The sequence below is a fragment of the Ensifer sp. Root127 genome (assembly GCF_001425225.1).
Taxonomy (GTDB): Bacteria; Pseudomonadota; Alphaproteobacteria; order Rhizobiales; family Rhizobiaceae; genus Ensifer; species Ensifer canadensis.
Window position 1 is genome coordinate 114,682 of sequence record NZ_LMDX01000023.1, and the last position, 115,343, is coordinate 230,024.

The 115,343-nt window shown below is 59.6% G+C and carries 99 protein-coding genes and 2 pseudogenes (1 of these 101 running past the window's edge); 61 read left to right on the forward strand and 40 right to left on the reverse strand.

The annotated features are described in order from the left end of the window. Positions 1-52 precede the first annotated feature (52 nt). The 3 genes from ASD03_RS22785 to ASD03_RS22795 form a co-directional block, all read right to left on the reverse strand. Positions 53-310: a hypothetical protein gene (locus ASD03_RS22785; RefSeq protein ID WP_156408052.1), complete on the reverse strand. Its 258-nt coding sequence runs from the start codon at positions 308-310 to the stop codon at positions 53-55. 286 nt (positions 311-596) lie between these two features. After that, positions 597-1,391 (reverse strand): Ku protein, encoded by a 795-nt coding sequence (locus tag ASD03_RS22790; RefSeq protein WP_057216574.1) that lies wholly within the window; start codon positions 1,389-1,391, stop codon positions 597-599. A 3-nt stretch (positions 1,392-1,394) separates the two neighbouring features. Beyond that, positions 1,395-2,255, reverse strand: a complete 861-nt coding sequence (locus ASD03_RS22795; RefSeq protein WP_057216577.1) for a Ku protein — start codon at positions 2,253-2,255, stop codon at positions 1,395-1,397. A gap of 169 nt (positions 2,256-2,424) precedes the next feature. On the opposite strand from ASD03_RS22795, the gene ASD03_RS39255 reads away from it, so the two are divergent. The 3 genes from ASD03_RS39255 (at position 2,425) to ASD03_RS22810 (ending at position 3,306) form a co-directional block, all read left to right on the forward strand. Beyond that, the gene (locus ASD03_RS39255; RefSeq protein ID WP_146160925.1) at positions 2,425-2,754 is read left to right on the forward strand and encodes a hypothetical protein; all 330 of its coding nucleotides are present in this window, start codon (positions 2,425-2,427) and stop codon (positions 2,752-2,754) included. Then, entirely contained in the window at positions 2,751-2,981 is a 231-nt protein-coding gene (locus tag ASD03_RS22805) for a hypothetical protein (protein WP_057206861.1), read from the forward strand. Before ASD03_RS39255 ends, ASD03_RS22805 begins: the two co-directional genes overlap by 4 nt. An 85-nt stretch (positions 2,982-3,066) precedes the next feature. Next, positions 3,067-3,306, forward strand: a complete 240-nt coding sequence (locus tag ASD03_RS22810) for a hypothetical protein (RefSeq protein ID WP_057216583.1) — start codon at positions 3,067-3,069, stop codon at positions 3,304-3,306. On the opposite strand, the gene ASD03_RS22815 is transcribed toward ASD03_RS22810, so the two are convergent. Both ASD03_RS22815 and ASD03_RS22820 read right to left on the reverse strand, forming a co-directional pair. Further along, positions 3,293-3,853 carry an NADPH-dependent FMN reductase gene (locus tag ASD03_RS22815; protein ID WP_057216586.1) on the reverse strand — a complete coding sequence of 187 codons (561 nt, stop codon included), beginning with the start codon at positions 3,851-3,853 and terminating at the stop codon, positions 3,293-3,295. The genes ASD03_RS22810 and ASD03_RS22815 overlap by 14 nt on opposite strands. A gap of 338 nt (positions 3,854-4,191) precedes the next feature. Beyond that, positions 4,192-5,235, reverse strand: a complete 1,044-nt coding sequence (locus ASD03_RS22820) for an AraC family transcriptional regulator (RefSeq protein ID WP_057216591.1) — start codon at positions 5,233-5,235, stop codon at positions 4,192-4,194. Positions 5,236-5,364: 129 nt separating this feature from the next. Here ASD03_RS22820 and ASD03_RS22825 point away from each other — a divergent pair, with 129 nt between their 5' ends. Next, a complete protein-coding gene (locus ASD03_RS22825; RefSeq protein WP_057216594.1) occupies positions 5,365-6,360 on the forward strand; it encodes a hypothetical protein in 996 nt (331 codons plus the stop codon). 176 nt (positions 6,361-6,536) lie between these two features. Here the strand turns inward: ASD03_RS22825 and ASD03_RS22830 are convergent, their stop codons facing one another. Both ASD03_RS22830 and ASD03_RS22835 read right to left on the reverse strand, forming a co-directional pair. After that, complete coding sequence (locus tag ASD03_RS22830; protein ID WP_057216596.1) at positions 6,537-7,364, reverse strand: arylamine N-acetyltransferase; 828 nt, start codon at positions 7,362-7,364, stop codon at positions 6,537-6,539. A gap of 1 nt (position 7,365) precedes the next feature. Next, positions 7,366-8,529, reverse strand: a complete 1,164-nt coding sequence (locus tag ASD03_RS22835) for a serine hydrolase domain-containing protein (RefSeq protein WP_057216599.1) — start codon at positions 8,527-8,529, stop codon at positions 7,366-7,368. A 177-nt stretch (positions 8,530-8,706) separates the two neighbouring features. Here ASD03_RS22835 and ASD03_RS22840 point away from each other — a divergent pair, with 177 nt between their 5' ends. From ASD03_RS22840 to ASD03_RS22850, 3 genes are all read left to right on the forward strand, one after another. Beyond that, positions 8,707-9,558 carry a glucose 1-dehydrogenase gene (locus ASD03_RS22840; protein ID WP_057216602.1) on the forward strand — a complete coding sequence of 284 codons (852 nt, stop codon included), beginning with the start codon at positions 8,707-8,709 and terminating at the stop codon, positions 9,556-9,558. Positions 9,559-9,592: 34 nt separating this feature from the next. Continuing rightward, on the forward strand, positions 9,593-10,486 hold the full coding sequence (locus ASD03_RS22845) for a LysR family transcriptional regulator (protein ID WP_057216605.1): 894 nt from the start codon (positions 9,593-9,595) through the stop codon (positions 10,484-10,486). 146 nt (positions 10,487-10,632) lie between these two features. Continuing rightward, positions 10,633-11,184: an isochorismatase family cysteine hydrolase gene (locus ASD03_RS22850; RefSeq protein WP_082557382.1), complete on the forward strand. Its 552-nt coding sequence runs from the start codon at positions 10,633-10,635 to the stop codon at positions 11,182-11,184. A gap of 321 nt (positions 11,185-11,505) precedes the next feature. On the opposite strand, the gene ASD03_RS22855 is transcribed toward ASD03_RS22850, so the two are convergent. Continuing rightward, a complete protein-coding gene (locus tag ASD03_RS22855; RefSeq protein WP_057216607.1) occupies positions 11,506-12,387 on the reverse strand; it encodes an AraC family transcriptional regulator in 882 nt (293 codons plus the stop codon). 155 nt (positions 12,388-12,542) lie between these two features. Then, a pseudogene (locus tag ASD03_RS38095) lies at positions 12,543-12,653 on the reverse strand (transposase domain-containing protein); the annotation flags it as partial. A gap of 369 nt (positions 12,654-13,022) precedes the next feature. On the opposite strand from ASD03_RS38095, the gene ASD03_RS22865 reads away from it, so the two are divergent. From ASD03_RS22865 to ASD03_RS22910, 10 genes are all read left to right on the forward strand, one after another. Then, on the forward strand, positions 13,023-14,972 hold the full coding sequence (locus tag ASD03_RS22865; protein ID WP_057206879.1) for a PrkA family serine protein kinase: 1,950 nt from the start codon (positions 13,023-13,025) through the stop codon (positions 14,970-14,972). Positions 14,973-14,997: 25 nt separating this feature from the next. Beyond that, positions 14,998-16,314 carry a YeaH/YhbH family protein gene (locus tag ASD03_RS22870; RefSeq protein ID WP_057216613.1) on the forward strand — a complete coding sequence of 439 codons (1,317 nt, stop codon included), beginning with the start codon at positions 14,998-15,000 and terminating at the stop codon, positions 16,312-16,314. Between the two features lie 12 nt (positions 16,315-16,326). Next, entirely contained in the window at positions 16,327-17,868 is a 1,542-nt protein-coding gene (locus ASD03_RS22875; RefSeq protein ID WP_025430516.1) for a SpoVR family protein, read from the forward strand. A 287-nt stretch (positions 17,869-18,155) separates the two neighbouring features. Continuing rightward, complete coding sequence (locus ASD03_RS22880; RefSeq protein WP_057216616.1) at positions 18,156-18,482, forward strand: GYD domain-containing protein; 327 nt, start codon at positions 18,156-18,158, stop codon at positions 18,480-18,482. A gap of 550 nt (positions 18,483-19,032) precedes the next feature. Beyond that, positions 19,033-22,104: an AAA family ATPase gene (locus ASD03_RS22885; RefSeq protein WP_025430513.1), complete on the forward strand. Its 3,072-nt coding sequence runs from the start codon at positions 19,033-19,035 to the stop codon at positions 22,102-22,104. Positions 22,105-22,144: 40 nt separating this feature from the next. Next, entirely contained in the window at positions 22,145-23,323 is a 1,179-nt protein-coding gene (locus ASD03_RS22890) for a YcaO-like family protein (RefSeq protein WP_082557383.1), read from the forward strand. An 8-nt stretch (positions 23,324-23,331) separates the two neighbouring features. Beyond that, the gene (locus ASD03_RS22895) at positions 23,332-24,099 is read left to right on the forward strand and encodes a TfuA-like protein (protein WP_057216619.1); all 768 of its coding nucleotides are present in this window, start codon (positions 23,332-23,334) and stop codon (positions 24,097-24,099) included. Between the two features lie 35 nt (positions 24,100-24,134). Beyond that, entirely contained in the window at positions 24,135-25,319 is a 1,185-nt protein-coding gene (locus tag ASD03_RS22900) for a hypothetical protein (protein WP_057216622.1), read from the forward strand. Between the two features lie 16 nt (positions 25,320-25,335). After that, positions 25,336-25,995, forward strand: coding sequence for a hypothetical protein (locus ASD03_RS22905; protein WP_057216624.1), 660 nt, complete (start codon positions 25,336-25,338; stop codon positions 25,993-25,995). A 46-nt stretch (positions 25,996-26,041) separates the two neighbouring features. Then, complete coding sequence (locus tag ASD03_RS22910; protein ID WP_025430508.1) at positions 26,042-26,278, forward strand: hypothetical protein; 237 nt, start codon at positions 26,042-26,044, stop codon at positions 26,276-26,278. Positions 26,279-26,305: 27 nt separating this feature from the next. On the opposite strand, the gene ASD03_RS22915 is transcribed toward ASD03_RS22910, so the two are convergent. Then, entirely contained in the window at positions 26,306-26,962 is a 657-nt protein-coding gene (locus ASD03_RS22915) for a TetR/AcrR family transcriptional regulator (protein WP_025430507.1), read from the reverse strand. 113 nt (positions 26,963-27,075) lie between these two features. On the opposite strand from ASD03_RS22915, the gene ASD03_RS22920 reads away from it, so the two are divergent. The 4 genes and pseudogenes from ASD03_RS22920 to ASD03_RS38100 all read left to right on the forward strand — a co-directional run. Beyond that, on the forward strand, positions 27,076-28,275 hold the full coding sequence (locus tag ASD03_RS22920) for an HlyD family secretion protein (RefSeq protein ID WP_057216627.1): 1,200 nt from the start codon (positions 27,076-27,078) through the stop codon (positions 28,273-28,275). 25 nt (positions 28,276-28,300) lie between these two features. Next, positions 28,301-29,884 (forward strand): DHA2 family efflux MFS transporter permease subunit, encoded by a 1,584-nt coding sequence (locus tag ASD03_RS22925; RefSeq protein ID WP_025430505.1) that lies wholly within the window; start codon positions 28,301-28,303, stop codon positions 29,882-29,884. A gap of 148 nt (positions 29,885-30,032) precedes the next feature. Continuing rightward, positions 30,033-30,494, forward strand: coding sequence for a hypothetical protein (locus ASD03_RS22930; RefSeq protein WP_063978361.1), 462 nt, complete (start codon positions 30,033-30,035; stop codon positions 30,492-30,494). A gap of 82 nt (positions 30,495-30,576) precedes the next feature. After that, a pseudogene (locus ASD03_RS38100) lies at positions 30,577-30,821 on the forward strand (transposase domain-containing protein); the annotation flags it as partial. 532 nt (positions 30,822-31,353) lie between these two features. Here the strand turns inward: ASD03_RS38100 and ASD03_RS39260 are convergent. Genes ASD03_RS39260 through ASD03_RS22945 form a run of 3 tightly spaced genes read right to left on the reverse strand, consistent with a single transcriptional unit; the run spans position 31,354 to position 33,310 of the window. Then, entirely contained in the window at positions 31,354-31,503 is a 150-nt protein-coding gene (locus tag ASD03_RS39260) for a hypothetical protein (RefSeq protein ID WP_162250535.1), read from the reverse strand. Positions 31,504-31,542: 39 nt separating this feature from the next. Next, positions 31,543-32,862, reverse strand: a complete 1,320-nt coding sequence (locus ASD03_RS22940; protein WP_025430502.1) for an epoxide hydrolase — start codon at positions 32,860-32,862, stop codon at positions 31,543-31,545. A gap of 46 nt (positions 32,863-32,908) precedes the next feature. Continuing rightward, positions 32,909-33,310 (reverse strand): cupin domain-containing protein, encoded by a 402-nt coding sequence (locus ASD03_RS22945; RefSeq protein WP_025430501.1) that lies wholly within the window; start codon positions 33,308-33,310, stop codon positions 32,909-32,911. Between the two features lie 313 nt (positions 33,311-33,623). Here ASD03_RS22945 and ASD03_RS22950 point away from each other — a divergent pair, with 313 nt between their 5' ends. Continuing rightward, positions 33,624-34,049, forward strand: coding sequence for a VOC family protein (locus ASD03_RS22950; protein ID WP_057216629.1), 426 nt, complete (start codon positions 33,624-33,626; stop codon positions 34,047-34,049). Positions 34,050-34,376: 327 nt separating this feature from the next. Here the strand turns inward: ASD03_RS22950 and ASD03_RS22955 are convergent, their stop codons facing one another. The 3 genes from ASD03_RS22955 to ASD03_RS22965 all read right to left on the reverse strand — a co-directional run bounded on the left by ASD03_RS22955 (position 34,377) and on the right by ASD03_RS22965 (position 37,110). After that, positions 34,377-34,568 (reverse strand): DUF6494 family protein, encoded by a 192-nt coding sequence (locus tag ASD03_RS22955; protein WP_057216632.1) that lies wholly within the window; start codon positions 34,566-34,568, stop codon positions 34,377-34,379. A gap of 87 nt (positions 34,569-34,655) precedes the next feature. Further along, positions 34,656-36,215 carry a hypothetical protein gene (locus tag ASD03_RS22960; RefSeq protein WP_200957350.1) on the reverse strand — a complete coding sequence of 520 codons (1,560 nt, stop codon included), beginning with the start codon at positions 36,213-36,215 and terminating at the stop codon, positions 34,656-34,658. Between the two features lie 250 nt (positions 36,216-36,465). Further along, positions 36,466-37,110 carry a TetR family transcriptional regulator C-terminal domain-containing protein gene (locus tag ASD03_RS22965; RefSeq protein WP_025430497.1) on the reverse strand — a complete coding sequence of 215 codons (645 nt, stop codon included), beginning with the start codon at positions 37,108-37,110 and terminating at the stop codon, positions 36,466-36,468. A gap of 261 nt (positions 37,111-37,371) precedes the next feature. On the opposite strand from ASD03_RS22965, the gene ASD03_RS22970 reads away from it, so the two are divergent. The 10 genes from ASD03_RS22970 (at position 37,372) to ASD03_RS23015 (ending at position 47,810) form a co-directional block, all read left to right on the forward strand. Continuing rightward, positions 37,372-38,199, forward strand: coding sequence for a uracil-DNA glycosylase (locus ASD03_RS22970; RefSeq protein WP_057216638.1), 828 nt, complete (start codon positions 37,372-37,374; stop codon positions 38,197-38,199). Between the two features lie 3 nt (positions 38,200-38,202). Beyond that, positions 38,203-39,828 carry a choline dehydrogenase gene (locus ASD03_RS22975; RefSeq protein ID WP_057216642.1) on the forward strand — a complete coding sequence of 542 codons (1,626 nt, stop codon included), beginning with the start codon at positions 38,203-38,205 and terminating at the stop codon, positions 39,826-39,828. Between the two features lie 12 nt (positions 39,829-39,840). After that, positions 39,841-40,161, forward strand: coding sequence for an NIPSNAP family protein (locus tag ASD03_RS22980; protein WP_057216645.1), 321 nt, complete (start codon positions 39,841-39,843; stop codon positions 40,159-40,161). Positions 40,162-40,269: 108 nt separating this feature from the next. Then, on the forward strand, positions 40,270-41,295 hold the full coding sequence (locus tag ASD03_RS22985) for a BMP family ABC transporter substrate-binding protein (protein ID WP_057216648.1): 1,026 nt from the start codon (positions 40,270-40,272) through the stop codon (positions 41,293-41,295). A gap of 150 nt (positions 41,296-41,445) precedes the next feature. Continuing rightward, on the forward strand, positions 41,446-43,026 hold the full coding sequence (locus ASD03_RS22990) for an ATP-binding cassette domain-containing protein (protein WP_057216651.1): 1,581 nt from the start codon (positions 41,446-41,448) through the stop codon (positions 43,024-43,026). Beyond that, positions 43,023-44,060, forward strand: coding sequence for an ABC transporter permease (locus ASD03_RS22995; protein ID WP_057216654.1), 1,038 nt, complete (start codon positions 43,023-43,025; stop codon positions 44,058-44,060). The genes ASD03_RS22990 and ASD03_RS22995 overlap by 4 nt, the downstream gene beginning before the upstream one ends. Then, complete coding sequence (locus tag ASD03_RS23000) at positions 44,057-44,950, forward strand: ABC transporter permease (RefSeq protein WP_025430490.1); 894 nt, start codon at positions 44,057-44,059, stop codon at positions 44,948-44,950. Before ASD03_RS22995 ends, ASD03_RS23000 begins: the two co-directional genes overlap by 4 nt. A 9-nt stretch (positions 44,951-44,959) precedes the next feature. Beyond that, the gene (locus ASD03_RS23005) at positions 44,960-45,385 is read left to right on the forward strand and encodes a VOC family protein (RefSeq protein WP_057216657.1); all 426 of its coding nucleotides are present in this window, start codon (positions 44,960-44,962) and stop codon (positions 45,383-45,385) included. Further along, on the forward strand, positions 45,382-46,320 hold the full coding sequence (locus ASD03_RS23010) for a nucleoside hydrolase (RefSeq protein WP_057216660.1): 939 nt from the start codon (positions 45,382-45,384) through the stop codon (positions 46,318-46,320). The genes ASD03_RS23005 and ASD03_RS23010 overlap by 4 nt, the downstream gene beginning before the upstream one ends. Next, on the forward strand, positions 46,317-47,810 hold the full coding sequence (locus ASD03_RS23015; protein WP_057216663.1) for an amidohydrolase: 1,494 nt from the start codon (positions 46,317-46,319) through the stop codon (positions 47,808-47,810). The genes ASD03_RS23010 and ASD03_RS23015 overlap by 4 nt, the downstream gene beginning before the upstream one ends. Before the next feature lie 381 nt (positions 47,811-48,191). Here ASD03_RS23015 and ASD03_RS23025 read toward each other — a convergent pair whose 3' ends face one another. The 8 genes from ASD03_RS23025 to ASD03_RS23060 all read right to left on the reverse strand — a co-directional run bounded on the left by ASD03_RS23025 (position 48,192) and on the right by ASD03_RS23060 (position 54,659). Continuing rightward, positions 48,192-48,536, reverse strand: coding sequence for a RidA family protein (locus tag ASD03_RS23025; RefSeq protein WP_057216669.1), 345 nt, complete (start codon positions 48,534-48,536; stop codon positions 48,192-48,194). Continuing rightward, positions 48,533-50,050, reverse strand: coding sequence for an NAD(P)/FAD-dependent oxidoreductase (locus ASD03_RS23030; RefSeq protein WP_057216672.1), 1,518 nt, complete (start codon positions 50,048-50,050; stop codon positions 48,533-48,535). Before ASD03_RS23030 ends, ASD03_RS23025 begins: the two co-directional genes overlap by 4 nt. Next, on the reverse strand, positions 50,047-50,352 hold the full coding sequence (locus ASD03_RS23035) for a (2Fe-2S)-binding protein (RefSeq protein ID WP_057206937.1): 306 nt from the start codon (positions 50,350-50,352) through the stop codon (positions 50,047-50,049). Before ASD03_RS23035 ends, ASD03_RS23030 begins: the two co-directional genes overlap by 4 nt. Next, positions 50,333-51,457, reverse strand: a complete 1,125-nt coding sequence (locus ASD03_RS23040; protein ID WP_057216676.1) for an FAD-dependent oxidoreductase — start codon at positions 51,455-51,457, stop codon at positions 50,333-50,335. Before ASD03_RS23040 ends, ASD03_RS23035 begins: the two co-directional genes overlap by 20 nt. Before the next feature lie 65 nt (positions 51,458-51,522). After that, positions 51,523-52,356: a lysine/arginine/ornithine ABC transporter substrate-binding protein gene (locus ASD03_RS23045; protein ID WP_057216680.1), complete on the reverse strand. Its 834-nt coding sequence runs from the start codon at positions 52,354-52,356 to the stop codon at positions 51,523-51,525. Between the two features lie 86 nt (positions 52,357-52,442). Beyond that, positions 52,443-53,234, reverse strand: a complete 792-nt coding sequence (locus ASD03_RS23050; protein WP_057216682.1) for an ATP-binding cassette domain-containing protein — start codon at positions 53,232-53,234, stop codon at positions 52,443-52,445. Beyond that, a complete protein-coding gene (locus ASD03_RS23055; RefSeq protein ID WP_057216685.1) occupies positions 53,227-53,964 on the reverse strand; it encodes an ABC transporter permease in 738 nt (245 codons plus the stop codon). The genes ASD03_RS23050 and ASD03_RS23055 overlap by 8 nt, the downstream gene beginning before the upstream one ends. Next, positions 53,964-54,659 carry an ABC transporter permease subunit gene (locus tag ASD03_RS23060; protein WP_057216688.1) on the reverse strand — a complete coding sequence of 232 codons (696 nt, stop codon included), beginning with the start codon at positions 54,657-54,659 and terminating at the stop codon, positions 53,964-53,966. Before ASD03_RS23060 ends, ASD03_RS23055 begins: the two co-directional genes overlap by 1 nt. Before the next feature lie 259 nt (positions 54,660-54,918). Between ASD03_RS23060 and ASD03_RS23065 the strand changes: the two genes are divergently transcribed. Then, positions 54,919-55,821 carry a LysR substrate-binding domain-containing protein gene (locus ASD03_RS23065; RefSeq protein WP_057217193.1) on the forward strand — a complete coding sequence of 301 codons (903 nt, stop codon included), beginning with the start codon at positions 54,919-54,921 and terminating at the stop codon, positions 55,819-55,821. 74 nt (positions 55,822-55,895) lie between these two features. Here ASD03_RS23065 and ASD03_RS23070 read toward each other — a convergent pair whose 3' ends face one another. Then, positions 55,896-56,711: a nickel-binding protein gene (locus ASD03_RS23070; protein ID WP_057206949.1), complete on the reverse strand. Its 816-nt coding sequence runs from the start codon at positions 56,709-56,711 to the stop codon at positions 55,896-55,898. 370 nt (positions 56,712-57,081) lie between these two features. Here ASD03_RS23070 and ASD03_RS23075 point away from each other — a divergent pair, with 370 nt between their 5' ends. Next, positions 57,082-58,158, forward strand: a complete 1,077-nt coding sequence (locus tag ASD03_RS23075) for a LysR substrate-binding domain-containing protein (RefSeq protein WP_244494696.1) — start codon at positions 57,082-57,084, stop codon at positions 58,156-58,158. A 102-nt stretch (positions 58,159-58,260) separates the two neighbouring features. After that, positions 58,261-58,731, forward strand: a complete 471-nt coding sequence (locus ASD03_RS38105; protein WP_082557384.1) for a BA14K family protein — start codon at positions 58,261-58,263, stop codon at positions 58,729-58,731. Positions 58,732-59,837: 1,106 nt separating this feature from the next. Here ASD03_RS38105 and ASD03_RS23085 read toward each other — a convergent pair. After that, positions 59,838-60,773, reverse strand: coding sequence for an AraC family transcriptional regulator (locus tag ASD03_RS23085; RefSeq protein ID WP_244494686.1), 936 nt, complete (start codon positions 60,771-60,773; stop codon positions 59,838-59,840). Between the two features lie 203 nt (positions 60,774-60,976). Here ASD03_RS23085 and ASD03_RS23090 point away from each other — a divergent pair, with 203 nt between their 5' ends. From ASD03_RS23090 to ASD03_RS23105, 4 genes are all read left to right on the forward strand, one after another. Further along, the gene (locus tag ASD03_RS23090) at positions 60,977-61,777 is read left to right on the forward strand and encodes a DUF2092 domain-containing protein (RefSeq protein ID WP_082557385.1); all 801 of its coding nucleotides are present in this window, start codon (positions 60,977-60,979) and stop codon (positions 61,775-61,777) included. After that, positions 61,774-62,100 carry a hypothetical protein gene (locus ASD03_RS23095; protein WP_057206957.1) on the forward strand — a complete coding sequence of 109 codons (327 nt, stop codon included), beginning with the start codon at positions 61,774-61,776 and terminating at the stop codon, positions 62,098-62,100. Before ASD03_RS23090 ends, ASD03_RS23095 begins: the two co-directional genes overlap by 4 nt. A gap of 365 nt (positions 62,101-62,465) precedes the next feature. Then, entirely contained in the window at positions 62,466-64,499 is a 2,034-nt protein-coding gene (locus tag ASD03_RS41345) for a mechanosensitive ion channel domain-containing protein (protein ID WP_057216697.1), read from the forward strand. Positions 64,500-64,611: 112 nt separating this feature from the next. Continuing rightward, positions 64,612-65,064, forward strand: coding sequence for a DUF2721 domain-containing protein (locus tag ASD03_RS23105; protein ID WP_025430469.1), 453 nt, complete (start codon positions 64,612-64,614; stop codon positions 65,062-65,064). 58 nt (positions 65,065-65,122) lie between these two features. Here ASD03_RS23105 and ASD03_RS23110 read toward each other — a convergent pair whose 3' ends face one another. Next, entirely contained in the window at positions 65,123-66,133 is a 1,011-nt protein-coding gene (locus ASD03_RS23110; RefSeq protein ID WP_057216700.1) for an AraC family transcriptional regulator, read from the reverse strand. Positions 66,134-66,273: 140 nt separating this feature from the next. On the opposite strand from ASD03_RS23110, the gene ASD03_RS23115 reads away from it, so the two are divergent. From ASD03_RS23115 to ASD03_RS23130, 4 genes are all read left to right on the forward strand, one after another. Next, positions 66,274-66,798, forward strand: coding sequence for a hypothetical protein (locus tag ASD03_RS23115; protein ID WP_063997102.1), 525 nt, complete (start codon positions 66,274-66,276; stop codon positions 66,796-66,798). A gap of 165 nt (positions 66,799-66,963) precedes the next feature. Then, complete coding sequence (locus ASD03_RS23120; RefSeq protein WP_057216702.1) at positions 66,964-68,397, forward strand: DUF1254 domain-containing protein; 1,434 nt, start codon at positions 66,964-66,966, stop codon at positions 68,395-68,397. 300 nt (positions 68,398-68,697) lie between these two features. Beyond that, complete coding sequence (locus ASD03_RS23125; protein ID WP_057216705.1) at positions 68,698-69,489, forward strand: hypothetical protein; 792 nt, start codon at positions 68,698-68,700, stop codon at positions 69,487-69,489. 156 nt (positions 69,490-69,645) lie between these two features. After that, positions 69,646-70,449 (forward strand): hypothetical protein, encoded by an 804-nt coding sequence (locus ASD03_RS23130; protein WP_057216707.1) that lies wholly within the window; start codon positions 69,646-69,648, stop codon positions 70,447-70,449. 62 nt (positions 70,450-70,511) lie between these two features. Here ASD03_RS23130 and ASD03_RS23135 read toward each other — a convergent pair whose 3' ends face one another. From ASD03_RS23135 to ASD03_RS23145, 3 genes are read right to left on the reverse strand one after another with little or no spacing between them, the layout of a single operon-like run. After that, complete coding sequence (locus tag ASD03_RS23135; protein WP_025430463.1) at positions 70,512-71,183, reverse strand: ABC transporter ATP-binding protein; 672 nt, start codon at positions 71,181-71,183, stop codon at positions 70,512-70,514. Continuing rightward, positions 71,180-72,421: an ABC transporter permease gene (locus tag ASD03_RS23140; RefSeq protein ID WP_025430462.1), complete on the reverse strand. Its 1,242-nt coding sequence runs from the start codon at positions 72,419-72,421 to the stop codon at positions 71,180-71,182. The genes ASD03_RS23135 and ASD03_RS23140 overlap by 4 nt, the downstream gene beginning before the upstream one ends. A 7-nt stretch (positions 72,422-72,428) precedes the next feature. After that, complete coding sequence (locus tag ASD03_RS23145; protein ID WP_057217199.1) at positions 72,429-73,439, reverse strand: efflux RND transporter periplasmic adaptor subunit; 1,011 nt, start codon at positions 73,437-73,439, stop codon at positions 72,429-72,431. Positions 73,440-73,582: 143 nt separating this feature from the next. On the opposite strand from ASD03_RS23145, the gene ASD03_RS23150 reads away from it, so the two are divergent. Together ASD03_RS23150 and ASD03_RS23155 are read left to right on the forward strand one after the other, a co-directional pair. Then, on the forward strand, positions 73,583-74,269 hold the full coding sequence (locus ASD03_RS23150) for a TetR/AcrR family transcriptional regulator (protein WP_057216709.1): 687 nt from the start codon (positions 73,583-73,585) through the stop codon (positions 74,267-74,269). Between the two features lie 153 nt (positions 74,270-74,422). Next, positions 74,423-75,061, forward strand: coding sequence for a dihydrofolate reductase family protein (locus ASD03_RS23155; protein ID WP_057216712.1), 639 nt, complete (start codon positions 74,423-74,425; stop codon positions 75,059-75,061). Positions 75,062-75,114: 53 nt separating this feature from the next. Here the strand turns inward: ASD03_RS23155 and ASD03_RS23160 are convergent, their stop codons facing one another. From ASD03_RS23160 to ASD03_RS23170, 3 genes are all read right to left on the reverse strand, one after another. Then, entirely contained in the window at positions 75,115-75,312 is a 198-nt protein-coding gene (locus tag ASD03_RS23160) for a hypothetical protein (protein ID WP_144239245.1), read from the reverse strand. A gap of 6 nt (positions 75,313-75,318) precedes the next feature. Continuing rightward, entirely contained in the window at positions 75,319-75,660 is a 342-nt protein-coding gene (locus ASD03_RS23165; protein ID WP_025430458.1) for a helix-turn-helix transcriptional regulator, read from the reverse strand. 319 nt (positions 75,661-75,979) lie between these two features. Next, positions 75,980-76,642 (reverse strand): response regulator transcription factor, encoded by a 663-nt coding sequence (locus ASD03_RS23170; RefSeq protein ID WP_025430457.1) that lies wholly within the window; start codon positions 76,640-76,642, stop codon positions 75,980-75,982. A gap of 425 nt (positions 76,643-77,067) precedes the next feature. Between ASD03_RS23170 and ASD03_RS23175 the strand changes: the two genes are divergently transcribed. The 5 genes from ASD03_RS23175 to ligD all read left to right on the forward strand — a co-directional run bounded on the left by ASD03_RS23175 (position 77,068) and on the right by ligD (position 93,212). Beyond that, positions 77,068-84,315, forward strand: a complete 7,248-nt coding sequence (locus ASD03_RS23175; RefSeq protein WP_057216715.1) for a peroxidase family protein — start codon at positions 77,068-77,070, stop codon at positions 84,313-84,315. A gap of 69 nt (positions 84,316-84,384) precedes the next feature. Next, positions 84,385-86,139 (forward strand): type I secretion system permease/ATPase, encoded by a 1,755-nt coding sequence (locus ASD03_RS23180; RefSeq protein WP_025430455.1) that lies wholly within the window; start codon positions 84,385-84,387, stop codon positions 86,137-86,139. Then, positions 86,136-88,634 carry a cadherin-like domain-containing protein gene (locus ASD03_RS23185; protein ID WP_057216717.1) on the forward strand — a complete coding sequence of 833 codons (2,499 nt, stop codon included), beginning with the start codon at positions 86,136-86,138 and terminating at the stop codon, positions 88,632-88,634. Before ASD03_RS23180 ends, ASD03_RS23185 begins: the two co-directional genes overlap by 4 nt. A gap of 108 nt (positions 88,635-88,742) precedes the next feature. Then, positions 88,743-89,984: an HlyD family type I secretion periplasmic adaptor subunit gene (locus ASD03_RS23190; RefSeq protein ID WP_244494688.1), complete on the forward strand. Its 1,242-nt coding sequence runs from the start codon at positions 88,743-88,745 to the stop codon at positions 89,982-89,984. Positions 89,985-90,557: 573 nt separating this feature from the next. Next, complete coding sequence (gene ligD, locus ASD03_RS23195; RefSeq protein ID WP_057216719.1) at positions 90,558-93,212, forward strand: DNA ligase D; 2,655 nt, start codon at positions 90,558-90,560, stop codon at positions 93,210-93,212. Positions 93,213-93,303: 91 nt separating this feature from the next. On the opposite strand, the gene ASD03_RS23200 is transcribed toward ligD, so the two are convergent. Together ASD03_RS23200 and ASD03_RS23205 are read right to left on the reverse strand one after the other, a co-directional pair. Next, positions 93,304-94,110 (reverse strand): Ku protein, encoded by an 807-nt coding sequence (locus ASD03_RS23200; RefSeq protein WP_057216722.1) that lies wholly within the window; start codon positions 94,108-94,110, stop codon positions 93,304-93,306. Between the two features lie 15 nt (positions 94,111-94,125). Next, the gene (locus ASD03_RS23205; protein ID WP_057216725.1) at positions 94,126-95,025 is read right to left on the reverse strand and encodes a Ku protein; all 900 of its coding nucleotides are present in this window, start codon (positions 95,023-95,025) and stop codon (positions 94,126-94,128) included. Positions 95,026-95,294: 269 nt separating this feature from the next. Here ASD03_RS23205 and xth point away from each other — a divergent pair, with 269 nt between their 5' ends. Continuing rightward, positions 95,295-96,065: an exodeoxyribonuclease III gene (gene xth / locus ASD03_RS23210; RefSeq protein WP_057217201.1), complete on the forward strand. Its 771-nt coding sequence runs from the start codon at positions 95,295-95,297 to the stop codon at positions 96,063-96,065. Between the two features lie 101 nt (positions 96,066-96,166). Here the strand turns inward: xth and ASD03_RS23215 are convergent, their stop codons facing one another. Then, entirely contained in the window at positions 96,167-96,394 is a 228-nt protein-coding gene (locus ASD03_RS23215) for a hypothetical protein (RefSeq protein WP_057217203.1), read from the reverse strand. 422 nt (positions 96,395-96,816) lie between these two features. Between ASD03_RS23215 and ASD03_RS23220 the strand changes: the two genes are divergently transcribed. The 10 genes from ASD03_RS23220 to fabI all read left to right on the forward strand — a co-directional run bounded on the left by ASD03_RS23220 (position 96,817) and on the right by fabI (position 111,263). After that, on the forward strand, positions 96,817-97,317 hold the full coding sequence (locus ASD03_RS23220) for a hypothetical protein (protein ID WP_025430447.1): 501 nt from the start codon (positions 96,817-96,819) through the stop codon (positions 97,315-97,317). Between the two features lie 2 nt (positions 97,318-97,319). Further along, positions 97,320-97,913: an OmpA family protein gene (locus ASD03_RS23225; protein ID WP_057216728.1), complete on the forward strand. Its 594-nt coding sequence runs from the start codon at positions 97,320-97,322 to the stop codon at positions 97,911-97,913. Between the two features lie 538 nt (positions 97,914-98,451). Next, on the forward strand, positions 98,452-100,389 hold the full coding sequence (locus ASD03_RS23230) for a TetM/TetW/TetO/TetS family tetracycline resistance ribosomal protection protein (protein WP_057216731.1): 1,938 nt from the start codon (positions 98,452-98,454) through the stop codon (positions 100,387-100,389). Positions 100,390-100,659: 270 nt separating this feature from the next. After that, positions 100,660-102,357 carry a SulP family inorganic anion transporter gene (locus ASD03_RS23235; protein ID WP_057217205.1) on the forward strand — a complete coding sequence of 566 codons (1,698 nt, stop codon included), beginning with the start codon at positions 100,660-100,662 and terminating at the stop codon, positions 102,355-102,357. Positions 102,358-103,322: 965 nt separating this feature from the next. Then, positions 103,323-104,708 carry a DUF3300 domain-containing protein gene (locus ASD03_RS23240; RefSeq protein ID WP_057216734.1) on the forward strand — a complete coding sequence of 462 codons (1,386 nt, stop codon included), beginning with the start codon at positions 103,323-103,325 and terminating at the stop codon, positions 104,706-104,708. A gap of 21 nt (positions 104,709-104,729) precedes the next feature. Beyond that, positions 104,730-105,689 carry a DUF2950 domain-containing protein gene (locus tag ASD03_RS23245; RefSeq protein ID WP_025430439.1) on the forward strand — a complete coding sequence of 320 codons (960 nt, stop codon included), beginning with the start codon at positions 104,730-104,732 and terminating at the stop codon, positions 105,687-105,689. Between the two features lie 255 nt (positions 105,690-105,944). Next, complete coding sequence (locus tag ASD03_RS23250) at positions 105,945-108,188, forward strand: DUF3141 domain-containing protein (protein ID WP_057216737.1); 2,244 nt, start codon at positions 105,945-105,947, stop codon at positions 108,186-108,188. Between the two features lie 10 nt (positions 108,189-108,198). After that, the gene (locus ASD03_RS23255) at positions 108,199-109,155 is read left to right on the forward strand and encodes a phosphate acetyltransferase (RefSeq protein ID WP_057216740.1); all 957 of its coding nucleotides are present in this window, start codon (positions 108,199-108,201) and stop codon (positions 109,153-109,155) included. A 3-nt stretch (positions 109,156-109,158) separates the two neighbouring features. Then, complete coding sequence (locus ASD03_RS23260) at positions 109,159-110,337, forward strand: acetate/propionate family kinase (protein ID WP_057216742.1); 1,179 nt, start codon at positions 109,159-109,161, stop codon at positions 110,335-110,337. Positions 110,338-110,477: 140 nt separating this feature from the next. Next, the gene (gene fabI / locus ASD03_RS23265) at positions 110,478-111,263 is read left to right on the forward strand and encodes an enoyl-ACP reductase FabI (RefSeq protein ID WP_057216745.1); all 786 of its coding nucleotides are present in this window, start codon (positions 110,478-110,480) and stop codon (positions 111,261-111,263) included. 153 nt (positions 111,264-111,416) lie between these two features. Here the strand turns inward: fabI and ASD03_RS23270 are convergent, their stop codons facing one another. The 4 genes from ASD03_RS23270 to ASD03_RS23285 all read right to left on the reverse strand — a co-directional run. After that, positions 111,417-113,126 (reverse strand): arylsulfatase, encoded by a 1,710-nt coding sequence (locus ASD03_RS23270; protein ID WP_244494689.1) that lies wholly within the window; start codon positions 113,124-113,126, stop codon positions 111,417-111,419. Beyond that, positions 113,127-113,531 carry a response regulator gene (locus ASD03_RS23275; RefSeq protein WP_057216750.1) on the reverse strand — a complete coding sequence of 135 codons (405 nt, stop codon included), beginning with the start codon at positions 113,529-113,531 and terminating at the stop codon, positions 113,127-113,129. Between the two features lie 73 nt (positions 113,532-113,604). After that, the gene (locus ASD03_RS23280) at positions 113,605-114,237 is read right to left on the reverse strand and encodes a response regulator transcription factor (RefSeq protein ID WP_057216756.1); all 633 of its coding nucleotides are present in this window, start codon (positions 114,235-114,237) and stop codon (positions 113,605-113,607) included. 3 nt (positions 114,238-114,240) lie between these two features. Continuing rightward, on the reverse strand, positions 114,241-115,343 hold the 3' portion of the coding sequence (locus ASD03_RS23285; RefSeq protein WP_057216758.1) for a HAMP domain-containing sensor histidine kinase. 781 nt of this gene lie beyond the right edge of the window; only the last 1,103 of its 1,884 coding nucleotides appear in the window; its start codon lies beyond the right edge, outside the window; its stop codon occupies positions 114,241-114,243.

Genomic DNA, 115,343 nt, shown 5'->3' on the forward strand with positions numbered 1-115,343 from the left:
GGAACGAGATGAAAAGGATTGCGGCGAGTGCACAGGTGGCTCGCCCAATGGGCTAACGCACCATGCGCGGGCTTACACCTGCCAACATCTTGATGATGTCGTCCTCTAGCTTCTGACAGAGATCCTCATACTCCTCCCTCACCGTGGGATCTAGCATCAGTTGCTCCCGTAACTCATCACGCTTCATGGCGGCGACGCCGTAAGCTTCGAGCAGATCGTTGATCGCAAGGAAGTTGGCATCGGAAATCTGTTTCCGGTGTCGTGGCAGCCGCATCATCATTCGGGTTCGCCCGACCTTCTCGAAATTCATCATCCGCTCCTCGGTCTGTCGGCTGAGAGATTGTCCACCACCAAAATGAAAGTAGCAAGATGACTTTGAGCCGACGCATCAACGGGGCGCGTGTCTCTAGCGGATCGAGAACTAGTCATGAAATCCCATTCGCAAACTCCCACCTGATCAAAACGCGCGGAGTGTGACATGTTCAAGCAACCACATGCCGGTCTATCTCAAAGCAGCACAATTATGCGTCGGATTTCTCATGGCGCTACTCTCAGAGTTTGGGATCCCTCCGGGGAGGAAAGCCTTGGGGAAGGGACTACCGGGCTTTGCCGCGCTTCTCTCGTTCTAAGCTGTCGCGAAGCGCTGACATGATATCGACGACGTTGTCTTTCGCCGGTGTAATCCTGCGCTTGGCCTTCGGCTTCAACGTCTTCTTCTTCTCGGCGATCAGTTCGAGCATGCGATCCTGAATGGGGTCGGTGATCGGCACCCACTTCTTTGTCTGCTGCTTGATCAACTGCTTCATTAGCGGAGCAAGGCCGCCCTCGGGCTTTGCCTTGATGTTCGAGAAATACTCTTCCTCAGGTCTCACCTCGTCACCATAGCGCAACGTCCATAGAACGATGCCTTCGCCGCGGGGCTCAAGCATCACCGCACGCTCTCTCTGGCCGAAGACGAGACGGGAAATTCCAACGACGTTCTCTGAGCGCATGGCGTCGCGGATCACGGCGAACGCATCTTCACCAACCTTGTCGTTCGGCACGAGGTAGTGCGGTTTTTCGAGCCAGATCCATTCGATGGAATCCCGTGGCGTGAACATGTCGATCTCAATCGTCCGGACGCTCTCCAGCGCCACCGCATCGAGCTCTTCCTCCTCGAGCATGATGTAATCGCCTTCGCCACGCTCATAGCCTTTCACCTGGTCCTCTGTATTGACTTCCTTGCCGGTCACGCTGTCGACGTAGAGTGAAGCCACGCGGTTGCCGGTGGCGCGGTTCATGGTGTGAAAGCGGATCTTCTCGGTGTCGCTGGTGGCCGGCGACAGGGCGACGGGGCAGGTGACCAGTGAAAGCTTGAGGTAACCTTTCCAGTATGGTTTGACGGCGGCCATGGCTTAGCCCGCCTTTTTTCGAGCTGCCGGCCGGGACGCCGGGACGGCTCGCGCAGCTGCCGCAGCGGTGCGAGCCTTGGACGCCCGGGCAGAGCCGAAGCCAGCACTCATGCGAAGCGCTTCCATGAGGTTCGTCGAAGGCTCGACCTTCGGCTGTTTCTTCACCTTGACCGCGCGGCCTTCCATCTTCGCCTTCACGAGCTCGGCAAGCGCCGCGTCGTATCGGTCGTCGAAGGTTCGCGGATCGAACAGGCCGGCCTTGGTCTTGATGATGTGCTTAGCCAGATCCAGCATTTCGCCTTCGATCTTGAGCTTGGGAATGTCGGCGAAGGCTTCCTTGGCGGAGCGAACCTGATAGTCGAAATTGAGGGTGGTAGCGATCAGCCCGTCACCGTGGGCGCGAATGAGAACTGTCCGGAGCCGGCGGAAAAGCACAGCTTGGGCAAGGGCGCCGACCTTGGACTCACGCATTGCATCCCGGATCAGGACGAAGGTCTCTTCGCCCAGCCGATCGGGGAGCAGGTAATAGGGTTTGTCGAAATAGAGATCATTGATTTCGCCGAACGGCACATAGGATTGTATGCGCAAGGTCTTGTCGCTTGGAGGAACCGCCGCGGCCAACTCATCGGGTTCAAACAGCACGTAGCGGCCGTCATCGACCTCATAGCCTTTGATCTGATCCTCGCGTTCAACTACCTTCCACGTGTCGATATCGACATATTCCCGCTTCACGCGATTGCCGGTTTTTCGGTTCAAGGTGTTGAAGCTCACGCGCTCGGAGGTCGACGCAGCGCTGTGAAGCGCCACGGGGCAACTAATCTCGGCAAACTTCAAAAAGCCCTTCCAAAGAGCACGTCCGGCCATATCGATTTCTCCCGGTAGCCCGGATTCAACGGAGGCAGATTACGTTTGTTCCGGCTAAGACGCGAATCAATTGTGGCGTTTAGTGGGCTGTCGATAGTAGGATGAACCTATCCACGAGTATTGCGTTTGGGAGTCTGTTGCACAGTCCAGGAGTGAGGGAGGCGGTGCTATGAACACGAAGCTCCATATCGACGGGTCATTTGAGGCTATGCACCGGGCCCTCGACGAAGCCAATCGCGCCTTTGAAAGTGGCGGCGCCGATCGACATCGCGACGCTCTGCAGCGCCTCGGCCGCGCGGTGATGAACTCCCTTGCCGAGATCATCGAGACCGACGGCGGAACGGACGGCTACCTCTACGACGCCGACGGCATCGCCCATGATATCGAGGCTTGTTATCACAAGCTGGTCGAGGAAGAGGAAGCGGCCGAGCCGCACCAGGCGCCGCAGCAAGCCAGCCATGGAACGCTCAACGTTCGTCAACAGGGAGTAGGGCGATGATCACCGGCACAGATCTGCTGCAGATTTCACTTGCGCGTGTGAACATGGACCGGTCCGACCTCGAGGCGGCCGGCGTGATCGATCCCGGACAAGCGGGCGACAAGGCCTGGTCAAACTTCGGACGGGACATGGACACCTTCATATTGAAGCTGCCGGAATGGCGCCGTGCAGCGCTCGCCGCTGTGATCAGAGCGAGAGCGGGCAGCACCAGTGAGGTGTCCCATTAACGCGCTCAGATCTATGTTTTCGAGCCCAATGTGACGTATAGCTACGAGAAACGCCTCCGAGTACCTGCTCTCCGTTCACGCACGCATGCCAGACTATCTCAGACCCCTGCTTTATCTGCTTGTTCTCTTTTTTACGCATCACCGCTGCAGCGGCGGGACCTTTTTTCATCGATTGCCGCTCGAGCAGCGCTTGATGGAACTCGCCAATTGGCGCCGATCCCGCATCGAATTCCGGCGCCGTTTTGTGGATTTTTACGGCTCGCTCGGTGTCTTTGGCCTGTATCCAGATCATTTACGGGCGCTGCCACCATTCAAATATCAATAGCGTCTGGAATCTCGCTTTTCTGGCTCCGGCAGAACGCTGCAAAGTCCTTGAGGAATTTCTCCGCCCCGGAACGATTAGCCGAAGTCATGAGGCTTTCCCTGATTGCGTCCGGCGCCTGCTTGATCACCGGAAATCGAAAGAAAATACTCTCGGAGAAATTCGAGCTTACGGTCGAAAGTACCGTTCGCAGCGCCGCCAGCATGTCCTCGCCTCGGTGCGAAGCATGGGCGAGGGCTATTGGTTTTCCGATCACCGCCTCACCGGAGACAAGCCAGTCGATCGCGTTTTTGAGGCCACCGGGAATGCTGCGAACATATTCGGGGCTCGAAATGATCAGCCCATCACTCGCGGAAATTTTTTCGATGAACCGGATGACGCTTTCTGGGGTATTCGGGCCCTCAAGGTCAGGAGAAAAGACCGGCAACTCACCGATCCGGTCAAAGACATCGATTGCGACATCGGCCGGTGCCAAGGCTTGGAAAGCCCTTAACAAGGCCGTGTTGGTGGATAGCTGACGTGTGCTGCCCGAAATCGCCAATATCTTCATGCTCAAAAGATAATGGAATATCCTTATCCGGCAAGCGGTCCACACCAGCGAGTTGAGCCCGAGTCGATAGGTGAGGAAGTAGTTCAATTCGACTCAAGAACTGAGATTCAATCGTCTACTGAGTCCAGGCCGACGACTTCGCTTTGATCAGTCTTTGGTCGTGGCGGCGCGCGTGCCACGAGTTCATGCGGTTGACGCATCGATCCTATCCCTCCGGCAGCAAGGCTGACGGTCCTTTTTCCGGCTCGGATGCAGGCGGGTCTGCCCCGCATAAGCGCAAGGCCGGCCATCGCAAAATTTGATGTTACATGCCCAACCGGACGAGCTTGTTTGCGTGGTCAGGGGAAGCCCCGGCTAGCGCTGTCTACTTGAACAGGACCACCCATCCGGCATGAACGCCACTCTGTCGGGTTCATGCCGGTCACGCGCCGGAATTCACGATTGAAATTGGATTTCGTCAGAAAGCCTACGTCGTAGACGATCGTGGTGACGGCGATATCGGCTTTTTCGAGGAGCCGGCAGGCCTCCGCGATCCGGAAATCGTTGACATACTGCGAGAGGTTCTTGCCGCAAACGATGTTGACGGCCTTCGACAGGTGACGGGCGGGAATGCCTGCCCTGCGCGCCAGCCGGCTAAGGTTGAGCTCATGGTCGCGATAGAGCCCTTGCGTCTGCATCAGTTGCGCCAGGCGCGCAACAATATGGGTGTCGTCGTCGGATGCCGGCGCCGGCTGCACGGCTTCGGGCTCGCGCGGGATCGGAGCTCGGGATGCGATCGCAGCCCCGGCCCCGAGCAAAAGCACGAGGGGGATCGTCGCAACGGTGACGATCGTGGCGGCATACGAACCGTCGAACACGCGCAGGTCCAATGCGATCAAGCTGTCCGCGATGACCGCAAGCAACAGCGTCGCAGCCATGATCTGCAGCGACCGATGAACGAGAGGGGCATCGTCGAAACGCGCAAGGTCGAGCGCGTCCGAGCCCCCCGATGCGAGACGTCCAAGGGCGACCGCATAACAAGCGAAGATGGCGATGAGGGTCAGATCGAGCCATTGTGGTGAGGCGACGGCAAGGAGTGTCACCAGCAGCGACGGCAAAATGTGCGGCCAGAAGCGATAGGCGGATCTGTTGCCCGGCTCGGCGACGAAGGTTGCAAAACAGACCCAGGCCATGGGGCCGACGGCAGAGGCAAGAATGGCCTGGGCCGGCAAGACACGTTCGATCCCATAGCCCCAGCGCACGCCGATGACCGTCGCAAGAACGCAAAGCAACAGGACCAATATCCGGAAATGGCGGCTGGCAGCCTGCTCACGAAGGCTCATCTGTACCAAAAGAATGAGCAGAAGCAGCGCCGCGACGAACGGCAACGGAACGAAGAGCATCGAGTCGGTCCTGTTTTGCGGCCACTATTGACCAGATCGTGATCGGAGACGACCTCGAACATGATCTGGGTCTCTATTGCGCAACCGTCATGTCAATGTCCTCGGCGTCATTTCAATCGGGCCAACCCCATGATCTTGTTCAGACCGTTTTTCGTGCTTCTTTTTCAGGTTACACTTCTCATATCCTCGGCCGCCTGTGCGAGCGTCGGCTTCCAGGAGGTTGAAGTTTCTGATCCTCTCGATCGGCCTATCCATACAGCGATCTGGTATCCATCGAACGAAGCGCCTCGGTTGCAGGCACTCGGCGATTATACCCAGACCGTTGCCGCCGACGGTCCCGTCGTTGGCAAGCGACTACCCCTGGTGGTCCTCTCGCACGGCACGGGTGGCAGCGCCTACGGCCATCACGATACGGCCTTCGCGCTGGCCGAAGCCGGGTTTGTCGTTGTCGCCCTTTCGCATTCCGGCGACAACTATGCCGACATGCGCCACTACGCCACCCGCAGACAGCTGACCGAGCGGCCGCGGCATATATCGCTGATCATCGACTACATGCTGCAGACCTGGCCGCAGCGTGCTGCAATCCATCCGGATCGTGTCGGCATTTTTGGGTTCTCCATTGGCGGCTTCACGTCGCTCGTCGCCCTGGGTGGCAAGCCTGAGCTTTCCGGTCTGATCGACCAATGTGTGGCGTTTCCGCAAAGATGGGTCTGCCGCGAGTTCGGCGGGGCAGACAGTATCGCCCGGAGCTTCGGCGCTGCGCCGCTGGACATCGTTCGCGATGAACGGCTGAAGGCGGCCTTCGTCGCCGCCCCGGCGATGCCGGCCCTGTTCCTGCCAGACGGTCTGCGCGAAGTCCAAAAGCCGGTGGCACTCTGGGCGGCGGAGCTGGATCACATCGTGCCAGTGGAGCCGGACTTCGCAATCGTGAAGAGCGGGTTGCCGGTCATGCCAGTATCTCATATCGAGCCTGGCGCCGGACATTACTCATTCCTCGCGCCTTGCACAAAGAGCCAGCTGGCGGCGTTGCACGAAATCTGCACCGATACACCCGGCTTCGATCGGGCAGAATTTCATGCGCGCCTGAACGCAGCCGTCGTCGCCTTCTTCCGCCGAAATCTCTAGCTCGGGCCGCGTCTACGCGCCGGATGCAGTCATTCAAAGTGCTACAGCGACCTTTGCGCGTCTAAGTAAGACGCGCGGCGCTGTAGTCCCTCCAGGTGAATTTTGTGGACAGGCGCCAACGGCGGCATCATCCAGCCTCGCGATAATTGGCGACAATGGTCGGCAACGACAATGGCTCATGCGGGTGTGCTCGTTACCTGGGGCAAGATTCGCCGCCATTCGTTTTGGAACGGCAGCCCGAACAGATTAATCAGCGCCTCCTCGGTTGCCACTGCATCCAGCCAACGACGATCGACCTGTCCATTACGATGGCGGATCGTCAGCCTGTTCCCGAGCAGTACGTTTCGTGCTTCCGGCGTCGTCAAGGCCACAAGCAGTTGCTGGCGGAAATGGGAGTGTGGATGGGTCGAGGCGCCGGCGTTTGCGATATCGTATTCCTCGTCGGCGCAGATTCTCGTCGAAACCTCGTAGACCGGTGACCACTTTGCGGCGAGCAGGACCTTGAGCAAAAAGCCTTCCGGTGTAGCGGTCAAACGAAACATCTCATGCGTCGTCGGTTGTGGCGCCGCGACGTCAAAGCGCAAGGGAAGTGTTGGAACGCAGCTGCCGAAGCCGACGTCGACGAGATAGGCTACTCCATCAACAACGACGCGCAGCGCCATATGCGACCAGGCCGGCGGCGGAGCGGTTCTTTCCCGCATCCACAGGACGCGGGCAATTAGCGGCTCTGCCACGTAGCCGAGCGATAACAGGACCCTTTGAAACAGTCCGTTGTGCTCGAAGCAGTATCCGCCGCGCCGGCGCGCGATCAGTTTGACATCGACGGTTGCGGGCGACAGATCGATCCCGTGTCCCAGAAGGACGTCGATGGCTTCGAACGGAATCGTTGCGACATGGTGCGCGATAATCGCCCGAAGGTTCGCAAGATCCGGTGAGCGCGGCCCGCCGTAGCCAATGCGCGCGAAGTATTGGTCGAGGTCGACGGGAACAGCAGATCTCGGCATGTCAAAGGCTCCGGTATAGGGCATCGCGTAGGTCGGTCGTAAAGCGGCCGATCATGCCTTCGAACGCGGTGTTGGTGAGCGCAACGATGGAAAGGCGTCGATCCGGATCGATGAACCATTTGTGCCCATAGGCGCCGTCCCATTGCAGCGTCCCCGGACTTTGCGGACTTCCGGCGTCTTCAGGAGAGGCAAGGATCGCGCCTCCAAAGCCGAACTCCCAGCCCGGTCCCGCGGCTGTGCCTGCAGTCTTCGCCTGCATTTCAAACATTGAACGGGCGGTCTCGCGTTTCAATATGGGCGTACCACCCGTTCTGAGACATTCGAGAAGGCGCAGGATATCGCCGGCCGTGCCGGCGCCGCTTGAAGGAAAAGCTTGGGTGTTGAAAATCCGCACGGGGGAGAACCTGACCGGATTGCCGAAGAACGGAATGGCATCGTCATCCGCCAATCGCCGTGGTCGAGGCGTCGCGTTACCGTAATGCGTGACAAGCCGGCTGCGATCGACAACCGAAAATGCCGTATCCTCCATCTGCAGCGGACCGGTCACCAGCGTCGCCACCGCGTCTGAAAGCGCACGTTCCGTCGCACGCTCGATGACGGCACCGAGAACGTCGAGGCTCATCGAGTAGCCCCAGCCCTCTCCGGGCGGATAGGCGAGCGGGACGGCGTTCAATTTCCGAATGAGGTCGGAAAGATCGTCATTGTTGTTGTCGAGCCCGGTGCTGATGGCGAGCCTCTGATAGGGGCCGTCACCTCGTTCCATGAAGGCGTAGCTGAGCCCGGCGCTGTGCGTCAGCAGATGGCGCAGGGTAATGCGCGGCAGGCTTCCGTCCGGCAGGCGCGGCGAGAAGTCGGGCAACCATGTCGATACCGCATCGTCGAGATGCATCACGCCTTTGTCGATCAATGCCAGGGCGGCCGCTGTTACGATCGGCTTTGTGACGGATGAGAGCAGGAAGATGCTCTCGAGTTGCATCCGGCGCCCCGCCTCTCGATCGGCAAAGCCGGCAGCGCGCTGGTAGGTGAGGCTGCCGTCGATGGAAACCAGGACGACGGTGCCGACGATCCGCTCTTGCGCCAAAGCGTCGTCGATCGCCTTATCAACCGCGGCCCGCAATCGCGGCAGCGGCGTTCGTTTCAGTTCGGTTGACGTCAGTCCGCTCATCGATTTTCTCCCGTCAGCGCCCCGGTCTTTGCCGACAGGGCCTCGCATCGATGGGAACGGCTCGGTGTGGACGAGTCGATTGCCTGCCTGCGTATGGGAGGCATACGCCGCTACAGGAGGACGTGGTCGCAAGCGTAGGCTACACAACCACCGCAGTTTCAGCGTGGAGGTCGGTCGATGAATGCACTTGAACAGAGATATTCCGGAAAGGTCGCGCTGGTCGCCGGCGCGAGTAAGGGCATAGGCGCGGCCACCGCCAGGGCATTTGCGAATGAAGGCGCGTCCGTTGTGCTGCTTGCCCGCTCGAAACAGGCGATCGATGAAGTTGCGCTTTCGATCCGCGAGCGGGGCGGGGAGGCGTTGGCGATCCAGGCGGATGTCGGTGACGAGCGCGCGATGAAACGCGCCCTGGACAGCGCCCTTGAGCGGTATGGACGACTGGACGCTGCCTTTAACAATGCGACCGACGGCGGTATGCCGGCGCCCCTTGCCGATCTCGATATCGAGGCCTTCGATCGCAGCATGCGAACCAATATTCGTGGCACCTTCATTGGTATGCGCCACCAGATCGCAGCCATGTTACACAACGGCGGTGGCGCGATCGCCAACATGGCCTCCGTTGCCGGGGTGAATGGGACATCAGGTCTTTCGGCCTATGTCGCGGGAAAGGCCGGCATTATCGGCCTTACGAAGGCTGCGGCGCTCGACTACGCCGATCAGGGGATCCGCATAAACGTCGTCGCCCCAGGGCCGATCCTGACCCATCATCTCGAAGCCGCAGGCGCACAGGTACAGCAGCAAGCCGCTCTTTCGACGCCGATGCGCCGTCTTGGCACGGTCGAGGAGGTTGCGGCGGCAGTGCTCTGGCTTTGTTCCGAACAGGCAAGTTACATCACCGGCGCGGTGCTTCCCATCGACGGGGGAATGACGGCAGGCACCAAGCTGTCTATGAATTATCGCCGGGATCAGCCCACCTCGGCTGGCGGTGGATTGACGGATCTTGCGGTGCCGGCTTCGGGTCCGTCGTAGGGTGCAGGCGCAAATTTGGGATGGAGATAGCCGTATGGACTGGGAAGAACTGCGTCTTGTTCAGGTGCTCGCACGCCACGGCTCCCTAAGTGCGGCGGCCCGCAGCCTTGGCACCACGCAGCCGACGCTCAGTCGTCGCCTTGACGCCTTCGAGACAAAATGCGGCCATAAGCTCTTCGAAAGGCATTCGAACGGGCTGATGCCGACTGTCGCATGCCAGTCCATCCTGTCGATTCTCGAGCAGATGGAGGCGAGTGCCCTGGCAGTAGAGCGCCGCTTTGCGGCGCAGGAGGAAGGGCTGCAGGGAACAGTTACCGTGACTACCCTCGACTGGCTGGGCGACTATGTCATCGCGCCCATTCTGGCGAAGTTCGCCGCCGACCATCCGGGCATCACCATCAATCTCATCAACGATAGCAGGCGCTTCAACCTGTCCCGGCGAGACGCTGATATCGCCTTCCGGTTTGGCGGCTTCGACCAGAAGGACATCGTTGAATGGAAGGTGGCGGAAGTTCGGTACGGGTTGTTCGCATCGCGCGACTACATCGGGCGTTTCGGAAAGCCGGCAACCGGGGATAGCACGGCGCATTCCATCGTCGAACTCGCCGAGGCGCCCGTACGCGTATCGCTTTCCACGTGGCTGAAGGAGATCCTTCCGGACGCAAGGGTGATCCTGCGGACAAATTCGATACGCTCACAACTGAGTGCGGTGGAAGCGGGTGTAGCGGTTGCCACGCTTCCTTTCTTTCTGGCCGCCGATCGACTGGGATTGCTTGCCGTGGATACAGGGAACTCTCCACCGACATTGCCACTCGTGATCGGCGTTCATAGCGACATGCGCCGCATACCTCGTATCCGAAAACTCATTGACTTTGCTGTCTCCGAGTTCGTCGGCCTTCGATCACGGCTCAGTCCTGCAAGGCCATAGCGATGGACAGCGGCGGGGCGACAGCGACAGTGGAGCAAATGAATACATGGCCTCGCCTCTCGTTTGCGAGAGGTTCATCGGCTTAAGCTACACTTGGCGCTGACGAATACCGGGGTCGAATTCAAATTTGATTTTGGAGGGTTGTGATGGCGGTCGATTTCCAAGGCAGCTACATTGATAGAGCGGCCCTCGTCATTATGCACTATCAAGTCGACGTGTTCGCAATCCTTTTCGGGGAGCAACCATCGCCGTTGTTGGGGCAGTGTAACGCACTGATCCGGCGCTGGCGCGCCACTGGTCGACCGTTGCTATTTCCCAACTTTTCGCTAGGCGAAGGGTATGAACACGCACCGCCGGCGGATAACCGCCAAATCTCACCGTATCTACCGACCGGACGATTTCGTACTGGTCTGCCCGTCGAAGGTCTTGCGGTCGAACGGGGTGACCTTTTCTATGCCTGTCCGCGAGCCAGCGTCTTCTATGGCACATCGCTTGCCGCCGACCTCCGGACGCGCGGCGTAAGCACGCTTGTAATGGCTGGGATAAGCACCACCGGCGTTGTTCTTTCAAGCATCGCCTGGGCCAGTGATGCGGACTACGATGTGCGCCTAGTCAAGGACTGCTGCTATGACCCGGATCAGGAGGCGCACGAAGCTCTGTTTCGTTCCGGGTTCGGCGGGCGCGTACAAGTCGTGTGACGCGGTATGCGGGTCAGTGACAGTCTAGCGGAATGGGCGCACGAACCGAAGCGCCCGCGGCGTTATCGCACCAACAGCGCGTCCACGTGATAGGGATCGGATCAATCGGACAACATCAGGGCGGGCGGTAACAACGTGCCGCATAAACAGGCCGGAGACATGGCTGCACCCGACCCGCAAAGCTCAAACAGTAGCCATTCGGTGAGGGCCGCTATGATCTCGCCTGATCGAATGCCCACGTTCAGCGGATCGGCGGATTTGGGTGGGAAGCAGCTTGTCCGCCGCTCTGGACGGGAACGGACAAGCCGCCATTAAGGGTCGCTATTTAAGGGGTAGGAAGAGCTCTGCCATCGCCGCATGTTCAGGTGCTTCCGGAAAGAAGGTGAGGCGCTGGCAATACAGGGGGAAATCCCTCGCTTCCTCGCCACTGGCCGGCAGCCAATCGCGGTAGAGGTAAAGCGCGGCAGGCTCCAGATCATCAGTATTGCCGACGACTTTCAACACGGCGCAACGGCCGCCGGGGATTATGCCCGCTTCAATCTGCTCTCCGTTCGTCTTGATCGGCTGATCAGTGCTGACACAAAGGTCCAGCCGATACTCGTCCGCCGACGTCACGCGCGGATCGGAATGGAAGATGTTGAAAGTCAGATTGGTCTTCGGGTTCAGGCCAGTGGCTTTGCGCCATGCTATAAAGCGCTTGATCGTGTCGCCGATCCTTACCGGATCACCTTGATGTTTCATGATTGCGACAGAGGTCGGAGACACCTCGCGGATTTCGACGTCATTGGCTGCAAATGTCCTTTGCATGAGCTTGCTCCTTGCTTGGTTGAGAGGCCCGAGGGCGGCAAGCCATGGTTCCCAATCGGGAGATTTCCTGAACTGCGAAGGCGACTGGGTGAACCGTTGCCGAAATGCGCGAGCAAAGGCGTCAGGAGCTTCGTAGCCGGCATCCATCGCTATCTCGGTCACGCTGTCTGCGTCCCTGTAGGCCAGCCTGTAGGATGCTCGCTTCATGCGGACGAGTTGGATATAGCGATGCACGGACAGCCCAAAGGCCGCCGCGAACTGCCGATGGAAATGATACTTGGAGAAGGCGGCCACGCGGCTCAACTCATCCAGGTCCAGATTGCAGTCAAGATGCTGATCGATGTGATCTAGGACCCGTTGCATCCGTGCATGGTAGTTTCGAAGCGTAGTCGTCATCTTCCTGTCCTTACCGTGGCACGACCAAATAACCCCACACAAGTGCTGTGCGCTCGACCGATCTTGCGGATTATCAGGCTCGGCTGCTCGGTAACAACGTTGGCCTATGAGGTAGCCATCCGCCTGAGCGGTCAGCGCCGTCGGCGTCCCGGAGGTTAATGCTCCAACCTGCTGATTGGCATGTCAGCGATGTGAGCAAGCACATCGGCCAGCCAAGCCTGCGGATCGATGTCGTTGAACTTGGCAGTCATGATCAAGGTGGCCATGAAGGGCCCGCAATCGGGACGGCAAAGAGCCGCGACTTTCGGCCAAGCCGCGCAATGCCCGCTCGGCGGCGCGACCCCTATGATTTTGATCATCAATGCGGCCCTTTTTCCCGTACTCCGATCAACCTGATGGGCCGTTCGGTTGTTTCATGCTTTTGGACAGTGGACTCGCTGTTCAGATAGGGTGCGAAGATGGCTGGCCGATGCTATTGTTAGTAAGCAGCGCCTTGATTCGCTCGGCGTCAGCGCCTGTGAGATGGATAAGTAGTGAAGGCAGCCAATTTCGGGAACAAACCCGGGCCTAATTTCGTTGAAATTGAAGTGGTCGTAGCAGAAGCGTAGGACTTCGGGCGACCGCAGGAGGCTTCCATGAGAGCCAATGACGGCGATGTTTTCGACCTCTTTTCGCAGACTTACGCAAGCGGAGTGCAAGAGAAGTTAAGTCTGCAGGAATATCTCCTCGCCTGTCGCGACGACAGGAGCATGTATGCCACGGCGCCGGAGCGCATGGTGGCTGCCATCGGCGAGCCGCAGTTGATAGACACGAGCGCGGATGAGCGCCTCGGCCGTATCTTCGCCAACCGCACCATCAAGATCTACCCCTCCTTTGCGGACTTCTATGGAATGGAGGATACGATCGAGCGGATCGTCGGATATTTCCGATATGCCGCGCAGGGGCTCGAGGAACGCAAGCAGATCCTTTACCTCTTGGGGCCGGTGGGTGGCGGCAAGTCGTCGCTTGCCGAACGTCTCAAGAAGCTGATGGAGCAGCAGCCCATCTACACGCTGGCCATCGACGGTAAGATAAGTCCCGTCTTTGAGTCGCCCCTCGGCCTATTCGACCGTGATCGCATGGGGGATCTGCTCGAAGACAAATACGGAATTGCCAAGAGGCGGCTCACCGACTTGGTATCGCCTTGGGCAACCAAGCGGCTGGACGAAATCGGCGGCGACATTTCGAAGTTCAGCGTCGTCAAACTCACGCCCTCGCGGCTGCGCCAGATCGCCATCGCCAAGACGGAACCGGGCGACGAGAACAACCAGGATATTTCCGCGCTCGTAGGCAAGGTCGATATCCGCCAGCTCGAGAATTTCAGCCAGGCCGATCCCGACGCCTATTCCTATAGCGGCGGGCTCAACAGGACTACGCAAGGGCTGCTCGAATTCGTCGAAATGTTCAAGGCGCCGATCAAGGTTCTGCATCCGCTGCTCACCGCTACGCAGGAAGGAAGCTACAACGGCACGGAGAACTTCGGCGCCTTCCCCTACCAGGGTGTCGTGCTTGCCCATTCCAACGAATCCGAATGGCTGCAATTCAAGCACAACAAGAACAACGAGGCCTTTCTCGACCGGATTCTGGTCGTCAAGGTTCCCTATTGCCTGCGCGTCACGGAGGAACGGCTGATCTATGAAAAGCTGCTTCGTGAGAGCGAGTTGTCCGAGAGCCCATGTGCGCCCGAGGTGCTGGAGAACCTTAGCCGATTCACAGTGGCGACGCGCCTCGCTCTACACGAGAACTCGCCGTCCTACACGAAGATGCGGGTCTATGACGGCGAAAACCTGAAGGATACCGATCCCAAGGCGAAGTCCCTGCAGGAATATCGCGATGCCGCGGGCGTCGATGAGGGCATGACCGGCGTCAGTACCCGCTTTGCCTTCAAGGTGCTGTCGGAGACCTTCAACTACGACACCAAGGAAGTGGCGGCCGATCCGGTTCATCTGATGTATATCCTGGAACAGGCCATCCGGCGGGAGCAGTTTCCCAAGGAGACCGAAGCGAACTATCTCGATTTCATCCGCTCGGAGCTCGCCGCTCGTTATGCCGAGTTCATCGGTCACGAAATCCAGAAGGCTTATCTCGAATCCTATAGCGAATATGGTCAGAACCTGTTCGACCGCTATATCTCTTATGCGGATGCCTGGCTCGAAGATCAGGACTTCAAGGATCCTGATACGGGTCAGATCCTAAATCGCAACGTTCTCGACGGCGAGCTGTCGCAGATCGAAAAGCCTGCAGGGATCGCAAACCCCAAGGATTTCCGCAACGAAGTCGTAAAGTTTACCCTGCGCGCCCGCGCCAGAAACAACGGGCGCAACCCCGCTTGGACAAGCTACGAAAAGCTCCGGGAAGTGATCGAGAAGCGCATGTTCGGCCAGGTCGAGGACCTTTTGCCGGTCATCAGCTTCGGCTCGAAGAAGGACAGCGTGACCGAGAAGCAGCACGCTGAATTCGTGGAACGCATGACCGAACGCGGCTACACCGAGCGTCAGGTGCGGCGGCTCGTCGACTGGTATATGCGCGTCAACAAGGCCGGTTGACGATGCGTAAGCGGGGGATGGGCACATGCCGAATTTCATCGATCGCCGGCTGAACCCCAAGGACAGGAGTCTCGGCAACAGGCAGCGCTTTTTAAAGCGGGTCCATGAGGAATTGAAGCGCACGATAAGGGATCAGGTAAAGTCGGACAGGATCATCGATGTGGACGCCGCCCACGGCGTTCCGATCCCGAAGCGTGGTGCGGACGAGCCCAGCTTCCAGCATTCGCGCGGCAGCGGCGAGCGGCACTATGTCCTGCCCGGAAACGAGACCTTCTCGCCCGGAGACCGACTTAGGAAGCCGGAATCAGGCGGCGGTGGAGGGGTCGGCGGCCCCGGACGGGGCGAAAACACGGACGACTTTCTTTTCGTGCTGTCGCGCGAGGAAGTGCTCGATCTTTTCTTCGAAGATCTGGAGCTTCCGGACATGGTGAAGCTGAACCTGCGCGAAACCGTCAGCTACAAGTCCCATCGCGTCGGTTTCTCGACGGTGGGCACGCCCAGCAATATCAATGTCGGGCGAACGATGCGCAACAGCTTCGGGCGGCGCATGGCCCTGCGTCGCCCGAGCGAGAGGGAGTTGCAGGCGCTTGCCGACGAGATCGCGGCACTGGAACGGGAGGAGCAACCGCCCCCGCAGCAGCGCCACAGGCTCTGGCATCTGCGCGAAGAACTGGAAGTGCTCGAACGGCGGCGGCGGCGTATCGCCTATGTCGATCCCGTCGACGTGCGGTTCAACCGTTTCGAACGTCAGCCTTTGCCGAATGCCAGTGCGGTGATGTTCTGTCTGATGGACGTCTCCGCCTCGATGGGGGAGCGCGAGAAGGATCTTGCCAAGCGCTTCTTCGTTCTCTTGCATCTGTTTCTCAAGCGTCGTTACGAGCGGATCGACATCGTATTCATCCGCCACACGGATGAGGCGCGGGAAGTTGACGAGGAGACGTTCTTTTTCAGCAAGCAGAGCGGCGGCACGGTCGTTTCGACGGCGCTTGAGGAAATGCTCCGGGTCATCGAGGAGCGCTATCCCTCCAATCTCTGGAATATATATGCGGCCCAAGCCTCCGACGGCGACAATGCCAACGGCGACTCGGAGCGGTGCGCCGAACTTCTGCGGGAATCGCTCATGCGTCTGTGCCAGTATTACGCCTATGTCGAGATCATAGACGAGCGCGAAAGCGGAATATTCGGGTCGACGGACAACGGCACCTCACTCTGGCGCGCCTACCGCACGGTCGACAGCGCGGTACCCAATTTCCAGATGACGCGCGTTGCAATGCCCGCCGACATCTACCCCGTCTTCCGCAAACTCTTTGCCCGGCATCAACCTGTTCAACTGCGCAGGTGAGGGGACGATCGAATGGCAAGACGGCCAGCCTCCACTCTGCTGTTCGACGGTTCGGAATGGAACTTCGCGACGCTTTCGCGGGCCTATGAGGCGATCGAGGCGATTGCGATCGGCGAGATGGGACTGGACGTCTATCCGAACCAGATCGAGATCATCTCCTCTGAACAGATGCTCGACGCCTATTCGTCCGTCGGCATGCCGCTGATGTATCAGCACTGGTCGTTTGGCAAGCGCTTCGTTTTTGAAAGTCAACTCTATCAAAAAGGCTATCGCGGGTTGGCCTATGAACTCGTGATCAACTCCAATCCCTGCATCACCTATCTCATGGAAGAAAACACGATGCCGATGCAGGCGCTGGTCACCGCGCATGCGGCCTTCGGCCACAATCACTTCTTCAAGAACAACTATCTGTTCCGCCAGTGGACGGATGCCGGCGCGATCCTCGGCTACATGGACTTCGCCAAGAAGTACATCGCCAAATGCGAGGAGCGGCACGGTCTCAGTGCGGTGGAGGAGATACTCGATTCGGCGCATGCCCTGATGGATCACGGCGTATTCCACTATCGCCGCCCCCCCCGGCTCTCATCGGAAAAGGAGACGGCGCGGGCCCGGGAGCGGCTGGAATATGAAGAGCAGACCTATAGCGATTTATGGCGGACGCTGCCGACGGCAAGCGGAACATCCGGCATCGAGGAGGCGGAGCGCGAGGCTTCGGAACGGAAGAAGGCGCTTAACCTTCCCGAGGAGAATCTGCTCTACTTCCTCGAGAAGCACAGCCTGATCCTTGAGCCCTGGCAGCGGGAAATCTTGCGGATTGTTCGCGTTATCGCGCAATACTTCTATCCGCAAAGTCAGACCAAAGTGATGAACGAAGGATGCGCGACCTTCGTCCACTATTCCATTATCAATAGACTGTTCGACCAGGGCAGGGTCAGTGAAGGCGCAATGTTGGAGTTGCTGGCAAGCCACGCCAATGTGGTGTTTCAGCCTGGCTTCGACGATTCCCGCTTCTCGGGTATCAACCCTTACGCGCTGGGCTTTGCTATGATGCAGGATATCGAACGCATCTGCACCATGCCGACGCAAGAGGATCGGGACTGGTTTCCCACCATATCTGGCAACGGTGACCCATTGGGCACGCTGATCGGCGCCTGGGAGAACCACCGCGACGAGTCCTTCATTCTGCAATATCTGAGCCCGGCGCTGATCCGCAAATTCCGCCTGTTTCGTCTCTCTGACCGCGCGACTAACAAATTTTGTGAGGTCACTTCCATCCATAACGAGCAGGGGTACGCTGCCGTGCGTGCCGGGCTCGCTCGGAACTATGACCCGGTGGCCAATAGACCGGACATACAGGTGGTCGATGTCGATCTGCTGGGAGATCGGCAGCTTCGACTGAAGCACGTCATCAAGAACGGCATTCTGCTGGAGGAAAGCAATCGGGACGCGACACTCGCGCATATAAGCCGGCTTTGGGGATATGAAGTGAGCCTGGCAGGGATCGATGCGTCGACGAGTAAGGTCCTGTTTGAGTGCTCCTCCACAGGAGCGTGACAGCAAGCGAGCGGCGCCAGCGCGGGCCCTTTCACTCGACCGGCCAGTGCTTGTTGTTGAAGCTGAAGTGACTGATTACGCCCAAGAAACCTAAGAAGGGCGATGCTGAAGAACAGGCTGTCCGCCATCCCAGCCGTCAAGAAGTGGCGCCGGAGCTTGAGGGTCACAAAAATCCGCCTCGAGATACAAGTGAGCGCCGACGCCGAACGGCGATCCGCGCGTTGGAAATGACTCGCGTTCTCCCCAGCTTGAGCGTTAACTGTGTTGTTCTGGAGGAGGAGGCATTCATGGCCATGTATCTCACCCGCTTCAGCTACACGCCCGACACGTGGGCGCGCATGATCGAAAACCCTGAGGATCGCCGCGAGGCGGCACGCACCTACATTGAATCCGTCGGCGGAAAGCTCCATGGGTTCTGGTACGCCTTCGGCGAGCATGATGGTTGGAATCTGTGGGAGGCGCCTGACAACGTATCGATGGCGGCTGTCGCGCTGGCGATCGGTGCAGGCGGCGCGGTCAGCTCTATGGAGACCACTGTCCTCCTCAGCGTCGAAGATACGCTGGAAGCTTTGGAAAAGGCAAAGTCGATTCGGTATCGTCCACCGGCAGCGTAAGTGGCAGCCTACTAATTCCGATCCAATGTTGAAGATCGTGGTTCGTGTATCTTCGTTCCCGGCGCTAACTCTTGTCCGCCGGAGGCAAGAAGAGTACTCGATGGGTCGAGAGCAGACATACCTGAGCCCGCTCGAGGCGCACAGTGGGTGACGGTCTCATTCTCTGGTTCTGAGGTCGGCTGAAGCAGCGCTATTCTCGGATTCGAAATTGCGATCTGCTATTCGTATGATGTTCCCCGGTCATCTCGAGCGATGCTCGCAAGAAGGGTCCGTCGTGCCTCCTTGAGATGTGCCATGCAGGTGAGCACGATAAACCGACGAAGTACGAGGGGCTCGGGCATCAGGAGTTTATCCTGGCCTACAAGTCCTTCGAGCCGATCGGGCCGGCTTGTCTGCCGACCTAGTTTCGCCCATGGTCTGGCAATTAAAAGCGTTTGTCCGAGCTAAATTAGCCCACCCTAATTCCCCGCGCCTATTAACACCGCCCGCCTATGCTATAATTATTTAGGGGAATTTTGCGTCCATACACGCGAAGCGGCAGGAGTGGCGAATGCTGCGCGAAAGTCGGGTCAACGGACTACGACAACCGACGAAAGCTTCGCGTCACAAGGCGCGCGCCTCCCTGTATGGTGGCGAGCGGCGGATCATCACCGCCCTCTGTTATGATCTTGTCGGGTCGACCAGGCTTCTTTCCCTGCTGGATATAGAGGATTACCAGGAACTGATCGCAGCGTTTCAGAATGCGGCGAAACAGGCGATAATCTCCCATTCCGGCGTCATGCAACTTGAGGCCGGAGATGGAGGCGTAGCGCTCTTCCCTATCGAGGTCGGTGAGAAGGATGCGGCATCGCTCGCCATTCGCGCAGGCCTCGGGATCGTCGAAGGTTGCGCGCGCGTCGGCCGGGAAGCTGGGCGCGAAGACTTGCACGTTCGCGTCGGGATTGCCACATCCATCGCGCTGATCCAGGAGACGGACGAGGGGAAGGGGCAACCGGTTACGAGTGCGGCACTGGCCATAGCCACCCGTCTGGAAGAGATCGCCGCACCAGACAGCGTTTTTGTTTCTGAGGACACGCGCAACCTGGCCGGCAGGTCGCATGCCTTCGTGTTCGAAGGCGTCAAGACGCTCAAGGGCTTTACCGTGCCGGAGAAGGTTTGGCGTGCACTTGGGCACAAGATCGAGGTCGACAGGTTCTACGCGTTCGGAAGCCTTGGCGGCCCGTTCATTGGTCGCGAAAGCGAGCTGAGCATGATCGCCGCCTGTTGGGAAAGGATTCCCGCCGAGGGGGGCGAAGTACTCCTGATCGAGGGAGACGCGGGCATCGGAAAGTCGCGCCTTTTGCGCGAAATCCGCAAGAAGACTCGCGACCGGCGATCAGGGCTGTTCTTCTTCCAGTGCCTGCCCGGAGGGTATCGCTCGACGCTGCATCCCCTGTTGAACAGCTTTATGGGCGTCATGTCAGGACAGGACGGTCAGGGGGGTCTGACGGCTTCCGCTGTGGCAGCGCTTTTCGAACGCAACGGCATACGCGACGCAGAAACGATTGAAACGTTCGCATACTTGCTGGGCGCGCTGGGACGAAATCAACGGCTTGCCGACAACGGTCCCAAAGCCATCCGGGAAAAGGCTCTGCGCGCAGTGTTTCGCGCACTCGAGGCGTTGTGCGCGAATGGGCCGGTCGTCCTGGCCATCGAAGACATTCATTGGATCGATCCGACCTCCCAGGATCTGCTGGCGGAGGCCGCGCGAGTTGCGCGCCAACTTCCGATTCTCCTGGTGGTGACCTCACGTCTCGGTTTTGCGGCGGATTGGCTGGATGCAGCCAACCCCACCCGTCTGACGCTGCTCCCCCTTGATCGTGACGAAACACGACTGGCCATCGAAGCAAGGTGGCCGGAGCACAGGCAGGCTATGCTTCCTGAACTCTATGACATCACCGAGAGGATATCCGGCGGCGTACCGCTCTTCATCGAGGAAATCTGCCAATGGGTCTCGCAGAACGTTGCGACGGATACGATGAGCCTATCGGAAAACGTTGGACCCACCCATGTATCCGCATTCGAGGGAATACTCGATGCACGCGTCAAGCACCTGGGCCCGGCCAGAGATGTGGCGCGAGCGGGCGCAATTGCCGGCACATGGTTTACCCTATCGCTGCTTCGAGCGCTGCTGCCGGGTTTTGGCAAGAAGTCTTTGGCCAAGGCCGCTGATACCCTGTGCGACACGGGGTTCCTGATGAGGATCAGGGCGCCGGGACATACGACCTATGGTTTCAGGCACGTTTTGATTCAGGAAACGATCTACAACGCGCTGCTGCGACGGCAGCGGCAGGCACTGCATCGCCGGCTGTTCGGCGCTGTCAGCCAAAATCGCCAAATGGCGCCCTGGATCGACACCGGAACATTGGCCGAGCATGCGGAGCGGGCCGGGTTCATGGAAAGCGCAATCGATCTGTATATTTCGGCGGGCAAGGAAAGTTCGAGCCGGTCGGCGATGGTGGAGGCGCGCAACTATCTGGAGCACGGTTTGGCACTTTGCGACCAAGTGAGCCAAGGACATCCGGTCGAACCCCTGCAGCTATCGGCGCTGACGTCGCTCGGTCCGATTCTGACCGGCCTTCTGGGACTGAACGCGCCGCCGGCTCGCAAGCTTTATGAAGATGGGGTGGTCATCGCCCGCCGACAGCCGATGGAAGATCAATCCAAGTGGTTTCCGATCTATTGGGGCTGGTGGCTCACTGGATCGGATTTTCGCGTCATGCGCGATCGCGCACGGCAGGTGCAGGCCATGCTGGCGGAAGCCGAAGACCCGGAAATACAGCTCCAGGTCAACCACTGCATCTGGGCGATCGATTTTAATCTCGGCCATCATCGGGAAACCCAGGATGCGGTCAAGGCGGGCCTTGCCCTTTACGATGAGCAGTCGGCGAAAACCAGCCGAATGTTGTTTGGCGGCCATGACGCCAAGGTTTGCGGTCTCGGGCAACTCGCACTTTCGCTGTGGCTGACGGGACAATCGAAAGCATCGAACGCGGCTCTGACGAAGATGGTCGCTTTCGTTGATCGGATATCCCATGTGCCGAGCAAGGCGCATTCACTTGATACGGAAGCGGTGTCCGCCTTTTACCGGGACGACTATGGGCGTCTCATCGAAATTTCCGAAAGAATGGCGAACTTCGCGAAGACCCATGAGATGCAGTCGCTGTCTGGTCTGTCGCTGCTCTTCGGTGGGTGGGCTCGCGCTCATGGCGAGAGCCTCACGAGCGGGCACACGATGTTTCGCGAGGGGCTGTCGCTCTTGCAAAACCTTGGCGCCGTCGCAGATCTGCCGATTTATCTCTACATGCACGCCACTCTGCTCGGGCTTGCGGACAAATATGAGTCGGCGATCGAGGTCACGAATGACGCGATCGAAAAGGCCAGGGAAACCGGTCATGCCTATTGGCTTGCCGAGCTTTACCGACGACGCGCTGTCCTTCATGCGCGGGGCAACACCACCACGGAACCAATTGTCGCCGACCTGCGCTCGGCGGTGGAAATTGCCGAGAGCCAGGGAGCAACGGCGCTTCTGAGGCGGGCGAGGCATTCAATCCAGGAGCTTGGCGTTGTCGTTGAGCTTTGAACCGACAGGCCGGAACACGGATCCGTCAAACCCCAGAGGGATGCTCGCAACCTTTCGCGGCCGTATCATTGCCGACCTCGGCAAACCCCTGTCGCAGCTCGCAGGTCCCGAAGTGGACGATCGATGCCTGCGTGCAATTCTGCCGCTCTGTCGGCGCGCGCGCATAACCCGCCTCGGTGATCTGACCGGGCTTGACCGGATCGGGCTGCCGGTGGTGCAGACCGTTCGACCCGCCGCCCTGTCTGAAGTCACTTCGCTCGGGCGAGGTCTTGCCACGGCAAGCGCGGCAGTGGGGGCGATCATGGAATCGCTGGAGCGCTTCTACGCTGAAGCCATCCCGCCGGAGCGGGTGTTTCTCGCCACGGCCGATGAGCTCAAGATCGTCGGGGGCCTGTTTGAAAATCTTCTGGTGCCTGGCCGCCGGGGGACCTGGCGGGAAACGACGATACCGTGGATCACCGGCATCGATGTGGCGACAGGTCGGACGCAGCCGGTTCCGCTGGAACTTGTTCACACCTGCTACACGGATCCGCCGCCCGCCCATGATGGCTTGTTCACGCGTACGACCACGGGTCTTGCCTGTCACATGACCGTCGTCGGCGCGTTTCTGCATGGACTGTTCGAATGCATCGAACGCGACGCCGTCGCGCGCGCTTTCGCCACCCACGGCTTCTTTGATCGAATGCGAATTTCGCCGTTCGGGCTGGGTGACAGCGTTGATCACATACTGTCTGTCGCCGGCAAGCACGATATATCCATTGGTCTTTGGCTCGCCCCTTCGCCGGCAAAAGTTCCAGTCGTCTGGTGCCAGTCGATCGAGACGGGCCGGGGCGAGCCCATCCTTGCTCTTCCGACGGAGGGTTATGCGGCGGGGCCGAGCGTCGAGGCGGCGGCGTCAAGCGCAATGCTCGAAGCCGTGTCAGCACGCGCAGGGGCGATATCGGGTGCACGCGATGATCAAACCCGGGAGCATTATAGACGAAGCACCGATGCTGTCGTTGAGAAGGCCCGCCAGCTCATTCTTGGTGGCGCATTCGGGACGCCACACCCGGCAATCGAAGCGCCCGCAATCTGCGATCTCGGATCGCTTGTCGACGGGGTCACATCTGCCGGGCTGGGACCCATATTAGCAGTGCCCGTCGGAGCGGACGCTGAAACGGGAGTTCAGTGCATAAGGGCCATCCTTCCCGGAGCCCTTCCTTTTTCGATTTTACGGTGAGTGTTCACATGGTCGATGCGAGCGAGGAAAGTCCGATCCTGGTGTTTCTTGGTCCGACTCTTCGGTTGGCCGAGGCGGAGCCAGTTCTCGACGCCATCTACCTGCAGCCCGTCGCGCAAGGCGACATTCTGCTCGCCGCCCACGCATTCCGCCCGCGTGCGATGGTCCTGATCGACGGGCAATTCGAAGACAGGCCGGCTGTCCGACACAAGGAAATCCTCTGGGCGATGGCACAGGGGATCGTCGTGATCGGCGCTGCGAGCATGGGCGCACTCAGAGCGGCGGAACTCAACGAATTCGGGATGATCGGCGTGGGCCTGATCTACAGGTGGTATCGGCGCTGGCGGCTCGCTCCCGATGATGCCGTCGCCGTTCATTCGGGGCCGCCGGAGCTTGGCTTCCTTCCTTTGACGGACTCATTGGTAGATCTGCAGCGGACGTTCGCCAGCTTGATGCGCGGGAATTTCATAACGGCTTCCGAGCGCGGTTTGCTGACAACAATCGCGCGGGACATGAACTTTCGAGAGCGTCAGTTGGAAGCGATCTTGCGCGCTGCGGGGTGTCGGGCGGAGAAGCTCAAAGAGCTGCGGAATGAGATGGTGAGACAAAAAAGACTGGACGCGCTGCTTGCGCTGCAAAGCGCGCGAGCCATCGCGACGAAACGAAATGCGGCCCGTGCAAGCACCTCGTGGGTTGCGACGAATACCTTTGTTCGGGACCTTGAGGCGGGCGGCATTGACTCAAAATTAGTAAACACTTATAAATTGAATCCTTAATTGCCGGATTTTCAATCGAGGGGGGCAATTGTGCGATGCGTCTGCTTCGGGACGATGCCCTCGACTCTGCAAACGCGCGTCTCGGCACGCGTTTCTGGATTTATCCCCAGCCGCCCTTCATTCCAGGATACGAACAGCCCGATCGTGTGTGGCTGTCGATCCCGCGCGACGAAATCGGCGAGGGCCCCAGCGACCTTTTCATGTATGTCGCTGATCCACTCTATGACAAGCGGCCCTACGGACTAGCGGGTTTGCCACCATTCGATGGGGCAAGGCGTGCGCCGGTGAGGCCAGGCCCCGATCGTCACTTCGACAACATCGATCCGACCTCCCGGCCATTTCTCGCCATCCACGCCTACGCCTGCGTACGTTTCGTTCTCGACATCTGGCAGAGTTATCTCGGGCGGCCGATCCACTGGTTCTTCAATCAAAGTTTTCCGAGGCTTGAGATTATTCCTTTTGCCGATTGGGACAATGCGCAGGCGGGCTATGGCTTTCTGGAACTCGGCTGGTCCGATGTCGACGGCATACTTCGACCCTATGCGTTGAATTTTGACACGATCGCGCACGAAGTCGGGCACCTCATAATGCTGTCGGAGACAGACGTGCCCACCGCGATATCGCCCGACGGCGACTTCTTTTCGTTCTCCGAAGCTTTTTCCGACTGTGTTTCGCTGATCTCGTTCCTCCATTTCGATTCTGCGATTGACCGGCTTCTGCGACGAACGAGAGGCAACCTGCTGCTCTACAACGAACTGAACCGCTTTGCGGAAACCAGCCCCGAGAGGCAGATCCGCCTGGCGACCAATTTCCGGCAAATGTCCGCAGTGACCCACGAAGTGCACGACCGCGCGCTGCCGTTCGTCGGCGCCATCTTCGATAGTATCGTTGCGATTTACCATCGGGACCTGGTTGCAAATGGCTGCGCCGACAGCCGGCTTCTGGATGTTGATATCCGGGAACTGGCGCGGGACGAATTCGATACGTTTCGTCAGGCGACGGCGGACGCATTCAGCATCAAGCCGCTGTATTTCAAGCTGGCACTGACCGCTGCACGCGACGCGGTGGGCGCGGCGCTTGCTACCGCATTGAGAACGCTTGATCCGAACACACTGCGCCTTGACCAAGCGGCAAACGCCGTCATTGCCGCGGCGGGTGGAGCGGCGGCCGAACTGCTGGAAGAGAATTTTGCGTGGCGTGAAATCATCGGTTCAAGATGAGCCATAGGAGGGAAAGATGAGTGGTTGTTATGTTAATCCTGTTGTTGGAAATGCAAAAGATCTAGAAGGTCTAAAAGATGTAATTGAATACGAGGCTTATCGTCCAGGAGATATTAGACTGTATGGGCGGCCGGCGAAATTTTATGATAAACAAAATAAAGATGAAAATATTAATGAAATGATATCTGAGATTGATGGTAAGATCAGAAGTATTGGAGACGACAGCATAATTGATGATATTGGAAGGTTAATTGATTATATTTTGAAGAGCTCCGGAGTTGTCGGCAATGGAGTAACAATAGCGGTATTTGATGGAAAGTCTTATAGTTTCCTTCCTGTTAGTTTGGGTGGTAAAGTGGATTATATAAAAAGCATCGGTGTGATTTATGGTTATGCGTATGAGGGGCATTGCTACAAGTTGCCAAAACCGCAGATCATGTGCCTATCTAAAAGACCGTCGAAAATCACCAAAGGCGATTGCGGCTGCGATTGTGGATTTGACTCGGCATTCGGTTACGCCGTTTGGTCGATCGATAAGCTCGATCGTGCCATATCTCTCGATGTTCGCGCCGGCGATCTCAAGACGCTGGTGCTGGACGAAAACATGCCGGGCAACCGCTCTCCGCTCGCCTATGCGCAGACGATGGCGTTGGCTCCACAACGGCAACGGGACTAATAATTGGCGACAGAGCCCCTACAAGGATGGAGATACGACTTTGTAGGTGAGCCGGATCGACGCCGCCGCAAGGCTCATTGGGTGCGACAAATTCAGCGTGATGGAATGCCTCGCGCAAAATAAGTTGCGCCCAATGGCAAGCCGTTGGTCAGGGAGCGTGATATTGGCATGGGTGCGGTTGGCATTGGCTGCTCCCACGATGGATCAACTCGATGCTGGTTCGTGCACACTGGCCGACGCCATGTTGGAGTCCTGGGACAACGATTTCGGCTCGACCGAATAGTCAGGGCGCAACGCCGGTAACATACCGTCAAGATCGAGCAGTCGCAGTGCCCCTTAGAAACAAATCCGCGCACATCCGCGCGCGCGCGGCAATCTCTTCGATGCGGGGCGCCGGTTTCTGACGCAGCATGGCGGCCCGCTGGGGTTCCATGACCATCATCCCGCGAAGCATCCCGCAAGCGGCATGCGGATCTGCAAGCGCAAGGGCGCCGCGATCGGCCTGCTTACGCAACCAATCCTCCATCAAGTTGTTGGTCTTGACGATCGCCTGCTCATAAAAGGAGGCTGCGATCTCCGGGAAGCGGTCGGACTCGCCGATGACAAGGCGCGTGATGGTGATGGTATCGTCGGAGAGCGTCAGCATGCCATAGGCCGTCAGCATCCGCTCGAGACCCTGCCGCAGGTCCGTCGTCGCAAGCGTGCCCACATCCAGCGCCAACAGGAAGCGGGCGATACGATCGGAAATCAGGTCCGAAAAGACGTCGGCCTTCGTCGGGAAAAGCCTGTAGAGCGTTTTGGTCGAGACGCCCGCCTCTTGCGCGATCGCCGCAATGCTGGCTGCTGCGTATCCGTTCTCGTGGAACTGCCTGTTTGCGGCCTCGATGATGATATTCCTGGTGTCCTCGTCGCACCGCACCTGGGGCCGGCCTCGCGATCTCTTCTCGATTTTGTGATTTTGGACCATCGTGAGTTTCCAAATTTCCGTTGACTTCGATTTTATAGCGCGTATTTTGGAAAATATCAAATTTCCAATTAACCAGAGGCCGTAGCCTTCGCGACCTGTTCCGGAGAATAACAATGCCTAGCAATAAGCTGCATGCCCTGAATAACAACGTCCCCTCCGCCGCTCATGCGGTTGCGGAAGCGGTGCCTGCAACGCTCGATGCCGGCAAGCCGCCACGCGTAGCAGAGCTGGCCGGGTCGGCCGAAGCAAGGACGGCCCGCAAACGCTCGGGCCGCTCTCTGCTCATCGGGGCAACTGCGCTCGCGTTGATTGCCGCCGCAGCCTATTTCGGCCATGACTATTGGACGGTTGGCCGCTTCCACGTGTCAACGGATGATGCCTATGTGAAGGCCGACTCCAGCACGATCGCTCCGAAGGTGTCCGGCCATATTATCGAAGTGCTTGTCAGCGACAACCAAACGGTCATCGCTGGTCAACCGCTTGCAAGAATCGACGATCGCGATTTCAGATCCGCGCTCGACCAGGCGAAGGCTGATGTCGCTGCCGCCGAGGCTACGCTTTCTGCCAAGGAAGCCGCCCTCGACATCCAGCAATCGACGATCGCCGCAGCACGCGCGACCGTCGACGTCGACAAGGCCAACGAGACCTTCGCGCAACAGAATGACAAGCGCTATTCGAATCTTGCGACCACAGGATATGGCCCGGTGCGGACCGCTGAGCAGGCAGCCTCGCAGATCGGGGTAGCCAGGGCCGCCGTCGCGCGCGACAGCGCCGTTCTCGACGCCGCGATCAAACAGGTTGATCTTTTGAACGCCGAGGTTGCCCAGGCAAAGGCCGCTCTTGCCCGTGGCCTGGCCCTTCAACGCCAGGCCGAACTCGATCTTTCCTATGCGACCATCCTCGCGCCTGTTGACGGCTCGGTGGGCAACCGCACGCTAAGGGTCGGCCAATATGTTCAGGCCGGCACGCAGCTGATGTCGATCGTGCCAATCACGGCGGTCTATGTGATCGCCAATTACAAGGAAACACAGTTGACCGACGTGCATGCCGGTCAAACTGTCGATCTCGAAGTCGATATGTTCCCCGGCCGCACCTATCATGGCCGTGTCGACAGCATCGCGCCGGCAAGTGGCCAGGAGTTCGCCCTGCTTCCGCCTGATAACGCCACGGGCAACTTCACAAAGGTCGTCCAACGGATCCCGGTCAAAATCATTCTTGACGGTAAAAGCGCCGCTACCGGCGATCTTCGCCCCGGCATGTCGGTGCAGCCGAGTATCGATACCAAAGCTGCCGCTCAGGGCAACCGGGTCTGATGGCAAAGGTGAGGAGATTGCAGCCATGTCCTCCGAAATTTCAACCACCACAGTCGGCTCGCAGCCGCGGGCCAGCACCAGGGATTGGATCGCCGTACTCGCCGGCATGATCGGCGCGTTCATGGCCATTCTCAACATCCAGATTACCAATGCCTCATTGCTCGATATCGAGGGCGGCATTGGTACCGGCATCGATAATGGCGCCTGGATCTCCACCTCCTACCTGATCGGCGAAATCGTCGTCATTCCCTTGACGGCCTATTTCAGCAGCGTCTTCTCGTTCCGCCGATACATTCTGGTAAACTCCGTTCTCTTCCCGTTGTTTTCGATTGCCTGTGCCTTTGCTCACGACCTTGGAACGATGATCCTTCTGCGCGGGTTGCAGGGCTTTGCCGGTGGCGTTCTGATCCCCATGGCGTTTACCATGGTGCTGACCAAGCTTCCGAAGACGCAGCAGCCGCTCGGCCTGGCATTCTTTGCTCTGTCGGTCACGTTTGCCCCGGCGATCGGCCCGACGATCGGCGGCTATCTGACCGAAAACTACGGTTGGCAGTCTATCTTTTTCATCAACGCCGTACCGAGCGCCCTCATGGTCGTTGCCCTTGCCCTGACGCTCGACAAGCAGCCGATGCAGCTCCACCTCCTGAAGGAAGGTGACTGGGCAGGCATCATTGCGATGACCGTCGGGCTCGCCGCTTTTCAGACCGTGCTTGAGGAAGGCAACAAGGAGGATTGGTTCTCCTCTCCATTCATCGTCAAGCTCAGCATTGTTGCCTTCGTCTTTCTTGCCGCTTTCATCTGGATTGAACTCACCGTGAAGAAACCACTGGTGAAGCTGCGTCTGCTGGCACAGCGCAATTTCGGGATCGGCGTTGCCGTCAATATGCTCGTCGGTGTCGCGCTTTTCGGTAGCGTTTATATTCTGCCGCAATATTTGGGCCAGGTTCAGCGATACAACGCCGAGCAGATCGGCAACGTCCTGGCTTGGACGGGTTTGCCGCAGTTGCTGCTCATCCCGCTCGTCCCTGTCCTGATGAAACGGTTCGACGTCCGTTACATCGGTTTCCTCGGCATCTCGATCTTTGCGATCAGCTGCTTCATGAACATTACCCTTTCGGCGGACAGTGCCGGCGATCAGTTCTGGATCCCCAACATCGTGCGTGCGATCGGACAGGCGCTGGTGCTGACGCCGATCACCGCCATCACCACGGCTGGTATTGTGCCGTCCGACGCAGCTGCGGCCTCGGGGCTGTCCAACATGTTGCGCAACCTCGGCGGCGCCATCGGCACGGCAACGCTCGGCACGATCCTGACGAAGCGTGAGCAGTTTCATTCGAACATTATCGGCCAGTCGGTGACCCTTGCCCGGGAGGAGGTCCGCGACCGTCTCTCCCAGACTGCCAGTTACTTCATGGCGCACGGCGTTTCCGACCCGGTTCTTGCCAGTCACAAGGCGATCGCGGCTCTGGGCCAAGTCGTTCGACGCCAGGCGCTCATTCTGGGTTTCAGCGACACCTTCGCTGTCATCGGGGTCGTGCTCGCAATCGCTGCGGTTGCTTTGTTGCTGACCCAAAAGCCGGGCGCTGGAGGCGGCGCCGGTGCTCATTGAGCCCCTCGCAAAAACCATCTTTCTGAAGATAGCGGTCATGTTGCCAGCGCCGAGCCCCAAGGGGCTTCGCGCTGCACAAGGGGGAAGGTACGCAACGGAGGGTTGATCGTGGTATGTTGCTCCAACGCGGAATTACACAGGGGAAATGATGCGTATTGCCACGACGATCGGGCTGTTGCTCGCCATGAGCGCGGCAAAGGCGGAGACGCTCTATTACGGCTCGCGTGCCGGCATGGAGGTGACGGTGGTGAAGAAGTCGAACATCGGGACGACTCACGCCAAAATATTCACGAAACACACGCGGGAGAATGCCACCGCCTTTTGCCGGGAGTACGTGCAGAAGGTAACGCCGAAGTGCATCGCGGACGAACTGAAGGTGGAGCTGCTGACGGAAATCTCGGCCAACTGCAAAACCGGCACGTTCATCACGCTCAATGGACAAGGCTACCAGTTCAAAGGGTCGAACCCGGACTATGATCCGACCGGGATGAGCACCGAATACCTACTGGTCGAGGCAGGCGGCGGGGAGCCGTTGGACGGCTCGAGCGCCTCCGGCTACGATGTAGCCTTGGACCAGTACAAGGCGTTGTGCCCGAACCGGGTGCAGTAATCCGGAAATCCGCCTGGCTGTGTGACAGCCAAAACCGGTGATCGCCGACATGGGCAGAATGAACGGACGATGGCGCTAGACCGCACTCTTCGCGGGGCACGACGCCGGGGCCGAAAGCTCAGCCACTATCGCCACGCTCATTGAGACCTGCAAGCTCAACGCCATCGATCCCTTGGCCTACTTGACCAGCACACTCACCGCCATCGTCAACGGGCCACAAGCAGCAACATCGGCGAACTCCTGTGGTGGAATGATCCGATCAAGGTGCGATCGGGATACCGCGTATGCTACGTCTGGCACCGCGTACTGGCATTCTTCCGCAGATAGTTGGTCAGCGCACGCTCGCGTGGCACTAAAAGCGGACCTCTAGACGTTCAACAGGGTCCTTGGTGAAATCGGAATATCGCATCCACCGAGGGACGACCTTAAACAAGACGGCACCATTCTCGACAAACTCTCTCTCAACTGGAACGCTTTCAAGATGCGCTTTCTGGTATTCCTGCATTTCGGAGGCGGAAACCTTCATGGCGTCGCCCTCATATTGAACCGTGATATTCTTGTCCCAGCCGACGACAAGTGCGACGCTTGCTCTATCTGACAGGTTCTCGAACTTGCGGGTCTGTTCGAGAACACGATTTCGAGGTTGTCACGCACCGAAAAGTCAATGGCCGCAGCTTCAGGCTTGCCGTCTGCATGAGATGTTGCGATCACCGCCAGGGTGTGCGCAAGAACTCCAAGATCATTTTCTTAGCTTGAGCGTTGTCCATGGCTGAAGTCCCCCGAGTAACGTAGAGGGTATCGAGAGGATGCGAATTCGAGGCATCCTCACATCTGAAGCCTGACATAGCGCCGGAGGGAGTCAAGGTGCGACATGGTCTCCCTCCTCAGCCTGGACAATCTCGATGGCCGTTTCCAAATCCTTCAGCGCGAGATCGAACTGACCGGGATCGGTCTTCGCGGATTTGCGCTCAAAGGCCGCCTGCGTGAAGGTGGCAGCGGAGTTCGCCAAATTCACCGGCTCGTGCGCTTCTTCGAAATCGATGCGTTACTAGAGCCGGCGCAATGGCCGGAATGCGGCGCGCAACTCGGCGCTGAAAAGCTCCGGTTCTTCCCAGGCTGCGAAGTGTCCACCCTTGTCCACTCGGTTGTAGTAGATCAGGTTATGGTACGCTCGTGCCACCCAGTCCTTCGGCGGCCTGTAAACCTCTCCCGGGAATATCGTCACGGCCGCCGGGATCGCAATAGGAGCCAACTTGCTGTTGCCGGCGCTGCTTTCCCAGTAAATCCGGCCGCTCGAGGTCGCGGTGTTCGTCAGCCAATAAAGCGTGATGTTGTCAAGGATCTCGTCGCGGCCCAACGCGCGTTCCGGTTCACCGCGTGTGAACACCCAGTCGGCGAGCTTGTCATAGAACCATGCTGCCAGTCCAACCGGCGAGTCGGCAAGGCCATACCCGACGGTTTGTGGACGCGTTCCCATGATTGCCGCATAGCCGAAGCCCTTGCTGAGGAACTCCCTGGCCTGGTCAAAAACTGCCCGTTCCTCGGCGGTCAAATTCGCCGGTGCAGGATCACCACTTCTCAACGCCCGTGCAACTTCCGGCGGGATGGTGGTCGAGCGCTCAATCCTGTTCACATGAATGCCGAGCAGACCCGCAGGAGCCTGGCGGCCCATCGCATCGGAAATGATGGCGCCCCAATCGCCGCCCTGTGACACGTAGTTTCCATATCCAAGGCGCTTCATCAGGATGTCCCAGGCGCGAGCGACGCGATCCGGGTTCCAGCCGGTACCTTTGGGCTTTTCCGAAAAGCCGAACCCTGGAATGGACGGAAGCACGACATGGAAGGCATCTTCCGCCGTCCCTCCATGCGCCGTCGGATCGGTCAGCGGGCCAATGACTTGCAACAATTCGAAAACGGAACCGGGCCAGCCGTGGGTCATGATGAGCGGCAATGCGTTCGCATGACGCGAGCGCACATGAATGAAGTGAATGTCGAGGCCGTCGATGTCAGTCAGAAACTGCGGCAAGGCATTAAGCTTCGCCTCTGCCTTGCGCCAATTGTAGTCCGTCTCCCAGTAGCGCACCAGCGCCTGAAGCTTCGCCAGTTGTACACCCTGGGAGCGGTCATCGACCGTTTCCGGGTCTGGCCAGCGTGTCGCGGCAAGGCGCTGTCTGAGATCGACGAGCTCTGCCGCCGGGACATCAACGCGGAAGGGGCGAACTTCGCCGGCCTCCAAAGGCGTCGTGGTGTTCGCTTGGGCGACGACGCTAGCAGGGCGAGACACCGCAAGGGCTGCCGCCACCGCTCCGTTTAAGAGCAGAGCCCGGCGCGACAGCGCAAAAGCGTTGGCGGTTTTCTCAGCGGTCATTTTCACACTTCCTTCTCTCTGCTTTCGAGGATCCATGTCGAAACGCTCACTTGACCGGGACGACAAGCGGGGTTCCTTTCTCGACGATGTAGGTCGCGAGCTCCGATGCCTTGCCGCTGCCGACATTCTTCGCGAGATGAGCCACCCCGGCCGGAATGAACAGGGCCTCTCCGGCATGAAGGGTAACCGGCGCTCTATCCTCGAGCTGGTATTCCAGCGAGCCTTCGAGGACATAGGCCACCTCTTCGCCCGGATGAGAGTGCTTGATGGAGATTGCGCCGGGCCCGAAGTCGACGCGTGCCTGAACGGTTTCGTGCGCGGGTATGCTGAGATCGTGCTGCACAAGGTCGGTGCGCTGAATTCCCGGTTGCTGTGCGTTGGCCGTGGGCAGCGCCAATCCACTTCCAACGATCAGCAGCGCACCCGCCATGACATGAGACATTTTCATCTGGTCTTCCTTTCCGCATTGTTCGAGCCTTCGTCATTGAGGCCAGCGGCACCATTTGAGAGCGTTCGTGTATTGACGATGTGTCCGCCCGACGGGCCGTTTGTAACGGCATGTATCGCCGCTCACGTCCCGGGTCCGTATCGCTCCAAAGGGCAGTTGTATGAGGATGTATCCGCCCGGCAGTTTGACACAGTTCGAAACACACCGGCTGCATTTGTGAAAAATGCGATACACAAGAAACGCGCAGATCTCCTCTGCGAGCTGAGAGTGGTGTCACCACCCTGGCCGCGCGCAACATAAGAGGAAGATCGTAATGAACGATATCACAGCTCAGCCCGACAAGCCCCGCGGGCTGCCGGGTCACTCGACCGTAGGCACCAATGACCTGGATGCTGCAGCGGCTTTCTATGACAAGCTGCTCGGCGTATTCGGTATCGGCCGCGTTCTGGTGCAGCCCGGAAGGGCTGTCTATTACGGGCACCAGGCGCTCGAATTCGGCGTGATCAGCCCCTTCAACGGCGCACCGGCAAACGTCGGCAATGGCGGGATGGTCGCCTTCGAAGCTCGGTCCCGTGCTCAGGTTCACGAGGTCCATGCGGTTGCTTTGGCGGCTGGCGGCTTTGACGAAGGCGCTCCCGGACCGAGAGGGGAAAACTCCGACGGCCCGTACTGCGCATATTTTCGCGACCCTGAGGGCAACAAGTTCCTAGTGTACAGGAAGGGGCCTGACGAGGCTTGATCGTCGGGCATCACCGTTGACCGGCCACCGGATTTTCAGCGCGATGATCCAGTGGCCGCGGCCCGACACTTGAACCCAAACAGTGTCACGCCCGGCGTATCCGACGCCCGGCATCCGTTCAGGCGCCGCTCAATTGGGAGGCATCTTTTTGTTGCAAGGTCGGACATATCAACAAGACGGCCGGCCTGACCAGAAAAGGTCGCGCACACTCGCGCCCCCCCCCGCACACGCAAGGCCACTGCTATGCGGATGGGCAATGAGTGGAGACCATGATCCGAAATTGCATTAATGGGGTGCGACGTCGCACGGTAGAGAGCTTGATGCGTTTTACGGAAGCTCGATCTCGCCATTTACCACGTGGTTGAGGTCTGTGCCTTCCGCCGTCAGCGTCATGCGAACCTTCAGCGTCTTTTCGCCGATCTGCCCTTCGCGCACCGTCTCCTCGATCTTGCGCTGCGAGGTGATGCCGACTTCCTTCAAGAACTTGCGGATCGATATGTTGAAGGCGTCTTCGCTCATTGCGGAACTCCTCTGTGTCCGGAAGGGATTGTAAGGGAAGGTGAACGGTCAAGGAAGCAGGATCGTGAGGCGCGCGGTGTGGACGACTCAGGCCAGTTCCAGGATGCCGCTATCGGCCGACAGATCGTCGAGCGCAATGACGGCGATGCATCCGTCGAACGTTCCGACAGCCAGCAAGGCGTCTGAAGCATCCATCGCATAGATGACCGTCGCAACCCCGTTGACGGCGGCACGCGCCTTCGCCACGACTGTGCCGGCTGCCGCGTCGAGCACGAGGATCGTGCCGTCGAGCAGCGCCGCAACAACCAGTCCGATTGGTCTAACATGAACCACGGCGCTGGCGGCGGCAGCGGTGGCGTGACGCCAGATCTCACGGCCCGGTCGCTCGATCGCCTTTCGGTAGATGAAGCCATGATGGCCGTGACGCGGATCTGGGTGATAGTGCCGGCCGGCCACGACGATACCACGACCGGCGTCGTCCTCGACGTAGCAGCCGATGCATTCCATGGCATGACTGGCGTGGCTGCCGTCGGCAGGCAGGAGCGGCCACAAGTCCTCGACGGTGCCGTCCGGTCGGACGCGGCAGAGACGTTTCTTCTTGTGTGAGGTCGGTGGCGTGCCTTGCAGCAAGTAGAGATCTGGCGCGCCATCGATGCCGATATGATGATTGAAACAGTCATAGTGGCCGAGGTCGGCAAACCGGGCCTGTCCGGTGCCGATATCGATCAGGACATCGGCTTGACCAACGCCCGCCGGATGCCTGTCGCGCCGCCCCAGAACCCGACCGTCGCGGGAGGAGACAAAGGAATAGACGCCCTCGAACGTACCAAATTCCGCAAGCCGCCCATCACGGAGCACCTGCAGTCGCGAGCGCGGTGCTTCGCCAAGCGCTGAGGCAGGCGGTCCGATCTGAACAATCGGCGGCGACGATCGCAGGATGCGCGCGCCATACCCCTCACCGGAGAAGCAGACGACGCTGCCGTTCTCCAGGTCATGAATTTCGAGCAGGCAGTGGTCATGGACGGCGGCGAGCCGGCCGCTGTCCAGCCAAGCGACGTCCCAGATTGCGCCTCGCTGCACCAGTCGATCGGTGCCGAACCAATCGGCCAGCTGCCGTTCCATCGCCGATTGCCGATCTTGATCGGACATCTGCCTGTCGATCATCTGACGCGCGATCCATGTCCCCGGATCGATCTCGACAGCGATACTGCCGATTGCCCCCTCGTAAGCAACGTTCACCGGGTAGAGCCGGTCGAACGGATCTTCCTCACTTTCTTCGCTGCCCCACTCCTCGTCCCAGGGCCTGACCAGCAGATCGAGCCGATCGCCAGCGACATTGAAGCTGCAGCGCTCAATCTCGGGCAGACTCCCGGCCAGCGGCCAAGACCGATCAGATGACCAGTTCCAAGCGACCAGCTCGCGTTCAAAAAACCAGCCGCCATCGTAGCTGCCTGCCGCAATCGCGATGACCGGTTCGTGCGGATGAAAGCTGATGTCGTTGATGGGGAGCCGCAGCATATCGAAGGCCGCAAAGGGCCGCCGCTCGCCGCGATGGTAGAGGGCCAGCCGATGGCGCAACCTTTGCCCGGTATAGGCGGCACGCCCTGGCGGATTTGTAAGCAGCGGAAACAAGCTCGCGACGGCCAAGATATGGCTATCCGGGCTAACGAACACACCCGTTATTTTGCCGTTTCCGGGGAGCGTTGGAGAAAAAACAATCAAGCAATCGGCCCTCGTCGCTTTCAAAGCCTTGCCGGATAATTTGATATCTACGCCGCATGATCAACCGGCAAGAAGCTCGCAAACTACTAATGTCCGTAGCGTGACATGGCGGGTGTCGACGGTTTGAATTCTTTCGAGAGCAATCAAGTTTGAGGCCCGCTCATGTTATATTCATTCATGAACGTTGCGCCGGGTCCGGAAGAATGCCCTTGAGGATCGTCTCGGTAATCGTCGTCGCTGCCGTGTCATAATCCTCTGCCTTCAAACGCGCCTTCTTCAGTCCGTCGGCTGCGATGGGCTCGAAATCCGCGTAGAATTGGGTTGATGCCCAAAGCATGATGAACAGGTGGCGCGGATCGACCGGAAGCATCTTTCCTGCCGCAATCCATCCCTCGACGACTGCCACGTGCGCATCCGTGACCTGGCGCATGTGGTCGCGATCCTTCTTCTTCAGAAACCGGGCGCCCTGGATGATCTCGCTGGCAAAGAGCCGGGATTCCGCAGTGTTCTTACGCGTGTAATCGAGCTTGGCCTTGATGTAGAGGCGGAAGGCGTCAGCTGGCTCGCGCTCGGGCGAGATGTATTTCAGCGCGTCGTCCCAGCTGGCGATTAGGTGTGTAACGATGGCCTTGTAGATCTCCTCCTTGGAGGAGAAGTAGTAATAGACGTTGGCCTTGGGCAGGCCCGAGGCCTCGGCGATCTCGGCGATGCGTGTGCCGTCGAAGCCCTTACGCGCGAATATCTCGATCCCGGCCTTGATGATGAGGCGCATATTGCGTGCGCGGATACGCTCCTCCGGATCTCGTGCTGCCCTTGCCATGCGATCTCGCCTCCATCTCGCCGCCGCTCCTTACCAGACAATCATGCGTGGCGGCGAGACCGTTTCCGCAATTTCCGAGTTTTCCGGCAAAATGCAAGCGCATCGCCCTTTGCAAAAAAAAGTTGACGATCTGGTCAAAAAAACCTGACGACATAGTCATTTTTTGCGTTCATGAAAGTTGACACTTTGGTCAGCTTTTGTCTAGTCTCTCGTTCAGCAGGTTGGAGGGGCGGTGTGATGTCGGGACGACTGAGGGAGGCGATGGCGGAAACGCTGGCCGGCTGGGAGGCCGATCTGCCTGATGTCTGGCAGGATGCGCTCGGACCCATCGGCGATGATTTCGATCGGGTCGATGCCGGTCTCGATTTCGAATCCTGGGAGCCGATTTTTCCCGCGCGTCGCGGCAAGACCTTTCCCGGGCAGCCGAAGGGTGCGCATGCTCTTGCGGCCTTCGATGGGATCGCTCCCGACGGCGTGCGCTGCATGATCCTCGGTCAGGATCCCTATCCGGAGCCAGGTTTCGCAACGGGCCGAGCCTTCGAGGCCGGCAATCTTGCCGCGTGGGTCGAGCTGGACAAGATGTTCTCGAAGAGCATCCGCGCCTATATGCAGCTCATCGCGGCCGCGCGGCTCGGTGACGAGAGCCTTAGCGAAGACTTCGGTCGCTGGCCCGATGTGCGGCGCCTGTTGTGCGACCCTGCCGGCGCGTTCGAGGCGCCAGACGCAATCGCCGACCGCTGGGTGGGCGAGGGCGTGCTGCTGCTCAACGCATCCCTGACGCTTTCCCGCTTTCGCGTCGATATCGATCCGCATCAGTCGCGCGGACATCTTCCGTTCTGGCGGCCCTTGATGCTGCGTGTGGTCGAAATGCTTCTGGCGCGGGGCGAGCCGATCGTCTTTCTCGGTTTCGGTGCGGCTGCGGCCGATATCTTCGCCCAAACCGGCATTCGCGAGGGCCGCACCGGCAATGTCGCCTGCATCGAGCGAGAGCATCCCGCTTTCGCCGACAAGGTGCTTGGCCGGGAGAATCCCTTCCTTCTCTGCAATCTCTATCTGGAGGCGATGGGCGGCCGTCCCATCGCATGGTGAACCATGGCGTCTACCCCGGAATATGACTTTATCATCGTTGGCGCGGGTTCGGCCGGTTGCGTTCTTGCGAACCGCCTGTCGAAGAACCCGGCCAACCACGTGCTTTTGATCGAGGCTGGTGGCAAGGACCGCAATCCGCTTTTTCGTTTACCGATGCTGATGGGCAAGCTCTTCCATTCGGGCATCTACAACTGGCACTATCACACGGAACCGGAGCCCTATCTCAACGGCCGCTCCCTCTATTGGCCGCGCGGCAAGGTTCTCGGCGGGACCTCGACCATCAACGGCATGATCTACGTGCGCGGCAATCGCCACGACTATGATCGCTGGGCGCAGCTCGGTTCACCCGGCTGGTCCTATGAAGACGTGCTGCCGGCTTTCCGGCGCTCTGAGACGCACATCGAGCGCGATGACGCGTTTCACAGCACGGACGGCGAACTCACCGTCTGCCGTGCCCGTGGCCACAATCCGCTGATGGACGTGTTCTGCGAGGCGGGCCTGCAGGCCGGCTATCCAGAGAATGACGACTTCAACGGCGCCACCCAGGAAGGGTTCGGCCGCTACGATTTCACCATTCGCAAGGGCAAGCGCTGGTCCACATCCTGGGCATTTCTGCGCCCGGCGCTCGGACGAAAGAACCTTACCGTGCTGACGGGCGCCGAAACGACGCGTGTCCTCATCGAGGGTGGCCGAGCATGCGGCGTCGGATATTTGAAGGATGGCAGGCCGGGCATCGCGCGTGCCGGGCGCGAAGTCATCCTGTCGGCAGGCGTGGTCAATTCGCCCAAGGCGCTGCTGCTTTCCGGCATCGGGCCGGCAGACGAACTGAGTGCGCTCGGCATCAAGCCGACGCTCGATCTTCCCGGTGTCGGCAAGAACCTCCAGGACCACGTCGACTGCGTCATGAGCTGGGAATGCCGCGAGCCGGTGACGCTGTTCGGCGACCTGCGCGCCGACAAGCTCATTCCCGCCGTCGCACAAGGAATGCTGTTTGGCGAGGGCGTTACGACGACGTTTCCCTACGAGGCGGGTGCCTTCATTCGCTCGAACGAGGGCCTCGTCTCGCCCGATATCCAGCTGCATTTCATGCCAGCGCTGGAAAAGACCGCCAACCTGCATTTCCCCAATCCCTTCGCCAAGAAGCGGGCGGTGGAGGCCGATCACGGCTTCACAATCCGCGTCGGACCCGTCAATCCGGCGAGCCGCGGCGAAATTACGCTGCGGTCGGCGAACCCGACCGACAAGCCGAAGATTCAGGCGAACTACCTCCAGTCCGATTTTGACATCCGCACGATGATTGACGGCATCCGGCTGACGCGCGACATCGTCGGCCAGAAGGCATTCGACCGCTTTCGCGGCAAGGAACTGGCGCCCGGGCCGGAAGCGCTCGACGATGCCGGGCTGACCCGCTGGCTGCGCGCAACGGCCATGACGACGTTCCATCCTGTTGGCACCGCCAAGATGGGCAACGATCCGATGGCGGTGGTGGATGCGCAGCTCAAGGTGCACGGCATCGGGGGTCTGCGTGTCGCCGACGCCTCGATCATGCCGATCATCTCGAGCGGCAACACCAACGCGCCCGCCATCATGATCGGCGAGAAATGCGCCGAATTGATCCTGAACAGCTAAGGGAGTGATCCGATGATCCTCGAACACCGCACCTATACGTTCAAACCAGGCACGGTCGACAAGTGGATGAAGAAATACGAGGCCGACGGCCTCCCGGTGCAGAAACGCCATCTCAACACGTTCGTCGGCCTCTACGTTTCGGAACTCGGTACGCTTCACACCACCGTTCTGATGTGGGCCTACGACAGCCTTGCGGATCGCGAGGCGCGCCGGTCGGCCATGTACGCCGATCCGGATTGGCAAAAATTCATCTCCGAGGTCTGGGCGCTCGATGCGATCCAGAAGCAGGAGGTGATGATCATGAACCCTGCATCCTATTCGCCGCCGCTTTGAGACGACCAGGCACTCGTCGGCATTGTCCGCGCGTGTCGGAATGCGCATGACACAAGACAATCAACAAAAGAGGGAACAATCATGACTGACAAGGCTTCACAACACATAATGCACCGTCGCACATTCCTGCAGGCGAGCGCGGGCGCCGCAGCGCTCGGTCTTGCCGCCAGCATCGTGCCCGAATTTGCCATGGCGTCCGGCGGGCTGGTCGCACTGGTCCACACGCAGGCCGCCGGCGACAACGGCCCGGTCGATCAGATGATCGCCAAGCTCAAGCAGCTGTCGGAAGAGAAGGGTTTTGAATACCGCGCCGTCTACGCGCAGGACCCCGCGACCTACGAGACCATCTACCGCACGCTCGGCGACGCAGGTGCTGCGATCATCATCTCCACCTTCAACGAAGTGGCCGAGCCCTTCAAGGCGCTGGCGCCGTCCTATCCCGGTACCAAATGGATCCAGCTGTTCGCCGACCCCTTCGAGCCGGCGATCCCGAACGTAGTCACGGTGTCTTACGACTACTATCTCGGCTGCTATCTCTCTGGCGTCTTTGCGGCCAAGATGACAACGACGGGCAAGACAGGCTTCATCGGAGGTGTTTCGATCCCGCCGCTCAACGCCGATTTCAACGCGTTCAAAGCCGGCGTCCACTCGATCAAGCCGGACGCCAGCGTCATCGCCGCTTTTGCCGGCTCGTTCCAGGATCCTGCAAAGGGCCAGGAAATCGCTACCCAGATGTACAATGACGGCATCGACTACATTCAGACGGACGCGGCGGCCACCGACGGCGGCATTATCGCCGCAGCCAACGAAAAGGAAGGCCGCATGGTGAGCTGCCTTGCTCCGGGACAGTACGCACTCGGTCCGAAGTCGCTTATCTCCATCGTCGGCCTCGATTTCGGCGTCTCGCTCTACAACGAGGCAACGAAGGCCGTCGGTCCTGAATGGAAGGGCGGCACGCACGAGCATACGGGCCTTGGCACCGGCGTCATCGACTTCATTCCCTCGCCGGTCTTCGCGGAACAGGGGTCGGCTGAGCTGAATGCCAGGGCGAAGGAAGCGCTTGTCGAGGTCGAAAAGGCGCGTGCCGGTATTCTTGATGGCTCCATCAAGGTTCCATTCAACACCACACTCTGAGCCTCCGGCGCCGGCCGCAGGGTCGGCACCGGAGCCTTGACGAAAAACCGGCATCGGCCTTTGCCTTCGGGGAGGGCCGCCGGACGCTCGCGGATCGTCTTCCTTCCTGTTGACGGTCCGTGAGCCTTCGCTCTCGATGGGAACCTTTTGATGTCCAACCTTCCGAAGCCTGCGCTGGAGTGCCGGGATGTCACCGTGAAATTCGGAGACGTGACTGCACTGTCGGACGTTGCCGTTTCGTTTGTTCCCGGCCAGATCCACGCGGTCGTGGGCCAGAACGGCGCCGGCAAGACAACTTTCGCCCGCGTCGCTGCGGGACTTGTTCAGCCGACCGCCGGCGCGGTCGACGTGATGGGCCAGGAAATCCGCACCGGCCAGGTCAGCCAGAGCCGGGCTGCGGGCGTTGAGCTGGTTCATCAGAGCTTTGCCCTGCCGCCGTCCTTTACCGTTGCCGAGACCATGGAGTTCGGCGCCACTGGCAAAGGCGGAATCTACAGCCGCAAGGGGCTCGAGGAAAAATGGCGGACGCATCTCGCCGACCTCGATGTCCAAGTTGATCTGAACAGGCGGATCCGCGATCTGCCGATCGAGACCCAGCAGGGCATCGAGATCGCAAGGGCGCTTGTCATGGATGCGCGCGTGCTCATTCTCGATGAGCCGACCGCCGTGCTCTCACCTTCCGGCATAGACATGCTGTTTGCTCGCGTCCGTCGTCTCAAGGAGCGCGGCGTTACCGTCATCCTCATCCTGCACAAGATCCGTGAGGTGCTCGGCGTCGCCGACACGGTAACGGTGTTGCGCGGCGGCCGAAAGGTCGAGGGACCGCTTCCGATCGCCGAGGTTTCGGCCGAGAGGCTCGCCAACCTGATCGTCGGTGATGCGATTGCCAAGACGCTCGACCGGCATGAGCGTGACGCGCTGGTCGGGTCGAAATCGCCCGCAGGCGAGGGCGCAGGTCATCCGGAGAACGCTAGAGGTCCGAGCGTGCTGTCCATGAAGACCGTCTCGACACGGCCGGACAGTGAGGGCATCGCGCTCGATGGCATCGATCTGGACATTCGCCCAGGCGAAATCGTCGGCATAGCCGGCGTGGAGGGTAACGGACAGAAGACACTGGTGCGAGCGATTTCCGCCCTTGCCGATCTTGCCGGCGGATCGATCGTGCTTGCAGGCCATGACGTGACCGGCAAACCGCTCGCCGCCCGTCGCGCGATTGGTCTTAGGATCATTCCCTTCGAGCGCAACGTCGAAGGCCTCAGCCTCACGAGTTCGCTCTGGCAGAACTGGAGCGCAAGGGAGTTGCTGCAGGGAAGCCTGCTCAAGGTGATCCGCCCCTCTGCGGTGCGCGAAGCCTGCGACCGGTCGCTTAGGGAATGGAGTGTCCACTACCACAATTCAGCGCAGAAGGCGGGGTCCTTGTCGGGTGGCAATGCCCAGAAGGTGATCCTTGCGCGCGAGGTCGATCGCGATGCCAGGCTGATCATCGCGGCTCAGCCGACGCGTGGTCTCGACATCGGTGCCACCGCCTTCGTGTGGCAGGCGCTCCGGCAGGCGCGCGATCGCGGTGCCGCCATCCTTTTGATTTCATCTGATCTCGACGAGCTGTTCGACATCTCCGACCGTGTGGTGGTGATGCTGTCGGGGCGTGTGAACGGCGAATTCCGCGCGCCCTTCGACATCGCGTCGGTGGGCGCAGCCATGACCGATGCGGCTGCGAGGGTAAGCGCATGAAAGACAGTTCCATCACGGTTGCCCGCAGCCTGATCTTCGTGGCCTTCGCGCTCATCCTGTGCTCTCTGGTGTTCCAGTTTGCCGGCTACAACGCGGGGCCCATGCTCTGGGCGGTAGTCGATGGCGCCTTCCTGCGCAGCGGTGCGATCGAACAGAGCCTCAGATGGGCGCTGCCACTGTTCGTCACGGCCGTAGGCGTCGGGATTTCCTTCCGGGCGGGTTTCTTCAACATCGGCGCCCAGGGCCAGTTCTATGTCGGGGCGATCTGCGCCGCGTTCGCCGCCGAGGCGTTCAAGGGCGGGCCGGCTTTCCTCGTTATCCCGACGCTCATCATCGCCGGCATGCTGGGCGGCGCCCTCTGGGCGCTCTGGCCGGGGCTCCTGAGATTACGGTCTGGTACTGACGAGGTGATCACCACGCTGATGGGCAACTTCATGGCCGGCCTGCTTCTGGTCTATGTCACTTCGGGACCACTCAAGGATCCTTCGGGGTCCGGTCAGCAGGCATCAAGTCGCCCGCTCGACGCGGCCTACCGCATCTCGGACTCGCTCGGCCTGTCCCCAACCATCATCGCCATCGCGGCAGGCGTCGGCATTTTGATGTGGCTCCTGGTCAACCGCACGGCCTTCGGGGTTCTTGCGAGCCTCGCCGGCCGCAACGGCACGATGGTGGAGTGGCAGGGCGCGCGGCTGTGGAAACTGGGTCTTTCGAGCTTCATCATCTCGGGCGCACTGGCGGGTCTCGCCGGAACCATCGAGTTCATGGGGCCGAACGGCCGCATCGCATCCGGGTTCCTGCCTGCCCACGGCTTCACGGCGATCCTGATCGCGCTTGTCGCCAATCTCTCCGTGGTCGGCACTGCGGCGGCGGCGGTGTTCTTCGGCGGCCTTGCCTCGGCGGCGCTTTATCTGCCGATCATGGCCGGGCTGCCGGCCGCCGCGATCGACATCATCAATGCGGCGATCGCGCTGTTCATCACGGCAAGGTCGAAGTTCGTCGACAAGGTGCTGCGTCTCGGAGGGCGCCCATCATGAACGAGATCATCATCGCCATCCTGCGTTCCGGTACGCCGCTGATCTATGTCACCCTCGCCGGCGTCATTGCGCAGCGGGCAGGGGTGTGGAACCTCGGTCTCGAGGGCCTGATGATCATCGGTGCCTGCGCCACGATCGTCGGCATCATCCTGACCAATTCCATCCTCGCTGCCATGCTCATCGCCATCCTCATCTGCGTGCTCGCCTCCGTCCTCCTCTGGTTCGTCATCGACAGGCTCAAGGCCAATCCGATCATCGCCGGCCTCGGCCTGACGGGCCTTGGCGTCGGTGGCACGGCGCTCGCCGTTCAGTCGATCTTCGGAAGCCAGGCGAGCGTGACCGCACCGTTCGGCATTCCGAAGCTCGGGCCCACCTTCGGAGCCTATGGCGTGCTGTCGATCGCGGTCGCCGCCATGCCGTTCGTGGTCTTCGGCATGTGGGTGCTGCTGCGTCGCACGCGCTTCGGTCTCCGGCTCGCCGCCTGTGGCGAGCATCCCTTCGCTGCCCGCAGCGTCGGGGCCAACCCCTCGCGCATGCGCCTCGTGGCGTTGGCGATTGGCGGGGCGCTATGCGCGATCGGTGGGGCCGAACTTGCCGCCGGCAGCCTGCAATTCTTCGCCCAGGGCATGACGGCGGGTCGCGGATTTATGGCGTTCGCCGCGGTCATCTTCGGCGCTTCCCATCCGGTGGGGGCCACCTTCGCTGCGCTCTTCTTCGCCGTCGTCGGCGCGCTCGGAATCCGGGCGCAGCTCATGTTCGGCGACAAGATCCCGCACGACCTCTTGCAGGCGTTGCCCTATCTCGCGACCGTCTTCGGCGTCTGGCTCTCCGGCAAGCTGCGGGGCGGTGCGAAGGCCGCCAGTTCCTTCGCCGAGCTTAGGGATCAATAGGGAGGCACCATGACGTTCGCGCAACGCCATCCGATCCAGGATGTCTGCATCCTGGTCACCGACCTCGAGGCGTCGATCCGCTTCTATACGCAGAAGCTCGGCTTCGAACTGAAGCACCGCGCACCCGGCTTTGCCGATTTCACCGGCGCCGGCCTGACGCTGGCGCTTTGGGAGCGGTCGCATATCGAGAAACATGCCGATGTACACGTGCCCAAGGGATCGGCATCGGCGGTGCTCGTGGCGGTACGGCTCGACAGTCCCGCGGATATCGATGTCCTTTATGTGGATCTCGCAAAAGACGGCGTGACCTTCATAAATCCTCCGGCCGACTACCCGTGGAACGCCCGGTGCCTCTATTTCCACGGGCCTGACGGCGAGACCTGGGAGCTTTACGCGTGGCTCGATGGCGGCGCTCCCGGCAAGGTGACGGCATGACACGCAAGCTTATCATCCTCACCGATCCTGGTCAGGACCAGGCGGCTGCCATCCTGATGATCCTCGGCCAGCGACGGGCCTTCGACGTTCTCGGGCTGGTCGCCACGGCCGGTAACATCAACCTCGATCACACGATCGCCAACTGCCTGAAGCTGATGGAACTGGCCGGCCGGCCGGATATTCCCGTCTTCGCCGGTTGCCCGCATCCGATCATCCGTCCGCTTGTTATGGCCGAACACGTGCATGGCCCGACCGGTCTTGACGGCCCGGATTTGCCACAGCCGAAGATCGGGCCGCAGGAAAAGCACGGCGTCGATTTCATTATTGATACCGTCCGCGCCCATCCCGGCGAGATCACGATATGCTCGCTGTCGCCGGTGACCAATCTCGCCATGGCCTTGCGCAAGGCGCCCGACATTGCTGGCAAGATCCACGAGGTCATCGCGATGCTCGGCGCCTATTTCGAGGTCGGCAACATCACGCCGACGGCGGAATTCAACTGCTATGTCGATCCCGAGGCCGCTGACATCGTGCTGAGGGCCGGCATCAGGACCACGCTCCTGCCGCTCGACGTGACGCACAGGATGCGCTCGACACCGAAGCGTCTGAGCGCCATGCGGGCACTTGGAAACCGTTGCAGCGTGGCGACCGCCGAAATGCTGGAGTTTTCCGAAACCTTCGACCTCGGGAAATACGGCTGGGAAGGTGCGCCTCTGCACGGGCCATGCGTGCCGGCCTTCATGCTGGCGCCGGAGATGTTTTCGGGGCGGCAGATCAACGTCTCCGTCGAACTTAACGGCACGCTGACATCTGGCATGACGGTCGCCGACTGGTGGCAGATCACCGACCGGCCGAAGAATGTCTTCTATGTCACGGACGGCGACCCCGTCGCCTATTATGATCTTCTCCTGAATTCACTGGAAAACCTGCCATGAGTGAAATCCTGATCCGCAACGCGACAATCGTGGCGATGGATGGCAGCCACGGCGCAGCGCCATTTGCCGGCGACGTCCTGATTGAGGGCGAGACCATCAAGGCCATCGGTGACGGCCTCTCGGCCGGCTCCGGCGCGCATATCATTGAGGGACGGGGCAAGCTGGTGATGCCCGGGCTTGTGAATGCCCACACCCATTCCAGCGAGACCTTCCTTCGGGGCCGCTACGAGGGCATGCCGCTCGAAATCTGGCTGCTCTATGCCTATCCGCTGCTCATGAACGACCCGATCGGCGAGCGGTTGCTTTATCTGCGCAGCCTGCTCCTGGCCATGGAATCGCTGCGCAACGGCGTCACCAGCTTCTGCGACGATTTCTTTGATCCGCCCCGGCACGATCTCGATCGGCTTGCGACGGTCTTTCGCGCCTATGACGATGCCGGCATTCGCGCCAATGTCTCGAGTGCCGTGATGAACGTCCACACACTCGATGCTCTGCCGTTTGCGCGCGAGGTGATGCCGCCCGAGTTGCAGGCCCTTCTCGATTTTGGCCCGCCGATAACTGCCGATGGCTACATGGATTATTGCAGGTCGGCCTTCGCCAGCCTGCACGGCAAATCGGGCCGGCTGCATTTCATGATCGCCCCCTCCGCGCCGCAGCGTTGTTCGCCGGATCTCATGGCGGCGTGCATGGATCTTGCGGTCGAAAAGCACGTTCCGTTCCACACGCATATTCTCGAAACCAAGACCCAAGCCGTGACCGGCCACATGCTGCATGGTAAATCCCTGATCGCCTACATGCACGATCTCGGTCTTTTAAAACGCAACACGACGATCGCGCATTCGGTCTGGGTGAGCGACGAGGACATGCGGCTGATGGGCGAGGCCGGAGTCTCGGTCGCCCACAATGCCGTCTCGAACCTGAAGCTCGGCGCCGGCATTGCGCCGATCCGCCGCCTGCTCGATGCCGGTGTGTCGATCGGCCTTGGTACCGACGGCGTCTCTTCGAACGATACAGCGCGCATTTTCGATGTCATGCGCGTCGCCGGCCTCGTCCACAGCGCCGCCGGGCCCGACTATGAGAGGTGGGTGGCAGCGGACGAGATTCTCGCCATGGCGACCATCGGCGGCGCGAGGACGGCCTTGCTGGAACAGGTGACCGGCTCGATCGAGATCGGCAAGGCGGCAGATCTCCTGATCCTTGATCTCAGCAGCTATCCCTTCACGCCCCTCAACGATGTCGCAAAGCATCTGGTTTACTCGGAAAACGGCTCCTCGATCGAGACCGTGATGGTCGCTGGCCGGATCGTGGTGCAGGATGGGCGTCTGACCACGATCGACGAACAATCCGTCTTCAATGAGATTGCCGAACTGGTGCCGGCTTACCTTGCCGAACATGCCGACCTCGAACGCCGCAACAAGATTTTCGAGCCGGTCATGGCGGAAATCCATCGCAGGGCGACCCAGATGGATATCGGTCTCAATCGTTATTAGGGAGACACTGCTGACGTGCGCCTCAAGTCTTGAGCAGTTTGCTTGTGCCGGATGATCTCGGGGGGCATCGCCGTTGACGAGAAGTCGCGTGTGATCGGCGCGGACGGCGTTGCCAAGGAAGGGCTTCTAGCCGTCGGGCAACTGACGGGTCGGTCGTTTCCGGGAACGGCCGTACTCGATATCCGTGTTCAAGCCAGAGACATAGTGCTTACGCTTGCGCGTCGGCTTTGACAAAGCGCGAAGCGAGCGGGGTGGGGGCAGCGGATTTTGTTCTTGTTGAAACGGTTCTTTCCACCCGGCACGTGGCGATGCTTGCCATCATTGCGTCGGGTCCGCCTTATCGGTTTGACGGACCCCGGAGTGTGAAGATGGTCGGATCAATTACCGATGTGCCGTCACCACGACCTCGATCTTGGTGTCGCCGCCGAGATCAGCAACGCCGACGGTTGCGCGTACCGGAAAGGTCTCCGGTGCCAGCCATTTCTTCCAGACTGCGTCCATCTCAGGCTTGAGGTTCATGTCGGTGATGAAGATCGTTGCCGACAGCAGCTTTGTCTTGTCCGACCCGGCTTGCGCCAGATAGCTCTCGATCTTCGCAAGGATCTCCTCAGTCTGTCCCGCCATGTCGAGGCTTTCGTCGTCGCAGGTCGTGCCACCGACGAACACAATGCCATTGTGCTCGACTACGCGATGCATGATCGGGGTGGGGAGGTGGCGTTTGGTCATGGGGCATTGCCTTTCTCTGTTTGTAACGTGCTCGGTTCGTCGGGGACGCGGCCGGTCACGGCGATCACCGCATCTCGGGTTTGGGGAAGGGCCGCGAGTTCGCTAAGGCGAAGCGGCTTGACCGGCGCGCGCAGGCGATAAGTGCCGATCTCGCTTGGGCTGACGCCTCGTTCCGCCGCCATCATCTCCGTGACGGTGGAGGCGCAGAGGCGCCCCTGACAGGGCCCCATGCCGCAACGCGTGAACGTCTTGAGCTGGTTTGGGCCTGGTGGGCCAAGGGCAATTGCCTGGCGCAGCGCACCGGCGCTCACCTCTTCACAGCGGCAGACAATGGTGGCTTCATCCTGCGGTGCTCGAAATTGCTGCGCCGGTCGATAAAGCACATCGAGAAAGTCTCTGCCGCGAAGATATGTCTCGCGCTCCGCTTCCAGCCGACCGGCCCTTTCACCTACGCTGCTGGGTGTGGTCAGACCGAGGTCGCATAGGGCGGCAAGTGCAGCGATCCGTCCACTGACCGCAGCATGCTGGGCGCCGCCGATGAAGGCGCCATCGCCGGCGACAAAAATCCCCGTCGTGGTCGTGCGTCCCTGGCGATCCGTCCGCGGCTGGAAGGCGCGCTGTCGATCGTTCCATTCGATTTCGCAACCTGCCGCACTTGCAAGGTTGATGTTCGGAATGACCCCCTGGTGCAGGAGCACGCAGTCGGCGGCAATCGTTTGGTGGCGACCGCCGGCGCGAAAGGCCACGCCTTGCGCTTTGTCTGTGCCGTTGATCGACAGCTGCGAGACGTTCGAGATAATCCGTGTGCGCCTGCGGACCTTGATGAGAAGAGCCAGTCCCTTTGCGACATAGGGTGAGCGCAGGAAGTCCGGCAGATGGCGCAGCGCCGGTAGCCGCTGTCGTTTGTCGGTGGTGTCGACGAGAGCGGTTATATCTGCGCCGGCATCAAGCAGTTGCGCCGCGAGCAGATAGAGAAGCGGGCCGCAACCGGCCAGAACGGTCCTGCCCTTCGGGATGCCCGCGATGGATTTGAGTGCAATCTGCGCCGCACCCGCGGTCATGACGCCAGGCAGCGTCCAGCCCGACACCGGCATCGGCCGCTCCATGGCGCCGGTTGCAAGGATGACCGCGCGCGCCTCAATCCTGCGGGTCGTCCCGCCGATCGACAGACCCACCACGGCATTATCGCAGGGCCTGGCTCCATCGGCAGGCACAAGATCCCAGACGGTGGTCGATGGTGCATAATCCACCGCCATGTCGTCCAGGAAGGCTGCGGCGATCGAACGGCCCTTCCAGTAATCCTCGCCGAGGAACGGCTGCCGCTCTGGCGTGTTGCGGGTGATTGCGCGATAGATCTGCCCGCCGAGGCAGCGATTTTCGTCAACGACGAGCACGCCAGCCCCGGCGGTCGAGGCTTCTATCGCGGCCGAGAGACCCCCGGGGCCGGCACCGACGACCACGAGGTCATACCGCGCGGCCAACTGCTCGGCATGGGTGACGGTATGTGCGTTCATTTGCACTCTCTTTCCGTCAAAGTGCGTGCACCCTGTTGGCTGGCAACGACCATGCCTTCACGCACTTCAATCAGGCAGCTTTGCCGGTTCTGCACGCCGTCGACTGTCACCAGGCACTCGAAGCAGACGCCCATCAGGCAATAGGGCGCGCGCGGGACGCCGCCGACGGCGCTCTTGCGGAAGACGTCGACGCCGGCTGCCAGGAGCGCGAGTGCCAGCGTGTCGCCGCGCTCGGCCCAATGCGTCTCGCCGTCGAAGGTGAAGGATAGTTTGTCGGTGATTTCACGCGTTCTTAGGAGCATCGAACCTCCGCGAATGAAAGGGAGACAGGGCGCTTGAGAGTGTCCCCGCCGCGATTTGCGGGGCCACGGCGAGTGCATGATTGGCGGCAAGCGTCACGCCGGAATGGCAGATGGCGATGAAGGCACCCGGATGGGTCAAAGACTGTTCGTAGATCGGCAAGCCGTCTTGGGTCTTGACGCGAAATCCGGTCCAGCTTCTGACGACGTTGGCGTCGGCTAGCGTCGGGAAAACACGGATCGCGCGGCTTGCCAGCACGGCGGTGATGTCCTGATTGGTGGTGACGGCAGAGCTCGTGCACTCTTCGCTGTCACCGATCATCACGCCACCTTCGTCGGCCTGGCGGATGGTCGTCGATGCAAAGCTGAAAAACGGCGCGCATTTCTCGGTCACCAGAATCTGGCCTTTGCTGCGCTTGAGCGGCGCGCGAAGGCCGACCATGGGTGCGAGGCGCTCATTGTCCACACCAGCGGCAAGGATGATGCGGCGCGCGCGCACGGCACCCCATTCGCCAGTCAGGCGAAAACCTCCCTCTATCGGTTCGATGTGGTCCACACGCCGATAGGCGCGATAGTCGACGCCACGATGTTTCATGGCCGCATGAAGGGTGCGAAAGAGCCGAAGCGAGTTCACATGGCCATCTCTCGGCGAATAGATCGCACCGACGACATCCCGGCCGATCAGGGGAAGGCGTGCACGAAGGGCTTGCGGCTCGAGTATTTCATAGGGGGCGGGTTCTCCGATGGATTGCGCGGCGATGGTTTCGAGCTCAATTCGCCAGTCTCTGAGTTCTTCAGCCGACAGCGCGAAGGAAAAGCCACCGCGCTGGCTCAAGGCCACGTCGATGCCGGTATCGGCGGCAAGCGTCTGCGCGAATTCGGGCCAGAGCTCGGCCGAAGTCTTCGACCAATGCGCATAATCCGGCGCGCCCAAACCTTTGCCCTGCACCCAGATCAGCGCAAAGTTGGCGCGCGATGCTCTAAGATCCAGGTCCTCACCGTCCAGTACCATGGTTTGGGTGCCGGACCGCGCAAGGCCCCAGGCCAATGCTGCGCCGACGAGGCCGCCGCCCACGACGGCCATCTCGCATTCGTCCAGAAGTGCCATGATGTATTCTCGATATTGTCAGCGAGTTGGGTGCGGCTAAGGCCGCCGCACCCGGTTCGGGTCCGTCAGAGCCGGGGGGTGATGTCGATCTTGAACCACTTCATCGACAGCTCCTTCACGGTCCCGTCAGCAAGCGCGCCCTCGATCGCTTGGTCGAATTGCATCTTCAGTGCGGTGTCTTCCTTGCGCAACCCGACGGCGATGAAGCCGAAGATGCCACCGGAAAAGAGGGGGCCGGATATCTTCGCACCTTGCATGTCCGGCTTTGCCAGCGACTCCGTAAGAACCGTCGCGTTGGCGAGCACGGCATCGACCCGGCCGTTCACCAGGTCGAAGTTGTGCTCTTCCGTCGACTTGTATTCCTTGATGTCGGCCGCATCCTTGAAATAGCTCTCCATGAATGCCGATGCCGTCGTCGACCCCTGTACGCCCACGGCCTTGCCGTCGAGCAGTTTAGCGATTTCGTCGATATGAGCCTTGGCCTCGTCCGCCTGGCTATCCAGCGAGTAGCTCTCGCCCGTGCCCGGCATTTCGGCAAGCGGGCTGTCGGCGGCGACGGCGAACGCGTTGATGCCCGCGGCATAGGGGGTTGAAAAGGCGATCACTTCCTCACGCTTGGGCGTGATGCTCATGCCGGCCATGATCGCGTCGTATTTCCTCGCCGTCAGCGACGGGATGATGCCGTCCCAATTCTGGGCGACGATCTCGCACTTCACCTTCATGCGCTCGCAAAGCACCTTGGCGAGATCAATCTCGAAGCCGTCGAGCGTGCCGTTGGGCCCGGAAAAGTTCCACGGTGCATAGGCGCCCTCGGTTGCGATCGTCAGCACCTTGTCCTGGGCCGCGGCAGTTCCGCCAAGCGCAACAAGGAGAGTTGTCAGGATCGTATGCACTTTCATCAGTTCACCTCTTATCTGTTTTCTGGTTGGTATTTCTGTCGACGGCAGATCCGCTCGGGCATTGCCGCCGCCTTTCCTGAAATGCTCTAGCCGGCGGCTCTTTCCTCCCGTGAAATGAACTGCCGGAACCGTTCGGAACGCGGGTTGGAAAAAACCTCAGATGGCGGGCCGTCTTCTTCGATGACGCCCTGATGGATAAAGACCGTGCGGGTCGACACGTCGCGGGCAAACGCCATCTCATGTGTGACGATCAGCATGGTGCGCCCCTCCGCCGCCAGGTCGCGCATGACCTTCAGCACTTCGCCGACCAGTTCGGGGTCGAGCGCTGATGTCGGCTCGTCGAACAGCATGACGCTCGGACGCATCGCCAATGCACGGGCAATGGCCGCGCGCTGCTGCTGGCCGCCGGAGAGGTGGGCGGGATAATGGTGGCGTTTGTCGGCAATGCCGACACGCTCAAGCAGGGCCTCCGCCTCCGCCAGACATTGCTTGCGGTCCCGCTTTTGCACGTGCACCGGGGCCTCGATCAGGTTTTCGAGAATGGTCAGATGGGACCAAAGGTTGAAGGACTGGAACACCATCGCGGCCTTGGCCCGCAAACGGTTGACCTGCTGGCTGTCGTGCGGGCGTGGCGTGGCGCCTTGTCTTTGATGGAGCCGGATGGTTTCACCATGGATCGCGACCGATCCGGCGTTGGGAACTTCGAGCATGTTGATGCAGCGAAGCAGGGTCGACTTTCCCGATCCCGACGATCCGAGAATGGAGATCACGTCACCCTCGTTGGCAGTGAGCGAGATGCCGTGCAGAACTTCCAGCGGGCCGTAGCGTTTACGGATTCCCGATAGTTCGACTGCCGGTACACTTCCATGGTCAGACATGACATTCCTTCCGTGTTTCGGAGGCGCAACCCATCGCGGACGGGGTCCGTCGCTCCGGCGTCGAGACGTACTCCAGGCCAGCGAACAGCCGTGCGACGATGAAGTTGATGGTGAGATAGATGGCGCCGGCGCAGATGAAGACCTCGACGGGGCGATAGCTTGCCGAGATGAGCTTGGCGGCGATGCCGGTGATCTCCATCAGCGTGATCGTCGAGGCGAGTGCCGTCGACTTCGTCATCAGGATGATTTCGTTGCTATAGGCGGGCAGCATCTGCCGCAGGGCGAGCGGAAGCACGATGCGCCGGAACAGCGTCGTGTTCGACATTCCGCAGGCGCGCGCCGCCTCCACCTGGCCGGCAGGAACCGAGATCAGGCCACCGCGGATGATTTCCGCGCTATAGGCTGCGGTGTTGAGCGCAAGCGCGATGACGGCGCACCAATAGGCCTCCCGCAAGAACGGCCACGCGAAGCTGTGCCGAAGCATCTCGAATTGGCTGAGGCCGTAATAGATGATGTAGATCTGCACGAGGAGTGGGGTTCCGCGGAAGATGAAGATGTAGATCTGGGCCGGGCCATCGAGCCACCATCTCCCGGATACCCGCATCAGTGCGAGGCCGAAGGCAAGGATGCCGCCGGCGATGATGGACGTTGCGGCGAGCTGAAGCGCCAGTGGGATGCCTGTCAGAAGCGCCAGGAAAGTGTCCGCGAGGAAAGGAAGGTCGAGCGCCATCACACAGCTTTCCTCACACCGCGCATTGCACGCTGTTCCGCGATACGGAACCCGCGGCCGGAGACAAAGGTGATCGTCAGATAGAGCGCTGCCGCCGTCAGGTAGAAGCTGAACGGCTGGCGGGTGGATCCGGCGCCGATCTGGGCCTGACGCATCAGTTCAACCAGCCCGATCACCGAAATCAGCGCGGATTCCTTCAGCACCAGCTGCCAGACATTGCCGATACCGGGTATCGCGAAACGGGCGGCCTGTGGCAGGATGATGCGACGAAAAAGCAGGAATGGCGGCATGCCATAGGCCCGGCCTGCCTCGATCTCGCCCTTGGAAAGGGCCAGAACCGCTCCTCGCAGCACTTGCGTCTGGTAGGCGCCGGAAACGACGCCAATCGCAAGTGTTCCGGTCAGAAAGGCCGGTGCGCCCACGAAACCCTGGGCGCCGAACATCGCCGCTACCGTTGAGATGACCGAGCTCGAACCGAAATAGAAGAGGTAGATGACGAGCAGGTCGGGAATGCCGCGAAGCACGGTCGTATAGGACGCAGCGACGAAACGCAGCGCGGCGAACCGCGAGAACGTCGCCGCCGCGCCGAGGCACCCCAGGATGCCGCCGGCAAGAAAGCCGCTGATTGCGACCGAGACCGTCATGCCGGTCGCGGCCAGCATATCGTATCCCCACCCTTCCGGGCTAAAGCCCATGAGCTGCAAGTAACCCACCAATTCAGCCTTTCGGTTCCCTGCGCATGTTTGCATGCGTCATCGTTTCGGCGCCCGATGGAGCGCCGGTTCTTGAGGTTTTCGATTGTGATGAGAAGGTGCCGCCGCCAGCCAGACCCTGTCTAAAGTCCTCAGCCAGCCAATGGAGTGCCCTCGCTTGACAACGAAATTTGCATGGGGGATCCATGACGTCAAATTCGAAAAGTCGGCATGAGAATAAGCAAATGTTATGGAGGCCGATGTGAATCTCAGGCAGGTCGAGGCTTTCAGGGCCGTCATGCTCACTGGCCAGATGACGACGGCGGCAGAGCTCATGTCGATCACTCAACCGGCTGTCAGCCGGTTGATCCGCGATCTTGAATACATAACGAAGCTTCGGCTCTTTGATCGCCGCGGCAATCAGATCAATCCCACTCAGGAAGCCGTCACGCTGTGGAAGGAAGTCGAACGGGCCTTCGTCGGGCTGAACCGGATCGCGGCCGTCGCCGAAGAGATAGCAAGGCAGTCGGCCGGGACCCTGCGCATTGCGGCGATGCCGGCGCTTGGCAATGGTTTCCTGCCGCGGTTCCTCGCGCGCTTCCTGCGCGACAAGCCGAGCCTTCACGCCTCGCTAAGCGGCCTTCCATCGTCGATGGTCATCGAAGCGGTTGCTGCGGGCCAGGCCGACATAGGCTATGCCGATGGCCCGCTCGATCGACCCGGCTTTACCATCGAGACCCGCCCCTTGCCCGGGGTCGTCGCCATTCCCGATGGTCATGCATTGTGTGCAAGGCAAGTGATCTGTCCGGACGATCTCAAGGGACAGCGAATGATCAGCCTTGAGCCCGGTACGATTTTCGCCATGCGTGTGGAAGTGGCACTTGCCGGAATTCCCAAGCTGTCGACGCTGGAAACGAAGCTGTCCCACACCGCCCTTGCGCTAGTGGCCGAGGGTGCCGGCATCGCGATCATCGATCCGACGTCGGCCAGCGAATTCGTCGGAAGAGGCGTGACCGTTCGCCCCTTTTCGATCTTTATCGATGCCGGCTTTCTGGCCATTCGTGCTTCAGCGCAGAGTAGATCGGGCATCGTCGATCGATTCGAAAAGGAGTTTTGGGATTATCACGATCAGCAAGTAAGCCCGCTGCTTATCCGTCAGGGATGAGGCCCGGCGCCGGTCGGCGCCTCAGCTGCTTTGCGGGCCAGAAGACGCCGTTCCAGGGCTTCAAGCTATCCGCTTCACGCATTCAGCCATTCGCACTGATACGCCAGGACAGGCTTTGCAAATCCCTTCAGGTGATGGCGCATGCCATGGGTGAAGACGGCCGCGTTGTCATATTCTCGGAATATGTTTTCAGATATCAGGATCTGGTCGCTTCGCGCGGCCGCGCAAAGCCTCGCTGCCAGCTGGACCGTGGTGCCAAAAAGGTCATTGCTGTCCTCGACAGGTTCGCCGCAGTCCAGCCCGATGCGAATGTGAATGGGCTCGCCATTGCCCGCGTTGTAGCGCTGAAACTCGCGTTGGATCTCCCTCGCACAATCGACTGCAAATGCCGTCGAGGGGAACGCAGCCATGATTCCGTCCCCGGTGTGCTTGACCTCGCGGCCGTCCGTTTGGCTCAGGCAACCACGAACGAGGGCGTCATGAGCTCGCACGAGTTCAGTTGCCATGCGATCGCCAAGCCGTGATGTCATTTCGGTTGATCCAACGATGTCGGTGAAAAGGATCGCCCGGTGACCGGCATCCATTTCCTTCGCGGACAGCCCCGCAGCCTCCGGGTCCTGTATTCGGCCCAGAAAAGCCTCGACAGCCGATAGCGCTACCTCCACGACTTCGCCGGCCACGAACCCGTGAGCCTCGCGGTGTACGCACTGCGCGGTTTCGGCGTCCGGTGCATCTATAAGACAGAAGGTCGTTCCTCGCCGGTGGTCGAACCAGTAGGTCAGGAACTTGACGCCATACTGATCCTGTATGCTGAGATCTTTAAGGTGCGCTTCGGCGACATCCGCAGCGGAGGCGCCCGCAAGATCGTGCCGGTCCATGAAGATAGGCATTCGCTCGCTCCCGAAGGGACCGTTGCCGTCATCAATCAGTTTACGACAGCCACGGACAATCGTCTATCTCGGCCAACGGGGCTGTCCTGCCGCCAGCCGTGGCGCAGAAAAGGGAGCCAGTCGTGGCGCAAAACATCAAGACCATCTCCGCCGATGATTTCGAGGCCGTCGCCGCCACGGTTCAACGCTACGTCGACGGTAGACGCACGCAGCACAATAGCACGTCAATCGCGTTGGAGGTGAAATCTATGCCGTTGGCGAATTGCCGGGGCAATGGCATTACGCCTCGTAGTTCGGTATCCTCATTCCCGCTATGGAGCGCCACCTAACCGTCATCCTCGCTGCCGATGTTGTCGGCTACAGCCGCCTAATGGAGGTTGATGAGGAACGGACTCACGCCGCTTTCTGCATCTGCCAGGCTGTTATCGCTGAGCTAGTCTCCAAACATCGCGGTCGGATATTCGCAGGGGCAGGCGACAGCGTGCTGGCGGAATTCGCCAGTGCGGTCGAGGCAGTGCGGGCTGCGGTCGATATTCAGAACGATCTGGCTGAGCGCTCTCTTGATCTTCCCGAGAACAACCAAATGAAGTTTCGCATCGGCATCAATCTCGGTGACGTCCTGTCCGATGGCGGCAATCTCTTCGGAGACGGTGTCAACATCGCCGTGCGTCTGGAGGGAGTGGCAGAACCAGGCGGAGTCTGCCTGTCCAGCAGTGTCTATGAACATGTCGAACGAAAGCTGCCTCTGCCATACGTGGATATTGGACCTCAAAGGCTAAAGAACATAGCCAGGCCCATACATGCTTTTCGCGTGTCCATACCACGGACATCCGAGAATGTGCTCTCGATTACCGCGATCCATACCTTCGCGACCAATTGGCTGGCACCGCGCCTCGGGGCGTTCCAGACCGCCCATCGCGATCTTGAATTGAGACTGGAAGTTATGAGCCGCGTGGTCGATTTTGCGCGCGAGCCGTTCGATGTCGGTATTCGCGCGGGTAACGGTCGCTGGCCAGGTCTGATATCCCATGAGCTAATGGCCGAGGAGTTCGCTCCATTCTGCAGCCCAGATTTCTTGGCAGGGGCTGGCAACATATCGGCACCTTCTGATCTCCTTACGCTGCCGTTGCTAAGAGATGATGACTGGTGGCGAGCTTGGTTCAAGGCGGCAGGATTTGCGGATTCCGAGCCAAAAATCTCCTCGGCGGTCTTTTTCAACACCCAGATAGTGGTCAGTCAGGCCGCGCTCGCCGGACAAGGTGTTGCACTGCTTACGCCAGCCTTCTTCGCGCCGGAGATCAAGGCCGGACGTTTGGTGCAGCTTTTCAATGTCATCGCCCGCAACGGAACCAGCCTTTGGCTTGTCTATCCGGAGGAACGGGAGAATTCCCGCAAGATTCGCGCGTTCAGGGAATGGCTCCTGGATGAAATCCAACGAGCCCGGTGACTGGAGCTTTAACGCTCGATGCTGTGCCAAACCACCCGCGTTCATCCTGCGTTCATGGCAGGTGCCGGAAAATGATCCGGTAAAGAACGATCGGATGATGTCATGAAAAGAATAGGTGCGGTGTTCGTCGCAGTTGCCACGGCCCTAACGACGGTACCGGCACAGGCTCTGCCTGTATCTCCTGTGTCAGTAGCGCAGCCGAACTCCCAAGCTGTGGAACTGATCCACCACAAGCCAGGTCACTATGGTGGCCCGCCGCATTCGCGCGGGTACAACGGGTACCGTTACAATTCGGGCCCCCGATACGGCTACTATAACGGCTATAACGGCTACCGTTACCGGCGGGACGGGTATCGTCGGCACAGTGACGGCTGGTGGTATCCTCTTGCTGCATTTGGAGCAGGCGTCGTTATTGGTGGTGCGATCGCGTCGCCGCCGCGCCGGGCCTATTCGAACGCGCCCTCAGCCCATGTCGAATGGTGCTATGACCGCTATCGTTCATACAGCGCCTACGACAACACCTTCCAGCCGTATTATGGGCCGCGCCAGGAGTGCGTGTCGCCATACTATTGAACAGCGCTGCCGTTGGGCGGCGGTCATCGGGTCCAAACCTCAATGACCGCCGACTATACGGTAGGGCGATCGCCTTTCACCATTTGTTCCTACTCAAGCGGGCTAATCACGGAGTAGGTGGACGCCCTCCGTCCTGTGGATGTTCGCGGCTCGTTCGCGCGCTTTAGTTGTCGCTTGAAAGTGGCCCACCTATTCTGATCCAGCACTATTGGTAATGGCGACCTTTGCCTTCCGCCGGAGAGGTGGATGAATCCGACAACAATTCGCGGCAATGCCTCACTCATATCGAGAAGGCGAAAGCCGATGCGGATGACCGCTGAGCCGTCGCACAGCATAAGCGCTTTACGACGAAAAGACTGGGCTTCCCGCGTAGTGCCCCAGCGCGGTATACTCCCCGGCTAGCGACAGCACGATTCCGCGGGGCTGTTTGCAAACAGAAAAGCCGGCTCCAATAGGGGCACTGCCTGATAGCGAGGCGCGGAACGGCCATCTGACCGGTCTACGGCGTGGAGCCCGGTAGGTCGCCAGCCTCATAAATTGGAGGTCGCAGGTTCGAATCCTGTCGCCGCAACCAATCTTCAGCGCCAGAAAGCCCCGATCGTAGTCAGCAGTCGGGAGACCTGAAATTGATGTGAGAGGGCGGGCAGTTGCGCCAGAAGGCGGGTCCCAGAGCGCTGCGGTATCGGGCTTGGGGGCCTTCGCTCTGGGACCACTCGCGCTCACGGCGGCGGGGCGGGCCGTTGTTCCGTGGGCGCTTTGCCTGCCCGAGTATGCACGGGGAGTGAGATTCGGCAACGCACCTACGACCTTTGCCGGTGCGACTCGGACTAAGGTCCTACAATGCAGCGCGCCTTATTAGACGCGCACAGGTCGCTGTAGCACTTTGAATTACTGCGACGGGAATCAGCTTCGGCGTTGGATCTCACCTGAAGACGCGTCGAGCCGAACTGGGCCGATCTTGCTGTCGAGCTCAAGAAGCGAGGTGTCGCCCTGCTCGTCCTCTGGGAGGAGTGTCGTGGCTCGCATCCCGAGGGATCACGCCTAAGTCCATAAAACAATCATGCAAGGAGGGAAGCCAGTATTTGCACGACTTCCATTTATCTATCTCATTGATGGTCTGGAGGAAATCGAGATGGCGCCATCCCTGTCCAACGTCTAAACGCGCGGGTGAAATGAGCGGGATCGCTGTAACCTACCCTATAGGCGATCTCGGTCATGCTGTAGCCTCCTTCGCGGATCAGCCGGATAGCCTCGCTTCGCCGAGTCTCATCAAGCAGCTCCTCGAACTCGACGCCGCAGTATTTCAGGCGCCTCTGCAGGGTGCGGGCGGACATCCGAACTCTTGCTGCCACGGCCTTCAAGCTAAGTTCACGCTCGTAGGAGAGTCTGTCGCTGAGCAGTCGCGCCACCTCCACCGTCGAGATCAGGGCCGCCGTCGCCTTTGAGGGTCCGGTTTCCTGCGTTTTGAGAGGCAGATCGAGCAACTCCCGATCAATTTCGATCATGTCGTGCTCGCACCCCAATTCGATGTTCGGACCCCAGCACTCTTCGAGTGCCTCGGCCCCTCGTGTTTTTGTCGCGGTCAGTCGAACCCTTATTCCGGACGCTTCGCCCGCCAAAAGCGGCACTTTTCGCAGAACCGCGAGACTGCCGAAGATGAACTGCCTGGGATCGAATTCGCAACGGTCCGTGAAGCGAAAGACGATTCGCGCGGTTTTGCCCTCCACCAGGAAGCGTACATCCGAACCGCGGTGGATCGAAGACACATTGTCGGACGCGAGCGCGCAAGCGTGGGCCACATCCCTCGCTGCCAGAACGGATTGTCCCCACCCGCCGAACTCACGCAGGTCGGTCGACGAGCCGATATGCGCGCCAGCGAACGGGTCCCCCGCGACGGCCGCCAGCTCATTGCCCAAGCGAAAGCACTGCGCGCGCGCAAGCCAGCCATCGGCATTCTGGAACACGTTTGGCGAAATGCCGAGGCGTTTGCAGAACTCAATCGCCGAGACATCGTGCTTCGCCAGATAGGGCGCGATGGCCAAGAACGTCCTGATCCTGATCGAAGGTGCAGTATTCAACACTCACAACGCTAAATTGGCGTGAAAAGGCAAGACGTAAGAAGCGTTACTATAGCAGTATATTATTGATTTGGAATGCTTTCGGTCGGAAGGCGTTTTGGAAGCGAGACCCGAAACGGCCGTTGGTGGACGTGCCAAGTCGGAGGAGCGATGTCTGAGGATAGCGGATGAGAAAATTGAAACTGAAATGGCCTGATGCAACCTGGCGCCCGTATACGTTGATCATAGCGGCGGCCGCCTGTGCGGCGGCGTGGTCCGCTTCGGCCCAGGACGCGATAGAACCCGAAGCTGCCAAGATTCTCGCTGCGATGAGCGACAATCTCAAATCGATGCCGTCTCTTAGCGTCACCTATGACGCAGACCAGGAAATCGTCGACCTTGAGGGACAGAAGATCCAGTACAGCGCATCGGGTACTATTGCGCTCGATCGCACCAAGGGTTTTCTGTTGACGCGCCAAGGGCCATTCGCCGATGCGGAGGTGGTGTTCGACGGCAGCACGATCTCGCTCCACAGCAAAGGCATGAACGTCTACGCGCAGCTGCAAAGTTCGGGACCAAGTGTTGAAGAGGCAGCAGATGAACTTCGCGCCGCTACTGGACTCGATGCACCGGGAGCCGACCTGCTCGCAAGCGACCCCTATACCGTCCTTACCGACGGGGTTACCAAGGGTACTCACGTGGGGTCGGCATTCATTGGCGGGGTCGAGTGCGATCACCTCGCCTTCAGAACAGATATTGTCGACTGGCAGATCTGGGTCAGCAAGGGCAACAAACCGTTGCCGCTCAAATATGTCATCACGACCAAATGGGTAACCGGAGCGCCGGAATACTCGCTCCGGCTCAGCAACTGGAAGGCAGGCGCCATCGGCGGCGCTCAGTTTAAATTCACGCCGCCAGCGAACGCCAGGAAACTCGAACAGATACATGCAGACGTCACCGGCGATATATCGCTGGAGGTGGGAGAATGAAGATGCGCAAGATGTACGGAAAGATCCTTTGCGCCACAGTCGTCGGCCTCGCCCTGCTCGTCGGCGACCATCTTGTCCCGATGCCGTTCGGCTCGTTCGTATCGGAGGCCCAGGCGGTCGTTGGGCATCCCGCGACCCCGGGCAGCGTTGCCGGTGTTGCGCGCCGCACCACCCGCCGGGTAATCCGCCGCTCCACTGTCTACGTCGCCGCGCTGCCCACGGGCTGTGTCAGGACCAGCGTCAACGGCGTTGTGATCTGGCGCTGCGGCGGGGTTTATTACCAGCCCTATGGTGGGCGCTACGTCGTCGTCTACATCGACTGATGCCAGAGCTTGTTTGCACCACTTCGATTTAAATCTTCACCCTTTTTCCCACTTCGTGCGTCGCCCGCGATGTTCCGAGCAACAGTAGCGCCGACTGGGCACGGCCAGTTGCCTGCAAAGGGTGGAATATCCTTCTGCGCCTGCAGGCCGCTCGAGCCGTGGTTCGATAAGTCCTGGAAGCCAGGTGAAGTCGGGCTGGCCGAGTGAATACAGAATATTTTCGATGGACTGATCGCAACAAAGGTGTTTTCCGGTTGGTTCCGCCTGCCAAGCTGATCCGACTGATTCTGTCGGATCAGCATCAGTTCGGGGTTATTTACCGCCGTATTTGAGAACGGTCAGCGCGGTGGCTGCGACGGGGTTACATGTTCATCATTCGCTTCCTGTTACTGAGCCTGCTCATCTGCCTGTCGGTTGTTTCCCTGTCGTACGCGCAGGCGCAGGCGCCGGCAACGAGCACAGCAGAACCGCCAAAGGTGGCCGAGCTGCTGCGTCTTCTCGAAGACGCGGACGTGAAGACATGGCTGGCGCAAAGGCAAGCAGCAGTTCCCGAAAAAGGCGCGGCCGAGGTAGCGCGGGTCATCGACGACTTAGAGGCCCGCTCGCGTACCCGCCTCAACATCCTTTTGTCTGCCGTGCCGCGTGTAGGCAGCGAACTCTACCGCGCAGCCTCCTCGGTCCGGCAAGAGGCGCACGATAGTGGATTTGCCCCCGGGATACTGATGATCGCCATCATCGCGGGCATTGGCTTTGGCACGGAATGGTTCCTTCGTCGTTCAGTGCCAGCCGTGACCTTGCCCAATCAACTCCTGTCGCAGATGCAGACGGAGTTTGCGCCACTCTTGATTTTCACGGCGACGGTTGCCTTCGTCTTTCTCATCTTTCCTTGGCCGCCGCTCATGCGTGTGGTCGTGCTTTATTCGCTCGTCGCGACGGTCGCCTACCGAAGCGTGCTGGCGCTTTGCCGGCTGGCGATGACCGTTTCCGTGCCGATGGCTAAGGCATACCCCCGTGTCCGGCTGTTCGTCGCGGTGTTAGCAGCGGCGATGGCATTCTCGGCCATATGCGAGCGGCTCGCCGTTGCCGAGGACGTCTGTTCCTTGATTACCATTGGATTTTCGGGCCTGCTTCTTCTGATCGCGATCGAAGCTATCGGCCGCAACCGCTCCAGCGATGATGCACAGCTTTTGGGCCAACGCGTGCCTCGGACAACCGGCATTGCCGGCGCCGTAACGCTCTGGCTGCTCTGGTGCGGTGGTTTCCTGGCGCTATTTTGGCTCGGCATTATGTTTGTCGTTGTGCCCCGTGTCCTGTCAATCGCTGACAAGTTGACCCACGCGTTTGCGGCTTCACGCTGGAATGACGGTGATGCGGCAGATCCGAAGACAGTGCTGCTTGTACGAGGCGCGCGAGCGATCATCATCATCATCGCAGTGGATTGGATCGCATTCGTTTGGCGTCACAATTTCCAGCCCATTACCGGTCAGCTGGCGCTCGCCAAGACAATCATAACCGGCGCCTTCAACAGCGTCGTCATCTTGCTGGTCATCGACCTCGTTTGGCAGTTGGGGAATGCTTACATTGCCCGTCAGCTCGGCCGCGTTGGCGATGGAAGAGCACTCACACCGAATGAGATCGCCCGCCAAGGCCGGCTTCGCACCTTGCTGCCTGTATTCCGCAACGCGTTGGCCGCGGGGCTTCTTAGTGTGGCCGCGCTTACGGTTCTCTCGCAGATGGGGGTTCAGATAGGCCCGCTCATCGCCGGTGCGGGCGTGGTCGGCGTGGCCATCGGGTTCGGCTCACAGACGCTCGTCAAGGACATCGTCAGCGGTGTTTTTTATCTTTTAGACGATGCGTTCCGCGTCGGGGAGTATATTGAGGCGGGAAGTTACACAGGCACAGTCGAGTCCTTCAGTTTGCGATCGGTCCGGCTGCGGCACCATCGCGGACCGATATTCACGGTGCCCTTCGGTTCGCTTGGCGCCATCAAGAACTTGAGCCGTGACTGGTCGGTTGATAAGTTCCGCATCCGTGTCCCCTTCAAAACCGATCTTGACAAGGTCCGCAAGCTCATCAAGGCAATCGGCGGGGAATTGCAGGCCGATCCGGAGCTCGGCTCGTCATTCATCGAGCCACTCAAGCTCAAGGGCGTCGAGCAAATTGGCGAGTACGGCATCGAACTCGGCGTTGGCTTCACCTGTAAGCCTGGCGATCAAACCGCGATCCGCCGCAAGGCATATACGATGCTCATGCAGGTGTTTGGCGACAACGGGATCGATTTCGCTCAGCCTGTCGTCCAGGTGAGCGGAGATGACAAAGGTTCAGCTGCTGCGGCTCACGCCACGCGGCAACTTCAAGGCACCACTGCTCCACCGGGACCGAATGGGCCAGCTTCTTAAGAGCGTTTCCGGTTTAAACGGAGCGCCGGGAAACGCTCTATCTCTTTGTTTTTGCGCATTTACCGACGGAAAACCGCTTCGCGCTTTTCCTGGAAATGCACTAAGAGGAATTATGGACACACCGCCGATCGTCAACGACCTTGCCTCTGTCATACAAACATCCCTTGCGCCGGTGTTTTTGTTGGCTGGTACCGCAGGCTTTGTCAGTATCTACACCACTCGCCTCGGGAGAGTATCGGACCGGCTGAACGAGGTCGCGGAAAGGGGTAAGCAGGGCAAATTGTTTCGCATGCAGCTCGCGTATCTGCGGCGAAGGGCACTTGCTCTGGAAGTTGCGGTCGTGCTTGGGGTAATGGCCGGCATTTGCACGGGCGGCGCAATCCTAAATCTACTTGCTGGTGCACTTGCCATCGGACTGCGCCAAGAAAATCTCTTCTGGTTTTTTGGTGGTGCCATAGTCTCGCTCATCGGATCGCTTGTCGCATTCTTGTCTGAATTGCTGATCGCCGGACGGAACTTGTTGCGGCAAATACGAATGGACCAATTTCCCATGGAGCAAGACTGACCAGGCACTTCTCATCTTGGTCGCCGTTCGCGCTGCTGAACGGCAAACGGCCGTACCTTCAACGCGAGATATTCGAGCGAAACTCCCGTGGTCCGTTGCCGGTTGCCTTTCGGAAGGCCCGGGCGAAATTGGCTGGAGACGAATACCCCAACTCCGCCGACACGCGCGTGATCGAGCCGTTCGTGTGCCACAGCAGTTCAATGGCTCGCTGAACCCTTGCGGCGCCCGCCAGCCCGCGAAAATCGGTGCCGGCCCTGTTCAGCTCCCGTTGCAGGGTCCGGACGCTGGTGTCCAATGATTGAGCGGCACCATCGATCGACACGCTGCCGGTGAGAACTTGGACCCGGACCTGCTCCATGATGACTTCGAGCAGATCCCGTGGAGCGCCGCCTCGCCGGTCTCGCGCCACATCCTCGATGGTGACCATTGGCCAGGAAGCGGGCCGCGGAGCAGCGGAAAGATGATGGCGATCCGTGACGATGCTCGTCGCGGGTGCGTTGAAAAGAACCGGACACTGGAAGACGTCTTCAATAAGGCCTGTCTGGCGCGGTCTGTCGGTGTCAAGCTCGACGCGCAGCGGTCGCCAGTCAGGGGGCAGATAAGCCTTGAAGAGGCTGAGCAGGACACCCGCGGCGGCACAGACAATACTGGCATATCCTGAGTGGCCGGCCAAAGCGAACACATAGCTGTACCGTACCTCGTCGCCAACCACTGCGACTGACATCCTATCGACCGTACTATGATAACGAAGGCCAGCAATGCTGCGCTCGATGGCCTGCCCCAAGGTGTCAGCGCCAAACACGTAGTGTCCGAAGCTGCCATAGTTGGCGACGTTCATCATCGGCGTGATCAGAATTCCGAAGTTGGCCTCACCGGCGAGGCGCGCGGCCGCTTCGACGAAGCCGATTACCGCCGCGTGCGGGATGAAGCAGTTCTCTCCCTCGGTCAGTTCGAGATCGAAGCCGATGGCACGATTGGCCTGCAGCAGCGCCTTTTGCCCCATTTCGCGCCGTATGAAGGCCGGCATGCCAGACAGGATGCGATTGGAAATGACCGGGATTTCAGCCATGTATGCAACACTCCAGAAATAAGACAACCGTGGCGCAAAATGAGTGGTTTCGTATTGCGAATACTGTTTAGTGCCGTAAAACATGTGGGTCGCACAAGTAGTGACCCACATGTCTTGCGACCTTTAGGAGGGGTACGACTATGACAACCAGAAGGAACCTACTGCTGGCAGCCACAGCTGTCGCGGCGACGACAGTGCCGTTCATGCCGCGACTGGCGCAGGCAACCGACGAAGTCGCCGACTTCCTGTTCGTTCAAACCGCAAGTGCTATGAAATTCGACAAGGCGTCGAGCAAGCTGACGCTCGAAGGTGTTGGCGGCGCCACGTTGTTTTTCTCTGACCGCCCCGAGCGCATTGCCGGGAACATGGAGACGGCCGCTTTCGTGCCGTTCTGGAGCAAGGGCAAGGACAGCTTCCTTTCCGATCCGCCGAATGCCGACCTGTCGATCCTCGAAGGGGACAAGCTCAAGCAGGTCGTCGTCGTCCTGGAGAATCCGGAGCTGAACGACAATAACTTGACCTATACGGTCAAAGTGGTCGGTGGCGAAATGCCCGAGAAGGGCTCCGAGGTCTCTGTGTTCATCGACATCATCGGCATGCCGTTGACGCCGCTCTCCTATGCGGGCGTGGCCAGGCGCGGCTACCGGCGGGCATTTCTGTACTAGCACCTGCCGGTTGCGGCTGGGTGTGATCCCGACTGCAGCCCGCTTCAGCTCTCGCGAATACCTCACCAACAGCCAATGCAACCGGACGATTGCGTCCAAGGTTCCTGAGCTGCTCCACAGCCCGCGCCGTTTCGATAACTCATCGATAATCAAGGAGTACGGTAAATGTTGACGAAGAGAGATCTACTTCGATCCACCGCGGTGATTGCCGCTAGCGCCGCGATTGCGAGGCCAAGCCTCCTGATGGCGCAAAGCTACCCGGGCATTATCGAGGCAAAAGACATCGCCGAGGAAGGCTTCATCTACGGCCTGCCGCTGGTGATGATTTATGCGGTTATGCAAGAGTTCGCCGTTGACAAGAACTCGGGGCAGTTCAAGGCGCCCTTCAACGAAATCAACAACATGCACCATGTCGCCAGCCCGGCTGACACGGCAGTCATTACGCCGAACAGCGACACGCCTTACTCGTTCATCTGGCTGGATTTGCGCGCTGAGCCGATGGTCATCTCGGTGCCGGTGATCGAAAAGGACCGCTACTACTCGGTCCAATTGATCGATTGCAACACCTACAATTACGGCTACATCGGCACGCGCGCCACGGGGACCGAGCCGGGCGATTATCTGGTCGTTGGCCCAGACTGGAAGGGTGAAACGCCCTCGGGGATCAAGAAGGTCTTCCAATCGACGACGCCGTTCACGCTCGCGCTTATCCGCACGCAGCTCTTCAACCCCGACGACATGCCGAACGTCGAGAAGATTCAGGCCGGCTACAAGGCCCAGCCGCTATCTGGTTTTCTTAAAACTCCGGCCCCGCCAGCCGCGGCCACGATCGAGTTCCTTCCTGCCACCACCGCCGGGATCAAGGACAACTTCTTCCAATATCTCGACGCAGCCCTGCAGTTCGTCCCTGAGACGGCAAGGGACAAGGAGATTCGCGCGAAACTTGCGAGGATTGGCATCGGTCCCGGCAAGACCTTCGACTTCAAGGAACTATCGCTCGAACATAAAGCCGAAATCCTGGTGGCCATGAAGCAGGGAAATGACAAAGTCGACAAATGGCTGGCCAGCGGAAATAAGGACATCAACGGCTGGAACGTTGGCTCGTTCTTTGGCGACGAGGCCTTTTACAATGGCGATTGGGTGATGCGGGCAGGCGCCGCCAAGGGCGGTCTCTTGGGCAATGATGCCGTCGAAGCCATGTACCCCTATACCCGAACCGACGCGGCCGGTGCGCCGCTCGACAGCAGCAAGCACAACTACACGCTGACCTTCCCGGCCGGCCAGTTGCCACCAGTAAATGCGTTCTGGTCCGTTACCATGTACGACGGCAAGAGCCAGCTCCTGGTCAAGAATCCGATCAATCGCTACCTGATCAACTCTCCGATGTTGCCGGAGATGAAAAAGGACGCGGACGGCTCGCTGACGCTGTACCTCCAAAAGGACAGCCCCGGTGCGGACAAGGAATCCAATTGGCTTCCGGCGCCGGATGACAAAATCTACCTCGTGATGCGCCTGTACTGGCCGAAGACGGAAGCGCCTTCGATCTTGCCGGCGGGCGAAGGGACATGGCAGCCGCCCGGCATCACTGTGGCCGAATAGTTCTCCCCCCATTGTGCTGATGCTCGGCTGGCGCCTCTGCTTCTTGTGGTCCTCTGACCGAGGACAGTAGGCGGCAGCCGGCATTTGCATAGGCGGTGCGTTCTCGCTGGGCGTTTGCCATTGGGCTGCGCCAAGTATCTCTTCTACAGCGCCGCGTGTCTTATTAGACGCCCGCGCGTCGGGTCGAACGAGACCGACCTTCACGAAAACAGCAACGGGTTAAACAGCGATCTCCGTCTGGGTCTGAATCGCGGACGCAAATCGAGTTGGCCGCATCGGCGGCCGCTATTAGGGGCTAGCATGAAATTATACCTACTTCGCGCTCTGGCGGCGATCGGAACATGTCTCGTTAGTAATGGAGCAATGGCTGCGGACATCTATTCGCCGATGACGCCAGAGGCTCGGCAGACGACCACGGAGAGTGGCTGGACCTTTACTTTTGCGCCTTATTTCTGGGCAGCTGGTTTGTCGGGGGAACTCGGGCAATTCGGCTTGCCTGCCGTGGACGTCGACGCCAGTTTCAGCGACATCTTCGATCACCTCGATTTCGGCGCCATGGCGATGGGCGAGGCCCGTAATGGACCTTACAGCATCTTCGGCGATGTCATGTATACCAAGATTTCGGGGCAGGCCGGTACGCCAAGAGGCATCCTTGCCACAGACGCCGAGCTCAAATCCGAGACCTTCGCCGGAATGCTTGGTGCGGGGTATTCGGTTTTTGAGGACAGCAGCGCGCGGCTCGAAATCGTCGGCGGTCTGCGCGTCTGGTCCGTCGAAAGCGAGCTTTCGTTCAGCGGTGGCATTCTCGATGGGCGTTCCAGAAGCGATGGTGCAACGTGGGTGGACGGTTTAGCCGGCCTTCGCGGCACCTATACGCTCACTTCCGAAATCTATCTGACAGGGTGGGGGTTCATTGGAGCAGGTGGTGCCGATCTCGACTGGGACGTCGCTGCGACGATTGGCTACCGGTTTAACGACACGATTTCGGCAGTGGCCGGTTACCGCGCTTTGGGCGTCGACTACAGCGATGATGGGTTCGTGTTCGACACCGTTCAGCAGGGCCCCATCCTCGGCTTGGTCGTACGGTTTTAGGATGCTCATGTGACGTTCGCCACGTTCAGCGGACGTTTATAGACAACGAGCGGACCGATCGTGTCCGCTGACTGTGCCGTTACGCGAGCTGCGCCGCTGCCGTCTTGAGGCAAAGCAGCTCAGAAAACCTTCGAATCCAGGGGCCGAGGTCACAATATGAAGCCGCACTACAGAGTTATTTGTTTGACTGTCTCTTTGATGGCCACCGCCGGGTCAGCCGTTGCTCAAGAGTCCGGTGCTGAGCTCGCCAAGAAGCTCAGCAATCCGATTGCTTCGCTCATCAGCGTGCCCTTTCAGTTCAACTATGATCGCGGTTACGGCCCGGAGAATGGCAATCGTGAAGTCCTCAACATACAACCAGTCATCCCAATCTCGCTAAACGAAGACTGGAACATCATCTCGCGCACAATCCTGCCGGTGATCTCGCAAAATGACATAGCCGGGCAATCCGGCCACCAGTTCGGTCTCGGCGATATCACTCAGAGCCTTTTCGTTTCCCCCAAGCAACCTGGCCCAGGCGGGATCATCTGGAGCGCTGGGCCGGTCTTCCTGATCCCAACAGCGACCGATGAGCTACTTGGGAGTGGAAAATGGGGAGCTGGTCCTACGGCTGTCGCTTTGAAACAGGAAGGACCTTGGACATACGGGATACTGGCCAACCACATCTGGTCTTTCGCCGGCCAGAGTGACCGGGAGGATGTCAGTTCGACGTATCTGCAGCCTTTCGTTTCCTATACTACGCCCGATGCATGGACTTATTCGCTGAATACTGAAAGCACGTACGACTGGATCCAGGACGAGTGGTCGGTTCCGGTCAATTTTCAGGTGTCAAAGCTGGTGAAATTCGGTGAGCAGCCCGTGAGCTTCACAGCGGGTGCGCGGTACTGGGCACAGGCACCTGAAAATGGGCCGCAAGGATGGGGTTTCAGAGCGGCAGTAACGTTCTTGTTCCCAAAGTGACGATGAACGGCCGTTTTGGCTATGAACCTGTCCGGCGCCGGGAATACCAAAGCGATGTTCACTCAATGCAGTCGTCCATCTACAAGCTGGACGCGCCGGTCCATACGCGCAGCCATGTCTAGATCGTGCGTCACGGCGACCACCGTCTTGCCCTGCTTGCGCACCAGCGTCTCCAGGATGGTGAAGACTTGTTCGGAACTGTTGCTGTCGAGGCTGCCGGTCGGCTCGTCGGCGAGGATCAGTGGTGGATCGTTGGCGAGTGCCCTTGCCACCGCCACGCGCTGACGCTGGCCGCCCGAAAGCTGATCGGGACGCTTGTCGAGATGATCGGAAAGGCCCAGTGCCTCGAGCAGACCGCTTGCTCTTTGGCGCATCTCATCTCGGGCGAGGCGGCCAAGCTTGCGCATCGGGATCTCGACATTCTCGCGCGCAGTGAACTCCGGCAGCAGGAAGTGAAACTGGAAGACGAAGCCGATATTCTCAAGGCGCGTGGCGGCCCGCTCCTGTTCATCCATGAGATCGGTGTCCCGGCCGCGGATCATGAGCGTGCCGCTGGTCGGCCGATCGAGCAGGCCAAGCAGATAGAGAAGCGACGACTTGCCAGAGCCGGACGGGCCGGTGACCGCGACGAATTCCCGTTCGGCGATCGTCACTGACACCTCCTTGACCAGCGTGACCGGCACCGTTTCCTGGAGGATGCGCGTGAGATCCTTGGCCTCGATGAGTGAACTCATGTCGCCCCCCTGATGATGTCGACCGGATTTGCGCGGGCCGCGCGCCTTGCGGGCAGGTAGCCGGCTACGGCTGCCGAGCCGAGTGCGAAGGCGGCGGCGATGAGATAGTGAAGCATGCTCCAGGCGATCGGCAGCCGGGTCATTTCTTGCCCGGTTGCGGATATCTCGAAGCGCACCAGGGAAAGCGCATAAACCATCGCAAAGCCGAGCGCCCAGCCGAGCAGCGTGCCGGCCGTGGCGATGGCCACACCTTCGAGCACAAAGAGAATGCGCATGTCGGACTCGGTGAAACCCAACGACTTCATGATGGCGATGTCTCGCGCCTTTTCGTGCGTGATCGTAGAGATGATGTTGAAGATGCCGAAACCTGCAACCAACATGATCGCGGCGACGACGGTGTACATGATGACATTGCGAACGACGAGCGCTTCCAGGATCGACTCGTTCGCCTCCTGCCAGGCAATCGCCTTGTAGCCAAGCTCCGCTTCGACGCGGCGCGCCACCGCGGGCGCGGCGTTCGGGTCGTCGAGTTTGATATTGATCTGGTTGATCGCATTCGGCCGCGCGGAGAGGATTTGTGCGTTCTTCTGCAGCACGTAGGCTTCTCCTTCGTCACGCGCGGTGGTGCCCGTATGGAACAGCCCGACGATTTTGAAGCGGCGGCTAAGCCCTTCCGACGAGACCGCGGTAATCGTATCGCCGAGGCCGGCGCCCAGCCGTGAGGCCATGGTATCGCCGATGACCACGTTGTTGCCGCCGGCGGCGAGGGTCGCGAAGCTTCCCGCCTTGAAATCCTCGATGATCGGTGAGACGCGGGGCTCGGCTTGCGGGTCGATACCGAGGACTGCGGCGCCGACCTCCTGGCCGGAATAGCGAATGACCCCTTGCGCATTCAGCGTCGCTGCAATGCGCCCCGGGATCCAGGCGTTGAGCCAGGCGAGGGCTGCGGTTGGGTTGATGATGCCGCGGCGGTCGTCTCGCGGCCTGAGCCCGAAAATGGCGGCGGCATCGAACTGGTCCTCTGCCGGTTGCCGCCGGGCCGTGCGCTGCTCGTCGGTCACCTGCACATGCGGCATGGTGTCGACGAGCTGACGGACGAAATCATCCTGGCCGCCCTGCATCAGGGCCGCCATGGCAATGGAAAAGCCGACGCCAACGGCAACTCCCAGCATCGCGACGACCGTCTGCCGTCCCCGGCCGGAAATGTGGGTCAGCGCGATGTCGAGGATGAGGCGCATGGCGAACTCATTTCTCCGGCTCGGCCGCGGCCTTGACGCGAGCACCGTCGGCAAGGTCGGTCGGGAACGGCGAGACGATACGGGCGTCGTCTTCGAGACCCGACAGGATCTCGACGCCTTCGGCGCCACGTATGCCTGTCTTCAGGGCTTGTATCTTGATACGCCCGCCGTCGAGCAGGGCGACCTTTGTCCCTTCAAGAGCTACGGTTGGAATGATCAAAGCGTGATGCGATACCCGCACGATGACGTTGACGTCCGTCGACATGCCGATGCGCAGCGGCGTATCGTCGGGCAGGCGGAAGCGGACACGATAGGTCTTTGTCACCGGGTCGCCTTTTGGCGTGATGCTGTCGACGGTCGCCTCGAGCTTGCGATCCGGAAAAGCATCCGATCTCAATAGCGCCCGCTGCCCGACGTCGACGCGCGAAATGTCCTCTTCGTTGACGTCGGCCGTGATGATCAGCGGTTTCGGTTCCCCGACCCAAAAGAGCACCGTGCCGAGTCCGGCGACTTCGCCGATCTCGCCATCCTGCCGCAGCACCTGGCCGTCGCTCGGTGCTCGCAACACGTAGGTCGCAAGCCGCGCCTGCCGACCCGCCACCAAGGCTTCGAGCTGGCCCAGTTCGCTGCGCGCTTGGTCGACCTCCTGTTCGCTGATCGTGCGCTTTCCGGCCAGCGTGAGCTTACGCCGATATTCTTCCTGCGCCAGCGTCAGACGCGCCTGGAGTTCGCTGAGCGCTGCGCGCGCCTCCGTGTCGTCGAGGCGGGCGAGCACCTGTCCCTTGGCGACGCGTTCGCCTTCACAGTCGCATTGTTCGACGATCCGCTCGGCCACGGTCGGCGTGACCTTCGCCCAGGTGCGCGGCTCCACGACACCGTCCGCGTATACGATCTCTGCCGCATCGCCACGCTTGGGGGCAACAACGGATACGGGAACTGCACGAAACAAATACCAGGTGGCCACCGCGCCGATGCCGACGACGGTGGCAGCTGCGATGGCATAACGAGCTAGCCGCAAGAAACGCTCCTTGAAACCTTCCAATCGATGCAGTAAAAATAGACCGACGGTCGGTTTGTTTCAAGGGTGAACACCACCTTGCCTATCGTGGGCATCGTGGAACACATTGCAAACCGTGCTAAGGCGCAGTTCTCGGAGCACTTATGGCTAGAATAAAGAAATCGCCAGAGGTCCGATCGAAGGAGCTGATCGATTGCGCCGAACGGCTGTTCTTTCAGCATGGATACGAGAATACGACGGTCAACGACGTCATCCGTGAGGCCGATGTCTCGAAGGGTGCTTTCTATCACTACTTCGTTTCGAAGGAGGCGCTCCTCGAGGCGGTCGCGACCCGACTGGCGAAGAGGAATCTCGAGGAACTGCAGCCCCTCGCCGAAGACCCTTCGCTTGATGCCGTTGGACAGTTGAATGCGCTTTTCGCCGGCTCGCGGCGACTAAAGCTTGAAATGGCGCCGCAGCTGAAGAATACCTTCAACGCCCTGTTCAAGCCGGAAAACGTCGTGCTGTATCACCGCATCGACGAGGCTCTCCAGGCAGCCAGCCTGCCAATTATCACGGAGATACTGCGGCGCGGTCATGCGCAGGGAGCGCTGGACGCACCTGATCCGGAAACTGCCGCGATGATGCTTCTGCAATTGCGATTGAGCGTCGCCAAGATGATGCACAAGGCGTTGCAACTTTCGGAGGCCGGTGATCTCGACGGGGCAGCGGCGATGCTGGACAGCTGGATGCGAACCTATGGCACCGCGATCGAGCGTTTTTTGAAGCTTCCGGAAGGGGCGATCGAGGTAACGGAACCCGGCTTTGCGCGCACCTTCCTGCAAGCCTGATCCGTTGGCCCGGCGGTATGCCGGCAAGATTGACGGCGGCCGAAAAGATTTCTTGAATTGTTTGTCGAATTCCGGATCAGCCGTTCGTCTATGCAGCGAAGGCGCGTGTAACTGGCCCGATCAAACGGTGACCAACCGGAAGGAACGACGATCATGAACTTGATTACCATGACGAATGTCTCCCTCGATGGAGTCATGCAAGGGCTCGGATCGGCCGACGAGGACCGTCGCGGCGGCTTCGAGCGCGGCGGATGGATTGCGCCGCTCTTCGACGAAGAGGCGGGGGCCGCATTGGGCCAGATCTACGCGCGCGCCGACGCGTTTCTGTTCGGCCGGTGGACGTACGAGGTCTTTGCCGGCTCCTGGGGGGCGGTCAAAGAGATCCCGCGTGACAACCCCGTCGCACTCGCCTTGAACACGCGGCCCAAATACGTGGCATCGAATACGCTCAGGGTCCCGAAATGGACGAATACCACTGTCCTTTCGGGCGACGTCGCGACCGCGATCCGCGACCTGAAGGCCAAGCCGGGCGGCGAGTTGCAAGTGCATGGCGGCACCACGTTCATCCGCTGGCTGCTCGACAACGACCTGGTCGATGAGATCAACCTTTTCACCTACCCGCTGATCCTCGGCCAGGGTATGCGGCTCTTTCCCGAGACCGGCCCGGACAGGGCACTCGAACTGGTCGCATCGCGGTCCACCGCCGGCGGGGTGATCATCCAAGCCTACCGTCCCACCGGGCGTCCGCAGTATCGAACGGCCACGATGGACTCGACGGAAGCAAGGAAGTAGACATCTTCACCTTGCTGGGGTGCTGTCACGACGTCGTAGTCGAGGGTCGGCAGTTAGATGAGATCGACGCTCAGCGCCTCGAACATGTAGAACTCTTCGCCAAGGTCCGAGAGATCGCCGGCCAGGTTTCTCGCCGAGATGCCAATGCTGAACGCACCATGTTCAAGGATCGTTCCCAATGGTGTCTGATCGGCAGTCTTGCCAGTATTTCGATCTTCGAGCCGTCGCGGCGGTGGGCAGGCCGACGACATGACCAATCACCTCCCTGCGGCGATCTCCCTGCAGATCTCCTCGAGTTTCAGCTGGGCCATGACTAGACGCTCGTGCGCGATATCCTGTGTCTTGCAAACGGGCACGCGAGCCTCAACCATCGTGCCGATCAACTCCATTGGATGAGCGCCGAGCGCCTCGCACATGAGAATAAGCATCGGCACGGAGATATTGCTCCTGCCATTCTCATATTTCTGGACTTGGTGGAGCGTGACGCCAAGCGCGGCGGCAAGCCTATCCCGCGAGAACCGGTGATCAAGCCGCACGGCCCGTAGGCGTTCGCCAAGTTCTTCCGCAAGCGCAGCTGTTGTGTTGACGCGTGTTGGCATGACACTGCACCTCCAGCGACTAATGTCTGGATTGAGCGTGCTGTTGCGCACAATTCTCTGCAATCCGTCCGTTTGCGGTACAATCCTCAAACGATCGGCTGCTGTGTGCGACTTGCGGTGAGTTGCTCTAACTGGGCATTCGTCAATAGTGGTAGGGCGGAATGAGACCCGACGCTTCCAGTGCGTACAATCGGTGAGCGTAGTGCCTTTCCGGATCGGGTGAATCCGTCGGAGAGTAGCGCCTCAGAAACGTTTCGAAATACAGCTAGTAATTGAGGCAATCGGGTATCAGATCAGGCAAGGCTTTGTGATATCACCATCAGTGGCGTGGAGCGGGCAGCTCGTCCCGATCAAGTTTCTGTGTCGCAATCAGCACTTCGAGGCGATTGCGGACATTTAACTTTTGCATGAGCGCAGTCATATGATTCTTAACGGTTTTTTCGCCAATCTTCAATTCCACAGCGATCTGGCGGTTGGTGCATCCCCGCGTCAGCATTGCGATGATTTGGCCTTCCCTGAGGCTGAACTTGACGGGTGGCCCGGCTGCGGCACGGAGCGAAGCCATTCTGTGGTGTTCAATCAACTTGCAGGCGAGATCCCGGCTTATGAAAATCTCACCTCGCTGAACGGCCTTAACCGCATCGATGAGCTCCTGTGGACTGGTCCCCTTGACGACGTAGCCGCTGGCGCCGGCCTTGAGCGCATTGATTGCGATGTCAGATTTCGACATGGCGCTGAACGCCAGGAACCTCGTCCTGCAACCCCGTTTCATCAGGTCCAGGATAGTATTGAAGATGTTGCCAGGCATCATAATGTCGACGATGAAAACTTCCGGCGCTGTTTGTAGCCCGATCTCAAGTACTTCTTCGGCGGAAGACCCAGTCGCGACGACTACAAACTCCTCTTTGGATCTAAATAGATCTACAAGACCCGCGAGCATCAATGGATGATCATCGGCCAGAGCCAGTGCAATTGATCTCATATTTGATCTCCCACCCTCTGGCGGGAGATATACGCCTGCGCCCATTTCCTGTCCATGAGCTTATGTAGGTAAGTCTAAATCTGTAGTGCCTCAACGGTCTGGAACCGCCTGTCGGGCAAAGCCATCGCCTGAACCGTTTGACCTCCAGAGCAGCGGTGATGCTGCGCCCTGTGATTAAGACCTTGGTCCCGGGGTTAGGCGACCAACGTCATGCGCGCTTTAGGCACCAAAGTCTGAAAAATGACTGGACTTAGGCAACTGGCCAAGAGGCATCGGACCAGTTGATTATTAGCAAATTAGATAAAGCGAATGTTTCTGTCGACGATGTGCGGGCAACAACCCGCGCAGCAGGACGATCGACGTCATCAATAATATTTCACCGATCACGCCAAGCCGCATTTGCCGGCTTCAAGGGGAGAGTAGAAATGGTTGCCTATATTCGTTCTGACCTCGATTTCATCTTGAAGCAGATCAAAATCGCAGAGGATCACGCGCTCTTCGAGCAGTCGGGTGGTACTCAGGGCAAGTCGCTGTTCGGCCCGAACGGTTCGGTTCCAAGCTACAATGTTTCTTGGGGCCTGCGAACGGTTGACGGCACCTATAACAACCCGCTTCACCCGGAATGGGGTGCGGCCGACAATGAATTCCCAGAGCCTTTGGGTACCGATTTCCGCACGATCATGGTCGACCCCGACGGTCCCGGTCCGGCACCGATGGTCCCCGTCACCTACCAGCCGGGCATCGACAATGACGGCCCCGGAACAGCCGGCCCCGGTGACGTCTTCGACCCTTATGTGCGCACCATTTCCAACCTGCTCGTCGACCAGACGCTTGGCAATCCGTCGGCCATTTTGACCGGCCTGCAGAGGGCAGGCATCGTTCCCCCGGACCAGCAGATGGCCGTCACAGCAGCGATTTCGGCGGCCTATGCACCGCTGATCCCGCAGTTCAGAGCTGTCGCGACCGAAGAGCGCGAATATGCGGAAGCGGCGGCGGCGGCATCGGCCAGTCCCGGCAACGCAGCCTTGCAACAGGCGGCAGCCGATGCGCTTGCGGAACTGGACGCGGCACGCGCAGCACTTGATGCTGTCGACGATGCTCTGATGACACTTCTCACAGACAACGGCATCGAACTTGATGGCGCGAACGTCAAAATCACCAACCTGGCGCCGGACGAAGGCTTGTCGGCCTCATTCAATTCCTGGTTCACGCTCTTTGGCCAGTTCTTCGACCACGGGCTCGATCTTGTCGCCAAGGGCGGCAACGGCACCGTGTTCATACCGCTGATGCCCGACGACCCGCTTTATGTGCCAGGTGGCACGACCAACTTCATGGTGCTGACCCGCGCGACTTTGGCCGGGCCGGGCGCCGATGGTGTGATGGGGACCGCAGACGATACGGACCGTCCGGTCAACAACACGACCTCATTCGTCGACCAGAACCAGACCTATACCTCGCATCCCTCCCATCAGGTATTCCTGCGCCAATATGTGCTCAATGCGGACGGCGTTCCGGTTGCAACCGGACGGCTGATTGAAGGCGTCAATGGCGGGATGGCCACCTGGGCCGACGTCAAGGCCCAGGCAAGAACGATCCTCGGCATCGAATTGACCGACTTTCATGTCGGCAACCTGCCGCTGCTGGCGACCGACGCCTATGGCAACTTCATCCCCAACCCGACAACGGGCTTCCCGCAGGTTGTCATGGCCGGGCCACCGCAGTCACTTCAATCGGGCACGCCAACCGCTCCACTCAGTCTGTTTAATCTTGTCGCAGACGGTCCCGACGCCGATACGCTTCCCGATGTACAGCATCTGGCCGTGCGCACCGGTCACGCTTTCCTGGCCGACATCGCCCACAATGCGGTCCCCACGGGTCTTGCCGACGGCGATCTAGAAATCGGGCTCGGCAATCCGGACCAAACGCCGACCGATGGTCAGTATGACAACGAGTTGCTTGACGCCCACTTTATCGCCGGTGACGGCCGTGCAAACGAGAATATCGGCCTGACGGCCGTCCACCACGTCTTCCACTCCGAACACAATCGCCTGGTGCAGCACACCAAGGACGTGGTGTTGGCCGACGCCGCTGCCATGCTCACAAACGGTGCTTCGCAAGCGGAGGCCGTTGCATTTCTGAACGAATGGCTGGCTGTCGACGTCACGGAAGTACCGGCAAGCGCAACCGGGCTCATCTGGGACGGCGAACGCCTATTCCAGGCTGCCAAGTTCGGCACCGAAATGCAGTATCAGCATCTTGTTTTTGAAGAATTTGCACGCAAGATCCAGCCCAATATCAACGTGTTCCTGGTGCCGGACGGTTTCGACGTCACCATCGACCCGTCGATCGTGGCGGAGTTCGCTCACGTGGTCTATCGCTTCGGTCACTCGATGCTGACTGAGTCCATCGACCGCTTCGACGAAAGCTTCAATGCCGACCATATCGGCTTGATCGAGGGCTTTCTCAATCCGATCCAGTTCAAGAACAACGGTACGGCCGGCGTGGTTGATGCCGATGTCGCCGCCGGCGCCATTATCCGTGGCATGACCCGGCAGGTGGGCAACGAGATCGACGAGTTCGTCACCAGCGCACTTCGCAACAATCTCTTGGGGCTGCCGCTCGATCTGGCGACCATCAACCTGGCTCGCGGTCGTGACACGGGTGTGCCGACCTTGAATGAAGCGCGCGCTCAGTTCTATGCGGCGACCAACCAGGATGCCCTGCTCAAGCCCTATGAGAGCTGGGTCGACTTCGCTAGCCATCTCAAACACGAAGCCTCGATCATCAACTTCATCGCCGCCTACGGCACGCATCCGCTGATCACCGGCCAGACGACGATCGAAGGCAAGCGCGACGCCGCGATGACCCTGATCTTCAACCAGTCCTTCGGCGGACTGGCGGTACAGGCGAACGCCGAGGACTTTCTCAATGCCACCGGCGCCTTTGCCGGGGGATCGCTTGGTGGTCTCAACGATGTCGATCTATGGATCGGCGGCCTTGCCGAACAGATCATGCCCTTCGGCGGCATGCTCGGCTCGACCTTCAACTTCGTCTTCGAAACCCAGATGGAAAAACTGCAGAGCGGCGACCGCTTCTATTACCTGCAGCGTCTCGACGGCCTGCACCTCTTTGGCGAGATGGAGAACAACTCCTTCGCAGCCATGATCATGCGCAATACCGACGCGACGCATCTTCCTTCCGACGTTTTCTCGACACCCGGCCTCATTCTCGAGATCGATCGGACCAAGCAGTATAATCCCGGTCTCGGCGAGACGGCCGGTGCAGACGGCATCATGGATGACAATCCCGGGACCGGCGTCGACGAAAGTGCCGACAATCTGGGCAATGACCCTCTCGGCGGCGGTATTCTCACACCACTCGTCCAACGCAACAACCCGGCGACACCGGGCGCGGATACCAACTATCTCAAATATACCGGCGGCGACCACGTGGTCCTTGGCGGCACCGAGCAGAACGATATCCTGATCGCCGGGATCGGTGACGACACACTTTATGGCGACGGCGGCAACGACCGGCTGGAAGGTGGGTTCGGCAACGATATCATCAATGCCGGCGCAGGCGACGATATCATCGTCGACTCCGGCGGTGACGACAACATCAAGGCTGGTGCGGGCAATGACGTCGTCCATGCAGGACCCGGCCTCGACCTGGTCATGGGCAATGACGGCCAGGACTTCATCTTCCTCGGCACCGACATGGGATCGGAGGTCTTCGCCGGAACCGGCAACGACTTCATCTACGGCAACAAGAACGCCGAACGCATCCTCGGCAACGAGGGCAACGACTGGATCGAAACCGGTACATTTGACGGTGCGCCTGGCGATAACTTCGATGAAGTCTTTGCCCATGACGGCGTTGACGGACATGACGTGTTCCTCGGCGATGGCGGCTTTGACGAGTTCATCGGCGAAGGTGGCGACGACATCATGGTCGGCAGCGCCGGCCGCGGAAAAATGGTGGGCATGTCCGGCTTCGACTGGGCGACCTACAAGGACAACGCCCGTGGGGTAAATGCCGACCTGTCGATCCCGATCGTGTTCGACGAAGCTCCGGTGCTGCCGGAGAACGCTGCACTCGACGAATACGAATCCATGGAAGGTCTCTCCGGGACGAGGTTCAACGACGTGTTGGCCGGAACAGAAGACGTGGCGGCCGATAGGGCGCCTCTGACCCAAGGCGGGACCACAGGGTATCTCGGCAGCGTGCTCGACGCTGAAGGCATTGCGCTTGTCAATGGCCTGCAGGCGCTGCTTGGCGCCGGCGTCACCTCCTTTGACGGCGGAGACATCATCCTCGGCGGCGACGGCAGCGACCGTATCATCGGCAACGCCGGTGACGACATCATCGACGGCGACAAATGGCTGGACGTGCAGATCGGCGTCTATGCCGCCAACGATCCTGAACATACGGGCACGCCTGTACTGCACAACAGCATGACGACGCTCGCCGCCGCCATGTTCAACGGCACCATCAATCCGGGTCAGCTGGCAATCGTGCGGACAATCCGCGACAGCAACGACCAGGTGGATAGCGACGGGATTGCCGACATCGACACGGCCGTGTTCTCGGGTGCCCGTGCCGAATATGACATTACGTTCAACACAAACGGCACGGTTACAGTCGCCCATGTTGGCGGGTTGGCGACCGACGGCACCGACACGATCCGAAACGTCGAGCTTCTGGATTTCACCGACCAGGATATCTCGCTGCAGGCGCCGACGCTGGATCTGCACGGCCCCTCGACCACCACGACGACAGCGACGGTCGCGCAGGCCTATCGCGATACGTTCACCGCAGCAGCCTACACGAATAACAACGGCGCTTCGAACTGGGGAGGCCCATGGGTTGAAGGCAACGATACCGGTGGCGCCACAGGGGGTGATATCAGTGTCAGTCTCGCCGCTGGCAGACTGCAATTCATCGAAGGCATCGATGGCAATGAGACCCTTGCGCGTGCTGTCAATCTGACAGGCATTACCAGGGCGACCCTAAGCTTCAACTACGTCGCAGACGAACTGGATGGCGGCGAGAATGTCGTGGTCGAAGTTCGTAACACAACCAACGGCGCATGGACGGAGCTTGGCACCGTCGGCGGCAATCAAACGAACGTCTTTACGGCCCCAATCCCCCAAGGCTTGATCGGCGCGAATACTCAAATCCGCTTCAGAGCCGCAGGGACTTTCGACGGCGGTGAAAACCTCTACATCGACAACGTCAACATCCAGACCGAGGTCGATACGATCACGCCCGTGGCTGGCGCGCCTGGCAACAACTACCAGACGAGCTATACCGAAAATGCCCCTGCCGTTGCCATTGCGCTTGGCCCTGTCATTACCGACGATGGCACGACCCTGGCTTCTGCCCGGGTGGTTCTGACCAATGCCAGCGCCGGTGATGCCTTGACGGTGCAGGGCGGCCTGCCGGGAGGAATTTCCGCGGCGGTGGACACTTCGGTTGCGGGGCAGATTACCCTGACCCTCACCGGCCCCTCGTCGATTGCCAACTTCCGCACTGCAATCCAGCAGGTGCGTTACGCCAACACCTCGGAGAACCCGAGTGCGGTCGCCCGCGTCATCCAGGTCACCGTCAATGACGGGCTTTTGACCAGCGCTGTCGCGACCACGACCGTTAGCGTGAACGCAATCAACGATGCACCGTCCGTCAATACCGACACGGTCATCACCAACGTCGCGCAAGGGGTGAACTTCACGATCTCGCATGCAGCCCTTCTTGCCAACGATACCGACCCGGAAGGCAGCGCCCTTACGATCACCGCCGTCAGCAGCCCGGATGGCGTCACTACTCCGGTGATCGGGGCGGGCATCCTCACCCTGAATGACACAGGCGGAGCAGGCGGCTCGTTCGTCTACACCGCTACCGATGGCGGCCTGACGGATACGGCCCAGGTCAACATCAACCGCGTGACCGGAAACATCACCGGCGGCGGTGCTGCCGAAATCATCATCGGCAATACCGCGGGAACGACGATCACCGGCGGCGGCGGCAATGACAGCATCGATGCCGGCGACGGTGGAGACACGATCAATGGCGGCACCGGCAATGACATCATCGATGCAGGTACTGGCAACGACATCATCAACATGAGTTCCACCGAAGGGTTTGATCGTGTTGATGGCGACGCCGGCACCGACACATTCCAACTCACTGGCAATGGTGAGGCGGAAACGTTCCGTATCTATGCAAAGGCAGCTGCCATTGCCGCGGGGGTTCCTGTCACCGGTGCGGATGCCGAGATCATCATCACCCGTACAGTGGGGCTGAACACCACTGTTATAGCCGAACTCGACAACATCGAAGAAATCACGATCAACGCCTTCAATACGACCGCGAACAACGGCAACAACCCGAACCAGCCTGACGGCGGCGGCCCCATCGTTGGTGACACGATCCAGGTGTTCGGCGATTTCAATGCGCCGTTCACAAGCCTCAACTTCAGCACGATCACCATCGACGGCAATACCGGCGACGACACGGTCGACATAACCGGGCTCAGCTCCGAGCATCGGATCGTCTTCCGGTCCAACGGTGGCAACGACACGCTTGTCGGCCAACTGCGTCCGCAGGACGTGATCGAGCTCGGGGGCACGCTGACGGACTTCGTGACCACCGAGGCCAACGGCAACGTCACGGTCAGCAACGGCACGAACTCCGTCACGTTCAAGAAATACGACGGCGGCGGACCGCAGATCACCGGGACGGAGGACGATACCGGTGAAACGCCGAACATTCCCGCTCCGTCCGCAGGGTCGCCGATCGCCGGCACAGCCAGCGCAGACGTTCTGCTTGGTACGGCAAATGCCGAAACGATCGTTGCCCTTGCCGGCAATGACACCGTCATCGGTGGCGAGGGTGCAGACGTCATCAGAGGTGATGAGGGCAACGACTTCATCACGTCCGGTGGCGGCAACGACCTGGTCTTCGGCGGCGACGGCAACGACGACATTCTCGGCGGTGAGGGCAACGACATGCTCTACGGCGATGCCGGATCGGATCGTATCTTTGCCGATGCCGGCAATGACATGATCCAGACCGGTGCCGGCAGCGACTTCGTATCCGGGGGATCCGGCGACGATATCATTGTCGCCGCCAAGGATGATGGTGATGACATCTACTACGGCGATGCCGGCAACGACACTTTGGACATGTCGGCCATAACCGCCAGTCTGACCGTCGATATCGGCTCCGGGTTCATGAACCAGGGGAGCGTGTCCAGCAGTCAGACCGGGCAGGATACCCTGTGGGGGATCGAAAATGTCGTGACCGGCTCGGGCAATGACACGATTGTCGCCAATGCCTTCGTCAACGTCATCGAAGGCGGAGCCGGCAACGATACCTTCCGGTTCCAGTCCGAAGCCAATGCCGATGGCGATACGATCACCAGCTTCCAGGCCGGTGACAAGATCGACCTCAGCGGTACCGATGCCAACAACGGGGTGGCGGGAAATCAATCCTTCACCCTTGTCTCGGGATCCAGCCTGAGTGGCCCGGCACAACTCGCCGTGACCCATGAAACCCGGGCCGATGGCGATTACACCGTCGTCTCGGGTAGCGTTGACAGTGACGGAGCCGCAGAGTTCCGCCTGAACATCAAGGGGAACCACAACCTCACCGGTTCTGACTTCAACTTGTAACCAGCGTTTTCCGGCGCGCCGACCAAGGGCGCGCCGGCTTACTCCATCAAACGCGGATTGGTGAGTATCATGCGCACGAAGACCCCACTGACTGGCACGAAACGTAAGAACGCTGAGAAGCTTACGCAGAGATTTAAAGGAATATTCCTCTTCCTTTTCATCACCTCCGGAATAATCAACATTCTGGCGCTGACCGGCTCCTTCTACATGCTGCAGATCTACGACCGGGCTTTGACCAGCGGCAGCATCCCGACCCTGCTCGGGCTCTCGATCCTGGCGATCGGGCTCTATTTGTTCCAGGGGCTCTTCGACATCATCCGCTCACAGATACTGGTGCGCGTCGGCGCAAGGCTGGATGCAAAGATCGCCCCGCTGGCGCATGAAGTTGCGATCGACATGCCCCGTTTCGGCTTCTCCACGGCAGAGGCCCTCGAGCGCGGCCGCGACGTCGATACGGTCAGGGGATTTCTCGGCAGCCAGGGGCCGATCGCCTTTTTCGACCTTCCCTGGATGCCGCTCTACCTGATCTTCGTCTACATGCTGCATCCCTATCTCGGCGCCCTGACATTTGGCGGCGCCTTTGTTCTCACGATTCTCGCGATCCTGACCGAGGTGATGACGCGCAGATGGGCCGCCGCCACCCACAAGGCCGGTATTGAGCGAAATGCCATTGCCGATTCAAACACCCGCAATGCCGAGGTGTTGAAGGCCATGGGCTTTGCGCCGCGTGCGGTCAGCCGGTTCAATGTTGCCAACAAGGAGCATCTGGCGCTTCAAACCCGGACAAACGACATCAGCGGCACCTTTGGGGCGATCTCCCGGGTGCTTCGGATGGTGTTGCAGTCTGCGGTTCTGGGCCTGGGGGCGTGGCTGACGATCCAGGGGGAAATGTCTGCCGGCGCCATCATCGCTGCATCCGTTGCCTCGGCGCGCGCCCTTGCCCCGGTCGATCTTGCCGTCGGCAACTGGAAGAGTTTCGTCACGGCACGAACCGCCTTCGGTCGCCTCAAGGAAACGGTGGTCGCATTGACGAGTACCGTTGCACCGATGGACCTTCCTGCGCCCGCCAAGACCTTGAAGGTCGAAAAGCTCACGGTCGCAGCGCCCGGTTCCGGCCGTGTTCTTCTGAGCGACGTCAGTTTCGACATCGAAGCCGGCCAGGTGTTGGGCATTATCGGTCCAAGCGGCGGCGGCAAGACAACGCTGGCGCGCGCGCTGACCGGGATCTGGCCGCCCCTTCGCGGTGGCGTTCGGTTGGATGATGCGGAACTGACGCAATGGTCAGACAGCTGTCTCGGGCAGCACATCGGTTATCTCCCGCAGGACGTGGCGCTCCTGGACGCCACGGTTGAGGAGAACATTTCCCGGCTTGACCCTGACGTCGACCCAAGGGCAATCGTGGACGCGGCACAAACCACGGGTATTCACGAGATGATCGTGCGGTTGCCGGATGGTTATCGCACGGCACTCGGGCCCCAGGGCGCATCCCTGTCCGCGGGTCAGAGGCAGCGGATCGCGCTTGCACGGGCGTTGTACCGCAATCCGTTCATCGTCGTCATGGACGAGCCCAACTCCAATCTCGACGGAGAGGGCGAGTCCGCACTGACGCAGGCGATACAAGCCGTTCGCGCCCGCAATGGCATTGCCATTGTCATTGCCCATCGTCCGAGCGCGCTTACCGCCTGCGACCTGATCGCCGTGGTTCAAGGCGGCAAGCTGGTCGCGTTTGGGCCCAAGAACGAAATCCTGAAACCAGCCGCGATCGGGGACGCCGGTGGCCGACCCGCACTGCCCGCGCGCATGACGTCAAAGGTGTCGGAATGATCGAGGCGAAGGGAACAAAAACGGTCAAAGAGGAAGACCCGCACCAGCGCTACAGCCTGAAAAACGAGGAAGCGCCGTCAAGAGCGCCGGCTGTTATCGCGATGTTGTTGACGGGCTTTGCGCTTTATCTGAAGAGCGCCTTCAGCACGGCGTCGGAGCCGGCGGAGGAGCCTCCGCAAGCCAGGGAGCCGCAGGAGGATATCGCGCCCTTGCAGTTGGTGGCGGAGAACAAGCCGGAAGAAGTCAAGGAAGAGGAAGCGCCGGCCAAAAAGAAGGCTGGCGGCGCCATGCGAAACTACAATAGCCAGAACGAAGAAATGGATGCCGTCGACATTCGTTCGCCCTCATTCCGGCCGGATGATTTCTCGACCTCGATGTCTGAACGGTGGGAGCTGGAAAGCCCGTCGCCTGTCTTGAGGGCGTCGAACGACAATGTCGCGCCAGGCCCCTCTACTGCCGGCCCTCCCGTCAAAACTTTCCCGACGAAGGACGAGGAAGACGACAAGTCGGGTGGTGGTGATGACGATGACGATGATGACGACAACGAAGATAATGACCCCGTTAACCGCGCACCACGCGTGAACGGCTCAGTCACACTGAAAGATGTTTCCGGTTGTGCTGCGGTCGTCATCGGCCTTTCGGATCTATTGCGCGGTGCATCCGATCCGGACGGCAATGTGCTTTCCGTCAGGGATATCACGGTGACATCCGGCACTATTACGAGGACCGCAGAAGGTTGGCTTTACGATTGGACAGAGCTTGGTCCGGTAACGATTACCTACCAGATCACAGATGGCCAGCTTTCGATTACCCAGACTGCGTCTTTTTCCGTGGTCAACGCCCCGCCGATCGTCGGGACTGTGGGTGACGATCTGTTGCTCGGCACCAATTGCGGCGATGCCATCGACGGCAGGGCGGGTGATGACAGCATTGATGCCCGAGGTGGTGCCGACACGGTGAATGGTGGCGAAGGCAACGACAACATCGTCGCGGGCGGGGGCAACGACATCATTTTCGCAGGGATCGGAAACGATGTCGTCTTCGGCGGCACCGGCGACGATCAGATCCACGGCGGCAGCGGCAACGACCGTCTGTTTGGCGAGGAGGGGCGCGATATTCTGTCTGGGGATGAGGGAGACGACGCCCTGCATGGAGGCGCTGACGACGACCTGGCCTTCGGCGGCGACGGAAACGATTTGGTTGCCGGTGATGAGGGCAACGACGCCATCGACGGCGGCAGCGGTGACGATCGCCTGTCCGGCGGTAGCGGAAACGATACCCTGCTCGGGCAAGCGGGCAAGGACCATCTCTTCGGGGACGAAGGCGCGGACGTTCTGGTCGGGGGCGCCGACGAGGATATCGTCATGGGGGGTGCTGGTAACGACACGATTGCGGGCGAGGGGGATCTCGTATCGGACCAATATGACGGCGGCGACGGCTCCGACACACTCGACTATTCCAGCGTGTCACAATCGATCACCATCGACCTCAGCGAAGGCAAAGCCTCAGGTGAAGAGATTGGCGACGATACCATCTCGAATTTTGAGGTGGTCATGACCGGTCAGGGGGATGACAGCGTGACCGCCAGCCTTGAGGCCGAGACAATCGCCACCGGAGCCGGCGACGATACGGTTAAAGATGCAGGAGGGGATCTTCTCCCCGATCTTTACGATGGCGGAGATGGCACCGACACGCTCGATTATTCCAGCTTGTCACGGTCGATCGAGATCGACCTCAGCGAAGGCCAAGCCTCGGGCGCAGAAATCGGCGAGGACACCGTCGCGAATTTCGAGGTGGTCCTGACCGGTCAAGGCGATGACAGCGTCATCGGCAGCGATCACGCCGAGACGATCGTCACCGGAGCCGGCGACGACACGATTGAGGATGGGGCTGGTGCAGATATCGTTTCGGCTGGGGCGGGCAACGATACCGTCGTGGCTGCGGCCGACAATGCCGACGACAATTATAACGGCCAATCGGGTCTGGACACTCTCGATTATTCTGCAGCAGCGCATGGGGTTGTCATCGACCTTGCGACCGGCGTTGCGACCGGTGTCGATATCGGCACCGACATTGTCACAAGCTTTGAACAGATCGTGGGCAGCGCCCAGGCGGATGTCTTCCACGTCGGTCAAACGGCCCTAACCCTTGAGGGAGGCAGCGGCGATGACGTCTTCCGTTTCAATATGCCGGCCGGCTCATCGACCAGCGATGCCATCCATCACATCCTCGATTTCATGGTGGGGGACCGCATCGAGATGTCGAGGTATCAGATCTTCGAGGAGATCGTCGATAATCTCGAGGATCATTTCGAGGCCATCTATGGGGAGGATGTAGATGAAGATGCTCTCCCGATCAGGATGCGGCATGAGGGGACAGAGGAACACGGCAAAACGCTGATCGAATTCGATACCGACAATGACCAGGAATATGAGGTGGCTGTCACTTTGAGCGGTCATCACATGTTGGTGGTCGTCGAGGCCGCTCAAATATAATCTGGGGAGGGAAACAAAATGCTCAAATCACAACGAAATCCTCCAGCCATCGGCGACGATGAGGCAGACGCCGCGTTCCCGGTAACCTTCCGGGTTATCGTCGGTGCCATGCTTGGGGTTCTGCTTTTCGCCGGTGCCGGCGGATGGGCCGCCACGGCCCAGCTTACGGGCGCGATCGTTGCGGCGGGAATGGTCAAGGTCGATCAGAACCTGAAGGCGATCCAGCATCGTGACGGCGGCATCGTCAGCGAGATCCTGGTCAAGGAAGGCGACGCCGTTAGAAAAGGCGACATCATGCTACGGCTTGACGACGTGCAAACCCGAGCGGAACTGTCCATTGTCAAGAACCAGCTAGTTGAACTGGCTGCGCGAAAGACGAGGCTTGTCGCCGAGCGGGACAACCTGGCCGAATTGCAGTTTGGAGCAGAACTCAGTGAGGCAATGAGTGTGGTCCCGACGGTCTTCATGGGCGAGGCGCGGCTTTTCGACGGGAACCGCCAGAACCGGGAAAGCCAGAAGCAACAGCTGCAGTTGGGAATTTCCCAACTGGAAGAGGAGGTCAATGGCTTGAAGGTTCAGCTCTCGGCAAAGCAGGACGAACTGGCGCTGATCAAAACCGAGCACAAGAAGATCAAACGCCTCACCGACAAGAACCTGCTCGAGACCTCCCGCAAGTACATCATCGATCGCGAAATGGCGAAGATCACCGGCGAGTACGGCGAGATACAAGCCAACATCGCGCGGTCCAAGGCCCGAACAAGCGAAATCGAGCTTCAGATCATTGCCATCGACGAGGCGGCTCGAACCGAAGCACAGCGTGATCTAACGACCGTCGAACAGAAGATCTCGGAGTTGAGTGAACGAAAGGTGGCTGTCGAAGATCGGTTGCAACGCACTGATATACGCGCCCCTTTGTCGGGAACCGTGAACGAGCTTTTCGTCCACACGATCGGTGGGGTCATTACGCCGGCGGAAAAACTGGTCACCCTTGTCCCGACCGACGCTGCACTTAAGATCCAGGCCCGGCTTTCTCCCACCGATATCGATCAGGTGTTCTCCGGTCAGGTGGCGAAGCTTCGCTTTTCGGCATTCAATCAACGCACCACTCCCGAGCTCTCCGGACACGTCACCTATGTGTCGGCCGCTACGAGCAACGACCCAAGTTCCGGTGAGACATACTACTTGGCGGATATTGGGGTTGCCCAAGTGGAGTTGGCCAAGCTCGGTGACAATAAACTCTTGCCCGGTATGCCGGTGGAGGTCTTCGTTTCAACGGAGCAAAGAACAGCACTGTCGTTCTTATCGAAGCCGCTCACCGACCAATTCAGCCGGGCCTTTCGAGAACAGTGAACAATTTCCGATCTTTCGTACCGAGGCGTGACGTGCCTCGTGCGCGAACGGGTCATCCCAAGGCTGTTTCCGCGACATCCTTGGGATGACCGTCTGTCGCCGGACGGTCATGACTGAGCGAACGCATTCGTTTCGTACGCGCACGGATCATTCTCGACGCTTAAGAAACTCCAAAGTGGCCACTGCAACGTCGAAGTTTCCCCGCAGACAGGCAGGGCGAAGCCGTCAGTGCCTCTGGTAAAGCTGCTCTGCATCTTGGATCGTCATCCAGACTTGCTGTCGGAAGTTCGGGCAGCGTGCAACGTCCGACCGACAGAGTAGAGGCTTGCTGTAGATCGAAACTCCGCAGCCTCCCCCCAGCCGCCGACATCGATCAACCGCGTGAGGAACCAAACGCGCCCGAAAATGGTTTTGTCTCGCGAGGATGCGAGCCGTTCCAGGACGTGACAACACCGTGAAGATGGGCGCGTTATCCTTGTGTTGCCGTGAGCAACGAATTGGCAGGCGAGCCTGCACGCACCTTATTACACCCAAGGAAGTTGGTGCGGTGGCAGACGAGTACCGGGGACAGCGATGGCCAGCGACAAGCTCTCGACCTACAAACAGAAGCGCGATTTCAAAGTCACCAAGGAACCAAGCGGAGCGGGCAAGCTCAGCCCTTCCAATCGACGTCGCTTCGTCATTCAAAAACATGACGCCACCCAGCTGCACTACGATCTTCGTTTGGAGCTCGACGGTGTCTTCAAATCCTGGGCCGTGACCAAGGGGCCATCGCTCGATCCCCAAGACAAGCGCCTTGCGGTGGAGGTCGAGGATCACCCGCTCGACTATGGCGACTTCGAAGGCACCATTCCGAAAGGCCAGTATGGCGGGGGCACTGTCATGCTGTGGGATCGCGGTTATTGGGAGCCGGAAGGAAATCGGACGCCGGAAGAGGCGCTGGCCAAAGGTGATTTCAAGTTCACACTTGAGGGCAAACGGCTCCACGGCAGCTTCGTGCTCGTGCGCATGCGTCATGATCGCGATGGTGGAAAACGAACGAATTGGCTCCTGATCAAACATCGTGACGATTTTTCGGTCGATGAGAACGGAGCGGCTGTCCTTGAGGAAAACGACACCTCAGTCGCCTCCGGACGCTCGATGGACGCGATCGCGTCGGGCAAAGGCAGAAAGCCAAAGCCCTTCATGCTGGAGGGCGGCGCCATTGGGGCCGACGCGGTGTGGGACAGCAACCACGGTCTTGCCGCCGAGGAACGCCAGGCGGGAGCGGGGAGCCGAAAAAAGTCTGTGTCCGCCAGACGCCCGAAATCCAGAATGCCTGATTTCATCCCACCGCAGTTATGCGAAACACTGGACCGCCCTCCGAACGGCGGTGGCTGGATCCATGAGATCAAATTTGATGGCTATCGCATTCAGATGCGGGTCGAGAATGGGAAGGCGACTTTGAAAACCCGCAAAGGTCTCGACTGGGCAGCCAAATTTGCCGCCATCGCCAAGTCGGCAGCAGCTCTGCCTGATGCCATCATCGATGGTGAGATCTGTGCTCTTGACGAAAAAGGAGCACCCGATTTTGCCGCCCTTCAGGCAGCACTTTCCGAAGGCGAGACTGATGCCTTGGTCTACTTTGCATTCGATCTCCTGTTTACCGGCGATGAGGACCTGCGAGAGCTTGCGCTGACACAGCGGAAAGAACGGCTCGCAGCGATGCTGGAGGATGCGGGCGACGATCCGCATCTGCGCTTCGCCGAGCATTTTGAAACCGACGGTGACGCCGTGCTGCGATCGGCCCGCCGTCTTTCGCTTGAGGGCATCGTTTCCAAGAAAGCGGATGCGCCGTACCAGTCCGGCCGCTCCGACACGTGGGCGAAATCCAAATGCCGCGCAAGTCATGAAGTCGTCATCGGCGCCTATGCAAAGACCAACGGCAAATTCCGATCTCTCCTTGTTGGCGTCAATCGTGGCGAGCATTTCGTCTATGTCGGCCGGGTCGGGACAGGCTATGGCGCAAAGACCGTCGAAACGCTGTTGCCGAAGCTGCAAAAGCGCGAGGTCTCCAGGTCACCCTTTACGGGGATCGGGGCGCCAAAGAAGGATCGGAACATCGTTTGGCTCAAGCCGGATCTCGTTGCCGAGATCGAGTTCGCCGGCTGGACGACTGATGGCCAGGTGCGGCAGGCGGCATTCAAGGGCTTGAGGGAAGACAAACCGGCGGGCGAGGTGAAAGCGGAAAAACCGGCGTCACCTTCAAAGGCTGCCGTGTCCGATCCATCGACAGTAAAGCCAGTACCAAATCGTATCCGCAAGGGCGGGAAGGCCGAGGTCATGGGCGTGCTGATTTCCAGCCCGGAAAAACCTCTATGGCCGGATGGTGGCGATGGGAAGCCGGTGACCAAGGTTGAGCTTGCCCAATATTATGAGGCGGTCGGGTCCTGGCTGATCGATCATATCAAAGGGCGGCCCTGTTCGATCATTCGCACTCCCGACGGGATTGGCGGCGAGCAATTCTTCCAGCGACATGCCATGCCGGGAACATCGAACCTGCTCGAGCTGGTCACCGTATTCGGGGACAAGAAGCCCTACCTGCAGATCGACCGCGTCGAGGGGCTTGCGGCGATCGCCCAGATCGGTGGTGTCGAACTGCATCCCTGGAATTGCGAGCCCGGGAAACCGGAGGTGCCCGGCCGCCTGGTGTTCGATCTGGACCCGGGCCCCGAAGTCGAGTTTTCCACCGTCATTGACGCGGCGCGGGAAATTCGCGACCGGTTGGCAGAACTCGGGCTGGTAAGCTTCTGCAAGACGACGGGTGGCAAGGGACTGCACGTCGTAACGCCGCTTGCCGTGTCGCGACGGAAGAAATTGAGTTGGGAAGAGGCGAAGGCTTTTGCCCATGATATCTGTCAGCGGATGGCCCGCGACAATCCAGATCTTTACCTGATCAGGATGGCGAAGAACCAGCGCGAGGGCCGCATCTTCCTCGACTACTTGCGCAACGACAGGATGTCGACCGCTGTTGCGCCCCTGTCGCCGCGGGCGCGCCCCGGCGCCACGGTGTCGATGCCGCTCAACTGGACGCAGGTCAAAAAGGGTCTCGATCCCAAACGCTTCACGATCCGGACCGTGCCGCAGCTTCTGAGAGCGGGGACCGCTTGGCAGGATTATTGTGAAAGCCAGCGCTCGCTGGAGCAGGCGATCAAGCGCCTGAGCAAAACGAACAGGGCTGCGGCGTAGTCATCCGCCGAAAATGCGGATGCTTTTCACCTCGACATGGATCGTGGGCGATGGCTGTAGCGGACCGGAAGCCTCGGCAATGGTGCGCGGCTCATTTGCGGGGTCGGGTTTCGGCGGCCACAGATTTGCGCAGCGCATCCATGATGTTGATGACATTGCTCGGTTCCGACGCTGGCGATTTCGCTTTGCCTTTCTGGGGGTTTTTCAGCTGTTTCTTTCTCGTGTTGATGATGTCGAGCAGCCGATCCTGGACCGGGTCGACGACCATCTTCGGATTCCAGTCCTGGGTCTTCTTTTCGATCAATTGCTGGACGAGCGGCATCATGTCGGAATCCGCTTTCTCGTTGCCGATATCCTCAAAATAGGCTTTCTCGTCCCTGACCTCGTCCCCGTAGCGCAAAGTCCACAGGATGATGCCTTTACCACGCGGCTCCAGCAAGACGGCGCGTTCGCGACGCGAGATGACCAGTCGCGAAATGCCAACCACCCGCTTGGCCTCCATCGCTTCACGAATGACGGAAAAGGCTTCCTGACCGACAGGGTCGTTCGGGGAGAGATAGTACGGGGTATCGAACCAGATCCATTCGACGCTGTCGCGGGGTGCGAAGGTGGATATGTCGATGGTTTTGGTGCTGTCCAGCGCAACATTTTCGAGTTCGCCGTCCTCGAGCATAACGTACTCGTCTTCTGCGCGCTGATAGCCCTTGACCTGGTCGTCCTCCTTGACTTCCTGCCCGGTGACCGCATCGATGTAGTGGCTGATAACGCGGTTCTGTGTCGCGCGGTTGAGCGTATGAAAACGAACCTTTTCTTCGTCGGACGTTGCCGGCATCATCTGCACGGGGCAGGTGACCAGCGACAGCTTGAGATAACCTTTCCAGTAGGGCCGAACGGCCATGAAAGCGTCCTCCGACTAGCTGGCGCGCCGTTTTTGCGCGGTAGCGGGCTTGGATTTGGCAGTTGCAGATTTTGCAGCTGGCTTGCGAGCGGCGCCCTTGTTGACATTCGCTGCGGTGCGCTTTGCTTTTGTTTTCTTCGCACCCATGCCCGCACTTTCGCGCAGTGCCTGCAGCAGATCTCCAGGCTTCGAGGCAGTGGGCGCCTTCCTTTTGGGAAGCGAGCGTCCTTCGATTTTGGCTTTGACCAGTTCGGCCACCGCAGCCTCATATCGATCGTCGAAGCTGCTGGCGTCGAAGCTACCCTTCTTGGTTTCGATGATATGTTCGGCAAGATCGAGCATCTCGCCTTCGATCTTGAGGTCGGGGAGATCCTCGAAAGCCTTGTCGGCCGAACGGACCTCGTAATCAAAGTTGAGCGTGGAGGCGATCAGCCCCTTGCCATGCACTCGGATAAGGACGGTGCGCACCCGTCGGAACAGCACCGTTCGCGCAATCGCGGCGACCTTTTCCTGTTTCATCCCGTCGCGCAGCAGCACGAAGGCATCGGTGCCCAGCTTGTCGGGAGCGAGATAATAGGGCTTGTCGAAGTAGATTGTGTCGATCTGGGAGCAGGGGATGAAGGCCTCTATCTTCAGGGTCTTGTCGCTGTCGGGAACGGCTTCGGCCATTTCCTCGGGTTCCAGGGCGACGTACTGGCCATTCTCCATCTCATAGCCTTTGACCTGATCGTCACGCTCAACCGTATCTCCCGTCTCGCCATCGACGAATTCGCGTTTGACTCGGTTTCCCGTCTTGCGATTGAGAGTGTTGAAGGCGATGCGGTCAGAAGTTGATGCCGCCGTACAGAGCGCCACGGGACAGGTCACCTCGCCGAACTTGATGTAGCCTTTCCAATTCGCTCTTGGGGCAACCATGATACAAGTTCTCCTGACGCGGCCAAAGGAACTCAACCGCTCAGCCGGCGTTTCGTTCCCCACCGTTCTCAATCGAATGCATCTTTTGCGCCGCAGCCGCGTTTGTGGAGGGGAAAATCACAAGGGAGGTCTGCCATGAGAATGCGCGAGCCAATCGATACCGGCAGCGGTGAACGCCGTCGGCGGCGCGAGGAGGATCGCGAGTCCAAGATGGGCAACGAAGCTTCGTCGTCGCTGCCCATCGCATGCCGGCGGCGCAGATCATTCTGGTGAAACTCGCCACCTACAATGTCAACGGCATCAACGGTCGCCTCGACGTGCTGCTGCGGTGGCTCGAGGAGAGGCAGCCGGATGTCGTGTGCCTGCAGGAACTGAAAGCGCCCGACAGCAGGTTTCCTCATCGGGAAATCGAGAAAGCCGGCTATGGCGCGATCTGGCACGGACAGAAATCATGGAACGGGGTGGCCATCCTGGCTCGAGGACGCACCCCAATGGAGACGCGTCGCGGTTTGCCGGGCGATCCTGATGACAGTCACAGCCGCTACATCGAGGCGGCAATCGAGGGGATAATCGTCGGATGCCTTTATCTGCCGAATGGCAACCCCGCCCTTGGACCCAGGTTTGACTACAAGCTGCGTTGGTTTGACCGGCTGCAGCACTATGCGGCGCAACTGATAGAACTGGAGATCCCGGTTGTCTTGGCTGGCGACTTCAATGTCATGCCAACCGATCTGGATGTTTACAAACCGGAGCGGTGGCGCGACGACGCGCTCTTCAGGCCGGAGGTGAAAGCGGCTTATGCCGCACTTCTTGATCAGGGCTGGACGGATGCGGTGAGGCATCTCCATCCGAATGAGCGGATTTATACATTCTGGAAGTATTTCCGAAACGCATTTGCCCGAGACGCTGGGCTTCGCATCGATCATTTCCTGTTAAGCCCGGCGCTTGCTGGCGATCTCAAGCGGGCCAAGGTGGACAAGTCAGTGCGAGGTTGGGATCACACGAGTGACCACGCGCCGGTTTGGATCGAGCTACTTTAACCCGCAACGATCTGCTCTGCCGTAAACCTCTATTCTTTTATCGATCCGTCCTTCTATGGGCCGTCTCATTTCGGAGGAAACTCTCCGTTGCAGGTCAAATCCTATGCGTAGGCGATCAATATTGCCATGCCGATCGCGATCATGCTTATACCGAGCCAGTTCCTCACCAAACCAAGAAATCTAAGCCCTTGTCCTCTGGGCTCCAGGGTCGGCTTGGCATCTGAAATGGATCGGTGAGGATCGCTGAGAGGTCGACGCCTGAGCGCACCCCAAAACAAATCGAGTACACCGGCGATCACGAGGGCAGCACCGATCAGGATCGCGGTTATGGACATGGTTTTCTCCATTGTGCGCCAGGGTCGCGTGCGCAGCTGTGAGAACAGCCAATACGATCACCTGGTGCCTGTGAGCCTGACACCGGGACAGAGTAGCGCTGCACTTCAACGAACGAACTCTGCGCAACTCCCTTGGTTGATTGACCAACCGCAGGGAAAAGTAATGGTTCCGATCACAATTCCGTAAGCGGTTTGACAGACCAGCGATGACATCACCGAATTGCAGGGAAACTGTGTGGGATCGCAACAGTTCATCAGTGAAAGAGAACAGGCCCTCGGTCCTGCAGCGAATGAAAGCGGGGCGAAAATGTGGGAATTTCAAGACTTCGCCACATTTCTCCCATGCGAGAAAGTTACTGGAGGTTGTTTTGTGATTCGTATGCACTGCCTGCAATTTTGAAAAATCGAGGATTGATATGGTAAAAGTGACCAGAATTGCCACGACTGTCTGTGCTCTTGGTGCCCTCCTAGCAACAACTGGATTGGCTCAAACGGCCTTCGCCCAAACTCAGGCTGAAACCACTTCTGTCGCACCCTTAGCCACAGGCTTGACCGATGGCGGGGCCGCGGAAGCGCAGGTCGTCGAAGCTGTCCGCGCCGGGGACGTTTTAACAATCAAACTCCGCTTCAAGCCGCTCGCGACGAACCAGCTGGAACGAATATATGATTCGATTAGCCAGGACGCATATGAAAACAGCTTCTACGTTCTTGCTGGCAATAAGAAATACCTGCTGCTTACGGACAGCAGTGATAAGCCGCTGACAAATCCAAACCTCGTTATCAAAGCTAACAAGGATTCTCCGATCGCGGGTTCCTGGCATGGTAGGTTCCCTGCTCCGCCAAAGGACGTCACCGAGGTGTCACTGACGATCCCGGGCGTCGAGACACTCGACGCGATCAAACTTACCGACCGATAGCCATGGCTGGTGCAGCGAAATGTTCCCTCGCGATGGTCGTGATCATGATAGCGGCCAGCGGTTCTTATGCGCAGGTGTCACCTTACCATCGCGAAATACGTGATCTTAAGGCCACGGTTCTTGATTTGAAGGGGCTACCCTCCGATCTGAACAGCGCCGTGTTTGATCTGTCTGCGAAAGCCGATGGGCTTACCGCTCAGCACGGTGGTCTTTCCGTACGACAAGACGCAACGACCGTCAGGGTGTCCATGACGGGCGATGTGCTGTTCGATTTCGACAAGGCCGACATCCAATCGGCGGCCGAACCGACACTCATGGACATCGCGCGTCTCATCACATCCGTCCCCGCCGGCACGATCATCATCGAGGGTCATACCGATTCCAAAGGGTCGGCTCAGTACAATAACGAACTGTCCCTTCAGCGAGCTAGTGCCGTCATGCAATGGCTTGTGAAACATGGAGCAGATAAAGCGCGGCTATCGGTCGAAGGGCTAGGTGATAGCCGTCCGATCGAACCCAATACGAAAAACGGAGCGGACAATCCCCAAGGGCGCGCTCTCAACCGGCGCGTCGAGTTCGTTTTTCCAAAGCGGTAGAAAATGGGTCCTGCGGGCCGATGAATTGACGCACGCCGGCTACTTAGGGCCGACGTGCGACCGCTATGGCGTTTGGCGTTGGCCCGACCGGCCGACGCTATCTGTACGGTGACGTATGCGCCTGACCGAGCCCGAGGTCGCCCTTGTGGAGTGTTTGGCCCACAAGTAACCAGTGCACCATCAGGCGGTGTCTTCAACGACGAACAGATCGACGGACCGCCGAGGCACTACTACGCAAAGCCGCCGGCGGCAAACACAGCAAGCGCGCATCCATCCGGCATTCGGATAATCAACCGTTGTCTGTGAATTGCCGACACAACGGGAGGTATGGCGGTTCTTGACATGTATTCAGATACGGCTTTTAAGTTTGCTGGCGGCTCTGCAAAGCAGCAGAGTTGTGCGGAAACCCTACTGCATGGTTCCTTAAATCCTATCCGATTCAAGGATCAAAACATGCGGCATCAGCTCTTAGAGGTCCCAATGCGCCGAGTCCCTTCTCACGAAAATCACGTTGGAATTTCTGAGAAGTTGAGGATTCATGCGCACCTTAAATCTGGGCGTCCTGGCCCATGTGGATGCAGGCAAAACTAGCCTTACCGAACGACTGCTTTTTGACGCCAGTGTCATCGACAAGCTAGGCAGCGTCGACGCAGGCAATACACAGACAGATAGCCTCGCTCTGGAGCGGCAGCGTGGCATCACCATCCGAGCTGCCGTCGTTTCATTCACGATCGGCGACACGGTGGTGAACCTCATTGATACGCCCGGTCACCCCGACTTCATCGCCGAGATTGAGCGCGTGCTTGGGTTGCTGGACGCTGCAGTCGTCGTTGTTTCCGCAGTCGAAGGCGTGCAAGCGCAGACGCGAGTGCTGGTGCGGGCGTTGCAGCGTGTTGGGGTTCCCTTCCTATTCTTCATCAACAAGGTCGATCGTCTCGGTGCGCGCTACGACGAAGTGCTGCAAGCCATTGCCGGCCAACTACCGGTTCGACCCATCGCCATGTCGGCCGTCATTGATGCCGGTAGTAAACTCGCTCAGGTAAAGGCGTTCGATCCGGGAAGCGAGCCGCTTTTCACCGCGCTGTGCGAGACCCTGGCGGAAAACGATGACGAGCTGCTGCGCGATTATCTGCAAGCGCCGGATCGTCTTACCGACGAAAGACTTGACCGCTCGCTGCGGGATCAGGTTTCTCGCGGTCTGTTGCAGCCGGCATTTGCTGGCGCGGCGGTAACCGGCGTGGGCCTGCCAGCTCTGACATCGGCAATTGCGACCCTACTGCCCAGCCGCGACCTCGATCCTGATGCTGCTGTCACCGGCAGGATCTTCAAGATCGAGCGTGGATGGGGCGGTGAGAAGCTCTCCTATCTCTATCTCTCATCTGGCACGGTCCGCGTGCGGGAATATCTCGACCTGCCTCAGGGGTCGGCAAGGGTGACCGGAATCCAACTTTTCGACGCCGGCAAAATTCACAGCGCAACCAGCTTCAGGGCAGGCCAGATTGCTCGGGTCAGCGGCCTTGGCATCGCCCGCATCGGCGACGTGGTAGGCACCACCCGCCTCGCAGACGTCCCGCACCATTTTGCGCCTCCAACGTTGGAATCCCGGGCTAAAGCGCAGCGTCCCTCCGAGAGTGCGGCGCTTTGGCTGGCGCTAAACCAGTTGGCCGAACAGGACCCGCTGATTGACCTGCGCAAGAACGAGGACACGAACGACATCTTTGTGTCTCTCTATGGCGAAGTGCAGAAGGAGGTGATCCAATCGACTCTGCTGACGGATTTCGGTCTCGAAGTTGCGTTTGAGGATAGTACAGTCATCTGCGCCGAGAGGCTCGCCAGAACCGGCACGGGCCTTCAGATCATCTTCAAGGAGCCGAACCCATTCCTCGCGACCGTTGGCTTGCGCGTCGAACCTCGGCCGGAAGGGGCGGGCAACAGCTTCGCGCTGGAAGTGGATGTTGGCCAGATGCCGGCAAGCTACTACCGGGCAGTCGAGGAAACCGTGTTCGAGACGCTTAAACAGGGCATCTTCGGCTGGCAAGTCATTGATTGCCACGTTGCCATGACCGCTGCTCGGCACAGTTCCCCGTCGAGCACCGCTGCAGACTTTCGGCAGTTGACGCCGTGGGTCCTCGCAACTGCGTTATCAACGGCAAAAACCGTTGTCTGTGAGCCGATCGACCAATTTTACCTTGAAGCTCCCTCGGAAACTTTGGGTGGCTTGCTGACCCTGCTTGCCAAGTCGGGCGCTGTCACCAAGGAATCGATTGTGGCCGATGGCGTAGCGCGGCTGGAAGGGCATGTCGCCTCCGAGAGGGTTCAAGGCATTCAGCAGCAACTGCCGGGACTGACAAGCGGCATGGGGACCATGGAAACCTCCTTCCACCACTATGCCCCGGCAGCCGACCCGCAACGTTCGCGCAAGCGTTCCGGTGTCGATCCATTCAACGGCCGCGAATATCTACTCCGATTGTCGTGACCCGCAGCGAGCATCACGCCCGCCCCGACGATAAGACACTGCATTGCTATGCCTGCATAGGAGCTCAGATTGTCATCTGACGATATCCCTCACGATGAGATGAGGCTGACGATAGGAAGCTGCCGCACGGGCACGAGTCCTTCGGAGGTGTTTGCCGTGCGGTATGGCACCAGTCGACGATGGAAGGAGACTGGGCGAAATGGGTTGGGCGATGCAGCGGGTCCGATGGTTGCTGCAGGCCCTGCCATGAGCGATGGCGAAGATCCGATCATGAGGTATAATTGGGCCATGCCGACCTTGCCGTTAATCGCGAGTTTGAAAGAGTACCGCGCCGAGTGGCTTCGCTATGATCTGACGTCGGGTCTAGCGATTGCAGCGGTCGGGTTGCCGAGCGCCATCGCCTATCCGGCCATTGCCGGGTTGCCGCCGGAGGTGGGCCTTTATTCCAGCATATTGCCGCTTCTGGGCTACGCTCTCCTCGGATCTTCGCGACAACTCATCGTCGGCCCAGACGCCGGAACGGTTACGGTGCTGGCCGCCGTGCTATTGTCGCTCAATCTTCCGACCGCAGAAGATCGGCTCGTCGCGACCGCAGCAATCGCCGTCATCGTCGGTGGTCTGTGCTTTGCCGCCAATGCTTTACGGCTAGGCTTCATCGCAAACTTTCTATCGCGACCGATCCTCACGGGCTTCATGACCGGTATCTCCCTATCGATCCTGATAGGCCAGATCGGGCGCCTGACGGGCGTGAAGATCGAAAGCGAAGGCGTGCTTCGACCGATCATGGAACTGTTGGACAAGGCCGACCAGATTCATTGGCCGTCGCTCACCCTCGGCGTTGGCCTTTTCATCCTCCTGCGTTTGCTCAACGCCTGGCGACCCGGCATTCCTGGACCTCTGGTGGCCGTGGCGATTGCAACGGCCATGTCGGCCGCCTTCAATTTTTCCGCCGCGGGCATTCGTGTGGTCGGCGAGATCCCGTCGCGCCTGCCGACGCCGATGCTACCTATCACCACCGGGGTCTCGCTCGGCGATCTCTTCTTGGGCGCTGTTGCCGTGTTGATCGTCAGTTTCGGAGCGGGCATCGTGACGGCTCGCAGTTTCGGTGCGAAGAACAAATATCCGGTCGACGCCAACCGAGAACTGCTGGGCTTCGGCGCAGCAAACATCGCCTCCGGGTTGTTCGGGGGCTTTGCCGTCACGGCATCGGATTCGCGCACGGCTATAAATGATTCCATGGGCGGCAAGACTCAACTGGCCGGTATTATCTCGGCTATCGCCCTGGCGTTGACGGTGCTGTTTCTCACCGGCGCTCTGTCCTTGCTGCCGACCCCCGCGCTCGGCGCCATCCTGGCGTCTGCAGCCATCGGCCTTATCGATCTGCGCGCTCTACGAGAATTGTGGCGCATCAGCCCGATCGAATTCGTCTTCGCGCTCATCAGCATCGCCGGCGTGTTGACACTTGGGGTGCTGCATGGCGTGATTTTCGCTATCGGAGCGACGTTGCTCTACATCCTGATGAAGGGGCTGAAGCCGCGCGATGCGCTTCTTGGCCGCATTCCCGGACGCGAAGGCTTCTACAAGCTGCATCGCTACAAGGACGGAAGACCGATCCCTGGCGTTGCCATCTATCTTCTGCAAGGCAGTCTGCTGTTTTTCAATGCCGACCATGTGCGCGGCCGCGTGGAAGAGATCGTCAAGAACCTGCCTGCCGATACGCGATGGTTCATTTTTGATGCTGGCGCGGCAGCGCAGATCGACAGCACCGCAGCGGCGATGCTCGATGATCTGCGGGATTTCGTCGAGGGGCGCGGCTTGAAGTTCGGCATTGTCGAGCTCCATAGCGAACCTCGAGAAACCTTGCTGCGCTCGGGCGTCATCGACAAGATCGGCAACGGCATGATCTTCGACGACCTGGAGGACGCGATCGCCGCTTTCGAAGCTGGCAACGCCAAGACCGCAGCCTAGAAGGCTACGGCTCCTCGCCATTCAACGACATCGTTAATACCCCGGATTGACGCCGCCTGACCGGATCGCGGCGAAGCTTGGATCGGGGTAAGAACCCTGCCATTGAGCGTAGGTGGTATTGCCTCCTCCACTCGTTGCACAGCCCGAGATCGCCATAAGCGCCAGCATTGCGATAACCAGGGAGATATTAGGCAAAGTCGTCCTCCTCCACACTGAGGTTTCGAACAATACGTTAAGACTTATTTGTATGATGCGCAAATCAACATTTTCAGGGTGCATTCGTACCGTATTTGCAAATCTACACAACAGTTTTCAGGGAAGTTAACTGCGCTACGCAAATAATAGGCCAAATTTCATCGGAGAAGCCGCGAAATGTATTGCGGCGTTGCTCGAACGCCAAGAAGAAGTCGATCAATCGGGTGAGGTCGATTGTTGTGTCGCTCGCCCAGCAAGGCTCGCCATCACAAAACGACGCCGGAGCAAAAACAATCGGGGCGACCCGCCGCCCTGACAGATGGCGTGGCGGTGTCTTTGCGGTCCTTACTTCGGACGGACCAGCGAACGCTAGGCGGCAATCAAAAGCCAGTGAGTGGAAAAAACTGAACGCAATGAATTGAAAATGGACTATTCTGATCTCTGTGCTAGTTTATTCTACCGCAAGGCTCACATACCTGTCCTTTATCTTTGGCAGACAACTGTTCTGGTAATGACGGCGAAGGACGCCGACAGAAATCGCAGCTATATAAATGGGCACACGAGCTCATTGGCGTGTGTCTACTCTAGTGTTGAAACGCTCTATCAAGTTCGGATTCTGGGGTGCGCGCAACATTGCCTCGCCACAGCATCCGTTATGGGGACGACAGCTTCAAGTGCTCGATCGGGACCCGGTTCAGAAACGGGGGCGTTGATCCTGCGCCCGCAAGTGTTTTGAGCAAGAGGCCTTCCAGCCTCTTTTGGAGGAAGAAATGGCGATTGAGCGGGTGTTTACGTTTTTCCGCGCGACGGCGATCGTTTTGTCGATGCTTGTGCCCTCTGGAGTTGTGCTGGCCCAGCAGACCGCCACAGCGCCTTCCACGCCGGCGGAGGCGGCTCCAGAACCGCTGAGCGACGATGAGCTCGAGATCCTCGTTGCCCGGATCGCGCTTTATCCCGACGAGTTGGTCGCGCTCATCTCCGCTGCATCGCTCTATCCTTTGCAGGTGGTCGAGGCCGAACGTTTTCTTCAGGAGAGTTCAAAAAATCGCGATCTGAAGCCGAAGGAAAGCTGGGACGGCAGCATCGTTTCGCTGCTCAACTATCCCGAGATCGTCAAGATGATGAGCACCGACCTCGAGTGGACGCAAAGCTTCGGCGAGGCGATCGCCAACCAACAGAAAGATGTTCTCATAGCGATACAGCAGCTGCGTGACGAAGCCGTTGCTAAGGATATAATCAAGACCGACGACAAGATTAAAGTCGTCGAGGAGGGTGACAACGTCATCATCCAGTCGGCAAATCCCGAAACGATCTATGTGCCGCAGTATGCGCCGGAAATGCTCTACCAGCCCGATTATGCGCCGGTACCGATCGGCTATTATGACGACCCCTATCCTGCCTATTGGTACCCGGGCGCCGCCTTTTTCGCCGGAGCAGTCACCGGCGCGGCCTTCGCGGCCATCGTCGACTGGGATGACTGGGGCGTCTGGGGTGGCAATTGGGGCGGCGACATCGATGTCGATTGCAATAACTGTTTCAACAACATCGACTTCGACGGCAAGATGAAATGGAACGACGTCGACTGGAAGAATGTCGATCGCAGCAAGATCAACTTCGACCGCAATCAGTTGCAGAAGTTTGATCGCACCAACATCAAGAACAACATCAAGGCCAACGGCAACAACAACATTCGTAACCGCGCCGCCGAGATCAATCGCGACCGGCCGCAGGCGCGACCGGGCGGTGCAGGTGGCGGTCAGCTCAACGACGTGCGCAAGAGCACGCTCGATGGGCTGAAGGCGCAGCAGCGACCAGCGGCACGCCCAGGCGGCGGTCAGGCGGTAGCGAAGGCCAGGCCAGGCGGCTCGAAGCCCAGCGTGAACAGGCCCAAAGGCAACAAGCCCTCGCAGGTAAACCGACCCGCCGGCAAGAAGAAGATGGCCGCAAAGGCACAGAACCGGCCCAAGAAGCCGTCCGGCCTCGGCAACGTCAACTCGGGTCGTCGCGAGGTCGCCTCTTCGAAGCGTGGCGGACAGAGTATGGGCGGCGGTCATCGCGGCGGCGGGCGGCCTCAGATGAGAAGTGGCGGTGGAAGGCCATCGGGTGGCGGGGGCCGTGGCGGTGGCGGTGGCGGCCGTGGCGGTGGCAGGCGTTAACGGAGCGACAGGAGCACGATCATGAGCAAGCTTTCTCAGACTCTTCTTCTGGCATCGGCCATTTCCTTCTCCGTTGCTGCATTTCCGCTCGCTGTCGACGGGGCCCGTGCTCAGGCGGTACCAGACGCCGGCGACATCGAGAACTATGCCGCGGCGGAGGATCCGCCGCTGTTCGACGACCCGGCCAAGGCGGTGGAAATGTTCAAGTCGGCGCTCGCCGCCAACGACCTCGATGGTCTTGCAAAGCTTCTGGGCCTTGACGCCGCAAAGCTGAAAACGGGCGAAGGGACGATGGAAACCTTCGCGCTTATTCGCGAAGGTGTGGCACGCAATGTCGTGGTGCGCGACCTCGGCGAAAGCAAGATTCTCGAAATCGGTGATCGGCTCTGGCCGCTGCCGTTTCCGATCACAAAGGGTCGGGACGGCAAGTGGGCTTTCGACACCTATGTCGGGCTTGAGGAGATCGTGAACCGCCGCGTCGGGGAGAACGAACTTGAGGCGATAGAGACCGTGCGCGCCTATGTCGAAGCACAGAAGGATTATGCCTCGCAGGACCGCGACGCCGACGGCGTGCTCGAATATGCCCAGAAGCTGATCAGCAGCCCAGGCCAGACCGATGGATTGTACTGGCCGGCCGAGCAGGGCGATGGTGAGAGCCCGGTCGGCGACGAGATCAGCGAAGCAGCTCTGGAGAAGGCGAAGGCTGGAGAGGGTTATTTCGGCTATCGCTTCCGCATTCTGACGTCACAAGGCGATAATATTGCCGGCGGGAAATACGACTTCATCATCAATGACAATATGATCGGAGGCTTCGGGTTGATCGCCTGGCCGGTGAAATATGCTGAAACCGGTGTGAAGACTTTCGTCGTCAACCAACAGGGCATTGTCTATGAAGCGGATTTGGGTACGAGCACCGAAGCGATCGTGCCGTTTATCGACCGCTTCAATCCGGATGACAAGTGGAGTGTCGTCCTGGATTAGTTACCAGAAACGCGAGGATATTCTCCCGGTCTGTCGCATAGGCGGCCGTTTGATCGAAATCAACGTTGCTAACGGATGGTGGCCCTATAAGGTTACACCAGTGACACGATCGAGCGGTATGCTGCAATTTCTTCTAACTGCACGAAAACCTCGCCCTAGCGCGTGAGCCTCGCTGGGCATCGGTCACGACAGCAGGCAGTCGTTATTGGCAGCATCAAGAACTAGTCCCTTGAACCGTCTAACGGAGTGGGCGCGATGTCCAAGCTTTCCAGTCTTCCGGCCTCACCCATGTCTGGCAATGCATTGACGGAGTACTCCGTGGATGCATGGCAACGGTGGGTCCTGTTCCTTGATGTAATGCGCAGGCGCGGCGAGCAATATGAGGAACACGCTGCACGCAGCGCGCCCCATGTGCTGGACTATGAAGCCGAGCTCATCCTGGACGGCAGGACCCTGAAAGAGCCGGTCAACTACGCTCTCGTGCGCATCATACCTCCCGCCGACTGCGCGATCGATCCCGTCAAGAGGCCATTCATCGTTGTGGACCCACGGGCAGGACATGGACCAGGCATCGGTGGCTTCAAGGCCGACAGCGAAATCGGCGTGGCCATGAAGGCCGGTCATGCCTGTTATTTTGTCGGTTTCCTGCCGGAACCAATGCCCGGACAGACAATCGAGAAGGTCCTGCACGCGGAAGCGCAGTTCCTGGAGATCGTCATGTCCCGCCACCCGGAAGCGGATGGCAAACCCTGCGTCATCGGCAACTGTCAGGCGGGATGGGCTGTGATGATGCTGGCCGCGCTCAGGCCCGAGCTTTTCGGGCCTATCATTATCGCCGGCTCACCACTTGCCTATTGGGCAGGTGTCCGCGGGCAAAACCCGATGCGTTACTCGGGAGGACTTCTCGGTGGGAGTTGGCTGACAGCATTGGTCAGCGATCTTGGCGCGGGAAAATTCGACGGCGCCTGGCTTGTCCAGAATTTCGAGAACCAGAACCCAGCCAATACTCTGTGGACCAAGCAGTATAATCTCTACGCAAAGGTGGATACGGAAGCCGAACGCTATCTCGGCTTTGAGCGTTGGTGGGGCGGGCACGTCACTTTGACGGCGGATGAGATGCAGTTCATCGTCGATGACCTGTTCGTCGGCAACAAGCTTGCAGCAGGGGAGATCCGCACATCTGATGGCATGGCCATCGACCTTCGCACGATCCGTTCGCCGATCGTGGTCTTCTGCTCCAAGGGGGACAACATAACACCACCTCAGCAGGCCCTCGACTGGATTCTCGACATTTACGACAGCGTCGATGAAATTCGCGCGCTTGGCCAGACGATTGTCTATGTCGTCCACGAAAGCGTCGGCCATCTGGGGATTTTTGTCTCCGCCGGGGTTGCTCGTAAGGAGCATGATGAATTCGCGTCAAACATCGATCTGATCGATGTGCTGCCACCTGGCCTTTATGAAGCGGTTCTCGAGCCGAAAGCAGATGCGCTCGATCATCCGGAACTGGTCACCGGGGAGTGGATCATGCGTTGCGAGGCACGGACCCTCGACGATATTCGTGCTCTCGGCGGTAACGATCTTGACGATGAGAAGCGATTTGCGGCGGCGGCTCAGCTTTCGGAGGTCAATCTTGCACTTTACCGTGCGTTTGCCCAACCTTGGGTGCGCGCTGCCGTGACCCCTTCATCGGCAGAGACAATGCGACGACTTCACCCCCTCCGCCTGGGTTACGAGATTTTCGGCCCCTCCAATCCTTTTCTCGACTGGGTTCCCCAGGCAGCAGAGCGCGTTCGCGCCGACCGTCGCCCCACATGGACGGACAATCCCTTCAGCGCCCTCCAAGAGCAGGTTTCCGGCCAAATCGTCGAAGGGCTGGAGTCCTGGCGTAAAATGACGGAACGGCTGGCCGAGCAAACCTTCGGTGCGATCTATGGCTCGTCTGCGCTTCAGGCCGCCCTTGGCGTCGATCCAAAGTCAAATCTGCCACCACGTAAGGCGCCGAAGAGCAAGCTGATCAACGCGCTTGTCGAAGCTCGCACTGCGGCGTTGAAGGAAAGAATATCCGTTGGCGGTCTCCTGGAGGCTCTCGTTCGATCGCTGCTGTTCGTGGGGATGGCCCGTGGCGGGGCCGACGAACGCGGGTTTCAGGCCATTCGCGTGCTTCGGCGTGGCCATCGAGATGCTCGGCAACTGAACCTTTCGGAGTTCAAGGCGCTGGTTCGGGATCAATACTACATCCTGCTTGTCGATGAGGCGGCAGCGCTCGCAGCCATTCCAGCGATGCTGCCGAACGAGCTTGAACAGCGTCAGGCCGCCTTGCAGAGCCTGCGGGGCGTGCTCGAGGCCTCCGGCGCGTTGACGGAAGCTGCGGCGGAGCGCTTTGCCTACGTGACCGAGCTTTTCAGCCTGGATAAGGGGCGCGTGGGCGTCAAGCCGACGCCGATGGCTGTTAGACCTGCCGCGCGCAACCGCGGCGCCGTGCGATCAAGATTGTAGGAGATTATCAGTGGCTTTCTCTAGCGCGACAACTCTGGAGCCATCAAAATACGACCGCCTGATTGCGGCTGCACAAGAGGTTCCTCCCGCAATCACCATCGTAGCGCATCCCTGCGACGAGACCTCACTGCGTGGTGCCTTGGAAGCAGCCCAGCACCGGCTGATTGTTCCGGTTCTGATTGGGCCCGAGGCGAAGCTCCGCAAAGTCGCAGCCGAGGCCGAACTTGATCTCAAGGCATGCGAGATTATCGATGCGCCACACAGCCACGCCGCAGCGGCGAAAGCCGTGGCACTCATTCGCGAGGGGAAAGGCGAGCTCTTGATGAAGGGTAGCCTGCACACTGACGAATTGATGCGGGAAGTAACCGCTTCTGCCACCGGTCTTAGAACGGAACGCCGCATCAGCCATGTGTTCGTGATGGACGTTCCTGGTCACGCGGACACGCTGTTCATCACCGATGCGGCGATCAACATTTTTCCCGACCTCGATGTCAAGCGCGACATCGTGCAGAACGCGATCGACCTCTGGGTCACCATTGGCCTCGGCGAACCCCGCGTCGCGATCGTGTCAGCAGTCGAGACAGTGACGACCAAGATCCCTTCGACCCTTGATGCAGCGGCATTGTGCAAGATGGCAGAGCGCGGTCAGATCACCGGCGGCCTGCTCGACGGCCCGCTTGCGTTCGACAACGCGATAAGCCCGGAGGCCGCCCGTATCAAAGGGCTCAACTCGCCCGTAGCCGGCAGGGCGCAGATCATCGTCGTGCCAGATCTTGAAGCCGGCAACATGCTTGCCAAGAACCTGACGTTCCTGGCCCATGCGGACGCCGCGGGGATCGTGCTTGGTGCGCGCGTTCCCATTATTCTTACCTCGCGGGCAGACACAGTGCGCAGTCGCCTGGCATCATGCGCAGTTGCAACCCTTTATGCGACGGCCCGCCGTCGCTCTACACAAGTGGCGGCTTGAAGCGTGGACGCGATCCTTGTCGTCAACGCCGGCTCATCCAGCCTCAAGTTCCAGATTTTCGAGATCGTGGGCAAAGAGTTGGAGCGGCGCATCCGTGGTCAGATCGACGGGATCGGGGCGCGGCCCCGCTTGCGTGCGGCGACCGCTTCGGGCGAGGTCCTCGTCGATCGCAGTTACGAGCAGGCCGCGATGGGCGATCTGCCCGCTGCCATCGCTGAAGCAGGTGACTGGCTGCGGTCACTTGATGGTTTCGTCCTACGGGCGATTGGCCACCGCGTCGTCCATGGCGGACCCAACTATGCGCAACCGATCCTGCTCGATCACGACATCCTCGATAAGCTCGCCACGTTCCAAGAACTTGCGCCATTGCACCAGCCGAACAACCTCGCGCCGATCCGGCTTGCCATGGAGATTAATCCGCTGGTTCCGCAGGTCGCCTGTTTCGACACGGCTTTCCACCGCGGCCATGCTCCTCATACGGACTGCTACGCCTTGCCGATGGCTTTCTACGAGGAAGGTGTACGAAGATATGGCTTCCACGGGTTGTCTTACGAGTACATCGCAGACCGGATCGGCAACCTAGCGCCCGATGTCGGCCAAGGAAGGGTCGTGGTTGCTCATCTCGGCAGCGGCGCTTCCATGTGCGCAATGAAGGCAGGGCGCAGCGTCGAGACGACGATGGGCTTTACAGCACTTGATGGTGTGCCGATGGGCACCAGGCCAGGGCAGATGGATCCGGGCGTCGTGCTCTACTTGATCGATCAGAAAGGAATGACAACGGGAGAGGTTACAGATCTTCTTTACCGTGCGTCTGGTCTCAAAGGTCTTTCAGGCATCTCCGGCGATATGCGTGATCTTCTGGCTAGCGATGATCCGCGCGCCGCGTTCGCGATCGATCATTTCGTCCATCGTTGCGCGCTCAGCGTGGGCATGCTTGCCGCCGCCCTCGAAGGTCTCGACGCGTTCGTCTTCACGGGCGGGGTTGGTGAGAATTCGGCGCCAATTCGCGCGCGTATCAGTGAGCGCCTTTCTTGGCTCGGGGTTGAGCTTGATGACGCAGCAAACAACGCGGGTAAAACCCGTATATCGACGCAGACGAGCCGCGTAGCGCTCTATGTCTTGCCGACGGATGAGGAGTTGATGATCGCGCGCCACGTTCATGCGCTTATCACCAGGCCCTGACCACTACAGCGCCGCGCGTCTTATTAGACGCGCCAAGGTCGCTGTAGCACTTTGAGTGGCTGCATGTTTCCTTAGATCGAATACGATTTAAGGAAACATGCAGTACGCCCTGAAACCAGATCTCACAGGAGCAGCAATCAATGTCCAGCCCGGTCGTCAAAGCGGAGCTTCTCAAAGGGAAAAAGGGGCTGATTGTCGGTATCGCGAACGATCGTTCCATTGCATGGGGTTGCGCGCGGGCCTTTCGCGCCTTTGGTGCCGAGCTGGCCGTCACCTATCTGAACGATAAGGCCAAGCCCTATGTGGAGCCTCTCGCGCATGAGGTCGGGGCGTCGATCTTGATGCCGGTGGATCTGGCCATTCCCGGGCAAATCGAAGCTGTGTTCGATCGGATTGAAAGGACCTGGGGTGAGCTCGATTTCGTCGTCCACTCAATTGCCTTTTCGCCAAAGGACACGCTCGGTGGTCGGGTCGTCGACGTGCCGCGCGATGGTTTTCTCACGACCATGGATATCTCTTGCTGGTCTTTTATCCACATGGCTCGCCTCGCCGAACCGTTGATGAAAAACGGAGGCACACTGTTCACGATGACCTATTACGGTTCGCAGATGGTCGTCGAGAACTACAACATCATGGGTGTGGCGAAGGCGGCACTCGAAAGTGCTGTTCGATACCTTGCCGCAGAACTCGGGCCGAAGGGAATTCGCGTCCACGCGATTTCGCCGGGAGCGGTAGCGACGCGTGCTGCGTCGGGCATTCCGGAATTCGACGAACTACTGGAAAAGACCATCCGGAAGTCTCCAGCCCGCGAACTCGTCAGTATTGACGACGTAGGTGTCGCCACCGCCTTTCTTGCCCACGATGCCGCGCGCCTGATGACAGGGCAGGTGCTCTATGTCGATGGCGGCTATCACATCATTGATTGATCGAGCCGAGAGCAGGTGGGGTATGTACCGCGTGTTTGCTTCGGGTGCGCCTCCTTAACAAAGCGGTGCGGGTTGCCGGGGGATAGTTATTCCGGTTCCGGTCGTTATTGGCAGCTCAAGCTGAGCTTTCTTCGGCTCTGACGGCCAGCGCTTTCAGAACTTCGTCATGTTCGCACCGGGCGGGTTGGGTGACCGCACCAGAGTTGTCTTGTATTCCTCCACTGCCTTCAGCAATGGCCCAAGAACCCAGTTGTACATTTCGCCGATATTGTGCTCTTCCTGCGGGTCCGACTCGACGTTGAACACCTTTGGGTAACCATTCATCGGCGCGGCGCTGGATCCCACTCCCCCCATTGGCATCATGCCGCCAGGGCCGCTGCGGCCAGGCCCTACGTCGACGAAATACGCCCGGAATTGCTTCCAGTGAACGGAGACGAGATCAGACCCGACGAAGGTCAGCAGATGCTCTCTTCGTCCGGTGTCATTCTTGCCGAGCAGCAGGTCGCTTTGGTCGATTCCGTCGATTGGCCGATCGCTGGGGACCTTGCCGCCGGCAAGACGTGCGAAGGTCGGGAAGAAATCCATGATTGAGAACATCGCATAGGAGGAGCGCGGCTTGATCATTTGCGGCCAGCGGATCACGGCGGCGGTGCGGATCGCGCCCTCGCTGACATCGCCCAGCGCGCCACGATAGGGGCCCGTCGTTCCCATGTCGGGCATGTCAGCGCCGAACCGGCTCGCTCCAGGGCCGTCTGGCCCATTGTCGGATGCGAAAACGACAATCGTGTTTTCCTCAAGGCCAAGCGCTTTCAATGCATCGAGTACTGTGCCGACGATTGCATCGCCCTCCATCAGCGAGTCCCCGAACTGGCCGATGCGTGAAGCTCCCTCGAAACGCTTCGAAGGCAGATTGGGAAAGTGCGTGCGAGAGATCGGCAAATACAGGAAGAACGCCTTTCCTGCTGCCTTTTGGCGCGTCATGAAATCGATGCCGTGGTCCACCAGTTCCCAGTCGATCCCGCGACGCACTTCCTCCGTGTAGGGTTTGACCAGCGTTAGCGGCTCTCCACGTTTAGCTTCAACGATGTGCGGTCCATTTTCGAGCGAGATGTCGACGGACTTGGTCTGGAGACCTTGGCGGATCATGCCGAACGCGTCCCAGGTGTCGCTGGGCGGGATTCCATAAAATTCGTCGAAGCCCTGGTTCTGCGGCTGACTGTAGATTTGTCCGCCAAGGTGCCACTTGCCGAAGATCGCCGTGGCGTAGCCGGCGTCGCGTAGCATCTCTGCCATGGTAATCTCGTCGGCTGGCAGCGAGATAGATGTGCCAGCCACCGCCACCAACGAAAGCCCGGACCGTATGGAGTAGCGTCCTGTCATCAACGCGGCGCGCGATGGCGTACAAGACGGCTCGACTAGGAACTGCGTCAGCCGCAGCCCTTCCGCAGCAAGTTGGTCGATGCGCGGCGTCGGTGAGCCGCGCAGCTCCCCGCCGCCATAGGCGCCAATGTCGCCATAGCCGATGTTATCAGCCAGAATGAACAGGATGTTTGGCGTCGATTGCTGCGCAAATGCCGCTCCGACAAACAACGATTGAGCAATGAGAGACGCTCCGATCGCAAGTGCGTCGCGCGTCCACGGCCACAGTTTGAGCCAAGTCATGCTGCGTCTCTCCACTGTTTCCAAATCCGGGCAGGCGGACGCCGGGTGCTCCTGCTGCGGACGGGAACATCTTTCAATACCGCTGCGTCTGCTCGCCGCTCCAAAATGATCGCCCGCTGGCCTCCCGATCCGCTGTTTCGTTTGTGCGCCAAAAACAGAACCCTGCCTATTGTCCTTCGGGGAAGCGGGATCGCAATGCATTCAAAGCCCCAATGCCCTGTCGACAGCATTGATCAACAAGGCGGCGGGGAACGGCTTGCGTAGATACGCGATGCAGCCCGCCTTGACCGCCTCCACGTGAAGCGCCTCATCCTCAACGGCGGTGATGAAGATAACCGGGAGTTCGCTGCCCGATGCCTTTAAGCGGTGCCATAGTTCGATGCCTGAAATGCCACCCAAATGAATATCGAGGACGATACAGCCAAACTGACTTGCGTCGGCATGGCTTAAAAAGGCCTCGGCAGATGCAAATGCTTCGGTTGCAAAACCATTTGCGTTCAACAGTCGCACGACGCTCCGGCGCACGCTTGCGTCGTTCTCGACAACGGCCACTGTGCGTTGTGGGCTTTCCACTTGAGGCCTTTCTGGAGCCAAGAACAGGAGCAGCCCCGATCACGACGAACGTAGGACCAACATTGGAGGCTGGCTATTGACCTTTGGTGAAGCGCCGCGTTCCAAGTTATCGTGGGAGCGCATCCGAGGCTGGATCGAAAAGGCGCAATCTCTCGGCGATCGACACGGTCTCGGCCAGGGACCGGGCTTCAAGCTTTTCCATGACGTTGTGGCGGTGCGCCTTGACCGTCCGTTCGGATGTGCCGAGAGCATGAGCGATCTGCTTGTTGAGCTTGCCGCGGACGATGAAGCCGAAAACCTCGAACTCACGTGGTGTCAGGTGCGCAATGCGCGCCCTAAGGGCTTGGATACGATCCTGCTCGACACGCTGCGTCTCGCACCGGCGCAACGCCCGCTCGACGGCCTCCAGCAGTGCCCCCCTGGGCGCCGGCTTTTCCAAGAAATCCTCGGCGCCCGCTTTCATCGCCTGAACGCTGGCTTTGACGTTGCCACGTCCCGTGAGAAACACGACAGGCAGAAGCGGCGCTCGCTCAGTGACCCTGTTCTGTAGCTCCAGACCGCTCAGCCCAGGTAAATCAAGGTCAAGGAGGACACAGCCAGGTTCGTCATGCGGAAACTGCGCCAGAAACTGATCGCCTGATTCATAGAGAGACACGCGGTACCCGGATGCCGAAAGCAGCCGCCCGACTGCGGTGCGGAAGGATCGATCATCATCGACGATGTGAACGATTGGTTCCATGGTTCATCCAGTTTGCGCGAGAGGCAGTAAAACTCGGAAAACTGCTCCGCCTTCTGGGCGGTTGGCGGCCCAGATCGTGCCGCCGTAGGTTTCGACTATTGCGCGCACGATGGAAAGGCCAAGCCCCGTTCCGGAGGGCTTTGTAGTATAGAACGGCTCGAAAATGCTGGCGAGCTGTTCGTTTGGTATTCCACGACCGGTGTCCGAAATCGACAGCTCGACCTTGGAATCCTTCGTCAGTGTTGTCTCAAGCATAAGCCTCCGCTCGGTCGCGACCACGTCGAGCATTGCATCCATTGCATTGGTTGCCAGATTGAGAATGATCTGCTGGACGTGGACCCGGTCGGCTCGGACCGGCAGTTCCCGCCGGGCCCAATTGGAACTCACGACGACGCCCCTCTGCTCGGCTTCGCCGCGGAGAATCCTGATCGCACTTGTGATGACCTCATTGAGGTCGAACTCCTGCCAGTCGATCTCTCCTCGCTTCTTAAGTAGGCCTCGCATCCGCGAAATGACGTCATGGGCACGCTGATCGTCGTCTTGAATGTCTATGAGGATCTGCTTGATCAGCTCGAGATCGGGCCTCTCGGACATCAGAATTGCCTCCGCCGCCTCGGCGTTGCTGCGGATTGCACCCAGCGGCTGGTTAAGCTCGTGCGCGATTGAGGCTGAAAGCGCGCCGGCTGTTGCGGATTGATTGAGGTGAACCACTTCGAGCAGACGGAGGCGCGATTCGACCTCCGCCGCCTGGCGGCGACGGCGTTCGACAAGAAGTCCGGCAATGACTGTGCCTTGTAGAGCAACAATGGCAAGGGCGACGACGGTCGCGAACCAGTATTGTTCCCAGAAAGTGGGCTCTTTGAACATCTGGACCGTGCCTGCAGGAAGATCCTTTTCCGACAACCCCCAGCGTCGGAGCTGCCTCACGTCGGCGACATATGTTTGGGGCGACCGGAGACTGGAGATTGGCTTGCCAGCGATGGCATCGAGCGCAAGGTCGGCCGCCGTTTTGCCCAGTGACCCAAACGTGACCACGTTGCCTCCAACAATGCCATAGTCGATGTAGGTCGGGTACGGGCCGTAGATCGGCGCACTGGCAGTCTTCG

What these genes read in the sequence shown, in the direction of transcription:
- ASD03_RS22785 (WP_156408052.1), bottom strand. Translation starts at nt 310, where the DNA reads ATGAATTTCGAGAAGGTCGGGCGAACCCGAATGATGATGCGGCTGCCA.
- ASD03_RS22790 (WP_057216574.1), bottom strand. Translation starts at nt 1,391, where the DNA reads ATGGCCGCCGTCAAACCATACTGGAAAGGTTACCTCAAGCTTTCACTG.
- ASD03_RS22795 (WP_057216577.1), bottom strand. Translation starts at nt 2,255, where the DNA reads ATGGCCGGACGTGCTCTTTGGAAGGGCTTTTTGAAGTTTGCCGAGATT.
- ASD03_RS39255 (WP_146160925.1), top strand. Translation starts at nt 2,425, where the DNA reads ATGAACACGAAGCTCCATATCGACGGGTCATTTGAGGCTATGCACCGG.
- ASD03_RS22805 (WP_057206861.1), top strand. Translation starts at nt 2,751, where the DNA reads ATGATCACCGGCACAGATCTGCTGCAGATTTCACTTGCGCGTGTGAAC.
- ASD03_RS22810 (WP_057216583.1), top strand. Translation starts at nt 3,067, where the DNA reads ATGCCAGACTATCTCAGACCCCTGCTTTATCTGCTTGTTCTCTTTTTT.
- ASD03_RS22815 (WP_057216586.1), bottom strand. Translation starts at nt 3,853, where the DNA reads ATGAAGATATTGGCGATTTCGGGCAGCACACGTCAGCTATCCACCAAC.
- ASD03_RS22820 (WP_057216591.1), bottom strand. Translation starts at nt 5,235, where the DNA reads ATGCTCTTCGTTCCGTTGCCGTTCGTCGCGGCGCTGCTTCTGCTCATT.
- ASD03_RS22825 (WP_057216594.1), top strand. Translation starts at nt 5,365, where the DNA reads ATGATCTTGTTCAGACCGTTTTTCGTGCTTCTTTTTCAGGTTACACTT.
- ASD03_RS22830 (WP_057216596.1), bottom strand. Translation starts at nt 7,364, where the DNA reads ATGCCGAGATCTGCTGTTCCCGTCGACCTCGACCAATACTTCGCGCGC.
- ASD03_RS22835 (WP_057216599.1), bottom strand. Translation starts at nt 8,529, where the DNA reads ATGAGCGGACTGACGTCAACCGAACTGAAACGAACGCCGCTGCCGCGA.
- ASD03_RS22840 (WP_057216602.1), top strand. Translation starts at nt 8,707, where the DNA reads ATGAATGCACTTGAACAGAGATATTCCGGAAAGGTCGCGCTGGTCGCC.
- ASD03_RS22845 (WP_057216605.1), top strand. Translation starts at nt 9,593, where the DNA reads ATGGACTGGGAAGAACTGCGTCTTGTTCAGGTGCTCGCACGCCACGGC.
- ASD03_RS22850 (WP_082557382.1), top strand. Translation starts at nt 10,633, where the DNA reads ATGGCGGTCGATTTCCAAGGCAGCTACATTGATAGAGCGGCCCTCGTC.
- ASD03_RS22855 (WP_057216607.1), bottom strand. Translation starts at nt 12,387, where the DNA reads ATGACGACTACGCTTCGAAACTACCATGCACGGATGCAACGGGTCCTA.
- ASD03_RS22865 (WP_057206879.1), top strand. Translation starts at nt 13,023, where the DNA reads ATGAGAGCCAATGACGGCGATGTTTTCGACCTCTTTTCGCAGACTTAC.
- ASD03_RS22870 (WP_057216613.1), top strand. Translation starts at nt 14,998, where the DNA reads ATGCCGAATTTCATCGATCGCCGGCTGAACCCCAAGGACAGGAGTCTC.
- ASD03_RS22875 (WP_025430516.1), top strand. Translation starts at nt 16,327, where the DNA reads ATGGCAAGACGGCCAGCCTCCACTCTGCTGTTCGACGGTTCGGAATGG.
- ASD03_RS22880 (WP_057216616.1), top strand. Translation starts at nt 18,156, where the DNA reads ATGGCCATGTATCTCACCCGCTTCAGCTACACGCCCGACACGTGGGCG.
- ASD03_RS22885 (WP_025430513.1), top strand. Translation starts at nt 19,033, where the DNA reads ATGCTGCGCGAAAGTCGGGTCAACGGACTACGACAACCGACGAAAGCT.
- ASD03_RS22890 (WP_082557383.1), top strand. Translation starts at nt 22,145, where the DNA reads ATGCTCGCAACCTTTCGCGGCCGTATCATTGCCGACCTCGGCAAACCC.
- ASD03_RS22895 (WP_057216619.1), top strand. Translation starts at nt 23,332, where the DNA reads ATGGTCGATGCGAGCGAGGAAAGTCCGATCCTGGTGTTTCTTGGTCCG.
- ASD03_RS22900 (WP_057216622.1), top strand. Translation starts at nt 24,135, where the DNA reads ATGCGTCTGCTTCGGGACGATGCCCTCGACTCTGCAAACGCGCGTCTC.
- ASD03_RS22905 (WP_057216624.1), top strand. Translation starts at nt 25,336, where the DNA reads ATGAGTGGTTGTTATGTTAATCCTGTTGTTGGAAATGCAAAAGATCTA.
- ASD03_RS22915 (WP_025430507.1), bottom strand. Translation starts at nt 26,962, where the DNA reads ATGGTCCAAAATCACAAAATCGAGAAGAGATCGCGAGGCCGGCCCCAG.
- ASD03_RS22920 (WP_057216627.1), top strand. Translation starts at nt 27,076, where the DNA reads ATGCCTAGCAATAAGCTGCATGCCCTGAATAACAACGTCCCCTCCGCC.
- ASD03_RS22925 (WP_025430505.1), top strand. Translation starts at nt 28,301, where the DNA reads ATGTCCTCCGAAATTTCAACCACCACAGTCGGCTCGCAGCCGCGGGCC.
- ASD03_RS22930 (WP_063978361.1), top strand. Translation starts at nt 30,033, where the DNA reads ATGCGTATTGCCACGACGATCGGGCTGTTGCTCGCCATGAGCGCGGCA.
- ASD03_RS22940 (WP_025430502.1), bottom strand. Translation starts at nt 32,862, where the DNA reads ATGACCGCTGAGAAAACCGCCAACGCTTTTGCGCTGTCGCGCCGGGCT.
- ASD03_RS22945 (WP_025430501.1), bottom strand. Translation starts at nt 33,310, where the DNA reads ATGAAAATGTCTCATGTCATGGCGGGTGCGCTGCTGATCGTTGGAAGT.
- ASD03_RS22950 (WP_057216629.1), top strand. Translation starts at nt 33,624, where the DNA reads ATGAACGATATCACAGCTCAGCCCGACAAGCCCCGCGGGCTGCCGGGT.
- ASD03_RS22955 (WP_057216632.1), bottom strand. Translation starts at nt 34,568, where the DNA reads ATGAGCGAAGACGCCTTCAACATATCGATCCGCAAGTTCTTGAAGGAA.
- ASD03_RS22965 (WP_025430497.1), bottom strand. Translation starts at nt 37,110, where the DNA reads ATGGCAAGGGCAGCACGAGATCCGGAGGAGCGTATCCGCGCACGCAAT.
- ASD03_RS22970 (WP_057216638.1), top strand. Translation starts at nt 37,372, where the DNA reads ATGGCGGAAACGCTGGCCGGCTGGGAGGCCGATCTGCCTGATGTCTGG.
- ASD03_RS22975 (WP_057216642.1), top strand. Translation starts at nt 38,203, where the DNA reads ATGGCGTCTACCCCGGAATATGACTTTATCATCGTTGGCGCGGGTTCG.
- ASD03_RS22980 (WP_057216645.1), top strand. Translation starts at nt 39,841, where the DNA reads ATGATCCTCGAACACCGCACCTATACGTTCAAACCAGGCACGGTCGAC.
- ASD03_RS22985 (WP_057216648.1), top strand. Translation starts at nt 40,270, where the DNA reads ATGCACCGTCGCACATTCCTGCAGGCGAGCGCGGGCGCCGCAGCGCTC.
- ASD03_RS22990 (WP_057216651.1), top strand. Translation starts at nt 41,446, where the DNA reads ATGTCCAACCTTCCGAAGCCTGCGCTGGAGTGCCGGGATGTCACCGTG.
- ASD03_RS22995 (WP_057216654.1), top strand. Translation starts at nt 43,023, where the DNA reads ATGAAAGACAGTTCCATCACGGTTGCCCGCAGCCTGATCTTCGTGGCC.
- ASD03_RS23000 (WP_025430490.1), top strand. Translation starts at nt 44,057, where the DNA reads ATGAACGAGATCATCATCGCCATCCTGCGTTCCGGTACGCCGCTGATC.
- ASD03_RS23005 (WP_057216657.1), top strand. Translation starts at nt 44,960, where the DNA reads ATGACGTTCGCGCAACGCCATCCGATCCAGGATGTCTGCATCCTGGTC.
- ASD03_RS23010 (WP_057216660.1), top strand. Translation starts at nt 45,382, where the DNA reads ATGACACGCAAGCTTATCATCCTCACCGATCCTGGTCAGGACCAGGCG.
- ASD03_RS23015 (WP_057216663.1), top strand. Translation starts at nt 46,317, where the DNA reads ATGAGTGAAATCCTGATCCGCAACGCGACAATCGTGGCGATGGATGGC.
- ASD03_RS23025 (WP_057216669.1), bottom strand. Translation starts at nt 48,536, where the DNA reads ATGACCAAACGCCACCTCCCCACCCCGATCATGCATCGCGTAGTCGAG.
- ASD03_RS23030 (WP_057216672.1), bottom strand. Translation starts at nt 50,050, where the DNA reads ATGAACGCACATACCGTCACCCATGCCGAGCAGTTGGCCGCGCGGTAT.
- ASD03_RS23035 (WP_057206937.1), bottom strand. Translation starts at nt 50,352, where the DNA reads ATGCTCCTAAGAACGCGTGAAATCACCGACAAACTATCCTTCACCTTC.
- ASD03_RS23040 (WP_057216676.1), bottom strand. Translation starts at nt 51,457, where the DNA reads ATGGCACTTCTGGACGAATGCGAGATGGCCGTCGTGGGCGGCGGCCTC.
- ASD03_RS23045 (WP_057216680.1), bottom strand. Translation starts at nt 52,356, where the DNA reads ATGAAAGTGCATACGATCCTGACAACTCTCCTTGTTGCGCTTGGCGGA.
- ASD03_RS23050 (WP_057216682.1), bottom strand. Translation starts at nt 53,234, where the DNA reads ATGTCTGACCATGGAAGTGTACCGGCAGTCGAACTATCGGGAATCCGT.
- ASD03_RS23055 (WP_057216685.1), bottom strand. Translation starts at nt 53,964, where the DNA reads ATGGCGCTCGACCTTCCTTTCCTCGCGGACACTTTCCTGGCGCTTCTG.
- ASD03_RS23060 (WP_057216688.1), bottom strand. Translation starts at nt 54,659, where the DNA reads ATGGGCTTTAGCCCGGAAGGGTGGGGATACGATATGCTGGCCGCGACC.
- ASD03_RS23070 (WP_057206949.1), bottom strand. Translation starts at nt 56,711, where the DNA reads ATGCCTATCTTCATGGACCGGCACGATCTTGCGGGCGCCTCCGCTGCG.
- ASD03_RS23075 (WP_244494696.1), top strand. Translation starts at nt 57,082, where the DNA reads ATGGAGGTTGATGAGGAACGGACTCACGCCGCTTTCTGCATCTGCCAG.
- ASD03_RS38105 (WP_082557384.1), top strand. Translation starts at nt 58,261, where the DNA reads ATGAAAAGAATAGGTGCGGTGTTCGTCGCAGTTGCCACGGCCCTAACG.
- ASD03_RS23090 (WP_082557385.1), top strand. Translation starts at nt 60,977, where the DNA reads ATGAGAAAATTGAAACTGAAATGGCCTGATGCAACCTGGCGCCCGTAT.
- ASD03_RS23095 (WP_057206957.1), top strand. Translation starts at nt 61,774, where the DNA reads ATGAAGATGCGCAAGATGTACGGAAAGATCCTTTGCGCCACAGTCGTC.
- ASD03_RS41345 (WP_057216697.1), top strand. Translation starts at nt 62,466, where the DNA reads ATGTTCATCATTCGCTTCCTGTTACTGAGCCTGCTCATCTGCCTGTCG.
- ASD03_RS23105 (WP_025430469.1), top strand. Translation starts at nt 64,612, where the DNA reads ATGGACACACCGCCGATCGTCAACGACCTTGCCTCTGTCATACAAACA.
- ASD03_RS23110 (WP_057216700.1), bottom strand. Translation starts at nt 66,133, where the DNA reads ATGGCTGAAATCCCGGTCATTTCCAATCGCATCCTGTCTGGCATGCCG.
- ASD03_RS23115 (WP_063997102.1), top strand. Translation starts at nt 66,274, where the DNA reads ATGACAACCAGAAGGAACCTACTGCTGGCAGCCACAGCTGTCGCGGCG.
- ASD03_RS23120 (WP_057216702.1), top strand. Translation starts at nt 66,964, where the DNA reads ATGTTGACGAAGAGAGATCTACTTCGATCCACCGCGGTGATTGCCGCT.
- ASD03_RS23125 (WP_057216705.1), top strand. Translation starts at nt 68,698, where the DNA reads ATGAAATTATACCTACTTCGCGCTCTGGCGGCGATCGGAACATGTCTC.
- ASD03_RS23130 (WP_057216707.1), top strand. Translation starts at nt 69,646, where the DNA reads ATGAAGCCGCACTACAGAGTTATTTGTTTGACTGTCTCTTTGATGGCC.
- ASD03_RS23135 (WP_025430463.1), bottom strand. Translation starts at nt 71,183, where the DNA reads ATGAGTTCACTCATCGAGGCCAAGGATCTCACGCGCATCCTCCAGGAA.
- ASD03_RS23140 (WP_025430462.1), bottom strand. Translation starts at nt 72,421, where the DNA reads ATGCGCCTCATCCTCGACATCGCGCTGACCCACATTTCCGGCCGGGGA.
- ASD03_RS23150 (WP_057216709.1), top strand. Translation starts at nt 73,583, where the DNA reads ATGGCTAGAATAAAGAAATCGCCAGAGGTCCGATCGAAGGAGCTGATC.
- ASD03_RS23155 (WP_057216712.1), top strand. Translation starts at nt 74,423, where the DNA reads ATGAACTTGATTACCATGACGAATGTCTCCCTCGATGGAGTCATGCAA.
- ASD03_RS23160 (WP_144239245.1), bottom strand. Translation starts at nt 75,312, where the DNA reads ATGTCGTCGGCCTGCCCACCGCCGCGACGGCTCGAAGATCGAAATACT.
- ASD03_RS23165 (WP_025430458.1), bottom strand. Translation starts at nt 75,660, where the DNA reads ATGCCAACACGCGTCAACACAACAGCTGCGCTTGCGGAAGAACTTGGC.
- ASD03_RS23170 (WP_025430457.1), bottom strand. Translation starts at nt 76,642, where the DNA reads ATGAGATCAATTGCACTGGCTCTGGCCGATGATCATCCATTGATGCTC.
- ASD03_RS23175 (WP_057216715.1), top strand. Translation starts at nt 77,068, where the DNA reads ATGGTTGCCTATATTCGTTCTGACCTCGATTTCATCTTGAAGCAGATC.
- ASD03_RS23180 (WP_025430455.1), top strand. Translation starts at nt 84,385, where the DNA reads ATGCGCACGAAGACCCCACTGACTGGCACGAAACGTAAGAACGCTGAG.
- ASD03_RS23185 (WP_057216717.1), top strand. Translation starts at nt 86,136, where the DNA reads ATGATCGAGGCGAAGGGAACAAAAACGGTCAAAGAGGAAGACCCGCAC.
- ASD03_RS23190 (WP_244494688.1), top strand. Translation starts at nt 88,743, where the DNA reads ATGCTTGGGGTTCTGCTTTTCGCCGGTGCCGGCGGATGGGCCGCCACG.
- ligD (WP_057216719.1), top strand. Translation starts at nt 90,558, where the DNA reads ATGGCCAGCGACAAGCTCTCGACCTACAAACAGAAGCGCGATTTCAAA.
- ASD03_RS23200 (WP_057216722.1), bottom strand. Translation starts at nt 94,110, where the DNA reads ATGGCCGTTCGGCCCTACTGGAAAGGTTATCTCAAGCTGTCGCTGGTC.
- ASD03_RS23205 (WP_057216725.1), bottom strand. Translation starts at nt 95,025, where the DNA reads ATGGTTGCCCCAAGAGCGAATTGGAAAGGCTACATCAAGTTCGGCGAG.
- ASD03_RS23220 (WP_025430447.1), top strand. Translation starts at nt 96,817, where the DNA reads ATGGTAAAAGTGACCAGAATTGCCACGACTGTCTGTGCTCTTGGTGCC.
- ASD03_RS23225 (WP_057216728.1), top strand. Translation starts at nt 97,320, where the DNA reads ATGGCTGGTGCAGCGAAATGTTCCCTCGCGATGGTCGTGATCATGATA.
- ASD03_RS23230 (WP_057216731.1), top strand. Translation starts at nt 98,452, where the DNA reads ATGCGCACCTTAAATCTGGGCGTCCTGGCCCATGTGGATGCAGGCAAA.
- ASD03_RS23235 (WP_057217205.1), top strand. Translation starts at nt 100,660, where the DNA reads ATGAGGTATAATTGGGCCATGCCGACCTTGCCGTTAATCGCGAGTTTG.
- ASD03_RS23240 (WP_057216734.1), top strand. Translation starts at nt 103,323, where the DNA reads ATGGCGATTGAGCGGGTGTTTACGTTTTTCCGCGCGACGGCGATCGTT.
- ASD03_RS23245 (WP_025430439.1), top strand. Translation starts at nt 104,730, where the DNA reads ATGAGCAAGCTTTCTCAGACTCTTCTTCTGGCATCGGCCATTTCCTTC.
- ASD03_RS23250 (WP_057216737.1), top strand. Translation starts at nt 105,945, where the DNA reads ATGTCCAAGCTTTCCAGTCTTCCGGCCTCACCCATGTCTGGCAATGCA.
- fabI (WP_057216745.1), top strand. Translation starts at nt 110,478, where the DNA reads ATGTCCAGCCCGGTCGTCAAAGCGGAGCTTCTCAAAGGGAAAAAGGGG.
- ASD03_RS23270 (WP_244494689.1), bottom strand. Translation starts at nt 113,126, where the DNA reads ATGCATTGCGATCCCGCTTCCCCGAAGGACAATAGGCAGGGTTCTGTT.
- ASD03_RS23280 (WP_057216756.1), bottom strand. Translation starts at nt 114,237, where the DNA reads ATGGAACCAATCGTTCACATCGTCGATGATGATCGATCCTTCCGCACC.